The sequence below is a fragment of the Kitasatospora sp. NPDC101176 genome (assembly GCF_044768035.1).
Classification (GTDB): Bacteria; Actinomycetota; Actinomycetes; order Streptomycetales; family Streptomycetaceae; genus Kitasatospora.
Window position 1 is genome coordinate 114,573 of the sequence record NZ_JBIWPA010000004.1, and the last position, 113,582, is coordinate 228,154.

At 72.9% G+C, this 113,582-nt stretch carries 97 protein-coding genes, 3 tRNA genes and 4 pseudogenes (1 of these 104 only partly in view); 57 read left to right on the top strand and 47 right to left on the bottom strand.

Annotated elements, in window-relative coordinates; genetic code table 11:
- Window positions 1-40: 40 nt before the first annotated feature.
- From ACIRS1_RS08240 to ACIRS1_RS08250, 3 genes are all read left to right on the top strand, one after another.
- Entirely contained in the window at window positions 41-1,264 is a 1,224-nt protein-coding gene (locus tag ACIRS1_RS08240; protein ID WP_402837863.1) for a benzoate/H(+) symporter BenE family transporter, read from the top strand.
- 276 nt (window positions 1,265-1,540) lie between these two features.
- The gene (locus ACIRS1_RS08245; RefSeq protein WP_360205921.1) at window positions 1,541-2,773 is read left to right on the top strand and encodes a M64 family metallopeptidase; all 1,233 of its coding nucleotides are present in this window, start codon (window positions 1,541-1,543) and stop codon (window positions 2,771-2,773) included.
- Between the two features lie 97 nt (window positions 2,774-2,870).
- On the top strand, window positions 2,871-4,223 hold the full coding sequence (locus tag ACIRS1_RS08250) for a nitrate/nitrite transporter (RefSeq protein ID WP_402837865.1): 1,353 nt from the start codon (window positions 2,871-2,873) through the stop codon (window positions 4,221-4,223).
- A 36-nt stretch (window positions 4,224-4,259) separates the two neighbouring features.
- On the opposite strand, the gene ACIRS1_RS08255 is transcribed toward ACIRS1_RS08250, so the two are convergent.
- Window positions 4,260-5,114: a Bro-N domain-containing protein gene (locus ACIRS1_RS08255; protein WP_402837867.1), complete on the bottom strand. Its 855-nt coding sequence runs from the start codon at window positions 5,112-5,114 to the stop codon at window positions 4,260-4,262.
- 156 nt (window positions 5,115-5,270) lie between these two features.
- Window positions 5,271-6,092, bottom strand: coding sequence for a maleylpyruvate isomerase family mycothiol-dependent enzyme (locus ACIRS1_RS08260; RefSeq protein ID WP_360205912.1), 822 nt, complete (start codon window positions 6,090-6,092; stop codon window positions 5,271-5,273).
- 173 nt (window positions 6,093-6,265) lie between these two features.
- On the opposite strand from ACIRS1_RS08260, the gene ACIRS1_RS08265 reads away from it, so the two are divergent.
- From ACIRS1_RS08265 to ACIRS1_RS08275, 3 genes are all read left to right on the top strand, one after another.
- Window positions 6,266-7,063, top strand: a complete 798-nt coding sequence (locus tag ACIRS1_RS08265; RefSeq protein ID WP_360205909.1) for a carbon-nitrogen family hydrolase — start codon at window positions 6,266-6,268, stop codon at window positions 7,061-7,063.
- Window positions 7,064-7,291: 228 nt separating this feature from the next.
- Entirely contained in the window at window positions 7,292-8,290 is a 999-nt protein-coding gene (locus ACIRS1_RS08270; RefSeq protein WP_402837869.1) for a GntR family transcriptional regulator, read from the top strand.
- A gap of 115 nt (window positions 8,291-8,405) precedes the next feature.
- Entirely contained in the window at window positions 8,406-9,053 is a 648-nt protein-coding gene (locus tag ACIRS1_RS08275) for a hypothetical protein (RefSeq protein WP_360205903.1), read from the top strand.
- 110 nt (window positions 9,054-9,163) lie between these two features.
- On the opposite strand, the gene ACIRS1_RS08280 is transcribed toward ACIRS1_RS08275, so the two are convergent.
- Window positions 9,164-9,949, bottom strand: a complete 786-nt coding sequence (locus tag ACIRS1_RS08280) for an SLATT domain-containing protein (RefSeq protein WP_360205900.1) — start codon at window positions 9,947-9,949, stop codon at window positions 9,164-9,166.
- A gap of 367 nt (window positions 9,950-10,316) precedes the next feature.
- Between ACIRS1_RS08280 and purD the strand changes: the two genes are divergently transcribed.
- The 4 genes from purD to ACIRS1_RS08300 all read left to right on the top strand — a co-directional run bounded on the left by purD (window position 10,317) and on the right by ACIRS1_RS08300 (window position 16,494).
- Window positions 10,317-11,594 (top strand): phosphoribosylamine--glycine ligase, encoded by a 1,278-nt coding sequence (gene purD / locus ACIRS1_RS08285; protein ID WP_402837871.1) that lies wholly within the window; start codon window positions 10,317-10,319, stop codon window positions 11,592-11,594.
- Between the two features lie 554 nt (window positions 11,595-12,148).
- The gene (locus tag ACIRS1_RS08290) at window positions 12,149-13,732 is read left to right on the top strand and encodes a hypothetical protein (RefSeq protein WP_402837873.1); all 1,584 of its coding nucleotides are present in this window, start codon (window positions 12,149-12,151) and stop codon (window positions 13,730-13,732) included.
- A gap of 233 nt (window positions 13,733-13,965) precedes the next feature.
- The gene (locus ACIRS1_RS08295; RefSeq protein WP_402837875.1) at window positions 13,966-15,588 is read left to right on the top strand and encodes a N,N-dimethylformamidase beta subunit family domain-containing protein; all 1,623 of its coding nucleotides are present in this window, start codon (window positions 13,966-13,968) and stop codon (window positions 15,586-15,588) included.
- Between the two features lie 6 nt (window positions 15,589-15,594).
- Window positions 15,595-16,494, top strand: a complete 900-nt coding sequence (locus ACIRS1_RS08300; protein WP_360205889.1) for a phosphoribosylaminoimidazolesuccinocarboxamide synthase — start codon at window positions 15,595-15,597, stop codon at window positions 16,492-16,494.
- Between the two features lie 29 nt (window positions 16,495-16,523).
- Here the strand turns inward: ACIRS1_RS08300 and ACIRS1_RS08305 are convergent, their stop codons facing one another.
- From ACIRS1_RS08305 to ACIRS1_RS08335, 7 genes are all read right to left on the bottom strand, one after another.
- Window positions 16,524-17,144: a response regulator gene (locus ACIRS1_RS08305; protein ID WP_402837878.1), complete on the bottom strand. Its 621-nt coding sequence runs from the start codon at window positions 17,142-17,144 to the stop codon at window positions 16,524-16,526.
- A gap of 25 nt (window positions 17,145-17,169) precedes the next feature.
- Entirely contained in the window at window positions 17,170-18,423 is a 1,254-nt protein-coding gene (locus ACIRS1_RS08310) for a sensor histidine kinase (protein ID WP_402837880.1), read from the bottom strand.
- Window positions 18,424-18,501: 78 nt separating this feature from the next.
- Window positions 18,502-19,341 (bottom strand): ABC transporter permease, encoded by an 840-nt coding sequence (locus ACIRS1_RS08315; protein ID WP_402837881.1) that lies wholly within the window; start codon window positions 19,339-19,341, stop codon window positions 18,502-18,504.
- Window positions 19,338-20,342, bottom strand: a complete 1,005-nt coding sequence (locus tag ACIRS1_RS08320; protein WP_402837883.1) for an ABC transporter ATP-binding protein — start codon at window positions 20,340-20,342, stop codon at window positions 19,338-19,340. The genes ACIRS1_RS08315 and ACIRS1_RS08320 overlap by 4 nt, the downstream gene beginning before the upstream one ends.
- Before the next feature lie 157 nt (window positions 20,343-20,499).
- Window positions 20,500-20,572 (bottom strand) — tRNA-Gly (locus ACIRS1_RS08325).
- A 39-nt stretch (window positions 20,573-20,611) separates the two neighbouring features.
- Window positions 20,612-20,684, bottom strand: a tRNA-Gly gene (locus ACIRS1_RS08330).
- 141 nt (window positions 20,685-20,825) lie between these two features.
- A complete protein-coding gene (locus ACIRS1_RS08335; protein WP_030056585.1) occupies window positions 20,826-21,143 on the bottom strand; it encodes an Lsr2 family protein in 318 nt (105 codons plus the stop codon).
- 466 nt (window positions 21,144-21,609) lie between these two features.
- Between ACIRS1_RS08335 and purS the strand changes: the two genes are divergently transcribed.
- The 4 genes from purS to ACIRS1_RS08355 all read left to right on the top strand — a co-directional run bounded on the left by purS (window position 21,610) and on the right by ACIRS1_RS08355 (window position 25,690).
- Window positions 21,610-21,864, top strand: coding sequence for a phosphoribosylformylglycinamidine synthase subunit PurS (gene purS, locus ACIRS1_RS08340; protein WP_350606827.1), 255 nt, complete (start codon window positions 21,610-21,612; stop codon window positions 21,862-21,864).
- On the top strand, window positions 21,861-22,538 hold the full coding sequence (gene purQ / locus ACIRS1_RS08345; RefSeq protein WP_360205874.1) for a phosphoribosylformylglycinamidine synthase subunit PurQ: 678 nt from the start codon (window positions 21,861-21,863) through the stop codon (window positions 22,536-22,538). The genes purS and purQ overlap by 4 nt, the downstream gene beginning before the upstream one ends.
- Window positions 22,538-24,793, top strand: coding sequence for a phosphoribosylformylglycinamidine synthase subunit PurL (purL, locus tag ACIRS1_RS08350; protein WP_360205871.1), 2,256 nt, complete (start codon window positions 22,538-22,540; stop codon window positions 24,791-24,793). Before purQ ends, purL begins: the two co-directional genes overlap by 1 nt.
- A 72-nt stretch (window positions 24,794-24,865) precedes the next feature.
- The gene (locus tag ACIRS1_RS08355; RefSeq protein WP_402837886.1) at window positions 24,866-25,690 is read left to right on the top strand and encodes a sterol carrier family protein; all 825 of its coding nucleotides are present in this window, start codon (window positions 24,866-24,868) and stop codon (window positions 25,688-25,690) included.
- An 86-nt stretch (window positions 25,691-25,776) separates the two neighbouring features.
- On the opposite strand, the gene ACIRS1_RS08360 is transcribed toward ACIRS1_RS08355, so the two are convergent.
- On the bottom strand, window positions 25,777-26,664 hold the full coding sequence (locus ACIRS1_RS08360) for a DUF3152 domain-containing protein (RefSeq protein WP_387900572.1): 888 nt from the start codon (window positions 26,662-26,664) through the stop codon (window positions 25,777-25,779).
- A 122-nt stretch (window positions 26,665-26,786) separates the two neighbouring features.
- Between ACIRS1_RS08360 and ACIRS1_RS08365 the strand changes: the two genes are divergently transcribed.
- Entirely contained in the window at window positions 26,787-27,206 is a 420-nt protein-coding gene (locus ACIRS1_RS08365; protein WP_360205862.1) for a DUF3151 domain-containing protein, read from the top strand.
- A gap of 96 nt (window positions 27,207-27,302) precedes the next feature.
- Here the strand turns inward: ACIRS1_RS08365 and fbaA are convergent, their stop codons facing one another.
- Complete coding sequence (fbaA, locus tag ACIRS1_RS08370; RefSeq protein ID WP_360205859.1) at window positions 27,303-28,325, bottom strand: class II fructose-bisphosphate aldolase; 1,023 nt, start codon at window positions 28,323-28,325, stop codon at window positions 27,303-27,305.
- Between the two features lie 353 nt (window positions 28,326-28,678).
- Between fbaA and ACIRS1_RS08375 the strand changes: the two genes are divergently transcribed.
- The gene (locus ACIRS1_RS08375) at window positions 28,679-29,398 is read left to right on the top strand and encodes a DedA family protein (protein ID WP_402837889.1); all 720 of its coding nucleotides are present in this window, start codon (window positions 28,679-28,681) and stop codon (window positions 29,396-29,398) included.
- Between the two features lie 126 nt (window positions 29,399-29,524).
- Here the strand turns inward: ACIRS1_RS08375 and pyrE are convergent, their stop codons facing one another.
- From pyrE to ACIRS1_RS08415, 8 genes and pseudogenes are all read right to left on the bottom strand, one after another.
- Window positions 29,525-30,061 carry an orotate phosphoribosyltransferase gene (pyrE, locus tag ACIRS1_RS08380; RefSeq protein WP_360205853.1) on the bottom strand — a complete coding sequence of 179 codons (537 nt, stop codon included), beginning with the start codon at window positions 30,059-30,061 and terminating at the stop codon, window positions 29,525-29,527.
- A 44-nt stretch (window positions 30,062-30,105) separates the two neighbouring features.
- Entirely contained in the window at window positions 30,106-31,212 is a 1,107-nt protein-coding gene (locus ACIRS1_RS08385) for an SRPBCC family protein (RefSeq protein ID WP_402837892.1), read from the bottom strand.
- A 134-nt stretch (window positions 31,213-31,346) separates the two neighbouring features.
- On the bottom strand, window positions 31,347-32,990 hold the full coding sequence (locus ACIRS1_RS08390; RefSeq protein ID WP_402837894.1) for a spermidine synthase: 1,644 nt from the start codon (window positions 32,988-32,990) through the stop codon (window positions 31,347-31,349).
- A gap of 139 nt (window positions 32,991-33,129) precedes the next feature.
- Window positions 33,130-33,660: a DUF2617 family protein gene (locus ACIRS1_RS08395; RefSeq protein WP_387900577.1), complete on the bottom strand. Its 531-nt coding sequence runs from the start codon at window positions 33,658-33,660 to the stop codon at window positions 33,130-33,132.
- Window positions 33,661-34,236: 576 nt separating this feature from the next.
- Window positions 34,237-35,397 (bottom strand): pyridoxal phosphate-dependent aminotransferase, encoded by a 1,161-nt coding sequence (locus ACIRS1_RS08400; RefSeq protein WP_360205841.1) that lies wholly within the window; start codon window positions 35,395-35,397, stop codon window positions 34,237-34,239.
- 123 nt (window positions 35,398-35,520) lie between these two features.
- Window positions 35,521-36,081: a YbjN domain-containing protein gene (locus ACIRS1_RS08405; protein WP_360205839.1), complete on the bottom strand. Its 561-nt coding sequence runs from the start codon at window positions 36,079-36,081 to the stop codon at window positions 35,521-35,523.
- Window positions 36,082-36,378: 297 nt separating this feature from the next.
- Complete coding sequence (gene clpB / locus ACIRS1_RS08410) at window positions 36,379-39,000, bottom strand: ATP-dependent chaperone ClpB (RefSeq protein WP_402837897.1); 2,622 nt, start codon at window positions 38,998-39,000, stop codon at window positions 36,379-36,381.
- Between the two features lie 234 nt (window positions 39,001-39,234).
- Window positions 39,235-40,131 (bottom strand): annotated as a pseudogene (locus tag ACIRS1_RS08415) (LysR family transcriptional regulator); the annotation flags it as partial.
- A gap of 70 nt (window positions 40,132-40,201) precedes the next feature.
- Here ACIRS1_RS08415 and ACIRS1_RS08420 point away from each other — a divergent pair.
- Together ACIRS1_RS08420 and ACIRS1_RS08425 are read left to right on the top strand one after the other, a co-directional pair.
- Window positions 40,202-41,347 (top strand): TDT family transporter, encoded by a 1,146-nt coding sequence (locus ACIRS1_RS08420; RefSeq protein WP_402837899.1) that lies wholly within the window; start codon window positions 40,202-40,204, stop codon window positions 41,345-41,347.
- Between the two features lie 661 nt (window positions 41,348-42,008).
- Window positions 42,009-42,998, top strand: coding sequence for a LuxR C-terminal-related transcriptional regulator (locus tag ACIRS1_RS08425; protein WP_402837901.1), 990 nt, complete (start codon window positions 42,009-42,011; stop codon window positions 42,996-42,998).
- Window positions 42,999-43,114: 116 nt separating this feature from the next.
- Here ACIRS1_RS08425 and ACIRS1_RS08430 read toward each other — a convergent pair whose 3' ends face one another.
- From ACIRS1_RS08430 to dnaK, 6 genes are all read right to left on the bottom strand, one after another.
- On the bottom strand, window positions 43,115-43,732 hold the full coding sequence (locus ACIRS1_RS08430; protein ID WP_360205824.1) for a hypothetical protein: 618 nt from the start codon (window positions 43,730-43,732) through the stop codon (window positions 43,115-43,117).
- Between the two features lie 586 nt (window positions 43,733-44,318).
- Window positions 44,319-45,347 (bottom strand): helix-turn-helix domain-containing protein, encoded by a 1,029-nt coding sequence (locus ACIRS1_RS08435; RefSeq protein ID WP_402837903.1) that lies wholly within the window; start codon window positions 45,345-45,347, stop codon window positions 44,319-44,321.
- A 204-nt stretch (window positions 45,348-45,551) separates the two neighbouring features.
- Entirely contained in the window at window positions 45,552-46,067 is a 516-nt protein-coding gene (locus tag ACIRS1_RS08440; RefSeq protein WP_360205818.1) for a heat shock protein transcriptional repressor HspR, read from the bottom strand.
- Window positions 46,068-46,074: 7 nt separating this feature from the next.
- Complete coding sequence (gene dnaJ, locus ACIRS1_RS08445; RefSeq protein WP_402837905.1) at window positions 46,075-47,229, bottom strand: molecular chaperone DnaJ; 1,155 nt, start codon at window positions 47,227-47,229, stop codon at window positions 46,075-46,077.
- 230 nt (window positions 47,230-47,459) lie between these two features.
- A complete protein-coding gene (gene grpE / locus ACIRS1_RS08450) occupies window positions 47,460-48,086 on the bottom strand; it encodes a nucleotide exchange factor GrpE (protein WP_360205812.1) in 627 nt (208 codons plus the stop codon).
- The gene (gene dnaK / locus ACIRS1_RS08455) at window positions 48,083-49,927 is read right to left on the bottom strand and encodes a molecular chaperone DnaK (RefSeq protein WP_360205809.1); all 1,845 of its coding nucleotides are present in this window, start codon (window positions 49,925-49,927) and stop codon (window positions 48,083-48,085) included. The genes grpE and dnaK overlap by 4 nt, the downstream gene beginning before the upstream one ends.
- A gap of 301 nt (window positions 49,928-50,228) precedes the next feature.
- On the opposite strand from dnaK, the gene ACIRS1_RS08460 reads away from it, so the two are divergent.
- From ACIRS1_RS08460 to ACIRS1_RS08475, 4 genes and pseudogenes are all read left to right on the top strand, one after another.
- The gene (locus tag ACIRS1_RS08460) at window positions 50,229-52,451 is read left to right on the top strand and encodes a heterodisulfide reductase-related iron-sulfur binding cluster (protein WP_360205806.1); all 2,223 of its coding nucleotides are present in this window, start codon (window positions 50,229-50,231) and stop codon (window positions 52,449-52,451) included.
- A gap of 308 nt (window positions 52,452-52,759) precedes the next feature.
- Window positions 52,760-53,833: pseudogene (locus tag ACIRS1_RS08465) on the top strand (sugar phosphate nucleotidyltransferase); the annotation flags it as partial.
- 225 nt (window positions 53,834-54,058) lie between these two features.
- Complete coding sequence (locus ACIRS1_RS08470) at window positions 54,059-55,090, top strand: Yip1 family protein (protein ID WP_402837908.1); 1,032 nt, start codon at window positions 54,059-54,061, stop codon at window positions 55,088-55,090.
- A gap of 170 nt (window positions 55,091-55,260) precedes the next feature.
- On the top strand, window positions 55,261-56,151 hold the full coding sequence (locus ACIRS1_RS08475; RefSeq protein WP_360205801.1) for a metal-dependent hydrolase: 891 nt from the start codon (window positions 55,261-55,263) through the stop codon (window positions 56,149-56,151).
- A 98-nt stretch (window positions 56,152-56,249) separates the two neighbouring features.
- Here ACIRS1_RS08475 and dcd read toward each other — a convergent pair whose 3' ends face one another.
- Both dcd and ACIRS1_RS08485 read right to left on the bottom strand, forming a co-directional pair.
- Window positions 56,250-56,825, bottom strand: coding sequence for a dCTP deaminase (gene dcd, locus ACIRS1_RS08480; protein ID WP_360205798.1), 576 nt, complete (start codon window positions 56,823-56,825; stop codon window positions 56,250-56,252).
- 72 nt (window positions 56,826-56,897) lie between these two features.
- Window positions 56,898-57,119 (bottom strand): hypothetical protein, encoded by a 222-nt coding sequence (locus ACIRS1_RS08485; protein ID WP_360205795.1) that lies wholly within the window; start codon window positions 57,117-57,119, stop codon window positions 56,898-56,900.
- A gap of 278 nt (window positions 57,120-57,397) precedes the next feature.
- On the opposite strand from ACIRS1_RS08485, the gene ACIRS1_RS08490 reads away from it, so the two are divergent.
- Window positions 57,398-57,471 (top strand) — tRNA-Gly (locus tag ACIRS1_RS08490).
- A gap of 111 nt (window positions 57,472-57,582) precedes the next feature.
- Here ACIRS1_RS08490 and ACIRS1_RS08495 read toward each other — a convergent pair.
- On the bottom strand, window positions 57,583-58,398 hold the full coding sequence (locus ACIRS1_RS08495) for an alpha/beta fold hydrolase (RefSeq protein WP_402837911.1): 816 nt from the start codon (window positions 58,396-58,398) through the stop codon (window positions 57,583-57,585).
- 403 nt (window positions 58,399-58,801) lie between these two features.
- Window positions 58,802-59,950, bottom strand: coding sequence for a helix-turn-helix domain-containing protein (locus ACIRS1_RS08500; protein ID WP_402837913.1), 1,149 nt, complete (start codon window positions 59,948-59,950; stop codon window positions 58,802-58,804).
- A gap of 111 nt (window positions 59,951-60,061) precedes the next feature.
- On the opposite strand from ACIRS1_RS08500, the gene ACIRS1_RS08505 reads away from it, so the two are divergent.
- The 3 genes from ACIRS1_RS08505 to ACIRS1_RS08515 all read left to right on the top strand — a co-directional run bounded on the left by ACIRS1_RS08505 (window position 60,062) and on the right by ACIRS1_RS08515 (window position 62,799).
- A complete protein-coding gene (locus tag ACIRS1_RS08505; protein ID WP_402837914.1) occupies window positions 60,062-61,024 on the top strand; it encodes an FUSC family protein in 963 nt (320 codons plus the stop codon).
- A gap of 35 nt (window positions 61,025-61,059) precedes the next feature.
- Window positions 61,060-61,866 carry an alpha/beta fold hydrolase gene (locus ACIRS1_RS08510; RefSeq protein ID WP_402837916.1) on the top strand — a complete coding sequence of 269 codons (807 nt, stop codon included), beginning with the start codon at window positions 61,060-61,062 and terminating at the stop codon, window positions 61,864-61,866.
- A 90-nt stretch (window positions 61,867-61,956) separates the two neighbouring features.
- On the top strand, window positions 61,957-62,799 hold the full coding sequence (locus ACIRS1_RS08515; protein WP_402837918.1) for an alpha/beta fold hydrolase: 843 nt from the start codon (window positions 61,957-61,959) through the stop codon (window positions 62,797-62,799).
- 75 nt (window positions 62,800-62,874) lie between these two features.
- On the opposite strand, the gene ACIRS1_RS08520 is transcribed toward ACIRS1_RS08515, so the two are convergent.
- Window positions 62,875-64,053, bottom strand: coding sequence for an alpha-hydroxy-acid oxidizing protein (locus tag ACIRS1_RS08520; protein WP_402837920.1), 1,179 nt, complete (start codon window positions 64,051-64,053; stop codon window positions 62,875-62,877).
- A gap of 89 nt (window positions 64,054-64,142) precedes the next feature.
- On the opposite strand from ACIRS1_RS08520, the pseudogene ACIRS1_RS08525 reads away from it, so the two are divergent.
- A pseudogene (locus ACIRS1_RS08525) lies at window positions 64,143-64,622 on the top strand (alpha/beta hydrolase fold domain-containing protein); the annotation flags it as partial.
- Between the two features lie 26 nt (window positions 64,623-64,648).
- A pseudogene (locus ACIRS1_RS08530) lies at window positions 64,649-64,807 on the top strand (alpha/beta hydrolase fold domain-containing protein); the annotation flags it as partial.
- Window positions 64,808-64,974: 167 nt separating this feature from the next.
- Here ACIRS1_RS08530 and ACIRS1_RS08535 read toward each other — a convergent pair.
- From ACIRS1_RS08535 to ACIRS1_RS08545, 3 genes are all read right to left on the bottom strand, one after another.
- Window positions 64,975-66,135 carry a tyrosine-type recombinase/integrase gene (locus ACIRS1_RS08535; protein WP_402837922.1) on the bottom strand — a complete coding sequence of 387 codons (1,161 nt, stop codon included), beginning with the start codon at window positions 66,133-66,135 and terminating at the stop codon, window positions 64,975-64,977.
- Window positions 66,135-66,356: an excisionase family DNA-binding protein gene (locus tag ACIRS1_RS08540; protein WP_400664770.1), complete on the bottom strand. Its 222-nt coding sequence runs from the start codon at window positions 66,354-66,356 to the stop codon at window positions 66,135-66,137. Before ACIRS1_RS08540 ends, ACIRS1_RS08535 begins: the two co-directional genes overlap by 1 nt.
- A gap of 539 nt (window positions 66,357-66,895) precedes the next feature.
- Entirely contained in the window at window positions 66,896-67,453 is a 558-nt protein-coding gene (locus ACIRS1_RS08545; protein ID WP_402837924.1) for a helix-turn-helix domain-containing protein, read from the bottom strand.
- 241 nt (window positions 67,454-67,694) lie between these two features.
- On the opposite strand from ACIRS1_RS08545, the gene ACIRS1_RS08550 reads away from it, so the two are divergent.
- The 6 genes from ACIRS1_RS08550 to ACIRS1_RS08575 all read left to right on the top strand — a co-directional run bounded on the left by ACIRS1_RS08550 (window position 67,695) and on the right by ACIRS1_RS08575 (window position 74,073).
- Window positions 67,695-68,630: a DUF2637 domain-containing protein gene (locus tag ACIRS1_RS08550; protein WP_402837926.1), complete on the top strand. Its 936-nt coding sequence runs from the start codon at window positions 67,695-67,697 to the stop codon at window positions 68,628-68,630.
- A 302-nt stretch (window positions 68,631-68,932) separates the two neighbouring features.
- The gene (locus tag ACIRS1_RS08555; protein WP_402837928.1) at window positions 68,933-69,598 is read left to right on the top strand and encodes a plasmid mobilization protein; all 666 of its coding nucleotides are present in this window, start codon (window positions 68,933-68,935) and stop codon (window positions 69,596-69,598) included.
- Complete coding sequence (locus ACIRS1_RS08560; RefSeq protein WP_402837930.1) at window positions 69,595-71,352, top strand: relaxase/mobilization nuclease domain-containing protein; 1,758 nt, start codon at window positions 69,595-69,597, stop codon at window positions 71,350-71,352. Before ACIRS1_RS08555 ends, ACIRS1_RS08560 begins: the two co-directional genes overlap by 4 nt.
- A gap of 103 nt (window positions 71,353-71,455) precedes the next feature.
- Complete coding sequence (locus ACIRS1_RS08565; protein ID WP_402837932.1) at window positions 71,456-72,388, top strand: ParB N-terminal domain-containing protein; 933 nt, start codon at window positions 71,456-71,458, stop codon at window positions 72,386-72,388.
- A gap of 211 nt (window positions 72,389-72,599) precedes the next feature.
- Window positions 72,600-72,920, top strand: a complete 321-nt coding sequence (locus ACIRS1_RS08570; protein WP_402837933.1) for a hypothetical protein — start codon at window positions 72,600-72,602, stop codon at window positions 72,918-72,920.
- A gap of 226 nt (window positions 72,921-73,146) precedes the next feature.
- The gene (locus ACIRS1_RS08575) at window positions 73,147-74,073 is read left to right on the top strand and encodes a hypothetical protein (protein ID WP_402837935.1); all 927 of its coding nucleotides are present in this window, start codon (window positions 73,147-73,149) and stop codon (window positions 74,071-74,073) included.
- 31 nt (window positions 74,074-74,104) lie between these two features.
- Here the strand turns inward: ACIRS1_RS08575 and ACIRS1_RS08580 are convergent, their stop codons facing one another.
- The gene (locus tag ACIRS1_RS08580) at window positions 74,105-75,451 is read right to left on the bottom strand and encodes a transcriptional regulator (RefSeq protein ID WP_402837937.1); all 1,347 of its coding nucleotides are present in this window, start codon (window positions 75,449-75,451) and stop codon (window positions 74,105-74,107) included.
- Window positions 75,452-75,609: 158 nt separating this feature from the next.
- On the opposite strand from ACIRS1_RS08580, the gene ACIRS1_RS08585 reads away from it, so the two are divergent.
- From ACIRS1_RS08585 to ACIRS1_RS08620, 8 genes are read left to right on the top strand one after another with little or no spacing between them, the layout of a single operon-like run.
- Entirely contained in the window at window positions 75,610-75,816 is a 207-nt protein-coding gene (locus tag ACIRS1_RS08585) for a hypothetical protein (protein ID WP_402837938.1), read from the top strand.
- A 57-nt stretch (window positions 75,817-75,873) separates the two neighbouring features.
- On the top strand, window positions 75,874-76,899 hold the full coding sequence (locus tag ACIRS1_RS08590; protein ID WP_402837939.1) for a UDP-glucuronic acid decarboxylase family protein: 1,026 nt from the start codon (window positions 75,874-75,876) through the stop codon (window positions 76,897-76,899).
- Entirely contained in the window at window positions 76,896-77,774 is an 879-nt protein-coding gene (locus ACIRS1_RS08595; RefSeq protein ID WP_402837940.1) for a glycosyltransferase family 8 protein, read from the top strand. Before ACIRS1_RS08590 ends, ACIRS1_RS08595 begins: the two co-directional genes overlap by 4 nt.
- On the top strand, window positions 77,771-79,294 hold the full coding sequence (locus ACIRS1_RS08600; RefSeq protein ID WP_402837941.1) for a hypothetical protein: 1,524 nt from the start codon (window positions 77,771-77,773) through the stop codon (window positions 79,292-79,294). The genes ACIRS1_RS08595 and ACIRS1_RS08600 overlap by 4 nt, the downstream gene beginning before the upstream one ends.
- Entirely contained in the window at window positions 79,291-79,908 is a 618-nt protein-coding gene (locus ACIRS1_RS08605; RefSeq protein ID WP_402837942.1) for a hypothetical protein, read from the top strand. Before ACIRS1_RS08600 ends, ACIRS1_RS08605 begins: the two co-directional genes overlap by 4 nt.
- Window positions 79,905-80,873 carry a Gfo/Idh/MocA family protein gene (locus ACIRS1_RS08610; protein WP_402837944.1) on the top strand — a complete coding sequence of 323 codons (969 nt, stop codon included), beginning with the start codon at window positions 79,905-79,907 and terminating at the stop codon, window positions 80,871-80,873. The genes ACIRS1_RS08605 and ACIRS1_RS08610 overlap by 4 nt, the downstream gene beginning before the upstream one ends.
- Entirely contained in the window at window positions 80,860-81,828 is a 969-nt protein-coding gene (locus ACIRS1_RS08615) for a phosphotransferase family protein (RefSeq protein ID WP_402837946.1), read from the top strand. Before ACIRS1_RS08610 ends, ACIRS1_RS08615 begins: the two co-directional genes overlap by 14 nt.
- A gap of 29 nt (window positions 81,829-81,857) precedes the next feature.
- The gene (locus ACIRS1_RS08620; RefSeq protein ID WP_402837948.1) at window positions 81,858-83,066 is read left to right on the top strand and encodes a DegT/DnrJ/EryC1/StrS family aminotransferase; all 1,209 of its coding nucleotides are present in this window, start codon (window positions 81,858-81,860) and stop codon (window positions 83,064-83,066) included.
- Here the strand turns inward: ACIRS1_RS08620 and ACIRS1_RS08625 are convergent.
- Window positions 83,056-84,114 (bottom strand): phosphotransferase, encoded by a 1,059-nt coding sequence (locus tag ACIRS1_RS08625; protein WP_402838201.1) that lies wholly within the window; start codon window positions 84,112-84,114, stop codon window positions 83,056-83,058. The two genes, ACIRS1_RS08620 and ACIRS1_RS08625, sit on opposite strands and share 11 nt — an antisense overlap.
- A 334-nt stretch (window positions 84,115-84,448) precedes the next feature.
- Window positions 84,449-84,634 (bottom strand): hypothetical protein, encoded by a 186-nt coding sequence (locus ACIRS1_RS08630; protein WP_402837950.1) that lies wholly within the window; start codon window positions 84,632-84,634, stop codon window positions 84,449-84,451.
- A gap of 453 nt (window positions 84,635-85,087) precedes the next feature.
- Between ACIRS1_RS08630 and ACIRS1_RS08635 the strand changes: the two genes are divergently transcribed.
- From ACIRS1_RS08635 to ACIRS1_RS08650, 4 genes are all read left to right on the top strand, one after another.
- Complete coding sequence (locus ACIRS1_RS08635; RefSeq protein ID WP_402837952.1) at window positions 85,088-85,405, top strand: hypothetical protein; 318 nt, start codon at window positions 85,088-85,090, stop codon at window positions 85,403-85,405.
- 140 nt (window positions 85,406-85,545) lie between these two features.
- The gene (locus ACIRS1_RS08640) at window positions 85,546-86,019 is read left to right on the top strand and encodes an NUDIX domain-containing protein (protein WP_402837954.1); all 474 of its coding nucleotides are present in this window, start codon (window positions 85,546-85,548) and stop codon (window positions 86,017-86,019) included.
- 185 nt (window positions 86,020-86,204) lie between these two features.
- The gene (locus ACIRS1_RS08645) at window positions 86,205-89,195 is read left to right on the top strand and encodes an ATP-binding protein (RefSeq protein ID WP_402837956.1); all 2,991 of its coding nucleotides are present in this window, start codon (window positions 86,205-86,207) and stop codon (window positions 89,193-89,195) included.
- On the top strand, window positions 89,192-90,403 hold the full coding sequence (locus tag ACIRS1_RS08650; protein ID WP_402837958.1) for a response regulator: 1,212 nt from the start codon (window positions 89,192-89,194) through the stop codon (window positions 90,401-90,403). Before ACIRS1_RS08645 ends, ACIRS1_RS08650 begins: the two co-directional genes overlap by 4 nt.
- A gap of 466 nt (window positions 90,404-90,869) precedes the next feature.
- Here the strand turns inward: ACIRS1_RS08650 and ACIRS1_RS08655 are convergent, their stop codons facing one another.
- The gene (locus ACIRS1_RS08655; RefSeq protein ID WP_402837960.1) at window positions 90,870-91,652 is read right to left on the bottom strand and encodes an alpha/beta fold hydrolase; all 783 of its coding nucleotides are present in this window, start codon (window positions 91,650-91,652) and stop codon (window positions 90,870-90,872) included.
- 373 nt (window positions 91,653-92,025) lie between these two features.
- Here ACIRS1_RS08655 and ACIRS1_RS08660 point away from each other — a divergent pair, with 373 nt between their 5' ends.
- The gene (locus ACIRS1_RS08660) at window positions 92,026-92,508 is read left to right on the top strand and encodes a hypothetical protein (protein ID WP_402837962.1); all 483 of its coding nucleotides are present in this window, start codon (window positions 92,026-92,028) and stop codon (window positions 92,506-92,508) included.
- A 513-nt stretch (window positions 92,509-93,021) separates the two neighbouring features.
- Here ACIRS1_RS08660 and ACIRS1_RS08665 read toward each other — a convergent pair.
- Complete coding sequence (locus ACIRS1_RS08665; protein ID WP_402837963.1) at window positions 93,022-93,663, bottom strand: response regulator; 642 nt, start codon at window positions 93,661-93,663, stop codon at window positions 93,022-93,024.
- The gene (locus ACIRS1_RS08670; RefSeq protein ID WP_402837965.1) at window positions 93,660-95,096 is read right to left on the bottom strand and encodes a sensor histidine kinase; all 1,437 of its coding nucleotides are present in this window, start codon (window positions 95,094-95,096) and stop codon (window positions 93,660-93,662) included. Before ACIRS1_RS08670 ends, ACIRS1_RS08665 begins: the two co-directional genes overlap by 4 nt.
- Window positions 95,097-95,250: 154 nt before the next feature.
- Between ACIRS1_RS08670 and ACIRS1_RS08675 the strand changes: the two genes are divergently transcribed.
- The 7 genes from ACIRS1_RS08675 (at window position 95,251) to ACIRS1_RS08705 (ending at window position 102,121) form a co-directional block, all read left to right on the top strand.
- Window positions 95,251-95,808: a heme-binding protein gene (locus ACIRS1_RS08675; protein ID WP_360205781.1), complete on the top strand. Its 558-nt coding sequence runs from the start codon at window positions 95,251-95,253 to the stop codon at window positions 95,806-95,808.
- A 191-nt stretch (window positions 95,809-95,999) separates the two neighbouring features.
- A complete protein-coding gene (locus ACIRS1_RS08680; RefSeq protein WP_402837967.1) occupies window positions 96,000-96,413 on the top strand; it encodes a hypothetical protein in 414 nt (137 codons plus the stop codon).
- A 125-nt stretch (window positions 96,414-96,538) separates the two neighbouring features.
- Entirely contained in the window at window positions 96,539-97,423 is an 885-nt protein-coding gene (locus tag ACIRS1_RS08685; RefSeq protein ID WP_402837969.1) for an NAD(P)-dependent oxidoreductase, read from the top strand.
- A gap of 181 nt (window positions 97,424-97,604) precedes the next feature.
- On the top strand, window positions 97,605-98,183 hold the full coding sequence (locus ACIRS1_RS08690) for a flavodoxin family protein (protein WP_402837971.1): 579 nt from the start codon (window positions 97,605-97,607) through the stop codon (window positions 98,181-98,183).
- Between the two features lie 461 nt (window positions 98,184-98,644).
- Window positions 98,645-99,832: an LPXTG cell wall anchor domain-containing protein gene (locus tag ACIRS1_RS08695; protein ID WP_402837973.1), complete on the top strand. Its 1,188-nt coding sequence runs from the start codon at window positions 98,645-98,647 to the stop codon at window positions 99,830-99,832.
- 149 nt (window positions 99,833-99,981) lie between these two features.
- Window positions 99,982-101,208 (top strand): hypothetical protein, encoded by a 1,227-nt coding sequence (locus ACIRS1_RS08700; RefSeq protein ID WP_387900592.1) that lies wholly within the window; start codon window positions 99,982-99,984, stop codon window positions 101,206-101,208.
- 121 nt (window positions 101,209-101,329) lie between these two features.
- The gene (locus tag ACIRS1_RS08705) at window positions 101,330-102,121 is read left to right on the top strand and encodes a MerR family transcriptional regulator (protein WP_402837975.1); all 792 of its coding nucleotides are present in this window, start codon (window positions 101,330-101,332) and stop codon (window positions 102,119-102,121) included.
- A gap of 82 nt (window positions 102,122-102,203) precedes the next feature.
- Here ACIRS1_RS08705 and ACIRS1_RS08710 read toward each other — a convergent pair whose 3' ends face one another.
- The gene (locus ACIRS1_RS08710) at window positions 102,204-103,262 is read right to left on the bottom strand and encodes a helix-turn-helix domain-containing protein (RefSeq protein ID WP_402837977.1); all 1,059 of its coding nucleotides are present in this window, start codon (window positions 103,260-103,262) and stop codon (window positions 102,204-102,206) included.
- 238 nt (window positions 103,263-103,500) lie between these two features.
- Here ACIRS1_RS08710 and ACIRS1_RS08715 point away from each other — a divergent pair, with 238 nt between their 5' ends.
- Window positions 103,501-104,175 carry an RNA polymerase sigma factor gene (locus ACIRS1_RS08715; protein WP_402837979.1) on the top strand — a complete coding sequence of 225 codons (675 nt, stop codon included), beginning with the start codon at window positions 103,501-103,503 and terminating at the stop codon, window positions 104,173-104,175.
- Window positions 104,172-105,641 carry a hypothetical protein gene (locus ACIRS1_RS08720; protein ID WP_402837981.1) on the top strand — a complete coding sequence of 490 codons (1,470 nt, stop codon included), beginning with the start codon at window positions 104,172-104,174 and terminating at the stop codon, window positions 105,639-105,641. The genes ACIRS1_RS08715 and ACIRS1_RS08720 overlap by 4 nt, the downstream gene beginning before the upstream one ends.
- Before the next feature lie 58 nt (window positions 105,642-105,699).
- Here ACIRS1_RS08720 and ACIRS1_RS08725 read toward each other — a convergent pair whose 3' ends face one another.
- Both ACIRS1_RS08725 and ACIRS1_RS08730 read right to left on the bottom strand, forming a co-directional pair.
- Window positions 105,700-107,199 carry an aminopeptidase P family protein gene (locus ACIRS1_RS08725; protein ID WP_402837983.1) on the bottom strand — a complete coding sequence of 500 codons (1,500 nt, stop codon included), beginning with the start codon at window positions 107,197-107,199 and terminating at the stop codon, window positions 105,700-105,702.
- Between the two features lie 139 nt (window positions 107,200-107,338).
- On the bottom strand, window positions 107,339-108,775 hold the full coding sequence (locus tag ACIRS1_RS08730; RefSeq protein WP_402837985.1) for a PP2C family protein-serine/threonine phosphatase: 1,437 nt from the start codon (window positions 108,773-108,775) through the stop codon (window positions 107,339-107,341).
- Between the two features lie 615 nt (window positions 108,776-109,390).
- On the opposite strand from ACIRS1_RS08730, the gene ACIRS1_RS08735 reads away from it, so the two are divergent.
- Window positions 109,391-110,017: a bifunctional DNA primase/polymerase gene (locus ACIRS1_RS08735; RefSeq protein WP_402837987.1), complete on the top strand. Its 627-nt coding sequence runs from the start codon at window positions 109,391-109,393 to the stop codon at window positions 110,015-110,017.
- Window positions 110,018-110,292: 275 nt separating this feature from the next.
- Here the strand turns inward: ACIRS1_RS08735 and ACIRS1_RS08740 are convergent, their stop codons facing one another.
- From ACIRS1_RS08740 to ACIRS1_RS08755, 4 genes are all read right to left on the bottom strand, one after another.
- On the bottom strand, window positions 110,293-111,276 hold the full coding sequence (locus ACIRS1_RS08740) for a DUF5926 family protein (RefSeq protein ID WP_360205749.1): 984 nt from the start codon (window positions 111,274-111,276) through the stop codon (window positions 110,293-110,295).
- A 139-nt stretch (window positions 111,277-111,415) separates the two neighbouring features.
- On the bottom strand, window positions 111,416-112,123 hold the full coding sequence (locus tag ACIRS1_RS08745) for an ATP-binding protein (RefSeq protein WP_387900602.1): 708 nt from the start codon (window positions 112,121-112,123) through the stop codon (window positions 111,416-111,418).
- Between the two features lie 204 nt (window positions 112,124-112,327).
- A complete protein-coding gene (locus ACIRS1_RS08750) occupies window positions 112,328-113,152 on the bottom strand; it encodes a glycerophosphodiester phosphodiesterase (protein ID WP_402837989.1) in 825 nt (274 codons plus the stop codon).
- A 173-nt stretch (window positions 113,153-113,325) separates the two neighbouring features.
- Window positions 113,326-113,582, bottom strand: the final stretch of a protein-coding gene (locus ACIRS1_RS08755) for a purine-cytosine permease family protein (protein ID WP_402837991.1). 1,129 nt of this gene lie beyond the right edge of the window; the window shows 257 of its 1,386 coding nt (coding positions 1,130-1,386); its start codon lies beyond the right edge, outside the window; its stop codon occupies window positions 113,326-113,328.

A 113,582-nucleotide genomic window follows, 5' to 3' on the forward strand; every position in this document is an offset into this window, starting at 1 on the left:
TTCCGGAGGTTCTCGACGGGGTGTTCGGGATACTTCCGGGATGACGGATGAACTGACGGTCGGACCGGAAACGGTGCCGGCCGGGGGCGGGGAGCGGCGGTCGCTGCGGCGGGACGCGTCGGGGCCGGCACTGCTGGCGGGGTTGGTCTGCGTCGCGGTCTCGTTCTCCGGCCCGCTGGTCGTGGTGCTCGCGGCCGCCGCTGCCGGGCGGCTGGACCCGGCGCACACGGCCTCCTGGATCTGGGCGGTGTCCCTCGGCAGCGGGCTGAGCGGCCTCCTGCTGAGCTGGTGGACCAGGACGCCGGTGATCACCGCCTGGTCCACCCCCGGCGCCGCGCTGCTGGTGACCGGCCTGGGCGCGTACCCGTACCGGGAGGCGGTCGGGGCCTTCCTGGTGAGCGCCGCGGTGGTGACGCTGTTCGGGGTGACCGGCTGGTTCGGCCGGCTGATCGCGGCGGTGCCGGTCGGCATCGTCAACGCGATGCTGGCGGGCATCCTGTTCTCCTTCGGCGCCGGGGTCTTCGGTGCCGTGCACAGCGCCCCGGTGCTGGTGGTGGGCAGCTTCGCGGCCTTCCTGCTGGCCAAGCGGCTGGCCCCGCGGTACGCCGTCCCGGTGGCGCTGGTGGTGGGCGGGGTGCTGGCGGCGCTGACCGTCGGACTGCCGCTGCACCCGGGCTCGGGCGGGCCGACCCGGCCGGTGCTCACCGTGCCGGAGTTCTCCTGGCCGGCCGTGGTGGGGGTGGCGCTGCCGCTCACGATCGTGGCGCTGGCCTCGCAGAACGCGCCCGGCCTCGGCGTGCTGCGGGCCTTCGGCTACCGGCCGGACGACCGGCTGCTGATCGGGTCGACCGGAGCGGTCTCGCTGCTGCTGGCGCCGTTCGGCTCGCCGGGGGTCAACCTGGCGGCGATCACGGCGGCGATCTGCGCCGGCCCGGAGAGCCACCCGGATCCGCGCCGCCGTTACGTCGCGGGGATGTCCGCGGGCCTGCTGTACGTCCTGGTGGGCAGCTTCGGCGGGGTGCTGGTGAGCCTGTTCACCGGTCTGCCCAAGGAGCTGGTCGCGGTGGTCGCCGGGGTCGCCCTGCTGGCCTCGCTGCAGGGCAGTCTGGCGGCGGCGGTGGCGGACGAGCGGGGGCGGGACGCCGCGGTGGTGACCTTCCTGGCGAGCGCCTCGGGGATGAGCCTGTTCGGGATCGGCTCGGCCTTCTGGGGGCTGCTGTTCGGGCTCGGCACCCACGTGGTGCTGGACCTCCGCAGGGACTGACCGCAGGGACTGACCGGGAGGCGGTTCGGGAAGGCGGTTCGGCAGGGCGGTGCGGCAGGGCGGTTCGGGAGCGGGTGCGGAGGGAGCTCGGAGGGGGCGCGGTGGGACCGTGGCGTGAAGGGATCCGACTCATTGGAATGACTGGCCTTGTGTGGGTCATTCGGCCAGGTCGGTGACTTTTTCGTCACCCGGTAGGGGCGACACGCCGGTGCGGGTACGTCTCCGCTCCACCACCCGGGCGACGCCGGGTGACCGGAGCCCCGAGGACGCACCCGTATGCCGCCTGGCAACCCTGGCCGTCTCGTCCGGAGTCTGGCCGCGCTCGTGCTGGTGTCCACCGCCGTACTCCCGGCCGCCCTGGAGCTGGTCGGCCCCTCGCCCTTCGGCGTGATCGGACCGGGTGCCCCCGCCGACCGGGCGGTGCCGCCGCACACCGCCCAGCACGCCGACCACCGGACCGTCACGGCCGCACCCACCGTCGACGTGCGCCGCACCGGCGAGCCGGCCAACCGGATCACCCTGGTGCTGCTCGGCGACGGCTACACCGCCACCGAACAGGAGCTGTTCCGCCAGCAGGCCGACCGGGCCTGGCACGCGCTGATGGACATCGAACCGTTCCGCACCTACCAGGGGTTCTTCAACATACGGCGGGTCGAGGTGGTCTCCCCGGTCTCCGGGATAGCCGAGAGCGAGAGCCGCGGCCGCAACCCCGCCACCCCGCTCGGCATGCACTTCTGGTGCGAGGGCACCGCCCGGCTGCTCTGCGCCGACGAGGCCGCCACCGCCCGGTACGCGGGGGACGACGCCGGGCCGCAGTACCTGATCGCGCTCGCCAACTCCACCGAGTACGGCGGCGCCGGCGGCACCGGGGTGACCACGCTGGCCGGCGGCAGCCCGGACGCCGGCCGGATCATCCAGCACGAGATCGGCCACACCGTGGGGGACCTCGGCGACGAGTACGACAGCGCCCCCGACGACGCCGAGTACCCGAACCTCTCCACCCTCAACGCCGACGACATGCGGCGCAGGCAGACCAAGTGGTGGCGCTGGCTGGGCGCGGAGTCCCCCGACGGCGCCGGGACGGTCGGCGCGTACCGCAGCGCCAACGGCCTCTACCGGCCCACCCCCGACTCGGTGATGCGCACCCTGGGCAGCGCCTACAACCTGCCGTCGCGCGAGGCGATCATCGAGGAGCTCTACCGCCGGGTCCGCCCCACCGACAACCCGGTGCCGCCGCCCGGCGAGGTGGCCGGGCGCCCCCGGCTGGACGTCCGGGCGCTGCCGCTGAACGGCCCGCGCCAGCTCCGGGTGGAGTGGCGGGTGGACGGCGTCCCGGTGACCCCGCAGCCCGCGGACGGCGGCGCGCTGGACACCGCGCGGCTCGACCTGGCGCCGGGCCGGACGGCCACCGTCACCGCGACCGTCCGGGACACCACCGACTGGGTGCGCGACGAGGCGTTCCGGGACCGCTACATGACCCGCTCGGTGTCCTGGACGGTCACCGGCTGAGGCCGGGCGCACGCACCCGCCGTCGTGCGCGTTCGTGGGCGACCGACCGCCCCCCGCACTGGGCCTCCCATCATGGGATGACTACGCTGTTCGCACTATGACCGTGGAGCCCGCCAGTTCAGCCGCGCCCAGATCCGTCCCCGCTCCCCGAACCACCGCCGAGCCCCCGGCCGCCCCCGCGCCGTCCCCGCCCGGCGGGCGCGCGGCCTGGCTCGCCTGGTCCGTCGGCGTCAGCGTCTACGTGCTCGCGGTGATCCACCGCACCAGCCTCGGCGTGGCCGGACTGGACGCCGCCGACCGCTTCGGCATCGGCGCCTCCGCGCTCTCCACCTTCTCGATCCTCCAGGTACTGGTCTACGCGGCCATGCAGATACCCGTCGGCCTGCTGGTCGACCGGTTCGGGCCGCGGCGGGTGCTGCTGCTCGGGGTCGTCCTGCTCAGCGCCGGGCAGCTGGCCTTCGCGTTCAGCTCCGCCTTCGCCCCCGCACTGGCCTCCCGGGCGGTGCTCGGCTGCGGCGACGCGATGACCTTCATCAGCGTGCTGCGGATCGCCGCCAGGTGGTTCCCGGCCGCCCGCAACCCGTTCGTGGCCCAGCTGACCGGCCTCGCCGGCATGGGCGGCAACCTGATCACCACCGTGGTGCTCGCGCAGGCCCTGCACCGCGAGGGCTGGACGCCGACCTTCACCGCGATCTCGCTGCTCGGCGTCGCGGTGTTCGCGCTCGTCGCGCTGCTGCTGAGGGAGGCGCCCGACTCCGGGGCCGGACAGCCCGCCGACCGGCCCGCCGGAGACCGGGACCGGCCGAAGGTCGGCCGCCAGGTCCTCGCCTGCTGGCGCGAGCCCGGCACCCGCCTCGGCCTCTGGGTGCACTTCACCACCCAGTTCCCCGGCAACGCCTTCGGCCTGCTCTGGGGCCTGCCCTACCTGGTGGAGGCACAGGGCCTGACCCGGGCCGAGGCCGGCGGGCTGCTGACCCTGCTGGTGCTCAGCAACATGACCTTCGGCTTCCTGTTCGGCCGCCTGCTCTCCGCCACGGCCCGGGCCCGGATGCCGATCGTCCTCACCGTCGTCGCGACCACCGGACTCGGCTGGGCCCTGGTGCTGGCCTGGCCCGGCGGCCACCCGCCGCTCTGGCTGCTGGCCGGGATCATCGTGGTGATGGGCAGCAACGGCCCGGCCTCCCTGGTCGGCCTGGACTACGCCCGCGCCCGCAACCCGGTGGAGCGCCTCGGCACCGCCTCCGGGATCGTCAACATGGGCGGCTTCATCGGCACGATGATCACCCTGTTCGGCATCGGCGTCCTGCTCGACGCCCTCTCCCCGGACGGCGCCGGCGGCTACTCCGCCGACGCCTTCCGCTGGGCCTTCTGCTGGCAGTACGTCCCACTCGCGGTGGGCCTGGTGATGATCCTCCGGCTCCGGCGCAAGGTCGGCGCGGCCGAGGCGTAGGCACTCCGGCCGCTGGCCGGCGGTCTCCCACCGCCGTTACAGCCCGATGCCCCGGAGGACCTCCGTGACCTCCGTCGGCCGTCCGTAGATCCTGGCCCGGTCGATCAGGCAGAGCACGGTGCCCTCCGGCGGCATGACCGGTGCGGGTGCGGGATGCATGGCCGCGGCCCGCGCCGGCCGCCCCACCGCACCGTCCCGCAGGCGGATCAGGTCCACCAGCTTCAGCTTCGGACAGCCCGGGACGACCCGGCTGCCCCGGATGCCGACCCGCTCCCCGCCCGGGCACGCGAAGTACGCCCCGTACGGCGGCCCGCCGTCCTCCTCCCGGCCCGGGAGGTGGAGGGTCATCTCCCCGTGCCGGCAGTGCACCGTCCCGTCGGAGCGGACGGTCAGGCCGGGCCAGTCCTCGTGCTCGATCTCCGCGACGATCCGCACCTGCTGCCCGATCGCCTCGGTCAGGGTCTCCGCCATCCGCCGCTGCTGGGTGGGGACGTCGGTGTCGCCGCGGCGGACGGAGGGGAGGAGGTCGCCGGTGACCCACTCCTGGAAGGGGCGGGCCGTGGGTTTCCTCGACCGCATGACGAGGCGGTAGAGCCCCGCCTCACTGACCAGGCTCAGCATGGGGTTTCCGCGGACGGATCCATTCCCACCTGCGGAAACGCCATTCGTGTGAGTTGAACTCACCCATACCGAGCGCATGTCGACGGTCCGCTTGTCGTCGGGGCCGACCATCCTGCTGGCCCAGCCCGGACTGCCCCGGTCCAGTACGGCGCACACGTCCTTGAGCGCGAACCACGGCTCCCCGTCGATCATCACGACGCGGATCGGCTGCCCCGTGCCGGGGAAGCTCGACCGCACCAGTTCCATCCGTTCCTGCCGTTCGTCGTCCATGGGGACGCCCCTCCTTCTTCCGGGTGATGGCTGGAGTGCCCGGAACAACGAGGCCGAACAGGTGAGGTGCTGGGCGTCGGGTTGACGGATGGACGCACGAGTGGTGCCCACCCGGCGCGCGCTCGTTCGTGCACGCCGGGTGGTGTGCGCAGGTGGTCAGGGGGTGACGGCGAAGGTGGCCAGGACCCGGTCGGCCAGTTCCTTGTCGCCCTCGACGCCCACCGGGCCGGGGCGACCGCGGCCGCAGGCGAGCCGGACGAACGTCTCCCAGCCCATGGTGAGCTGGACGTCCGGGGCCAGGCTGATCGACTCGTCCACGGTGCCGCGGCCGGCCGCGTCGACCCGGACGGTGCGCAGGAACTCCACCGGGCCGGTGACGTCCACCACCACGGTCGTCCCGGCCGGGGCGCCGGCCTGGTGGGCGACGGCCTTGGGCAGCAGGCCGAGCAGGACGTCCCGGGTGATCAGGGCGGCCGGGGAGTCCAGGTTGCCGGGGGTGCCCAGCGCCCGGCGCAGGTCCTGCTCGTGCACCCAGACGTCGAAGGCCCGCAGCCGCAGCAGCTCGTGGTACGGCACGTCGTGGCTGAGCGGTCCGGCCGGCCGACGGACCGGTTCCTCGGGCGTCTGCTTGGCGTTGCGCAGTGCCCGGGAGCGGCGGATGACCGTGTACTCCAGCTCGCTGGTCATCTCCAGCGCGGTGTGGCAGCGGCGCTTGTCCACCGGCAGCTCGACGTAGCGGGCGAACTCGGTGGTCACGTGGCGGAGGTCACGCGGCAGCGAGTGGATCGGGCGGGGGTCGCCGAGGAGCTCGGACTCGACCGCGATGATGTGCGAGACGACGTCCCGGACCGACCAGCCGGGGCACTCGGTGGCCCGGTTCCAGGAGCCCTCGGGGAGAGGGGCGACCAGCTCCGATATGGACTCGATGCTCTGCGTCCAGGCGTCCGTGTAAGCCTGCACGGTCTGGTTGTCCGTCACGGGAATCTCCGGCCCTCCGTCAGCTTCCTTGCCGCCCGCGCCCGCCCTCCCCGGTCGGCCGGGATGGTCCGGCTTCCGGGCGCACACGCTAACCGCACGTTACGCTGCCGGGAGACAGCTGGGCAGCGCTTTCGGGTGACGATCGTAGGTCTCTTGCCGTGGACGGTGGTACTGTGCGCGCTTCATTGATCCAACTCGCGGTCTCCGACGAGGAGCCGCCCGCCGAACGGCGTGCCAGGGCCGCAGCCCTGGTCCGTGCTCAACAGGGCGCCGACCTGGTGGTCCTGCCCGAGTTGTGGGCGCTCGGCGGCTTCGCCTACGACCTCTGGTCGGACGGCGCGGAGACGCTGGACGGGCCGACCTCGGACGTGATGGCGGCGGCGGCCCGGGCGGCCGGGGTCTGGCTGCACGCGGGTTCGATCGTGGAGCGCGACCCCGACGGGCCGATCTACAACACCTCGCTGCTGTTCGCCCCGGACGGCGAGCTGGTGCACACCTACCGCAAGATCCACCGCTTCGGCTTCGACAGCGGTGAGGCGGTGGTGATGGGTGCCGGCCAGGAGATCGTCACCGCGCCGACCGACTTCGCGACGCTGGGCCTGGCCACCTGTTACGACCTGCGCTTCCCGGAGCTGTTCCGGGCCCTGCTGGACGCCGGCGCCCAGCTGCTGGTCGTCCCGGCGGCCTGGCCGGCCCGGCGCCGCGAGCACTGGACGCTGCTGGCGCGGGCCCGGGCGGTGGAGGAGCAGGCGTACGTGCTGGCCTGCAACACCGCGGGGACGCACGGCGGGGTCGAGCAGGCCGGGCACAGCATCGTGGTGGACCCGTGGGGCCGGGTGCTGGCCGAGGCGGGGGCGGACGAGGAGGTGCTGACCGTCGAGTTCGACCCGGCGGAGGTGGCCAAGGCCCGCGCGGAGTTCCCGGTGCTGCGCGACCGTCTGCTCGGGATCCCGGCGCCGGTCCAGCGCTGACCCGCGGCCCGGGGCGGCCGGGGCGGGCCGTGCACCTCGGCCCGGCCCGCCCTGCCCGGTCCGGCTGGCCGCCCGGCCCGGGAGAGGGGGCGATCCGGCTCGTCCGGGGGGTGGGTCCGCGCCTGCTCGGGGCGGGTTTGAGAAGATGAGCACTCGTCGTGTTCCCCGCCGTCCCCGGCCGGTCCGCCGAGGGCCCACCCGGCCGGCCAGCCCGAGGAGGTCGCGCGCATGTCCGGCAACGGCGCCGGCGACACCCGCCCCGTCATCCACCGCAACAGCCTGCGCGAACAGATCGCCGGGGCGTTGCGCGAGGAGATGATGGCCGGTCGGCTGGCGGCCGGCCGCAACTTCACCGTCAAGGAGATCGCCGAGCTGTACGGGGTCTCGGCCACGCCGGCCCGCGAGGCCCTGGTCGACCTCGGCGCCCAGGGGCTGCTGCGGGCCGAGCACCACCGCGGATTCACCGTGCCCGAGCTCGGCTGGGACGACTTCCTGGAGATCTTCGAGTCCAGGGTGCTGCTCACCGACAGCTTCTACCGCCAGTTCTCCACCCGCCGGGCGCTGCCGGACCTCAGCCGGCTGCCCTCGCTGCGCCGCCGGGCCGACGCGGCGGTCCGGGCCGCCCGGGCCGGGAACCTGGACGTGATCGTCGGCTGCGACCGCCGTTTCTGGCAGGAGGTCGCCGCCCTGGCCGGCAACCGCCGGATCAGCGGCTACCTGGACTGGCTGCGGGTGCAGTCCTGGATGTTCGCCGCGCCCTACCTGCGGGAGATGCCGGTCCTCGCGGGGGTCTGCTGGGACCGCCACCTCGAACTGGTCGACGCCGTCGAGGCCCGGGACCTGACCGGCGCGCACCGGATCGTCTGCGAGTACAACCTGTTCACCGCCCGGCTGCTGGCCGAGCTGGCCGGGCGGCCGCTGGAGTCCGTGACCGTCCTCGGACTGCTCACCGGGCCCCTGGACGGCGAAACGGCGCCGCCCGCGCCCGCCGCTCCGGCCGAGGCCGCCGCACCGCCGCCGCCCGCCGGGCCCGCCGAGCGGACCGGGCCGGGGCGCCGCCGGCCGGGCGAGGAGGTCGCCCGGGAGCTGGGGCGGGAGCTCGGGCTGGGCCTCGGTCTGGTGCCGCAGCCGCGCTCGGTGCACGGACGGTTCGCCCGGCGGCTGCCGGAGGCGCCGCCCGAGGCGCCGCAGGGCCGGCCCGACCCGTACCCGGCCCCGGGCCGGTAGGGTGGGCGGTCGTCGAACCGGGCGCCCCGTACCGCGGCCGCCCGGGTAACGACACCGCCCCCGTCGTCGCCCCGCCCCGCGGGCGATCCCGCCGCCCGGAGAGGAACTGCCGGCCATGGCCTGCGACCTCTGGCTCGTCCCGCTCGTGGACGTGCTGAGCCACAGCCCCGACAACCCCTTCCGGGACGACCTCGCGCTCTACAACTCGGTGTTGGCCTCGCGCGGGCTGCCCGAGGTGCCGGTCTACCAGTACGTGCCGGGGATCAGCGGCGCCGTCGAGCCGATAGCGGCCTTCGACTACGACTCGCTGCACTTCCTGCGCCGCGCCTACCTGCTGGGCCTCACCGGTCTGGACATCACGCCGGTGGACTCGCTCGGCGGGGACTACGAGCAGCTGCTGGAGATGTTCGAGAGCAGCGCCGAACAGTCGCACCTGGTCTGGCACTTCGACCACGCCGGCGCCTACGTGCCGATCGAGTTCGCGACGCCGCTGGTGGACGAGGCGCTGCTCGCCTCCGGCGGTCCGCTCGGCTCCAGCCACGGGCTGCTGCGCGAGCTGCAGGCCGTGGCCCCGGCGCTGGGCATCGACCCGTTCAACCCCCCCGGCCCGACCAGGCCGCTCGGCCCGACCGGCCTGGAGCAGCCCTTCGGGCCGCCGCTGGACGACCTGCACCCCTTCGCCCGGGAGCGGCACGCCTGGGCCGGTCTGTACGCGGCGGCGACCCGCAGCCTTACCCAGGGATCGATGGTCGTCTTCGCCTGAGCCCCGGGCTCCGCGTCCCCGGCCCCGGGCTCCGAGTCCCCGGCCCGGTCCGGCTCGGTGCCCGGCTCCGGGCCCGGCCCCGCTGCCGCCGCGGGCGCCCCGCCGCAGGCCTACCGCAGCGGCCCCTCCGGCGGCCGCTGGCGCGGCATGGTGGGCCGGGTGCCCGGCGGCGGCAGTACCCGCACCTGGGCGCCCACGCCGGTCTCGCTGCGCCCGCCCCACGTCCCCGGGGACTGGGTGGGCAGCTGGGTCATCGAGGCGCGGAACTCCAGCATCCACTCCGAGGTCTCGGTGCGGACCATGTCCGAGACGTCCTCGCAGAACCGGCGCAGCACGCCGAGGCAGCGCTCGGCGGCCTCGCCCGCGGTGCCCTCGGTCGGGCCGAGCACCTCGCGCACGCACTCCGAGGCCCAGTCGAACTGGAAGGCCTCCAGGCGCCGTTGCAGCGCCTGCGCGGTGCTGACGTCCCGCATCCAGCCGGAGGTGAGGCCGAACACCCGGTCGGTGCCGTAGCAGGCGGCGGAGAGCGCCAGGCCGACGTAGCCCCAGCTGGTGCCGTGCGCGACCGTGCCGGTCAGGTCGACCAGCGGGGCGGTCACCCCGCCCACGGCGAAGCCGGCCGAGCCGAACCGCAGCAGGCGCGCCCAGCGGCGCTTCCAGACGCGGTCCCGGCGGTACCAGTCGATGGCCTCGACCGCCCGCTCCTCGGACCAGCGGTACAGCTCCTCGAGCCGTTCGGCGGGCTCGCCCCAGTCCCCGAGGGGGAACTGGCGGGCGCTCAGATCGGTCCGGCGGCGGGTGGAGGCCCGGCGGGCGACGATCGCGGCGGGCTGGTCCTCCTCGCCGATCTCCTTGCCCCAGGCACTCTCCTCGGGCTGCATTTCCGGCTGGCTCACCTGTGAGGCTCCCTGTGGCGGGCGGGCTGGTGGTTCTGGCGGCTCATCGGCTGACGCGGCGTCTGCCGGTGGTTGTCCAACAGCACTTCTTACCGCCAAATGGCTGACCGTGGGTCGCTTCCCGGATGATCGTTACCGGATTCGGCCACCGGAACCCGAGGTGGGAGGGATGCGGGGGTCGGCGAGATTTCACCCGTCCGAGCGAGGCTCCGGTGACCCGCCGTCCTGACCCGGACACCCGGCGCGCATCCGGGCAGGCCTGATGTGGAGGTTCCTCCAGCATCGTGGGCGTATGGAGCTCCCTTCCTGGAGGATCCGACGGGACCGGGGAACGGCCCGAACCGGCCACCGGCTACCCTTGCCAAGCGTGAAGGTCCTCGTCATCGGCGGCGGCGCCCGCGAACACGCCCTGTGCCGCTCTCTGTCCCAAGATCCCGCCGTGACCGAGCTGCACTGCGCCCCGGGCAACGCCGGGATCGCGCAGGTGGCGACGGTCCACCCGGTCGACCAGCTCGACGGCGCACAGGTCGCCGACCTGGCCGTGCGGCTCGGTGCCGCCCTGGTCGTCGTCGGCCCGGAGGCCCCGCTGGTCGCGGGCGTCGCCGACGCCGTGCGCGCGGCCGGCGTCCCGGTGTTCGGCCCGTCCGCGGCGGCGGCCCAGCTCGAGGGCTCGAAGGCCTTCGCCAAGGACGTGATGGCGGGCGCCGGCGTGCCCACCGCCCGCTCCTACGTCTGCACCACCGCCGAGGAGGCCGCGGAGGCGCTGGACGCCTTCGGCGCGCCGTACGTGGTGAAGGACGACGGCCTGGCCGCCGGCAAGGGCGTGGTGGTCACCTCCGACCGCGCCGAGGCCCTGGCGCACGCCGCGTCCTGCATGGTGGAGTCGCCCGGCCGCCAGGGCCGGGGGAGCGTGGTCATCGAGGAGTACCTGGACGGCCCCGAGGTCTCGCTGTTCGCGATCACCGACGGGACCACCGTCGTCCCGCTGCAGCCCGCACAGGACTTCAAGCGCGCCCTGGACGGCGACGAGGGCCCCAACACCGGTGGCATGGGCGCCTACTCACCGCTGCCGTGGGCGCCCGCCGGCCTGGTCGAGGAGGTCCTGGAGACCGTCCTGCAGCCGACCGTCGACGAGCTGCGCCGCCGCGGCACCGAGTTCTCCGGCCTGCTCTACGCGGGTCTGGCGCTCACCTCGCGCGGCACCCGGGTGATCGAGTTCAACGCCCGCTTCGGCGACCCGGAGACCCAGGTCGTGCTGGCCCGGCTGCGCACCCCGCTGGCCGCCGTCCTGCTGGCCGCCGGCACCGGGACCCTGGACCAGCTGGAGCCGCTGCGCTGGGACGAGGACGCGGCCGTCACCGTGGTCGTCGCCTCCGAGGGCTACCCGGCGGCACCGCGCACCGGCGACCCGATCGAGGGCCTGGCCGAGGCCGAGGCCGACGGCACCGCGTTCGTCCTGCACGCCGGCACCAGGTCCGGGGCGGACGGCGCGGTGCTGAGCGCCGGCGGCCGCGTGCTGTCGGTCACCGCGACCGGCGCCGACCTGGGCGAGGCGCGCGACCGCGCGTACGCCGCCGTGGACCGGATCACCCTCAAGGGTGGTCAGCACCGCACCGACATCGCGCTGAAGGCGGCCACCGCCTAGGACCTGTCCGGCGGCCGCCGCGCAGCCGCCGCCACGCGCCCGCGGGGCGCTGCGTGCCGTGGGTTTTCCCCCCATGGACGCAGCGCCCCGCGGCGTTTCCCGGGCCGGAGCGGCCGACGGCGCCGACGCACCGTTCGGCGGCCGGAATCCAGCCCATCGGGTGACAGCACCCGCATCCGGCTGACGTAACCGGGCGGACGGCCTTATGGTGCGCTGGATCGCAGTGCGGCGCGGACGCGCGCCGGGGTCGCCGCCGGGTAGCGGTGCTCCGGCGGGGGGATGCTGGACGGCGTCCGGCCGGGCGGTCGCCCGGGTGCTTCGCACCGGACCGGTCGCGGTCGTCCGGAATCCGGGCGGCGTCACCGGGACGAGTGGAAACCGGGGCGATCCGGAACACCCACCCGCGCCGGGGCGTCGAAAATGGCAGAAGCGCCACGCAGCACGCACTGCCCGGGATCGGACGCCTCCGTTTCCCGGTCGTAACTGATCGTTTCGAGTCGGCTCAGGGGCCCGTCACCGGGTGCCCGGGGGCTCCGAAGGGGGTGCCGCACCGTATGGCCGCTGTCGACACCGCGCGCGCTCACGCCCAGGCGGTCCTGCGGGTCCGAGGTCTCGCCCTGGCCGCCGCCGCCATGCCCGCCGCCGTCGCGGTGGTCCTGCTCGCGGGCCGGTTCACCGGGCGGATCGGCGCTCCCGGCTCCGCCGACGCCGCCGGGTGGGACACCGCCCGCTGGGTGGTCGGCGCGGTGGCCGCGCTGGCCCTCCTGGTGGCCGGCCTGACCGCCCGCGCCTACCGGCGGGCCGTCCCGCCGCAGACCCCGGCCGTCCCGCTGGCGCGCGCCGAGGCCCCCGAGCTGTACCGGCTGATCGGCGAGCTCGCCGACCGGCTGGACGTTACCGCGCCCTCGGTCCTCGCCCTCACCCCGGACTGCGACAGCTGGCTGGAGGACCTCCCGCCGGTGCGGTCGGCCCGCCCGTTCCGGCCGCACGCCGAGCCGCCCGGCCCGATGCTGGTGATCGGTTCGCCGTTCCTGTGGTGGATGCGGGCCGACGAGCTGCGCGCCCTGCTCGCCCCGGTGGTGGCCGGCGCCGCCGCCTCCGCCGACCCGGAGATCGCCGCCGCCCGCCGCTTCCTGCGCAGCCTGGACGCCAGCCTGGAGCCGGGCCAGGGCGCCGCCCCCGGCCTCGGCGGCGGCAACCTGGCGGGCCCGCCCCGGCCGGCCCGCCGCGGCCCGGCCGCGCTCGCCGACCGGGTCACCGGCGGGATCACCCGCCGCCTGCTCGGCGCCTGCCGCGGCCACGCCGCGGAGCTGGAGCGTGCCGTCGCGGCCCGGGCCTCCGAGCAGGCCCGGACGGTCGACTACGGCCTGCGGATCGCCGCCCAGGAGCAGGTCGGGCTGGCCTACGCGGGCTGGGACCGCCTGCTCACCCGGGTCGCGCTGCCCGCCTGGCGGCTCGGCCGCCACCCGGCGCACCTCAACGCCGGGGTGGTCGCCGCCCTCACCGAGCTCTCCCGGCGGGACCGCCTGGCCGACGGCTACGGCAACCGGCTCGGCGACCGCCCGGCCTGCGACCTGTTGGAGGAGCCCGGCAGCGTCGACCGGGCGGTCTCCCGGCTCGCCGCCGAGCTGTTCTTCGGGCGTCCGGAGGCGGGCGCCTGGCACGAGCTGGAGTGGTCCGACTACCCGGCCGACGTGGTGGACGCCGGCTGGCGGGCCAGGGCCGCGGCCCTGCAGGCCGCCCTGGACCGGCTCGCCCCGCAGGCCCGCCCGGGCTCCCCGACCCTCACCCGGCTGCTGGTCCGGCTCGCCGACGGGGAGGGCGAGCCCCTGGCCGCCGCGCTCACCGCCCAGCTGGCCCGCACCACCGCCCCGGCCCCGCTGCTGGAGCCCGACCGCACCGGCCGCGACCTGCTGGTGGACCACGTCACCGCGATGGTCTGCTGCGCGGCCGTGGACACCGCGGGCGGCAGGCCCGGCCTGGACTGGCTGGACGGTCCGGTGCTGCTGCTCGGCGGGGTGCGCCGCACCGATCTCGCCGGTCCGGTCGCCCAGGCCGTCGAGCAGGGCCAGGACGGCCCGCTGCGGGCCTGGCTGGACGCCGCCGACGTCCGGCTGGAGAAGCCCGTGCGGCTCTGAGGCCCCGGCCCGGGGCGGCCCGGCGGCGCTCGGGCCGCCGGTGCGCGCCCCCGGAGGCCGGGCGGAACGATCGTCTCCGCAGGCCGGGGGGCCCGGTCCGGGCCGGTGGCGAGATTCCCGGCACCAATTGCCACCACTGGGTGACGCAGTGACAGCACTCTGTGGTGTATTAGTCCGCACGCACATCCGGGGGGCACGTGCCAACCGGGCGGGAGTGCACCTGGGAGGGGCGCGTGGGGACGGAACTCAACCGCCGGTGGGAGTCCGGTACGCACGCGTACAGCGTCTCCGACCCCTTCGGCCAGGGGCCGCTGCCCTGGCTGCGCAGCCCGGACCAGTACTTGGCCGGTGCGGAGGGCGCCGTCCCCTGGTACGTCTCGGTGGACGCCCCCGGCCAGCGCCCGCTGGCGTCCGGGGCCCGGCCCAAGCCGCCGGTCGGCACGCCGCAGAGCGCCAACGACGTGGACCAGCAGATCAAGGGGTTCGCGTCGGCCGGGGTGATCCGCCCCGGCGGCTCGGTGGACTTCCGGGTGACGGTCAACCCGCCCCGCGAGTTCACCGTGGACGTCTACCGGATCGGCCACTACGGCGGTGACGGCGCCCGCCACATGACGTCCAGTCCGCTGATCGCCGGGCTGGCCCAGCCCGCCCCGCTGGTGGTCGAGCGGACGGTCTCCTGCCACCACTGGTGGCACTCCTGGCGGCTGCAGGTCCCGACGCACTGGAAGCCCGGCGCGTACGTCGCCGTGCTGACCACCGCGGACATGCTGCACCGCAGCCACATCCCGTTCACCGTACGGGACTTCGAGGACCAGGAGCACGCGGCCGAGCTGCTGCTGGTGGTCCCCGACGTCACGTGGCAGGCCTACAACCTGTTCCCCGAGGACGGCCGCAGCGGCGCCAGCCTGTACCACGCCTGGGACGACCGGGGCGGTCTGGCGGGGGAGGCCGAGGCGGCCGTCACCGTCTCCTTCGACCGCCCGCACGCCACCGCCGGGCTGCCGCTGCACGTGGGTCACGCGTACGACTTCATCCGCTGGGCCGAGCGCTACGGCTACGACCTCTCCTACGCCACGGCCACCGACCTGCACGCGGGGCTGGTCGACCCGGACCGGCACCGGGCACTGATCTTCCCCGGCCACGACGAGTACTGGTCGGAGCCGATGCGCCGGGTCGTCGAGCGGGCCCGGGACGGCGGCACCTCGCTGGTCTTCCTCTCCGCCAACACCATGTACTGGCGGGTCGAGCTGACCCCGGCCGCCTCCGGAGAGCCCAGCCGTCTGCTCAACTGCCGCAAGCGGCAGAAGGTCCGGCCGGGCAGTCCGGCCGCCGGGGTGCCCGGCTCGGCCAGCGCGCTGTGGCGGGACGCGGGCGAGCCGGAGCAGCACCTGCTCGGCCTGCAGTACTCGGGCCGGGTGGCCGCGCCCGTCCCGATGGTCGCCCGGCACACCGCGCACTGGCTGTGGGACGGCACCGGGCTGCGGGAGGGCGACGAGCTGCCGGGCCTGGTCGCCGGGGAGGCCGACCGCTACTACCCGAAGGTCGCGCTGCCCGAGCACACCGAGCGGGTGCTGCTCGCGCACTCGCCGTACCAGGACCTCGCCGGCCGCACCCGCCACCAGGAGACCTCGCTGTACCGGGCGCCCAGCGGCGCCTACGTGTTCGCGGCCGGCACCTTCGCCTGGTCGCCCGCCCTGGGGCGCCCGGGGCTGACCGACGAGCGGATCCAGCGGGCCACCGCCAACCTGCTGGACCGCCTCGGCAAGAACCATGGTTCGGCGGTCATGAAAGACTGCGGGGGCAGTGACCTCCCCTTTCGCGGTGCCCCACGCCCCCGAACGACCCCTGAGGACTGAGACACGTTGAGCGGATTTGTCACCAAGCCCGAGCCGGTCCAGGTGCCCGGCCTGGTCCACCTGCACACCGGCAAGGTGCGCGACCTCTACCGCACCGGGTCGGGTGAGCTGGTCATGGTCGCCAGCGACCGGATGTCCGCGCACGACTGGGTGCTCCCGAACGAGATCCCCGACAAGGGCCGCGTCCTCACCCAGCTGTCGCTGTGGTGGTTCGAGCGGATCGCCGACATCGTGCCCAACCACGTGATCTCCACCGAGGTCCCGGCCGGCGCGCCCGCCGACTGGAAGGGCCGCACGCTGATCTGCAAGAGCCTGGACATGGTCCCGGTCGAGGCGGTCGCCCGCGGCTACCTGGCAGGCTCCGGCCTCAGCGAGTACGAGGCGAGCCGCACGGTCTGCGGCATCGCCCTGCCGGAGGGCCTGGAGAACAGCTCCGAGCTGCCCGCCCCGATCTACACCCCGGCGCTCAAGGCCGAGGTCGGCGAGCACGACGAGAACGTCTCCTACGAGGAGACCGCCCGCCGGATCGGCGCCGAGCTCGCCTCCCAGCTGCGCCGCACCACGCTGGACGTCTACGCGCGCGCCCGGGACATCGCCCGCGACCGCGGCATCATCCTGGCCGACACCAAGTTCGAGTTCGGCCTGCTGGACGGCGAGCTGGTGATCGGCGACGAGGTGCTCACGCCGGACTCCTCCCGCTACTGGCCGGCCGACGAGTGGCGCCCGGGCCGTTCGCAGCCGTCCTTCGACAAGCAGCTGATCCGCGACTGGCTGGTCTCCCCGGCCTCCGGCTGGGACCGCTACAGCGAGCAGCCCCCGCCGGAGCTGCCGGCCGAGCTGGTCGAGCGGACCCGCGCCAAGTACATCGAGGTCTACGAGCGGCTGACCGGCACCGCCTGGGTCTGACGCACCACCGCCCGCGGGCCGGCCGGCTCTCAGATCCAGCCGTGCTCGCGGGCGATCCGCACCGCCGCGTGCCGGTTCTCGGCGCCCAGCTTGGTGGCCGCCGAGGACAGGTAGTTGCGGACGGTGCCCGGGGAGAGCGCCGCCCGCGCAGCGATCTCGGCGATCGTGGTGCCGTCGGCGGCCAGTTCCAGGACGTCCGTCTCGCGCGGGGTCAGCGGGGTCTCCCCGGCGCTGATCGCGTCCGCCGCGAGCTCCGGGTCGACGTAGCGGCCGCCGGCCCGCACGGTCCGGATGATCCCGGCCAGGTCGGCCGCCGAGACGGTCTTCGGCAGGAAGCCGCGCACTCCGACCTCCAGCGCCCGCTTGAGGTAGCCCGGGCGTCCGTGTCCGGTGACGATCATGCAGCGGCAGTCCGGCAGCATCCTGCGCAGCTCGGTGGCCACCTCGATGCCGTCCCTGCCCGGCATCTGCAGGTCCAGCACCGCGACGTCCGGGCGGTGCGCCTGGGCCATCGCCAGCGCCTCCGGTCCGGAGCCGGCCTGGGCGACCACCTCGAGGTCGTCCTCGAGCGAGAGCAGGGCGGCCAGTGCGCCGCGGATCAGGTGCTCGTCGTCGGCGAGCAGGACGCGCACGGGCACGGTCTCGGTCATCGTCGGTCTTCCTCCGGCAGTCGGGTCAGATCGGGACGGAGGCGAGCACCCGGAAGGTGCCCGTCCGGGCGGGCGGAACGGTCAGCTCGCCGTCGTGCGCGGCCAGCCGTTCGCGCAGGCCGGGCAGGCCGGCGCCGCCGCCCCGGGAGGGGCGCGGCAGGCCGGGCACCCCGTCGTTCTCCAGCTCCAGCACCGCCCGGCCCTCCTCCAGCCGCAGCCGGATCAGGCAGTGGGCGGCCTCACTGTGGCGCAGCACGTTGGTGGTGCCCTCGCGGATCACCCAGCCGAGCACGGACTGCACCGCGGTCGGGAGCCGGTCGGCGTCCTCGCCGAGGTCGATCTCGCAGGCGATGTCGGCGGAGCGCAGCACCGCGCTGGCGCCGATCGCCTCGGCGTGCAGGTCGGCGGTGCGGTAGCCGCGGACGACGTCGCGGACCTCGCGCTGCGACTCCTGGGCGATCCGCTGCACCTCGGCCATCTGGTCGGCGGCCTCCGGGCGACCCCGGCGGGCGAACTGGACGGCGAGTTCGCTCTTGAGCGCGATGGTGGTGAGGTTGCGGCCCATCACGTCGTGCAGGTCGCGGGAGAAGCGCAGCCGCTCCTCGGCGACGGCGAGGCGGGACTGCGTCTCGCGGGCGGCGTCCAGCTCCCAGACCACCGAGGTCAGCCAGGCGAAGCTGCGGCAGCTGGCGACGACGAAGGGCATGCCCACCGCGTCGCCGACCAGCAGGCCGACGGCGAAGCCGGGTGTCACTCCCGCCAGCAGCATCGCGGGGGCGACCAGCAGGATCTGGCCGAGCGCCACGGGGAAGGCCCAGCGCAGCGGCAGGCCGACGGCCAGCGGCCCGAAACCGCCGCTCAGCAGGATGGTGGCGATCGCGGCGGTGAACGGCTGCCCCGCCGGGCCGCCCGGGGCGTCGGGGACGGGGTGGGCCAGCAGGACGGCCCAGCAGCCGGCCACCGTGAAGGCTCCGCTGGCGAGGAGCCAGCGCCGGTGGTCGGTGGGCCGGTTCAGGTAGTGGTCGAGCGAGGTGCCGCAGGCCCGGAGGTCCAGCAGGACGGCGGCCAGCGTCACGACCAGGGTGACCCGGGTGGCCGCCGGAGGGTGCGGCTGGTCGGCGCGGGAGTTGGTGATCAGGAACGCGATGGGCAGCATGACGAGCGGCATCAGGTAGATCGACCAGCGCAGGTAGAGCTCGGAGCGCTTGGGCTTGCCGAAGCCCCGCCAGGCGCGCATCGGCGACCGGATCTCCATCTTCCCGTCCCCCTGTTCGATCATGATCGTGCTGTTGCCTTCATATCAGAGGGCGAACCGGGGGGTCCTCCTCGGATTCGTGCCGCGCGCCGCCGGGGTGCGTCAGCGGCGCGACTCCCAGCGGAAGTAGCGGACCGCGCCCCAGAGCGCGAGGCCCAGCCAGACCGCGCCGGTGACCAGGTGCGGGAGGGCGGTCGCCCAGGTGCCGCCGAAACCGGTGGCGGCGGCCGAGCCGTCGCTGCCGGTCCAGCCGAGGCGGATCAGCTGGAAGCCCGGGGTGGTGGGCAGCAGGCGGCAGACGTCGGCGATCCGGTCGGGCATGGTCTCCAGCGGGATGAGCAGGCCGGAGCCGAACTGGGAGACCAGCAGGACGGGCAGGGTCGTGATGCCGGCGGTCTCCACGGTCTTGGTGAAGGCGCTGGAGAGGGCGGCCAGCGCGATCATGGTGCCGATGCTCAGCAGGACGCCGGCGGCCAGCAGCAGCGGGTTCACCGGGGCGCCGAGCTTCAGCACGGCGACGCCGCCGGCGGCGACGACGGCACTCATCAGCAGGGCGAGGCTCACCGAGGGCACCGCGGTGCCGGCCAGGATCTCCACGTCGGTGGCCTCGCCGGTCCGCAGCCGCTTGAGCACCAGCTCGTTGCGCCGGCCGACGTACGCGGCGGTCAGGTTGTAGTAGACGACGAACGCCAGGATCCCGCCGATGGTGCCGGTGATCAGCAGCGAGTCGACGTCCAGCCCGGGGTGGGAGTCGGCCTGCTGCTTCAGCATGCCGTGCCGCCCGCCGATCAGCATGAGGGGCAGCAGCAGCGCGGTGAACAGCGCCGAGCGGTTGCGCAGCAGCAGGGTGGCCTCGGCGCGGCCGAGGGCGAGCAGCCGGCGGGCGGTGGTGCTCCGCGGCCCGGTGGGGGCGGCGGTGGCGGTGGGGGCGGCGGTGGTCATCGGGCGGATCCGATCAGGCGGCGGCGGGCGGTGGGGGCGGCGGGGGCGGGCGCGGGCGGCTGGTGCGCGGCCTCGGAGGCGATGGCGAGGAAGGCCTCCTCCAGCGAGGCGCTGCGGGCGTCCAGCGCGCCGAGCACGATCCCGTGCCGGCGGGCCCAGGCGAGCAGGTCGTGCAGGGTGTCCTGGAGGCCGACGGTCTGCACGGTGACCTTGCGGCCGTCGACGGTGACCTCGGCGCCCGCCAGCGGCGGCAGCGCGGTGCCGGTGAACGCGGGCAGCTCGAAGCTGATCCGGGACGGCCGGCCGGCGATCACCTCGGCGACCGTGCCGGTGGTCACGACCTGGCCGCCGTGCATGATGGCCAGCCGGTCGGCGAGCTCCTCGGCCTCTTCCAGGTAGTGCGTGGTGAGCAGCACGGTGGTGCCCTGGGCGCGCAGTTCGCGGACTAGCCGCCAGACGGCGGCGCGGGCCTCCGGGTCGAGGCCGGTGCTGGGTTCGTCCAGGAAGAGCACCTCGGGGCGGCCGAGCAGGGCCATGGCGAGGTCGAGCCGGCGCCGTTCGCCGCCGGACAGCTGCTTGACCCGGACGCCGCGGCGGTGGGTCAGGCCGACGAGTTCGAGCGCCTCGTCCACCGGGCGGGCCCCGGTGGTCAGCCCGGACCAGGCGCGGCCGGTCTCGCCGACGGTGAGCTCGCCGGGGAAGCCGCCCTCCTGGAGCATGATGCCGATCCGCGGGCGGACGGCGACGCGCTCCCGGTGGGGGTCGTGGCCGAGCACCCGGACGGTGCCGCCGCTGGGGGCGGCCAGCCCCTCGATGAGCTCCATGGTGGAGGTCTTGCCGGCCCCGTTGGTGCCGAGCAGGGCGAACAGTTCGCCGCGGCCGACGGTCAGGTCGACGCCGCGGACGGCGTGGTAGCCGGTGGCACCGGTGCCGTAGTGGCGGTGCAGTCCGGTGACCTCGATCACGCTGTCGCCGGGGCGGGAGGGCTGGCTCGTTTCCATGCCTCCAGCCTTCCGCGGCCCGGGGCGCGCGGGCAGTGCGCGCCGTCACCGGACGGCGGTGGGGATCCACGGGTCGGCGATGACAAATGTCACCGGCCCGGGGCATTCCCGGGGAATGCCGAAGGGCCCCCTCGATCGAGGGGGCCCTTCGTTTCGGAGCGGACGACGAGATTCGAACTCGCGACCCTCACCTTGGCAAGGTGATGCTCTACCAACTGAGCCACGTCCGCAGGTCAAGATATTCTGTTGTGCTGTGCTCGCGCACTGCGAGCGGACGACGAGATTCGAACTCGCGACCCTCACCTTGGCAAGGTGATGCTCTACCAACTGAGCCACGTCCGCACGGTGCCTGGTGGGGCACCGTCCGCCGGTCCGGATCTCTCCGTTGCGGCGACGAGGATTACTCTACAGCATCGTTCGGGGTGGTCGCCCCACCCTTTCGGTCCAGGCGGGCGGGGCGACCGGGGCGCGGCCCCGACGCGGTCAGTTCGCCTCGGCGAACGCCTCGTACACGTGCTTGGGGATGCGGCCGCGGGCCGGGAGCTCCATGCCGCGGGACAGGGCCCAGGCGCGGACGGCGGCCGGGTCCGGGGTGAGCGCGGTGCGGCGGAAGGACTTTCCGGTGCGGCTCTGGCGGCGGCCGGCCGCGACGAACGGAGCGAGGGCCTCCCGCAGCTTTTCCGCGTTGTCCACGGACAGGTCGATCTCGTACGACTTCCCGTCGACGCCGAAGTGGACGGTTTCCGCCGCGGCGCCGCCGTCCAGGTCGTCGGAGAGCGTGACAACTACACGCTGAGCCATGGGTGTCAATCCTCTCGGGCAATTCGGCCGCCGGTCCGCGGGGTGCGTCGGGGGCCTGATGTGCACCACTCGCGCAAGCGCATACGGGCAGGCCGGGTGGCCCGCCGGATACGCAGCACTTGCCGCGACAGGTGGCCCTATTCTGCACCCGAAGGGGGTCGAAATCGAAGAGTCCGGCATTCTTTTCCGGATATTCACGTGTCTTCGCCGGAGTGCCGGATACCGGAGCGCGGGACGGGGCGATCTGTCCCGGAGTGCCGTATTCGGGTGTTCTTCGGCTGTTCTCGTTCCGGGGGCCGAATCTCCGGAAACCGGGCGGGCCCCGTGGAGCCCGGTGGGCCCGGATCCCTTGTGGCGTAAGGGTCTCGGGTCTACGCGCGTCGCCCTCCCCGGCCAGCAATCCCGCCCGAAACGGCCGGTAGTCTGGAGTTCCCCCGCCTCACCGAAGACACCACCGGGAGTGCCAGTGGCACGCGTCGTAGTCGACGTCATGCTCAAGCCGGAGATCCTCGACCCCCAGGGACAGGCGGTGCAGCGTGCACTGCCCCGTCTCGGATTCACCGGGATCGCCGACGTCCGCCAGGGCAAGCGTTTCGAGCTGGAAGTGGAGGGCCCGGTCGACGACGCCGCGCTCGCCCGTATCCGCGAAGCCGCCGAGACCTTTCTCGCCAACACCGTGATCGAGGACTTCACCGTCCGGGTCGAGGAGGAGGCGAAGTGACCACCCGCGTAGGCGTCGTCACTTTCCCCGGCTCGCTCGACGACCGCGACGCCCAGCGCGCGGTCCGCCTCGCCGGCGCGGAGCCGGTCGCCCTCTGGCACCGTGACAAGGATCTCCACCAGGTCGACGCCGTCGTCCTGCCGGGCGGATTCAGTTACGGCGACTATCTGCGCTGCGGCGCCATCTCGCGGTTCTCGCCGGTCATGGAGACCGTCATCGAGCAGGCGAAGCTCGGAATGCCGGTCCTCGGTATCTGCAACGGCTTCCAGGTGCTCTGCGAATCCCACCTGCTCCCCGGCGCGCTCACCCGCAACGACTCGCTGCACTTCGCCTGCCGCGACCAGAAGCTGCGCATCGAGAACGCCGGCACCGCGTGGACCCGGGATTACTCCGCGGGCCAGGAAATCGTCGTTCCGCTGAAGAACGGCGAGGGCCGCTTCGTCGCCGCCGAGCGCGTCCTGGACGAGCTGGAGGCCGAGGGCCGGGTGGTGGCCCGTTACCTGGAGGTCAACCCGAACGGTTCGTACCGCGACATCGCCGGCATCACCAACGCCGCCGGCAATGTCGTCGGTCTGATGCCGCACCCGGAGCACGCGGTGGAGCCGCTCACCGGTCCGACCACCGAGGGCCTGGGCTTCTTCACTTCCGTCCTGAAGCAGCTGGTGAACGCCTGATGAGCCTCGACACCGTCAAGAACGCCGAGCAGACCCCGGACGCCGCGCAGCCCTGGGCCGAACTCGGCCTCAAGCAGGACGAGTACGCGCGCATCCGGGAGATTCTCGGCCGCCGCCCCACCGGTGCGGAACTCGCGATGTACTCGGTCATGTGGTCCGAGCACTGTTCGTACAAGAGCAGCAAGGTCCACCTGAAGCAGTTCAGCGAGAAGAAGCCGCAGAGCGACGCGATGCTCGTCGGCATCGGCGAGAACGCCGGTGTCGTCGACGTCGGCCAGGGCTACGCCGTCACCTTCAAGGTCGAGTCGCACAACCACCCGTCGTACATCGAGCCCTACCAGGGCGCGGCCACCGGCATCGGCGGCATCGTGCGCGACATCCTGGCGATGGGCGCCCGCCCGGTCGCCGTGATGGACCCGCTGCGGTTCGGTGCGGCCGACCACCCGGACACCCGGCGCGTGCTGCCCGGGATCGTCGCGGGCATCGGCGGCTACGGCAACTGCCTGGGCCTGCCGAACATCGGCGGCGAGGTCGTCTTCGACTCCTGCTACCAGGGCAACCCGCTGGTCAACGCGCTCTGCGTGGGCGTCATGAAGCACGAGGACATCCACCTCGCGCAGGCCTCCGGCGCCGGCAACAAGGTCATCCTGTACGGAGCCCGCACCGGTGGCGACGGCATCGGCGGCGTCTCGGTGCTGGCCTCCGAGACCTTCGACGACACCAAGCCGGCCAAGCGCCCGGCGGTCCAGGTCGGTGACCCGTTCCAGGAGAAGCTCCTGATCGAGTGCACCCTGGAGATCTTCGGCGAGAAGCTCGTCAAGGGCATCCAGGACCTCGGCGGCGCCGGTCTGTCCTGCGCCACCAGCGAGTTGGCCTCGGCCGGCTCCGGCGGCATGCGGATCGACCTCGACACCGTGCACCTGCGCGACACCACGCTCTCGCCCGAGGAGATCCTCATGAGCGAGTCGCAGGAGCGCATGTGCGCGATCGTCGAGCCCGGCAAGGTCGCCCGCTTCCTGGAGATCTGCGAGAAGTGGGACGTCATCGCCAACGTCATCGGTGAGGTCACCGACGGCGAGCGCCTGGAGATCTTCTGGCACGGCGAGCTCGTCGTCGACGTCCCGCCGCGGACCGTCGCCCACGAGGGCCCGACCTACCAGCGCCCGTTCGCCCGCCCGAGCTGGCAGGACGCGCTGCAGGCCGACGCCCCCACGGCCGAGCGGCTGGCCCGCCCGACCACCGGAGAGGGCCTCAAGGCCGACCTGCTGAAGGTCGCCGGCTCGCCGAACCAGGCCTCCAAGTCCTGGATCACCGACCAGTACGACCGCTACGTGCTCGGCAACACCGTGCTCTCGGTCGGCGAGGACTCGGGCATGATCCGGATCGACGAGGAGACCAACCTCGGCGTCTCGGTCGCCACCGACGGCAACGGCCGCTACACCAAGCTGGACCCGTACACCGGAGCCCAGCTGGCCCTGGCCGAGGCGTACCGCAACGTCGCGGCCGGCGGTGCCAAGCCGCTCGCGATCTCCGACTGCCTCAACTTCGGCTCTCCCGAGGACCCGGACGTCATGTGGCAGTTCGCCGAGGCCACCCGCGGTCTGGCCGACGCCTGCCTGGCGCTCGGCACCCCCGTCACCGGCGGCAACGTCTCGCTGTACAACCAGACCGGCGAGGTCGCCATCCACCCGACCCCGGTGGTCGCGGTGCTCGGCGTCATCGACGACGTCACCCGGCGCACCCCGGTCGCCTTCGCCGAGGAGGGGCAGCTGCTCTACCTGCTCGGCGACACCGCGGACGAGTTCGGCGGCTCGGCCTGGTCCGAGGTCGTCCACGGCCACCTCGGCGGCCTGCCGCCCAAGGTGGACCTGGAGCGCGAGCGGCTGCTCGGCGAGATCCTGATCGCCGCCTCGCGCGACGGCATGATCGACGCCGCGCACGACCTCTCCGACGGCGGTCTCGGCCAGGCGCTCGTGGAGAGCTGCCTCAAGGGCGGCCACGGCGCGCGGATCATCGTGCCCGAGGGCGCGGACCCGTTCGTCCTGCTGTTCTCGGAGTCGGCCGGCCGCGCCGTCGTGGCGGTGCCGCGCAGCGAGGAGCTCCGGTTCAACGACATGTGCACCGCGCGCGGCCTCCCGGCCACCCGCATCGGTGTCGTGGACGGCGACTCCCTGGACGTCCAGGGCCAGTTCACCGTCTCGCTGGCCGAGTTGAAGGACGCCCACACCGGCGTCATCGAGGCCCTGTTCATCTGATCCGGGCACTCGGCTGACCGAGGGGCGGACGGTTCCTGGTGGACCGTCCGCCCCTCGCCGTATGTTGGCGGCATGCCTGCCAAGTCCCGTACGTACCAGCCGCAGAAGGTGCGCGCCGCGCTGGCCGCCCAGACCGGGGCGCTGCGCGCCGCCGTGCGGGCCCTCACCGCGGAGCAGCTCGACCGGCCCACCGGGCTGGGGGAGTGGCGGGTGCGCGAGCTGCTCGCCCACCTGGCCGTCCAGCTCGAGTTCGTCCCCGCGCACCTCGACGACCCGCTGGAGGGCCGGGCGCCGCTGGACCTGCTCGGCTGGGTGGCCGCCGTCGGGACGGTCGCGCCGCTGCTCGACGAGCAGGCGAGGACGCGGGCCGCCGAGGAGTTCGCGGGCGGTCCGGACGCGGCGGCGGAGGCCTTCGACCGCGCCGCCGAGGCGCTGACCGCCCTGCTGGAGCGCCCCGAAGCCGCCGACCCGGCCCGGCGGTTCGAGATCCGGCTGGGCTCGATGCTGCTCTCCGACATGCTGGTGACCCGACTGGTGGAGACGGTGGTGCACGCCGAGGACCTGGCCGACGCGCTCGGCCCGGAGGCCTTCCCGGGCGGCTTCCCGCACGACCGCCAGGCCGTCGCCGCCGTCACCCGGCTGCTGGCGGACGCCTTCGCGGACCGCGCCCCCGGCGGCGCGGTCGAGCTGCGGATCCCGCCGTACGCCGTGGTCCAGGCCGTGGAGGGCCCCCGGCACACCCGGGGGACCCCGCCGAACGTGGTCGAGACGGACCCGCTGACCTGGATCCGGCTGGCCACCGGCCGGGCCGACTGGGTGCGGGAGGTGGACACCGCCGCGGTCTCCGCCTCGGGGGAGCGCAGCGACCTGCGGGGGCACCTGCCGGTGCTGGCGTAGGGGCTGCCCGACGGGGCGTCACGGGACGGCGGGTGGCACCGGGCTGCGGGTGTCACGGCACGGCGGGCGTCACGGCACGGCGGGCGTCACGGCACGGCGGGGCCGCTCAGGTAGCCGCCCTCCGCCGAGTACGGCCAGGCGTTCGCGGTGCAGCCCTTGAGGCCGTAGATCTGCTGCATCATCGCGGGCGCCGGCTTGCCGGGGCCCGGGCAGGTCTCGTGCCCGTGCCCGATCCGGTGGCCGACCTCGTGATTGATGATCAGCGCCCGGTACTCCTCCAGCGGCCCGCTGAACTGGGGTGAACCGGTGTTCCAGCGCTTGGAGTTGACGATCACCTGGTCGCCGACGTTGCAGTTCACCTCGCCGTGGGTGTCCAGGCCGGAGGCGCCGCAGATCCGGTCCACGGTGGCCGGCGAGGCGATCTTCACGGTGAAGTCGTAGGAGCCGCCGGCGACCAGCTGGAAGCCGTTCTTGCGGTCGTTGGTCCAGCCGCGCTTGTCGCCGAGGATGTCGTGGATCCGGGCGGCGGCGGCCGTGGCCTCGATGCCGATGCCGTCCTCGACCTCCACCCGGTAGCGGCGCACCTTGCCGCGTCCGACCGGCTGGGCGTTGGCGGGGGCGATGGTGAAGGTGCCCGCGCCCTTGGCGGGCCCCGGGTCCGGCGCGGTGGGGGTGGGAGTCGGGGCCGGCGGGGTCGGCGTGTCGGCCGCGGTGGGCGTCGGCGTGGCCGCGGGGGCCGGTGCCGGGCCGGTGGGTGCGGCGGACGGTTCGGCCGGCTGGGCGATCCGCGCCTGGGCGCTCGGCCCGGCCGGCGTCCCGGCGGAACGATTCAGCATGACCGCCGTGCCGCCCAGCACTGCGACCGCCGCGAACAGGGCCGCGAGCGTGCCGGGCCCGAGTCTCCGGCTCGGTCGGCGACGTCGGCGACCACCGCGGGCGCGGCTGCGCGGGGCGGCGGATCGTGCTGCGGGCATGATCAACACCTTGGCATGGCGAACGGGTGAATGTCCACATACCGCGTATGCACGAATCCGGCACGGCGCGGCCGATCCCCGGCGGCGGTTGACCCCAGCGCCTCGGGTGGCAGACTGCGTGCATGGCGATTCACCGGAATCTTCTCGACGGCCCCGACCCGACCCTCCTGCCGGAGGACGAGCAGCCCTACCGCATGCTGGCGGAGGAGTCGGCCTCACCGACCCAGGTGGCCGCCGACTTCCCGACCTTCTGCCTGGCCTGGGCCATGCTCGCGGACGACGCCTACGCGGCCGGCCGCTACGTGGAGTCCTACGCCTACGCCCGCACCGGCTACCACCGCGGCCTGGACGCCCTGCGCCGCAACGGCTGGAAGGGCCACGGGCCGGTGCCGTGGGAGCACCGCGGCAACCGCGGCTTCCTGCGCTGCCTGGCGGCGCTCGCCCGCGCGGCCGGCGCGATCAAGGAGACCGAGGAGGAGGCGCGCTGCTGGCAGTTCCTGAAGGACAGCAGCGCCGAGGCGTACGGGGAGCTCAAGCCGTAGGGTCCGACCGACCCGGAACGCACGGTGCCCCCGGTGGACTTCCACCGGGGGCACCGTGCGTTCAGGCGGTCACCGGGCGGGGCCCGGCCGCCGGGGTCACTTCAGGCGGTTGCCGGCCGAGCGCAGCTGCTGCGCGGCCTCGACCACGCGGGAGGCCATGCCCGCCTCGGCGAGCTTGCCCCAGGTGCGCGGGTCGTAGGTGTTCTTCTTGCCGACCTCGCCGTCGACCTTCAGCACGCCGTCGTAGTTCGCGAACATGTGGCCCGCCACCGGGCGGGTGAACGCGTACTGGGTGTCGGTGTCGAGGTTCATCTTCACGACGCCGTTCTCCAGCGCGGTGGCGATCTCCTCGGCGCTCGAGCCCGAGCCGCCGTGGAAGACGAAGTCGAACGGGTCGTTCTTGCCGTACTGCTTGCCGATCGCGTCCTGCAGCTCGCGCAGCAGCTCGGGCTTCAGCACCACGTTGCCCGGCTTGTAGACGCCGTGCACGTTGCCGAACGAGGCGGCCAGCAGGTAGCGGCCCTGCTCGCCCAGGCCCAGCGCCTCGGCGGTGCGCACCGCGTCGTTGACGGTGGTGTACAGCTCGTCGTTGATCTCGTGGGTGACGCCGTCCTCCTCGCCACCGGTCGGGGTGATCTCGACCTCGAGGATGATCTTGGCGGCGACGGCCTGGGCCAGCAGCTCCCGGGCGATGGCCAGGTTGTCGGCGAGGGTCTCGGCCGAGCCGTCCCACATGTGCGACTGGAACAGCGGGTTGCGGCCCTGGGCCACGCGCTCGGCGGAGATCGCCAGCAGCGGGCGGACGTAGCCGTCCAGCTTGTCCTTCGGGCAGTGGTCGGTGTGCAGCGCGACGGTGATGTCGTACTTGGCGGCGACGATGTGCGCGAACTCGGCCAGCGCGACGGCGCCGGTCACCATGTCCTTGTTGTGCTGGCCGCCCAGGAACTCCGCGCCACCGGTCGAGATCTGGATGATCCCGTCGCTCTCGGCCTCGGCGAAACCACGCAGCGCGGCGTGCAGGGTCTGCGACGAGGTGACGTTGATGGCCGGGTAGGCGAACTTGCCCGCCTTGGCCCGGTCCAGCATCTCGTTGTAGACCTCGGGAGTTGCGATGGGCATGCGATCCGCTCCTGTCGGGTTGCGGCGTACGGACGGTGCTGTCCGACGCTGTGTACGCCTTCGGTACGACTCCGTGCCGGCCGCCGACGCGCGGCGCTGCGGTGTGGCTCTCCGGCACCAAGGTTCGGGGCGACGTCCGCGGAACGGCAATGAGGGTGGTGTACCGCCGCGGTCCGGACGCCCGTGCCATCTTCCCAGACTCGTGCCCGCAGGTCAGCAGGAGCCCGCCAGTCGGAACGGGGCCGACGGCGGCGCGGGCGGCCGCCGGGTGCGCCGGGCCGCGCCCCCGGGGCGGGGCCGGATCGGCCCGCCGCCCCAAGCCTCCGTACAGACGGGCCCGCTATCCTGCGCCCGTGGACTACAACCAGCTGGCCGTCAATCTGCTCGACGCCAAATCCCTGATCTCGTCCCTCGGCGCCATCGGGCTGATCGCGATCATCTTCGCGGAGACCGGCCTGCTGGTCGGCTTCTTCTTCCCGGGCGACTCGCTGCTGATCATCGCGGGTGTCGCCGCCTCGAACGCCGCCTCCTCGGTGCTCGGCGACGGCGCCAAGCTGCCGATCGCCGCCCTGCTCGTCGGCGCGCCGCTGGCCGCGATCGCCGGCGCCCAGCTGGGGCACCTGATCGGGGTCAAGGTCGGGCCGAAGATGTTCGACAAGCCCGAGTCGAAGATCTTCCGGCGCGAGTACGTGATGAAGGCGGAGGAGTACTTCAACAAGTTCGGGCCCGGCAAGGCGGTCGTGCTGGCCCGCTTCATGCCGATCGTCCGCACCTTCCTCAACCCGGTCGCCGGCACGCTGGAGATGCCCGCTCGGACGTTCTTCCTGTGGAACGTCATCGGCGGTGTGCTGTGGACCGAGTCCATGCTGCTGATCGGCTACTTCTTCGGTGACGCGCTCGCCCCGGTGATCGACAAGTACCTGATCCCGGCGGTGCTGCTGATCGTCCTGCTGTCGGTCTCGCCGATCCTGATCGAGGTCCTGCGGGAGCGCCGGAAGAAGAAGGCGGGCGGCGCGGAGAGCCCCGAGGCCGAGAGCGTGCAGGCCGGCGGCGGCCGGCACCGACGGGGCTGAGCGGCCCGGAGGGCGAACGGAAGGGGCCGGGTCCCGTCTCACGTTTCACGTGAAACAGGACCCGGCCCCGTTGCGTGTCCGGTCCCGCCCGTCCGGCCCCGTCGTCGTCCGGCCGGGCCGTCGGCCTCAGAGACCGAGGTCCTCCAGGTCGTACGCGGTCACGTACGGCAGGCCCTGCGCCTCGACGGCGGCCGCGCCGCCTCGCTCCACGATCACCGCGACGCCGACCACCTCGGCGCCCGCCTCGCGCAGCGCCTCGACGGCGGTCAGCACCGAGCCGCCGGTGGTGGAGGTGTCCTCGACCGCCAGCACCCGGCGGCCCTTGACCTCGGGGCCCTCGATCCGGCGCTGCAGGCCGTGCGCCTTGCCCGCCTTGCGGACCACGAAGGCGTCCAGCTCGCGCCCGCGGGCGGCGGCGGCGTGCAGCATCGCGGCGGCCACCGGGTCGGCGCCCAGGGTCAGGCCGCCGACGGCGTCGTACTCCAGGTGCGAGGTCGCGTCCAGCATCACCCGACCGACCAGCGGGGCGGCCTGGCCGTCCAGCGTGATCCGGCGCAGGTCGACGTAGTAGTCGGCCTCCTTGCCGGAGGAGAGGGTGACCTTGCCGTGCACGACGGCCTTGTCCTTGATCTGTGCCAGCAGGGCGTCGCGGTCGTTGCTCATGAGCGTTCAGTCTAGGCCCTGGCCGCCCGCCCGGCGCCCGGACCCTAGCGGCGGCGCAGCGCCCTGACCAGCACCACGGCGCCGCCCAGCAGGGCCACCGAGCCGCCGATCACCCACGGCACCGCGCTGCGGCCACCGGTGCCCGGGACCACGATCCCGCCCGCCTCGCCGCCCCAGCGGGACGCCGCCCGGGCCCGGGCGCTGCGGGCCGGCAGCGCCGGGGCGTACCGGCCGCGCGGCGGGGCGTGGTCGACCTCCTCGGCCGACCGGCCGACGATGCTGCGGCGGACCGGGCCGCCGGCCGGCTCGTCGTCGTACTCGAAGAGCGGCTCGGCGGGGAGCTCCTCGGCCACGCCGTCCTCGTGCGCGTCCTCGTCGGCGCCGCCGGTGGGCAGGCCGAAGCGCTCGGCGTCGGCGTCGGAGAAGGCGATCAGGTCGGAGAGGTCGTCGTCGAGGTCGTCCCCGGGCTGGTCCTGGTGCTCCTCGATGAACACCACGCTGGCCCCGGTGCCCTCGTCGTCCGCGCCCTCGTCGTCCGCGGGCCGGTCGTCCCCGTCGTCGTCCGCGTCGTTCGTGTCGTCCGTGTCGTCCGTGTCGTCCGCGTCGTCCGTGTCGTTCGTGTCGTTCGTGTCGGCCGGGCCGGTCCCGGCGCCCGCGGCGTCCTCGGTGTCGGGCTCGTCGCCGTCGGTCTCCGTCTCCGGTGCGGCGTCCGGGGACACCAGCGCGGTGGCGAAGCGCTCCAGCAGCCGGCGGCCGGCGGCGTCGAGGGTCTCCGCGTCGAACTCGGTGAGCCGGCCGGTGGCACTGAGGTCGCCGGTGAAGCGGACCACGGCGGTGCCGTCCTCGGGGCCGCCCGCGACGCTCACCCGGACGGTGGCGGTCGCCTCGCCGCTGCCGCGGGCCTCCTGGCCCTCGGCGAACACGGTCAGCACGCCCTCGCGGCCCTCGATCAGGGAGAGCACGCCCTTGTAGGTGATGGTGGAGCCGCCGATCCGCAGCTTCAGCCGGCCACCGATCTCCTCGGCCGGACCGCTGCCGACCGCGGCCGGTTCGGTGCTGAGCCCCGGCACGCTACGGGCCAGCAGAGCCGGATCCTGCAGGGCCTGCCGCACCAGCTCGGCGGGCATCGGGACGACAACCTCATGCTCCATGCCACGGAGCCTACCGACCGAACCCCGCCCGGTCCCCACCCAGCACCGCCCGAGTTCCCCCGGGCCCCACCGCCCACCCCGGCCCCGCCCCGGCCGCCGGGCAACCGGACGGTGGCACACCCCCGGCCGCCGGCTCAGTGCGGCCCGAGCAGGGTGAGGGCGGCCGGGGGGCGGGCCGGGCGGAGCGGGGTGAGGCCGGTGGTGGAGGTGCGGAGGGCGTCGGCGGTGAGTGCCCGGGGCGGCGGGGCGTCCGGGGCGAGCGCCAGCGGGGGCTGTGCGGCGGCCGCCAGCAGGAAGAGCTGGGCGGCGTTCGGCGGGTCGGGCCGGCAGCCGGCGGTGGCGCTGCCCGGGAGGCCGTACGGGACGGTCTGCAGCCCGGCTGCCCGCAGGCCGGACTCGGTCCGCCAGAGCCCGTCCCGGTCCCCGCCGGCCCGGACGGCGAGGCGGCCGCCGGGGGCGAGCAGCCGGGTGGCGAGGCCGTAGAACTCCTGGGAGTGGAACGTGACCGGTCCGCCGTCGGAGGGGGCGGGCAGGTCGGCGAGGACCACGTCGTACGGCCCGTCCTGGGCGGCCGCGTCGCCGCGCAGCCAGACCAGCGGGTCGGCGGCGGTGGCGCGCACCCGGGGGTCGTCCAGCGAGTGGCCGGTGAGGGCGGCGAGTCCGGGGTCGGTGCGGGCGAGCCGGGGGAGGGCCGGGTCCGTGTCGACCAGCCGGACGGCGCGCACACCGCGGTGCCGCAGCACCTCCCGCAGGGCGAGGCCGTCGCCGCCGCCGAGGAGCAGGACGCGGGCGTCCGGCCCGGCGCCCATGGCGGGGTGCACGAGGGCCTCGTTGCCGCGGTACTCGTCCGGCCCGCAGACGGCGAGCCGCCCGTCGAGGTACAGCCGGAGGGGGCCCTCGGCGGGGCCGGTGAGCACGATCTCCTGGGTCCGGCTCCGGCCGGCGTAGCGGATCTGGTCCCCGTAGAGGGCGTGCCGGGCGGCGCGTTCGACGGCGTCGGTACCGGCGGCGGCCGCGGCGAGGAGGGCGAGGACGAGGGCGCAGCCGCCCCAGAGCAGGCGCCGTGTCCGGGGGGTGGGTTCCTCGCGGAAGAGCCAGAGCACCACGGCGGCGCCGGCGACGGCGTTGACGGCGCCGGTGACGAGGGCGCCGGTACCGGGGCCGAGGCCGGGGAGGATCAGGAACGGGAAGGCGAGGCCCCCGATGAGGGCCCCCACGTAGTCGGCGGCGAAGAGGTCGGCGGCGGTGCGCCCGGCGTCCTCGCGCCGGATTCGTTGGACGAGGGTCATCAGCAGGGGGATCTCGGCGCCGATCAGGATGCCGATGAGGCAGGTGAGCCCGACCACGGCGGCCTGGCAGCGGCCGATCCAGGCCCAGCAGGAGTAGAGCGCGAGGACGGAGAGCCCGCCGGTGAGCGCGAGTGCGCCTTCGACGAGGGCGAAGGCGGTGGCGGGTCGGCGGGTGAGGCGCTTGGCGAGGAGCGAGCCGAGCCCCATCGCGAAGACCATGACGGACAGCACGACGGAGGTCTGGGTGACGGCGTCCCCGAGCAGGGAGTCGCCGAGTGCGACGAGTTCGAGCTCGTAGACGAGTCCGCAGGCCGCGCAGACGAACGCGGCCAGCAGGACGGCCAGGCGGGCGAGCCGGGGGCGGGAGCGCAGCCGGCACCGACGGCGGGCGGGCAGCGGGGCGAGGCTGCGCCCGGTCCGGGGCGGGTCGCCGTCGTCGTCGAGGTCCACTCGCGGGTGGGCGGGCGGACCGGCCGGATGGTTGATCACGAACAAACGCTAGGGGACGTTCGGGACGGACGGCTGCGCCCATTCGACGGACAGTGCGAGACCTCGGATTGACGAATCGTTCCTGCGTACGATTCATCGGTCGCGGTCCCGCTGGCGCCCCGGGGCGGCCGGTCGGCGGTCATGCCCCGGACACCACCAGCGAGGAGCGGGTGCAGACCAGCTGCCCCTCCTGCGGGTAGGCGTGCCAGGTACGCCAGAGCAGCCGGTCCGTGCCGCCCTGGGTGACCAGGGCGGTGAAGGCGCTCGGGTCGCCGGGGAAGATCCCGGCCAGGCCCCGCGGGTGCCCCTCGACCAGCGCCAGCAGCTCCTGGGCGCGGGCCGCGAAGTCGTGCGGGGGCAGCGCCTCGATCCGGGCCGCGAACTCGTACTCCCAGCCGCCGACCTGCTTGGCGACCCGGGCCGGCAGCGGCGTCCGGCGGCCCGGCAGGCAGGCGACGGTCTCCAGGCACTCGCCCGGGCCCGCCGCGATCACCACCTGGTGCGACGCGCCCAGCAGCCGCAGCTGGAGGGTGCCGGACGTGCCGGGGTGCCCGCCCCCGGTGAGTCTCAGGTCGCGGACCGCGAGAGCGGGCAGCGGTTCGCCGCCCAGGCACCAGGCCAGGTCACCGGCGCGGGTGTCCGTGTAGGAGGTCTGCAGTGTGGTGAGCATGCTCGGCTCCGCGTTTCAGCTCCGTGCGCGCCCGCCGAGCAGCATCGAGTAGGCCTAGGCGATGGCGAGGCTGTTCGTGGCTGTGCGGCCCTGGGCGCGGCCGACCGTGGAAGGAAGGATTCCGGCTGGAGATTCAGCAGCAGAGAAGCATGAATACGCCGGGTCCGTCGGTGATTTACCCAACTTTGTCAAGCATTCACCGTTTCGGGCACACCTGCTTCCCGGCTCTGATCGACCCGGTGTGCGACTCTGCACCGCGCGCGCCCCTCTCACCGGGTCACGCGCCGTGCGCGCTGGTCGTGCGCCGTTCGTGCGCCTCACGCGCCGCCGCCCCGCACGCGCCGGGGGTGCGGGGCGTGCGGGGCGGCGGCGGGGTGTGCCGGAGAGGCCTCCCGGTGTGCCTCGCGGGCATCGTCCGGATCCCGACCGGGCTTTCGGAGCGCTGGAGTTGACGGTTGCTCAGTCGCGTCGCGGGGCCATCATTGTTCCCCCGGCGTCGGCTGACCCGGCGGTCGGGGCGTCAGAACCGGGGTGCCGGAGCCGGGGCGTCAGAACCGGGATGCCAGCGCCACGGTGTCAGAGCCGCTGCAGGCGGGCGACCGCCTCCTCCAGCACCGCGTCCTGCTTGCAGAAGGTGAACCGGACCAGGCTGCGGCCGGCCTCGGCGTCGTCGTAGAAGACGGCGTTCGGGATCGCGACCACGCCGCAGCGCTCCGGCAGGGCCCGGCAGAACTCGACGCCGTCCTTCACCCCGAGCGGGGTGATGTCGGTGGTGACGAAGTACGTGCCCTGGGGGTTGAACGCCCGGAAGCCCGCCGAGGTGAGCCCGCCGACCAGCAGGTCGCGCTTGCGCAGCAGGTCGGCCCGGAAGCCCTCGAAGTACGCGTCGGGCAGCTGCAGCGCCTCGGCGACGGCGTACTGGAAGGGCCCGGCGCTGACGTAGGTCAGGTACTGCTTGGCGGTGCGCACGGCCGCGACCAGGGCCGGTGCGGCGGTGACCCAGCCGACCTTCCAGCCGGTGAACGAGAAGGTCTTGCCGGCCGAGGAGATGGCGACGGTGCGCTCGCGCATGCCGGGCAGCGCGGCGACCGGGTGGTGGGTGGCGCCGAAGACCAGGTGCTCGTAGACCTCGTCGGTGACGACCAGCAGGTCGTGCTCGACGGCGAGGGCGGCGATCGCGGCCGTCTCCTCGGCGGTCAGCACGGTGCCCGTGGGGTTGTGCGGGGTGTTCACCAGCAGCAGCCGGGTGCGCGGGGTGATCAGGCCGCGCAGCTCGTCCAGGTCGGGCCGGAAGTCGGGGGCCCGCAGGGTGAGCGGGACGCGCACGGCGCCGGCCATCGCGATGCAGGCGGCGTACGAGTCGTAGAAGGGCTCGAAGGCGATGACCTCGTCCCCGGGTTCGAGCAGGGCGAGCAGGGTGGCGGCGATGGCCTCCGTGGCGCCGGCGGTGACCAGCACCTCGGTGTCCGGGTCGTAGCACAGGCCGTGGAAGCGCTGCTGGTGCCCGGCGATCGCCTCGCGCAGCTCGGGGACGCCGGGGCCCGGCGGGTACTGGTTGCCGCGGCCGTCGCGCAGCGCCCGGACGGCCGCCTCGCGGACCTCCTCGGGCCCGTCGGTGTCGGGGAAGCCCTGGCCGAGGTTGATCGAGCCGGTGGCCGTGGCCAGGGCCGACATCTCGGCGAAGATCGTCGTGCCCATGCCGTCCAGCCTGCGGTTCAGCAGCGGCCTGTCACCCATCGATGGCTCCTCACGCGCGTCGTCGTCGGGCCCCATCCTGGGGTCGGCCGGGGGCCGGGGACAAGGACGGCCCGGCCACCTGGTCCCAGGTGGTCGGGCCGCTGCTCTCCGGGCGGGGTGGGGTCAGGCCTCGTCGGTGCCCTCGGGGGCCTCGCCCTCGCCGTCCTCGCCCTCGATCTCGTTCTGCAGGCCGAGGCGCTCGACGATCCACTGCTCGAAGCCGACGGACGCCTGGGTCCAGTTGGCGGTGGTGGTGACGAAGTAGTCCAGGTTGACGCCGGTGCCGACGATCATCTGGGCCTCACCGATCAGACGGACGACGCCGTCCTCGTGGGTGTGGGTGTAGACCTTCGGCCAGAGGGTCTCGCGGTTCCACTCGTCGATCAGGTCGAGGATCTCGTGCTTCTTCTCCAGCGGGTACGCGCGGTCGTAGAAGGCGCGCACCGCGAAGAGCTCCTTCTGCTCGCCGCGGAACATGTAGTAGACGCGGAAGCCCTCCCAGGGGGCGGTGAGGTCGCCCTCCTCGTCCACGACGTGCTTGAGCTGCATCTGGTCCAGCAGCTGGGCCACCAGCCCCTGGTCCGGGACGACGATCGGCGGGGGACCGGCCGGTCCGCCCTGGCCACCGGGCTGGCCGCCCTGCGGTACGCCGAAGGACGGGATGGACGACGGGTCGATGCTCATGGGGGTCCTCTTCCTCAGTGCACGTGGTGGCCGGCAATGAGAGGCCGCCCTTTCCACCTCCATCCTGCCTCATTCGGGGCCCTCCTCACAGGGGCACCCGGACACGCGTCGATCTTCGACGGAGGCCTTCCGACGGGGGGCTGAGCAGGCGGTGGTGACGGTGGGTGTCCGGCCGTGCGGGGGTGCGGACGCGGAGCGCAGCGGCCGTCCGGCGGCCCCGGAGAGGGGAACTCGCGGCGGCGCGGGCGGTGCGCCCGGGCCGCCCGCCCGACGGCGGGGCGGCCCGGGCACGCTGTGCTACTTCTCCAGCGGTCCGCGGCTGCGGACGGTGAGGCGGTCGCCCTCCTCGTCCCGCTCGACGAGGACGGTGTCCCCGTCGTGCACCCGGCCGGAGAGGATCGCCCGGGCCAGCTGGTCGCCGATCGCCGACTGGACCAGACGGCGCAGCGGGCGGGCGCCGTACGCCGGGTCGTACCCGGTCAGGGCCAGCCAGTCGCGCGCCGCCTCGGAGACCACCAGGCTGAGCCGCCGCTCGCGCAGCCGCTCGCCCAGCCGGGCCACCTGGATGTCGACGATCCGGCTGAGCTCGGCGGTGCCCAGCGGGTCGAAGACCACGATGTCGTCCAGCCGGTTGAGGAACTCGGGCTTGAACGCCGCCCGGACGGACTCCAGCACCAGCGCCTTCTTGCGCTCCTCGGGGGTGGCCGGGTCCACCAGGAACTGCGACCCGAGGTTCGAGGTGAGGATCAGGATGGCGTTGCGGAAGTCCACCGTCCGGCCCTGGCCGTCGGTGAGCCGGCCGTCGTCCAGCACCTGCAGCAGGACGTCGAAGACCTCGGGGTGGGCCTTCTCCACCTCGTCCAGCAGCACCACGCTGTACGGGCGGCGGCGCACCGCCTCGGTGAGCTGGCCGCCCTCCTCGTAGCCGACGTAGCCGGGCGGGGCGCCGACCAGGCGGGAGACCGAGTGCTTCTCGCCGTACTCGCTCATGTCGATCCGGACCATCGCCCGCTCGTCGTCGAAGAGGAAGTCGGCCAGGGCCTTGGCGAGTTCGGTCTTGCCGACGCCCGTCGGGCCGAGGAAGAGGAACGATCCGGTCGGGCGGTCCGGGTCGGCGATGCCGGAGCGGGTGCGGCGCACCGCGTCCGAGACGGCCTGCACGGCCTCCGCCTGGCCGATCAGGCGCCTGCCCAACTCCTCCTCCATGCGCAGGAGTTTGGCGCTCTCGCCCTCGAGCAGGCGGCCGGCCGGGATGCCCGTCCAGGAGGACACCACGTCGGCCACGTCGTCCGGGCCGACCTCCTCCTTCACCATCGGGGCGGAGGCGGACCCGGACTCCGTGTCCGCGGTGGCGGCCCGCTCCTGGGCCTCGGCGAGCTCCCGCTCGGCGGCCGGGATCTCCGCGTACATCAGCTTCGACGCGCGCTCGAAGTCGCCGTCGCGCTGGGCCCGTTCGAGCGCGCCGTGCAGGTCGTCCAGCCGCTCCTTGAGCTCGCCGACCCGGTTGAGGCTCCGCTTCTCCTGCTCCCAGCGCGCCGTCAGGGCGCTCAACTGCTCGTTGCGGTCGGCGAGGTCGCGCCGCAGCCGGGCCAGCCGGTCGATCGAGGCCGGGTCCGACTCCTTCTCCAGGGCCAGCTCCTCCATGCGCAACCGGTCCACGGAGCGCTGGAGTTCGTCGATCTCGACCGGGGAGGAGTCGATCTCCATCCGCAGCCGGGAGGCCGCCTCGTCGACCAGGTCGATCGCCTTGTCCGGCAGGAAGCGTGAGGTGATGTAGCGGTTGGACAGGGTGGCCGCGGCGACCAGCGCGGCGTCCGCGATCTGCACCTTGTGGTGCGCCTCGTAGCGGCCCTTGAGCCCGCGCAGGATGGCGATCGAGTCCTCGACGCTGGGCTCGCCGACCAGCACCTGCTGGAAGCGGCGTTCCAGGGCCGGGTCCTTCTCGATCCGTTCGCGGTACTCGTCCAGCGTCGTGGCGCCGACCATCCGCAGCTCGCCGCGGGCCAGCATCGGCTTGAGCATGTTGCCGGCGTCCATCGCGGAGTCGCCGCCCGCGCCCGCGCCGACCATGGTGTGCAGCTCGTCGATGAAGGTGACGACCTGGCCGTCGCTCTGCTTGATGTCGTTCAGGACGGCCTTCAGCCGCTCCTCGAACTCGCCGCGGTACTTGGCGCCGGCGACCATCGCGCTGAGGTCCAGTGCGACCAGCCGCTTGCCGCGCAGCGACTCCGGCACGTCCCCGGCGACGATGCGCTGGGCCAGGCCCTCGACCACCGCGGTCTTGCCGACGCCGGGCTCGCCGATCAGCACCGGGTTGTTCTTCGTCCGGCGGGAGAGCACCTGGACGACCCGGCGGATCTCCTGGTCCCGGCCGATCACCGGGTCGAGCTTGCCGTCCCGGGCGGCCTGGGTGAGGTCGGTGCCGTACTTCTCCAGCGCCTTGTAGGTGCCCTCCGGGTCCGGCGAGGTGACCCGGCCGCTGCCGCGCACGTCCTTGAACGCGGCGAGCAGCGCCTTCGGCGTCGCGCCCTGCTGCACCAGCAGCTCGGCGACCGGCCCGCCCTCGGCGGCCAGGCCGACCATCAGGTGCTCGGTGGAGACGTACTGGTCGTCCAGGTCGTCGGCGCGCGCTCCGGCCTCGGTGAGCACCGCCAGGGTGTCCCGGGCGAGCTGCGGCGCGGCGACGGTCGAGCCCATCGCGCTGGGCAGCGCGGCCAGCTGGCGGCGCGCCTCCGCGTCGATCCGGGCGGCGTCCGCGCCGACCGCCTCCAGCAGCGGCCGTGCGATGCCCTCGGGCTGCTCCAGCAGGGCGGTCAGGATGTGCACCGGCTTGACGTCCGGGTTCCCGGCCGCGCCCGCCTGCCGGATCGCGGCGGACAGGGCGTCCTGCGTCTTGGTGGTGAACTTGCTGGCGTCCACTGCTGGGGGGTCCTCCCGTGTCGTCCTTCAGGTCTGCTGACTACAGCATGCACTAAGTTGAGTCTATTCCGCTCAACTTTCCGGGGTCCCGGTGACCGGGGTCCCGGCACCGGCGGTCCCGGCACCCGGGGCCCGCGCGGGCCGGCTCCCCGCAGCCCGCCCGCCGGCAGCAGCCCGCCCGCCGGCGGCCCCCCGCCCGGCGCCCGCCGGCCCCCGGGCCGTCGGCGCCGCCCGGCGGGTCAGCACCAGCAGCTCCCGGGCCGGCCCGCCCGGACGCTGTCCGGCGGGCCACACCGCGCGCAGCGGCCGCCGCAGGTCCAGCCCGTCCTCCAGCGGCACCTCCACCAGCCGCCGGCTCGCCAGCTCCTCCGTCACGGCCAGCTCGCTCAGGCAGACCGGCCCGGCGCCGGTCATCGCCGCCGCCTTCAGCGCGGTGGACGAGGCCAGCTCCAGCCGGGGCCGGGTCGCGCCCCCGAACGGCGCCAGCGCCATCTCCAGCACCTCCCGGGTGCCCGAGCCGGGCTCGCGCAGCACCAGCGGAGTGGCCGCCAGCTCGGCTCCGGTCAGCGGCGTGCGGCGGCGCGCCCAGGGGTGCCCGGGCGCCACCACGACCACCAGCCGGTCGGCCGCCACCACCGCGCCGGCCAGCCCGGGCGGCGGGGACGGGCCCTCCACGAAGCCCAGGTCGGCGTCCCCGGCCAGGACGTGCCCGGCGACCTCGGCCGAGTTCGCCGTCCGCAGCGTCACCGCCGTCCCGGGGCTGGCCTCGGAGAGCGCCAGCAGCCAGCCCGGCATCAGGTACTCGGCGACGGTCAGACTGGCCACCACCGTGAGCTTGGCGTCCCGGCGCTCGCGCAGGGCGTCGATCCCGGCGTCCAGCGCCTTCGCCGCCTCCACCACGTGCCGGGCCCACTCGACGACCAGCCGGCCGGCCCCGGTGGGCCGGCTGCCGCGCGGCGAGCGTTCCAGCAGCGGGACGCCGATCTGCCGCTCCATGCCCTTGATCCGGGCGCTCGCGGTCGGCTGGCTGACGCCCAGCTCGGCGGCCGCCCGTCCGACGCTGCCCAGCCGGTCCACCGCGAGCAGCAGTTCCAGGGCGCCGAGTTCGGGGACGCGGGGGGAGAGGGCCATAGGTTCAGGCTATGCCCTCATAGGATCCGCGGCGCTACCGGCGGCCGGGCCCGGCGGGCACGGTGGAACCATGTCCACCTTGGCCGATGTCCGCCCGTTCCCCCGCTCCCCACGGCTCTCCCGTCCCGGCCGCCCGGCCGGTGCCGGCCGCCTCTCCCGGTTCGACCTCGCCCAGCTCGGCCCGAACTGGTACGCCGTGGTGATGGGCACCGCGATCCTGGGCAACGGCGCGGCGGTCCTCCCCGTCCGGTTGCCCGGACTGGTCGGGTTCGGCGAGGGGATGTGGGCGCTCGGACTCGCCGTCCTGCTGGTGCTGCTCGCGGCCCGGCTGGTCCACCTGACCCGGCACCGCGAGGCCGCCCGCGCCCAGCTGCTGGACACCCCCGCCACCGCCGTCTTCTACGGCTGCCCGCCGATGGCCCTGCTCTCGGTCGGCCTCGGCACCCTGCTGCTCGGCTCCCGGGTGATCGGCACCGGCCCGGCGGTCGCCCTCGACGCCGCGCTGTGGGGCGTCGGCACCCTGTACGCGCTGGCCGTCGCCGCCGGCATCCCGTACCTGATGATCACCCGGCACCCGGTCTCCGCGCTGGAGGCCAATCCGACCTGGCTGCTGCCGGTGGTCGCCCCGCTGGTCGCCTCCGCCACCGGCCCGGCGCTCGTCCCGCACCTGCCGGCCGGCGGCCCCCAGCAGACCATGCTGTACGCCTGCTGGGCCCTGTTCGGGGTCGGTCTGCTGGCCACCCTGGTGCTGCTGCCGGTGGTGTTCACCGGGCTGTTCCACAGCAAGCTGCCGGCCCTGGCGCTCACCCCCTCGCTGTTCCTGGTGCTCGGCCCGCTCGGCCAGTCCGTCACCGCCGTCCACCAACTCGCCGACGCCGCGCGCCCGGTGCTGCCCTCGCTGGCCCCCGCCATGCTCCCCTTCGCCGAGCTGTACGGCGTCGCGGTGATCGGCGTCGCGATGCTCTGGCTGGTCGTCGCGCTGACCGCCAACCTGCGCGCCCGCCAGGCCGGCATGCCCTTCGCGATGACCTGGTGGGCCTTCACCTTCCCGATCGGCACCTGCGTCACCGGCGCCTCCGCCCTCGCCCGGCACACCGGGTTCGGCGGCTTCACCGCCCTCGCCACCGGCCTCTTCGTGCTGCTGGCCGGCGCCTGGGTGCTGGCCGCCGCCGGCACGGCCGCCGGGCTCGCCCGCGGACGGCTGCTGGCGCGCTGAACGGGTCGGTCGGCGGACCCGCCGACCGCGGGTCGTGCACCCGCCCGCGCTGCAGGAACCCGCAGACCGGACCGCCCCGCAGGGGCCGGCCGGGCGTACCGGCGGGCGGCCGCCGCGCACCCCCGCCGGCCTCGCCCTCCACCGGAACCCGACCCACCGCCCGGTCCCGCCGGGCCCGGGCGGCCGTGCAGGTAGCTGCAATTGCGCGAACCTGCACTCGGGCGGCACTTGTCCACCGGCCGTCACACTGTGAGGGTGGAGCCACGCCAGGTCGTCCGGGCACCGCAGCCCGTCGGTGGCGACCGGCTCTTCGGAACTGCCCCGGGTGCAACGTCCCGCACCCGGGGAACGGGGGAAGAGCACCGGCCGGGGCCATGTGTGGTGATGGCACCCCGGACCGGATCCGTCGAGGCGTTGCTGCTCCGCCTCGACGGAGGCGTCCAGGCACTGGCGTGCCGACGGCGGCCCCCGGGCGCCACGGAGTGCGACGGCACCCGGCCCGGGGCCCGCCGTCCGACCGGCTCCGTGACCGCCGGCCAGGTGATCCCGCCGCGGCGGCGCCCGGTACCGTGATCACGCCCGGCGCACCGGCGGCGAGAACCGCGCCGCCCGCAGCGGGGGGCGGCCACCAGGGAGAAGCGTCCGGCAGGGAGTGTGCGACGTGACGGCGGAACCGGCGGTCGCGCCGCACCACGGACAGCCCGCGGGCGAGGAGCCCGACGAGGCCGCCCGGCAGCTGTACCTGGCGGTCCTCGCCGAGGGCGGCCGGATCCCCTACTCCGGGGTCCGGGAGGCCGACCGGGGGCCGCTCCGACAGCTCATCGCCATCGGCCTGCTGCTGGCCAACCCGATGGACCACTGCTACACCGCCGTCAGCCCGCGCTCCGTCAGCGACCGCCTCGGCGCCGAACTCCGCAGCGAGGCCACCCGGCTGCTGGTGCGCGCCGAGAGCCTCCCGGGCTCCCTCGACGGCCTGACCCGCGCCTATGACGCGATGCCCCGCCCCTCCGGCCCGGCCGGCGGCGCCGTCCACGTCGAGGGCCACGTCCACATCCGGCAGCGGATCTCCCAACTGGTCTCCGACTGCCGGTCCGAGGTGCTCACCGCCCAGCCCGGCCACCGGCCCGCCGAGACCCTGCAGATCGCCCTGCGCCAGGACGTCCAGCTCCTGCAGCGCGGCTGCTCCCTGCGCACCGTCTACCAGCCCGTCGCCCTCGCCGACCGGCCCGCCCGCACCTACGCCGAGGAGGTCACGCGGCACGGCTCCCGGATCCGGGTCCTGGACGAACCGTTCCAGCGGCTGATCGTCTTCGACCGCACCGTCGCGGTGATCTCCGCCAGCGACGACCACAGCACCGCGGCCTTCATCACCGACCCGGCCGCCATCACCTTCCTGGTCGGCGCCTTCGAACGGGACTGGGCCCGGGCGGACCCGGCCGGGTTCGCCGTCGGCGGCGGGCCCGCGCGCAGCGTCCCGGATCGCGTCGGCCGGCTCCTCGCCCGGGGGCTCACCCAGCGCGCCGTCGCCACCCGCCTGGGCCTGAGCGAGCGCACCGTCGCCGCCCACATCTCCCGCCTGCGCGACCGCCACGGCGCCCAGACCCTCTTCCAGCTGGGCTGGCTGATGCGGGGCGCCCGCGACGACCGGTGAGCCCTCCCCGGCCGGGCGCGGCCGCGCGGGGGGGCTCACGCGGTGGGCGACCGGCGGGCGACCGGGGCCAGGGGGTGACCGGTGGTCGGGACGAGCCCGACCGGGCCCGGTGGGGCTCAGCCGGTGGCCGCGCCGGTGGGCCAGTAGCCGGTGACGGGGGGCTGCTGCCGGGGGACGTTGAACTGCTCGCCGGGGGCGGTCCAGAAGCCCTCGCGCAGGGACAGCGCCATGCCGGCCCAGTCCAGGGCGGTCTCCACGGTGTGGTTGAGCGCCTCCTGCGACCAGGTGTCGTCGAAGACCAGCGGCAGGACGGGGGCGACCTGCTCGATGGTGGCGATCAGCGGGTTGTGGGTGATCGCCTCGTCGACGAGGAGGACGATCGGCTTCCGCAGCGCCGAGGCCCATCCGAGTTCCAGGCTCACTCCGGCCGACAGCGGCGCGCCGACGTAGGCGAACACCAGGTCCGCGGACTGCAGCGCGCGGAAGTCGGACGGCACCCGGGGCTCGGGGGCCCGGCCGGCGACGGTCCAGGCGTCGCTGTGGTGCGCGCTGTAGACGGCGGCACCGCTGCGCAGCAGCGTGGTGCGCAGGGTCGTCAGCCGCGTCCGGCTGGCGAGCGTCACCACGCTGTCCGCGGGCCCGGTCAGCCGCATCAGCGGCGCGGCCAGGAACACTCGTGCACGCCGGCCTTCGGTGGCCTGGCTGTCGTGCTGACGCAGGTAGGGCTCGGTCATGTCGACTCCGGGGGAAGGCGTTGGCACTCGGCTGCTCGCCGCCGACGCTTGGTGTGGAGATTGGGACAGGGGGAAATCGTGCGGGTTTATCACTATTTCGATGCCTGTCATACGCGGCGTTCGGGAGGGAGGATCCCGGTGCTGCGGCGTGAGGACGCCAGTTGATCGTCCATCGGGCACGGGGTGCCAGTCCACTGATGCACGGTGTCATCCCTCTGCATGGCAGAGAGATGACACCCTCTTCGGGCTGGGCGCGACCGTGACAGCCAGATACGGCATGTGGCACGATCTGAGCGTTTGATTGTCTGTCGCCTGTTCATTCGACTGACAGGCCACTGAAGAGGATTGGGGTGTGCGCGTGTCTCGTCTGCGTAGGGCTGCCAAGGCGGCCGTGATGGCGATATCTGCGGGCGTCCTTACCGTGCTTGGCTTCGGACTGCTTGCCACCGGCCATGATGCCGATGGATCTGCCCATGTCAATCGCGCGGGGTTCGGGGTCGATGTTAGTACGACTTCGAATCAGGCAATGGGCACGGCTTTGGACGGCGAACACCAGTGGACATGACAGAATGAGGCTGACGAATCGTTATGCGCTGCCGGAAGCGGCGGGGAGGCATGACGATTCGTCGGTCTCTTGTGACGAACGGGCCAGCGCCCAACCGAGTTGGAACAGCGATTCGACGTTGTAGTCCTCCCGCATCTCGGCCAGATGGCGGGCGAGGGTCCGTTCGCTGATGCCGAGCCGGCGGGCGATGACCCGGTGGTTGGTGCCCTCGAGCAGCAGGTCGATGATGGTCTGGCGCATCCGTGACACCACCTGTTGCGGCACGGTGCGTCCGCCGGTGAAGTCGAGACCGCGGTTCCAGTTGCGTTCGAACACCTCGTGCACGAGGAAGTGGATGACGGCGGGGTCGTGGATGAAGGCGGCCAGGTTGAGGTCCTCGGCGACCGGGATGGCGGCCAGCTGCCGGTCCACGATGATCAGCCTGGTGTACGGCTCGTCGAGGGTGCGGAACCGGCCGCCGGCCTCGGTGATCTTCGCGACGTAGTCCCGGGTGGGCGCGTGGTACCGCGTGCTCGGGTGGTAGATCGTGCGGACGGCGATCCCGCGCTTGAGATCGGCCAGGTCGTCGTCGAGCACCCGGGACAGGACGTCCGGCGGGCGCGGACCTCCCGGCTGGGCCGCGAGGATCTCCTCTTTCGCCGTGGTCACGGCGTGGTTGATCCGCTGGCTGATCAGCGCCTTGCCGCGGACGTACTCAATTGTTCCGCCGGAGGACTCCGGGCGGTGAAACGCGTCCGCGAGGCTCTGGAGGTCGCTCGGGACGGCTATCGCGCGCGACAGCAGTGCCAGTGCCTGACGCTGCCAGACCGCGCTCAGACCGGTGGCGAGCTGTTGCGGGTCGACCGCGACCAGAATCTGCGGATCATCCAGGTCGGGAGTCAGGAGACCGATGTCCAACAGCTCGCTGAGGTGGCTGTAGTCGTGCTCCGCGATTTCATTGCGGGCCGTCCGACCGCGCGTCCGGATAATCGCGAGGTAGAGATCATGCGCTCCGGCGGACAGGGTGCCCGTCGCACTGACCCCCGGAATGGCGTCGTTCCTCCCGTTCATTCACGGCTCCTTCTCGACGACCGAACCTGCCCTATGGCTGCACCCGAGCCCCATCGGTGATCCTAGATCCCGGAGTGGGATCTGGAAGTGGGCATTGTTCCACCATTGCGGAGTAGCGCTTCGATTGGCACCCTCTCACCACGACCAAACCGCCGGCACCCCCCAGGCGGAGGGAACCGGCGGCTGTCGGTGTTTCGGGCCCGTTCAGCGCTTGGGGCGCCAGACCACCAGGGCGCTGGAGTGCGGGGTGGGGGGCTGGTACGGGACGAGGTCGCGCCGGTAGGAGGCGTGCACGGCGGCCTCGCGCTGCTGGAGCGCGGTCGCGGCGCCCTCGAGGGAGTCGACCAGTTCGCTGATCCGCGACTGCAGGGCGGTGACCTGGTTCTCCAGCTCGATGATCCGCTTGATGCCGGCCAGGTTGATGCCCTCGTCCTGGGAGAGCCGCTGGACCTCGCGCAGCTGCTGGATGTCGCGGGCCGAGTAGCGGCGGCCGCGGCCCGCGGTGCGGTCGGGGCAGACCAGGCCGAGGCGGTCGTACTGGCGGAGGGTCTGCGGGTGCAGGCCGGAGAGCTCGGCGGCGACGGAGATGACGTACACCGGGGTGTCCTCGGTGAGCACGTACTGCGGCGGGGCCGCGGCGCGCCGGGGGCGGCGGTTGTCGCCGGGGAGGCCCTCGCCGATGCCGGGGCCGATCGGGCTGTCGGGGATCATCGGGGACATCTGGTCGTCACGCTCCCTTCGCCGCCCGGAACAGGGCGGCTCGCGGGTCGTCGGAGGCGGTGGCCTCGCGGTACTGCTCCAGGGCGTTCAGCGCGTCGCCGGTGACGTGCTGCGGCACCACGACCTCGACGGTGACGAGGAGGTCGCCGCGGGTGCCGTCCTTGCGGGTGGCACCCTTGCCGCGGGCGCGCATGGTGAGGCCGTTGGCGCTGCCCGGGGGCAGCTTGAGCTTCACGGCGGGGCCGTTGAGGGTGGGCACCTCGATGGTGCCGCCGAGAGCGGCCTCGGGGAAGGTCACGGGGACGGTGACGGTGAGGTTGTCCCCCTTGCGGCCGAAGACCGGGTGCGGGTCGACGTGCACGGTGACGTAGAGGTCGCCGGGCTGGCCGCCGCGCTCGCCCTGCGCGCCCTTGCCCTTGAGCCGGATCCGCTGGGCGTCCTGGACGCCGGCGGGGATGCGGACCTGCATGGTGTGGGCCGAGCTGGCCCGGCCGCTGCCGTGGCAGTCGTTGCACGGGTCGTCGACGATCATGCCGCGGCCGCGGCAGTCCTTGCACGGCTCGGAGAGCGCGAACGCGCCCTGGCCGCGGCTGACGGTGCCGGCGCCGACGCAGGTCGGGCAGACCCGCGGGGTGGTGCCGGTCCGGGCGCCGGTGCCGTTGCAGGAGCGGCAGGGGGCCTGGCTGGTCATCCGGAGGGGGACGGTCGCGCCGTCGACGGCCTCCTCGAAGGCCAGGGTGACCTCGGTCTCGACGTCGGCGCCGCGCCGCGGCTGGGCCTGCCGGCCGCCGCGGTTGAACAGGCCGCCGAAGACGTCGCCGAGCCCGCCGGTGTTGGCGCTCTGGCTGCCGCTGAAGAGGTCGCCGAAGTCGAAGCTGTAGTTGCCGGCGCCCGCGCCGGGGCCGCCGGCCCGGAAGCCGCCGTTGGCGAAGAGGCTGCGCGCCTCGTCGTACTCCTTGCGGCGCTTCTCGTCGGAGAGGACGTCGTAGGCCTCGGAGATGTCCTTGAAGCGGTCCTCGGCCTTGCTGTCGCCCTTGTTGGCGTCCGGGTGGAATTCGCGGGCGAGCTTGCGGTAGGTCTTCTTGATCTCGGCGGCGGTGGCGTCCTTGGGCACGCCGAGGACCTTGTAGTAGTCCTTCTCCACGTAGTCCTTGCCGCTCATGCGTCCACCTCGCTCCGCCCGGCAGCCGCTGCGCGCCACGCGCACCTCTGAACGGTCCGCCCGCTGCGCTCGCTCACGGCTCCCGCCACCTCCCGATGTCCATCGTCGCTGTGCTGTCGACGGGCCGTCCGCCGGACGCCGTCGACAGCGCGCTGCGGAGCCGGCCGCCGTCATGGCCGGCGTACGACTCCGCAGCGCACTGGTTGTCAGCTGTCACAGGTTGTCAGCTGTCAGCTGTCCGAGCCACCGTCGGACGCGTCCTCGTCACCGGACTTGGCGTCGCCGTCCGGACCGGCCGTCGTCTGGGTGCCCGGCTGGGGCTCCGCGACGGCGACCATGGCGGGGCGGATGATCCGCTCGCCGATCCGGTAGCCGGGCTGGAGGATCTGCACGCAGGTGTCCTCGGTGACGTCCGAGGAGTAGCTGTGCATCAGGGCCTCGTGCATGGTCGGGTCGAAGGGTTCGCCCTCCTTGCCGAACTGCTGCAGGCCCAGCTTGGCGACGACCGTCTCCAGGGACTCGGCGACGGACTTGAAGCCGCCGGTGACCTCGCCGTGCTCGCGGGCGCGGCCGATGTCGTCCAGGACCGGGATCAGGGACTCCAGGATGTTGGAGACCGCGATCTCGCGGACCGTCAGCCGGTCGCGCTCGACCCGCTTGCGGTAGTTCTGGTACTCGGCCTGCAGGCGCTGCAGGTCGGCGGTGCGCTCGCCGGCCTCGCGCTTCGCGGCGGCCAGGTCGTCGGCACCGTCGGCGTCGGAGGAACCGCCCGCGGCGGCCTCCTCGGCCGCCTTGATCACGGCCTCCTCGGCGGCGGAGTCGTCGCCGGGCTTGCCGCCCTGCGGCTTGTCCGTCATGCCGACGCACCGCCCTTGGGCTTCTCGTCGTCCACGATCTCGGCGTCGACGACGTCGTCCTCGGCCTTGGCCTGGGCGGAGTCGCCGGCCGGGGCCGCACCGGCGGCGTCGGCGTTGGCGTACAGCGCCTGGCCGAGCTTCTGCGCGGTGGTGGACACCTTCTCGGAGGCCTCGCGGATCTTCGCGATGTCCTCGCCCTTCAGGGCCTCCTTGAGCTCGCCGACGGCGGTCTCGACCTCGGTCTTGACGTCGGCCGGGAGCTTGTCGGCGTTGTCGGCGATGAACTTCTCGGTCGAGTAGACGAGCTGCTCGGCGGAGTTGCGGGTCTCGACGGACTCGCGGCGCTTGTGGTCCTCCTCCGCGTACTGCTCGGCCTCGCGCATCATGCGCTCGATGTCGTCCTTCGGCAGCGCGGAGCCGCCGGTGACGGTCATCTTCTGCTCCTTGCCGGTGCCGAGGTCCTTGGCACCGACGTGCATGATGCCGTTGGCGTCGATGTCGAAGGTGACCTCGATCTGCGGCAGGCCGCGCGGCGCCGGCGGGAGGCCGGTCAGCTCGAACATGCCGAGCTTCTTGTTGTACGCGGCGATCTCTCGCTCGCCCTGGTAGACCTGGATCTGCACGGACGGCTGGTTGTCCTCGGCCGTGGTGAAGATCTCGGAGCGCTTGGTCGGGATCGTGGTGTTGCGCTCGATCAGCTTGGTCATGATGCCGCCCTTGGTCTCGATGCCGAGGGACAGCGGGGTGACGTCGAGCAGCAGGACGTCCTTGACCTCGCCCTTGAGGACACCGGCCTGGAGCGAGGCGCCGATGGCGACGACCTCGTCCGGGTTGACGCCCTTGTTGGCCTCCTTGCCGCCGGTCAGCTCGCGGACGAGCTCGGCGACGGCGGGCATGCGGGTCGAGCCGCCGACCAGGACCACGTGGTCGATCTCGGAGAGCGCGATGCCGGCGTCCTTGATCACGTTGTGGAACGGGATCTTGCAGCGCTCCAGCAGGTCGGAGCTGAGCTGCTGGAACTGGGCGCGGGTGAGCTTCTCGTCCAGGTGCAGCGGGCCCTCGGCCGAGGCCGTGATGTAGGGCAGGTTGATCGAGGTCTCGGAGGACGAGGACAGCTCGATCTTGGCCTTCTCGGCGGCCTCGCGCAGACGCTGCAGGGCCATCTTGTCCTTGGACAGGTCGACGCCGTGGCCGGCCTGGAAGACCTTGACCAGGTGGTCGACGACCTTCTGGTCCCAGTCGTCGCCGCCGAGGTGGTTGTCACCGTTGGTGGCCTTCACCTCGACGACCCCGTCGCCGATCTCCAGCAGGGAGACGTCGAAGGTGCCGCCGCCGAGGTCGAAGACCAGGATGGTCTGGTCGTCCTTGTCGAGGCCGTAGGCCAGGGCGGCCGCGGTCGGCTCGTTGACGATGCGCAGGACGTTGAGGCCCGCGATCTCACCGGCCTCCTTGGTGGCCTGGCGCTCGGAGTCCGAGAAGTACGCCGGGACGGTGATGACGGCGTCGGTGACGGTCTCGCCCAGGTAGGCCTCCGCGTCCCGCTTCAGCTTCTGCAGGATGAAGGCGCTGATCTGCTGGGGGTTGAAGTCCTTGCCGTCCAGGTTGATCTTCCACCCGGTGCCCATGTGGCGCTTGACCGAGCGGATGGTGCGGTCCACGTTGGTGACCGCCTGGCGCTTGGCCACCTCGCCGACCAGGACCTCGCCGTTCTTCGCGAAGGCCACGACGGACGGCGTGGTCCGCGCGCCCTCGGCGTTCGTGATGACGGTGGGCTCGCCACCCTCCAGAACGCTGACGACCGAGTTCGTCGTACCGAGGTCGATGCCGACCGCGCGTGCCATCGTAGATACCTCCACGGAAGAGTTGAGCTTTACGGGCTCAAGGATGCATGACCCGACGGGTCGCGTCAACAGGTATGAGTCCGGGTGGCTCAACTTTGCTGAGCCCTGTCCTGCGGTGCGGCCGCCGGGCGGATGTGGCGGGCGTGGGGTGACGTGACTGCCGCCATAGCTTGAGAACCTTCTGGAGGACTGTGGGCGGGCGGTATTGTCCGGGCCGTCGGCCCGGCAAGTTACCGACGAGTACACTTACTTCAGAACCACAGAGACTGCTCAACAGCAAGCCGCAGGAGACGGAGAGCCGATGCAGCTAGCAGCGATCGTCATCTCGCTGGTCACGTTCGTGATCGGCACCGCGCTCGCCGCCCGTGCGGCGTTGTACATCTTCAAGGTGGTGCGGACCGGTCAGGCGGACTCCACCCGCTTCGGGCAGCCCGCCCAGCGGGCGAAGACCGTCGCCGTCGAGTTCGTCGGCCACACCAGGATGAACCGCTGGGGGATCGTCGGCATCGCCCACTGGTTCGTGGCGGTCGGCTTCTTCAGCCTCGTCCTCACCGTGGTCAACGCCTTCGGCCAGCTCTTCGACGCCGAGTTCGCGCTCCCGATCATCGGCCACTGGCTGCCGTGGGAGATCTTCGTCGAGCTGGTCGGCACCCTGACCACCCTGGGCATCGCCACCCTGATCGTGATCCGGCTGCTCAGCCTGCCCTCCCGGGCCGGCCGCAAGTCGCGCTTCGCCGGCTCCATCGCCTGGCAGGCCTTCTACGTCGAGTACACGATCCTCGGCATCGGCATCTGCATCCTGATGCTGCGCGGCCTGGAGGGCGCCCTGGCCGGCGTCGACTCCTACGACCCGGCGTACCTGGTCTCGTACCCGATCGCCGCCGCCTTCGACGGCGTCGCCCACGGCACGCTGGCCAACCTGGTCTACCTCTTCGCGATGCTGAAGATCTGCATCTCCTTCGCGTGGGCGACCACCATCGGCCTCAACCCCTCGATGGGCGTGGCCTGGCACCGCTTCCTCGCCTTCTTCAACATCTACTTCAAGCGCGAGGAGGACGGCGGCACCGCGCTCGGCGCCCTGCGCCCGATGACCAGCGGCGGCCAGCCGATCGACTTCGAGGACCCGGCCGACGACGCCGTCTTCGGCGTCTCCCAGGTCGAGCACTTCTCCTGGAAGGGCATCCTCGACTTCTCGACCTGCACCGAGTGCGGCCGCTGCCAGTCGCAGTGCCCCGCCTGGAACACCGGCAAGCCGCTCTCGCCCAAGCTGCTGATCATGAGCCTGCGCGAGCACGCCTTCGGCAAGGCCCCCTACCTGCTCGCCGGCGGCGGCAAGGACATGGAGGGCGAGGAGAAGGCCACCCCCGAGCAGCTCGCCGACGTCCCCGCGGCGGCCCTGGCCGAGGCCGAGCGCCCGCTGATCGGCACCGCCGAGGAGAACGGCGTCATCGACCCGGACGTCCTCTGGTCCTGCACCACCTGCGGCGCCTGCGTCGAGCAGTGCCCGGTGGACATCGAGCACATCGACCACATCGTCGACATGCGCCGCTACCAGGTGATGATCGAGTCCTCGTTCCCGACCGAGGCCGGGACGATGCTCAAGAACCTGGAGAACAAGGGCAACCCGTGGGGCATGGCCACCAAGGCCCGCCTGGACTGGGTGAAGGAGCTCAAGAAGGAGACCGGCATCGAGGTGCCGGTGATCGGCGAGGACATCGACCCCGCCGAGGTCGAGTACCTCTACTGGGTCGGTTGCGCCGGCGCCCTGGAGGACCGGGCCAAGAAGACCACCAAGGCCTTCGCCGAGCTGCTGCACACCGCGGGCGTGAAGTTCGCCATCCTCGGCAAGGAGGAGTCCTGCACCGGTGACTCCGCCCGCCGCCTGGGCAACGAGTTCCTCTTCCAGATGCTCGGCGCCCAGAACGTCGAGACGCTGAACGCGGCCCTGGAGGACGCCCCGGTCAAGCGGATCGTCGCCACCTGCCCGCACTGCTTCAACACCATCGCCAACGAGTACCCGCAGCTGGGCGGCCACTTCGAGGTCATCCACCACACCCAGCTGCTGCAGCACCTGATCGACGAGGGCAAGCTCGTCCCGGTCAACCCGGTCGAGGGCCTGATCACCTACCACGACCCCTGCTACCTGGGCCGTCACAACAAGGTCTACAGCCCGCCGCGCGAGATCATGGACAAGGTCCCCGGTCTGCGCCAGCAGGAGATGCACCGCCACAAGGAGCGCGGCTTCTGCTGCGGCGCCGGCGGCGCCCGGATGTGGATGGAGGAGCGCATCGGCAAGCGGATCAACACCGAGCGCGTGGACGAGGCGCTGTCGCTCAACCCCGACATCGTCTCCACCGCCTGCCCGTTCTGCCTGGTGATGCTCTCCGACTCGGTCAACGGCAAGAAGAACGAGGGCGCGGCCAAGGAGCACCTGAAGGTGGTCGACGTCGCACAGCTGCTGCTCGACTCGGTGAAGGCCACCCCGCCGACCGAGGCCGAGGAGCCCGCGACGGTGGACGCGTAGCGTCCCCTGTTCGACAGTTCTGCAACAACTGCCCGGCCCGGGGGGCGTCGCGAGAGCGCCCGCCGGGCCGGGCTTTTGGCGCCGATCGGGGGTGCGCGGCGGAGCGCGCGGAGGGCAGGACTCGTAGGGGTGTGGTGCCAATCGCACGGCCGCCTGACTGCGTCTCCGTTGGAAGGAAATACAGTAGGCGCCAGACCGGCCCCGTGCCGGTCGACCCGTTCCGGACCGCCGGACGGGTCCAGACCACCGACGGAGGTATCGGCCCGCCGGGCCGGGCCGCGGAGAGCACAAGGGGAACAGCGCAGACCATGACCGAGGCGATCATGCTGGTCGGTGGTAAGGGCACGCGACTGCGTCCGCTGACCACCCACACCCCCAAGCCCATGCTGCCGGTGGCGGGCGTCCCCTTCATCGCGCACCAGCTGGCCCGCGCGGCCGCCGCCGGCGTCACCCGCGTCGTGCTGGCCACCTCCTACCTGGCCGAGGTCTTCGAGGACCACTTCCAGGACGGCACGCCGTACGGCATCGAGCTGGTCTACCTGACCGAGCGCGAGCCGCTGGGCACCGGCGGCGCCATCCGCAACGCCGCCTCCGGGCTGACCTGCGGCCCCGACGAGCCCGTCCTGGTCTTCAACGGCGACATCCTCTCCGGCGTCGACATCGCCGCCCTGCGCGACGGCCACGTGGCCGCCGGGGCCGACGTCACCCTGCACCTCACCCGGGTCGAGGACCCGCGCGCCTTCGGCCTGGTGCCGACCGACGCGAACGGGCGGGTGCTGGAGTTCCTGGAGAAGCCGGAGACGCCGGAGCAGATCGTCACCGACCAGATCAACGCCGGCTGCTACGTCTTCACCCGGTCCGTCATCGACCGCATCCCGGCCGGCCGGGAGGTCTCCGTGGAGCGCGAGACCTTCCCGGAGCTGCTGGCCACCGGCGCGCTGCTGCGCGGCGTCGTCGACACCTCCTACTGGCTGGACCTCGGCACCCCGGCCGCGTTCGTCCGCGGCTCCGCCGACCTGGTGCTCGGCAAGGTCGACTCCCCGGCCGTTCCCGGGCCGACCGGCGACGCCCTGCTGCTGCCCGGCGCCACCGTCCACCCGGGCGCGGTGCTCAGCGGCGGCACCGTCGTCTCCGAGGACGCCGTGGTCGAGCCCGGCGCGATCGTCGAGGGCAGCGTGATCCTCCCGGGCGCGGTGATCGGCCCGGACACCCTGGTCAAGGACTCCATCGTGGGCGCCTTCGCCACCGTCGGCGCCCGCTCGGCGCTGGACGGCGCGGTGATCGGCGACGGCGCCATCGTCGAGTCCGACAACGAGCTGCCGAACGGCATCCGGATCGCCTGCGGCACCCTGCTGCCGGTCGGCGCGGTCCGCACCTCGGCCGGCCCGGGCGGCTGCCCGGCCGGCACCGCGGCCGCCGCCGCCGTGCACGGCCCCTCGGTCACCGCACAGCGGTAGGACCCGGACCGGACCCGGCACCCGCGGCGCGCAGCCCGGGCGCCCGGGTGCGGCCGGCATTCCCGACCCGTTCGTCTCAGACTCGCTGCAAACCGGCCCCGGCTGCGAACCGGGCGTCCGCGGACCGGGCCGGACGGGTACCGTCGGACCGTGGCTGGTAATCGATACGACAGCGGTCAGGGCGCCGACCCCCACGGCGGGTGGGCGCCCCCTCCGCCGCCGGCGGGGGCACCCGGGGGGCACGGGGGGACGGACGGGCCGGAGTACTTCACGGCCCCGCACCGGGGGGCGGCCGGGGGAGCCGACGGAACACCGGGGGGCTTCGGCGCGCCCGGTCCGCACGGCGGCGGGTACGACCCGTACGCCGCCGACCGGCCCGGCAGCACCCGGGCCTTCCCGGCCGGTGACCCGTACCCGCAGGAGCCCCACCAGGGGTACTACGACCAGGGCGGGTACCCCGGGCAACCGGGCCCGCAGCAGCAGGGCTACGGCCAGGGCGACCAGGGCTACGACCAGGGCGGCTACCACCCCGGCGGCTACGGCCAGGAGGGCCACGGCGCCGGGCAGCAGCCCCCGTACAACCAGGACAACGTCACCGTCTACCGGGCCGGCGGCCAGTCCGCCCCGCACGTCTCCGGCCCCCGCCCGCACTGGCGCGAGCTGCTCGTCGGCGTCTTCCGCGCCCCGGGCGCGACCTTCGACCGCACCCGCGACCACCAGGTCTGGCTGCCCGCCCTGACGGTGTCGATGCTCTACGGCGCCCTCGCGGTCCTCGGCATCGGGCTGACCCACGACGACATCGTCAACTCGACCTTCACCGTCGCGCTGACCGGCATCCTCGCCGCCGCGATCGGCTTCACCCTGGCCGGCGCGGTCTTCGGCGCGGTCACCTACGCGCTGGCCCGCCAGCTCGGCGGCGACGGCCCCTGGAAGTCGACCGTCGGTCTGGCCGCCCTGATCGGCTGGCTGACCGACGCCCCCCGGCTGCTGCTCGACCTGGTGCTGCCCTCGGGCAGCGTGGTGGTCCAGGTCGCCGGATGGGCCACCTGGGCGCTCTGCGCGTTCCTGCTGAGCAGCATGGTCCGGCGGGTGCACGACCTGCCCTGGGGCAAGGCGGCGGCCGCCGCGGCGGTGCAGCTGCTCGCGCTGCTGGTGCTGATCAAGCTGCCGACGCTGGGCTGAGCCCGCCCGCCCCGGTGCCGGGCCGCCCGGCCCCGCGGCACCGGTCCGGGGCCCGCCCCGACACCGGGGTGCGCGATCATGCCGCCGCGCCCCGGACGGCACAATGGTGGACGGGCCCCGGGTCGTACCGGGCCCCGTCCACCCCCGTCGTTCACGTACCGGAGCCAGGAATGACCCTCCCCACCACCCACGTCAGCTTCCCGGCCGGGGCGGTGACCGGCGAGTCCCCGGTGCTCGCGGTGCACCCGCTGGCCGACGGCCGGTACGCCGTGGTCACCGCGGCCACCCCGTTCCACCCGCTCGACCACACCTGGCCCGACCAGCCCGCCGACCTCGGCACCCTCGCCGTGGACGGCACCGAGCTGGCCGTCGTCGACTGCCTCACCGGCGCCGTCGGTCCGGACGGCGGCGCGCCGCTGGTCGGTGCCGACATCCCGGTCCGGCGCGGCGACGAGGAGTGGTCCTGGCTGGTCCTGCACGTCCTCGCGACCGACCCGGGCGACCTCGTCGGACGCACCGCGGTGCTCACCGTCGACGCCGGCCGCCGGGCCGCGCTCAGCGCCTCGCACAGCGGCTGCCACCTGCTCGCCCTCGCCCTCAACGAGGCCCTCGCCCCGCGCTGGCGCAAGGACCCGGGCCGCTCCGACGCCCTCGGCCACCCCGACTTCGACAGCCTCGCGATGGCCACCTCGGTGATGGACACCGAGGCCAGCACCGACACCTACCGGCTCGGCAAGTCGCTCAAGAAGAAGGGCTTCACGGCGGACGCCACCGAGGAGCTGCCCGCCCTCGCCGACGCCCTGCCCGCCCTCACCGAGGCCGTCAACGCCCGGCTCGCCACCTGGGTCGCCGCCGACGCCCCGGTCCGCATCGAGGTCCCCGGCCCCGAGCTCACCGCCCGCCGCCAGTGGCACTGCGAGCTGCCCGAGGGTGGCGCGCAGATCTTCTGCGGCGGCACCCACCTGCACCACCTCGGCGAGCTGGCCGAGCTCCGCACCGAGCTGCGGCTCTCCGAGGACGGCACCGAGCTGGTCGCCGTCACCAGGCCGAAGCGGGCCTGACCGCCACCGGGCCCGGCCCGGCAACGCCACGGGCGGCCGCCCCTCGTCAGTCGAGGGGCGGCCGCCCGTTGTCGCGCGTGCTGTTCCGGTCGGGCCGGTCAGACCCGGGTGCGGTGGAAGTTCAGGTACGAGCGGGACGGCGTCGGGCCGCGCTGGCCCTGGTAGCGCGAGCCGTAGCGCTCCGAGCCGTACGGGTGCTCCGAGGGCGAGGAGAGCCGGAACAGGCAGAGCTGCCCGATCTTCATGCCCGGGTACAGCTTGATCGGCAGCGTCGCGACGTTGGACAGCTCCAGCGTCACGTGCCCGCTGAAGCCGGGGTCGATGAAGCCGGCCGTGGAGTGCGTCAGCAGGCCCAGCCGGCCCAGGCTCGACTTGCCCTCCAGCCGGGACGCCACGTCCTCGGGCAGCGTGATGACCTCGTAGGTCGAGGCCAGCACGAACTCGCCGGGGTGCAGGATGAACGCCTCGTCGCCCTCGGGCTCGACCAGCCGGGTCAGGTCCGGCTGCTCCTCGGAGGGGTCGATGTGCGGGTAGCGGTGGTTCTCGAACACGCGGAAGAAGCGGTCGAGGCGCACGTCGATGCTCGACGGCTGGATCATCGACGGGTCGAACGGGTCGATGACGACCCGGCCCAGGTCGATTTCGGTCCGGATGTCCTTGTCAGAGAGCAGCACGCTTCGAGGTTACGTGCACGACGGGGCCCCGGACGAATCCGCCCGGGGCCCGTTCCGTCCTCACGCCGACCGTCAGGCCAGGAACTCCGCGGCCTCCAGCCGCAGGGCCTGCGCCAGTTGCGGCGCCGACAGCTCCCGCACGTCGGCCAGCACCGAGCTCCGGAGCCGTCCGCACTGCGGACAGCGGATCAGCCGCCCGGGCCCGAGCCGGCCGGGTCCGAGGTTCTGCATCGGGAACGTGGTGGTGCTGAACAGGTGCCCCTCGGCACAACGAACGACGGCGCGCTGCTCCATCGGTCCCCTTCCCATCCCTAACCCAGTACTCACCCGTACTCATCGCGCCCCGGTGGCCCAAGGCCCCGGGACAGCGTCACATTAGGGGATGTTCCGGACATTCCACACCGTGGCTCGCCGCCCCGACCCCACCCGCCGGAGCACTCCTACGCGGCCCACACAGTACGCCTCCGCGCGCCCCCGGCCGCGCTCCGCCACGTCCCCGGGAGGCCTGTGCGGCGAGGGTCACGGATGGGGTACAGTGATGCTGGATCGAGCGGTCTATGACGGCTCGTCAGGCGGGCGTAGTTTAATGGTAGAACATGAGCTTCCCAAGCTTAGAGCGCGAGTTCGATTCTCGTCGCCCGCTCCAGCAGTAAAGGCCCAGGTCAACGACCTGGGCCTTTCGCATTGTCTAGACCAATTTGCCCCCGCCGTGCCAGATCCGTGCCAGAAGGCCAGGACGCGGTCGTTGACGGGTCCCTCAGCTGCCGGTTCGGACGGAGTCGGCGAAGGCGAGCAGGCGCTCGTTGACGGCGTCGGGCCGGTCGACGTGGGCGGTGTGGCCGGCGCCTTCGAAGACGGTGGAGGTCGCCTTGGGGTTGAGGGCGGCGGTGGCAGCGGCGTGCTCGGCGGGCCAGAACTGGCTCTCGGCGCCGGCGGTGATCAGGACGGGGACCTCGGCGCGGGCGACGGTGTCGCGCCAGTCCTGGCGGGAGTGGTCGAGCAGGAGCGGGTAGGTGTCGGGGGTGATCAGGCTCTCGGCGCCGCGCCCGCCGGCGGCCTTGATGGCGGCGTCGAGCTCGACGGGGTCAGGCCAGGCGCGGCCGTGGCCGGTGGCGAACGCCTCGGGGGTGGTGAAGAAGGTGCCGAGGCTCTCGTCGGTGAGGCCGTAGAAGCCGTAGGGCCAGTCAGGGGTGTTGACCATCTTCGGGGTCTGGTCGACGGTGGCGATTCCGGCAAGGCGTTCGGTGCCGCAGAGGCTGACGTACGCCCAGATGGTGTTGGCGCCCATCGACTGGCCGACGATCACCACGTCCCGAAGGTCGAGGGAGGTGAGCAGGTCGTCGACGTCCTTGCCGTGGCGGGACATGCGCTGGCCCCAGGCGGGGCGGTCGGACCGGCCGTGCCAGCGGCGGTCCAGGGAGATCACCCGGTAGCCGGCCCCTCGCAACGGGGCCCACTGCAGGGCCCAGTCGTCGGCGGGCGCGCCGTAGCCGGAGATGAGCAGGACCGGTTGGCCGTCGCCCTCGTCGTAATAGTGCAGGGAGACGCCGTCGTTGGTGGTGATCCTGGGCACGGGGGGCTCCTGGCCGGGGAGGGGTAGGGACTGGTTCATCGTCGGGGCGCCAGGCGGGAGGCAGACGGCGGCACGCGCGGGCCTCACCCGCTCGGACGTCTTCGGAGGCGCCGGTTTCCGCCCCCGCCTTTCCGCTGCCTGCCCTCGTCGGCCGAGGCGCCGCCAGCGAATTCGGGCGAACGGAGCAGCCCGAGCGCTGGTACGCCTCCTCGCGGTTGCACCACGTGCGGCCCGGTCCGCTCCCTTGGGCCGGCCACCTGTTCGGCCTCACCCGGGGCAATCTGGTCACCCAGATCGCGGGCGGCGTGATCGAGCAGTTCGAGCAGCAGTACGCCCGCTGACCTGCTCCCGCTCGTGCCGCCTCCGCCGAGTCACCGCTCGGAGGGGGCGGCACCTGGTGTGCTCACGACCGGCTTCCGCTTCCGGTCGCCTGGAGGTGGCGCACGGCCCACCACAGGGTGAGGGCGTCCTCGGTGTGGGCGGGGTCGAGGCCGGTGGCGGCGGTGAGGCCGCGGATGCGGTAGCGCAGGGTGTTGGGGTGGACGAAGAGGGCGGCGGCGGCCTGGTCGGCGTTGGCGTCGGTGGCGAGGTAGGCGTCGACGGTGCGTACCAGGGTGGTGCGGCGTTCGCCCGTGGTGTGGCCGAAGCACCGTTCGACGAGTTGCTCGCCTACCGACGGAAGGGCCAGCACGGCCAGGTGGAGCGGGAGTTCGCCGGTTCGCACGCACCGGTGGAGGTCGAAGGCGACGGCCAGTTCGTCGGAGCGTTCGGCCTCGGCCAGTGACTCACGGAGCTGGGCCAGCGGGCGCGCCGAGCCCAGGCCCACCGGCAGGGTCATGCGGGCCGGGAGCGGACGGGTGGTCAGGCCGATGACGCGGTCGGTGCCCGGCTCGGCCAGCAGCGCGGCGGTGTGCGGGCGCAGGGCCCGTTCCACGGCGGCGATCGTGCGGCCCTTCCCCGGCCGGGCGTGGCAGACGTGGTACTCGGTGCGCAGGTCGAGGCCCAGCGCCGTGGCGGCCGTCGCCAGGTACTCAGTGGGCAGGTCGCCGGTGAGCAACTGCCGCAGCAGCAGGGTGCGGTGTTCCTGCGCGGCCTGGGCCTTCTCCAGCTCCCGCTCCCGGTGCCCCTGGACCACCGCCGCCGACAGCCGGTCGCAGCCGGCCCAGAAGTCCCGGGCCAGGTCCAGCCCGACCTGCGGGGCGTCTGCGCGCCGGATCTGTTCGTAGAGGGCGTCGAAGGCACGCCGGGTGGTCAGCCGGAACGCCTCCAGCAGCGGCTCCAGCCCGACGCCCTGCTCGGCGCGCAGGGCGCCGAAGGCGGCGAACTGTGCCTGCTCGGCGGCGGTGGCGTCGCGCTCCTCGCGCAGGAACGCCATGACCGGTTCCAGCACGGCGAGAAGTTCGGTGCGCACCTGGCCGGTGTCGTGCCCGTGGTAGGCCGGGACCTCGCGGACGACGGTGACGGCAGCGTCCGCCGCGATGTCCTCCAGCGACAGTGCCGCCAGGACGCGTCCGCGTTGCTCGCGGGCGGGCGACTCGGCTTCTTTGTTCACACGGACAATTCTGGCCCTGGCGCTGCTGTCCCGCGCACCATGGCCGCCGCCGCGCCGCCTGGGCAGGGTGGAAGCAACCCCCGAACCGCTCTCGCCAAGGAGCCGCCCGCCGTGCGCCGCCCCAGCCGTCTCGCCGCAGTGCCGTGGGACCGTACGGTCCGCAGCGCGGTCGCGATCACGGCGGCGCTGGTCGGCGCGCACGCGCTGGTCGGTCCGGCCGGGGTGCCGGTGGCCGTGGCGGGCGCGGTGTGCAGCGTCAACGGCGATCACAGCGGACCGGTGCGCGAACGCGCGGCCCGGTTCGCCGCGATCCTGCTCGGGGGAGCTGCGGGACTGCTGCTCGGCCACGCCGCGCCCACGCCCGGTTGGGGCCAGGTGGCGTGCATGGTCGTGGCCGCCCTGATCGCGGGACTGGTCGGCAGTGCCCGGCCCGCCGACCAACTGTTCGGCCTCAAGCTGATGGTGCTGACCGCCATCGGGATGGGGCTCGGCCACGGACTGGGCACCGCCCGCACCATGGGGCTGTACGGCCTCGGGTGCGCGCCGATGGGCCTGTTGCTCGCCGTCGCCTGGTGCCGCCGTGGCTTCGGCGGACCCCGCTTCGTTCGGGTACCGGTGTCGGGCCCACCGCGCTGGGACACGGCTCTTCGGCTGCCGCTGTGCGTCGGTTCGGCCGCCGTCCTGGCGGAGGTACTGCGGCCTGAGCACGCCTTCTGGCTGCCGCTGACCGCCGCGCTGGCGTTCCGGCCGGCCGATGCATCGGTGCTGAGGCGGGTGGGCGACCGGGTGGCCGGGACGGTCCTGGGCGTGCTCGCCGCCGTCATAGCCGCCCATGCGCTGTCGGGCTGGGCTCTGGTGGCGCTCGCCGCCCTGGTGGGCGCGGTCTTCCCCGGCGCCACCGACCGCTCGTACGCCCTGCACACCGCCCTGGCGAGCGTCATCGTCCTGGTCCTGGCCGTGCCCGGCCCGCCCTCGGAGGGCCGGGTGATCACCGCCCGGCTCACCGACACCCTCATCGCCTGCGCGGTCGCCGTCGCCGTGGGACACCCCTGGCGCCGCCGACCGGCCCTCTGACCCCTTCCACCTACCAGCCCTTTCCGGAGGCAGCCATGCCGCGCTTCGTCGCGAGCGACAACACCGCCCTGCACTACTACGACGAGGGAGCCGGCCGCCCGGTCGTGCTGATCGCCGGTTACGGCGCGCCTGCCGACAGCTGGGCCCTGCAGTGGGCCGCCCTGCGCGCGGCCGGCCACCGGGTCATCTCCTTCGACCGCCGCTGGCACGGCCGGTCCGACCAGCCCGCCCACGGCCACCGCATCGCCCGCCACGGCAAGGACCTGCACGACCTCCTCGCCCACCTCGACCTCGACGACGTGACGGTGGTCGGGGCCTCGATGGGCGCCAGCACCATCTGGGCCTACGTCAGCCTCTTCGGCTGCGAGCGCCTCGCCGGGATCGTCACCGTCGACCAGACCCCGAAGATGATCAACAACCCTGGCTGGCCGTACGGCTTCTACGGCCTCGCCTCCGACAACCTGGGCACCTTCTTCCAGCACCCGAACGCCGTCAACACCGGTCACGGCCGCACCTGGCCCGAGCCGGCAGCCACCGACGCGGCGATCCGCCGGGCCGGCGGCGTGGGCATGAGCCGCCTGATCACCCCTGACACCTACCCTCTGCTGTTCGACCACGCCTGCCAGGACTGGCGCGACACCGTCGCCGGCATCACCGTGCCCGCGCTCATCGTGGCCGGCGCCGACAGCCAGTTCTGGCCCAGCGAACACGCCAGCGCCACCGCCATGTTGAGCCCGCTCGCCCGCGCCGCCGTGGTCCCCGGCGCCGGACACCCCGCCCACCTCGACCAGCCCGACACGGTCGCCCGGCTCATCGTCGAGTTCGCCGCGCAGGCCGCCTGACGCCCTGCGCCCCCGTCAGCCCGGCCCGCGGAGTCCCCCACCGCGGGACGGGTGCTCTTCGTGCCCGCTCAACTCCATTTGGAGGCCAGGTTGTTCACTTTCCCCAGCCCTGGCGGCATTCGGGTCCACGTCCGCACCTGGGCACCGGACGGCGTGCCCCGTGCCGTCGTCCAGATCGCCCACGGCATGGGCGAGCACAGCGGCCGGTACGCCCCCCTCGCTGATGTGCTCACCGCCGAGGGGTGCGCCGTCTACGTGGGCGACCACCGTGGCCACGGCCTGACCATGCATGCCGGCAAAGGCCGCCTCGGGGACAACGGCTGGAACGAACTCGTCGCCGACCTCGCCCGCACTACCGCGATCGTCGAGCGCCGCCACCCCGGAGTCCCGGTGGTCCTGCTCGGCCACAGCCTGGGCTCCTTCGCCGCCCAACAGTACGCCCTGGACCACTCCGTCCGCCTCGACGGCCTCGCGCTGTTCGGTACCACCGCGCTCGACCACCTCGCGCGCACCGAATCCGGCCTCGGTCCGCAACTTCTCACAGCCTTCAACCGGTCCTTCCAGCCGTCCCGCACCCCGGCCGACTGGCTCAGCCGCGATCCTGCTGCCATCGACGACTACCTCGCCGACCCACTGTGCGGGTTTGGCCTCGACACCGCCGGGTTCAACGCCCTTGCCGCTGCTGCACCCCGCCTCGCCGACCCTTCCCAGGTGCGTCCCGACCTGCCGGTGGCCGTCTTCGCCGGTGAGGCCGACCCCATGAGCACCGGTCTGCTTCCCGCCGACCTGATCGCCCACCGCTACCGCAACGCGGGCCTGGCCGACGTCACGCACCACAGCTACCCCGGCGCCCGCCACGACCTCCTCCACGAGACCAACCGTGACGAGGTCACCGCCGACCTGCTGACCTGGCTCAAGCGCGTCACCGCCTGATCCGGCGCGGCCTCGGCCACGAACGCCGAAGGCCCGGCCCCCAGTCGGGGCCGGGCCGATTCGGTCGTCGCTGCGTCAGCGGCTGCGGATCGCACCGTCCGCGCGCAGGTCCGCGAGCGTCGGGTAGCCGTCGACGGCCATGATCAGGTCGGCCTCGGCGAGTAGCGAGCGCAGCACGTGCACGATGCCGTCCACGCCGCCGACCGCGAGGCCGTAGGCGTACGGGCGGCCGACGCCGACCGCCGTGGCGCCTAGGGCGAGCGCCTTGATCACGTCTGCGCCGGTGCGGATGCCGGAGTCGAACAGCACTGGCAGCCCGTCCGCAGCCTCCACTACGCCGGGCAGCAGGTCGATCGCCGCCAGCCCGCCGTTGGCCTGTCGACCGCCGTGGTTGGAGCAGTAGATGCCGTCCACGCCGCCGTCCTTCGCCCGGCGGGCGTCCTCCGGGTGGCAGATGCCCTTGAGGATGATCGGCAGGTCGGTGATCGAGCGCAGCCAGGGCAGATCGTCCCAGGTCAGCGGGTTGCCGAAGACCCGCACCCACTCGTACACGGCTGCGCGTGGGTCCTCCTCGGGCGTCCTGGCGAGGCGGGCCCGGAAGACCGGGTCGGAGGTGTAGTTCGCCAGCGCGTGCCCGCGCAACTGGGGGAAGTTGCTGGCACCGAGGTCACGCGGGCGCCAGCCGGTGATCCAGGTGTCCAGGGTGACCACGATGCCCTTGAAGCCGGCCGCCTCGGCCCGGTGGACGAGGCTCTCGGCGAGCGCCCGGTCGGTGGGGGTGTAGAGCTGGAAGAAGCCGGGGGTGTCGCCGAACTCGGCGGCGACCTGCTCCATCGGGTCGACCGTCAGGGTCGAGGCCACCATGGGCACGCCCGTCCTCGCCGCCGCGCGGGCGGTGGCGAGGTCGCCGTGCCCGTCCTGCGCGCACAGGCCGATCACCCCGACCGGCGCCATGAACAGCGGCGACGGCAGCTTCAGGCCGAACAGGTCCACGGACATGTCCCGCTTCGTGGCGCCGACCATCATCCGCGGCACCAGGCCGTACCGCTCGAAGGCGGTGACGTTGGCCCGCTGGGTGAGCTCGTCCCCGGCACCGCCGGCGACGTAGGAGAGGACGGACGGCGGCAGCGCCGCCTGCGCCCGCGCCTCCAGTTCGGCGAAGTTCATCGGCATGGTGGGGAGCACGCCGGAGAGCCCGTCGAAGTAGATCTCGTTCTGGAAGTCCCCGTACTGGCCCCTGGAGTTCACGTCCATCGTGATCGCCTTCCTTCCGCACGCCGCCCGACCTGGGACCTTCCCGGGGGCGACACCTCCCACCGTGCCAACCGGGGAGGACGGCGGCCATGTCCCCGGGACCAGCAGACGCCTGCCCGGACTTGTCGCGGCGAACAGGTCCGGTGCCGTTGCCGGAGCCGGCCCGCACGGAGATCCCGCAGTCGCGGAGTGCGGGCGGCGTCCCGTCGCCGGGAGCGCATTGCCCCGATCGGCCCAGTGGTGCTTCGGCGGCCCGATCGTCGAGGGGCCCCTCCAGGGGCAGGGCATCCGCAGCCTCGGCGGCCGTGACGCGGCGATTGCGGCCGGAGGGTTGTTCCCGGCGACAGATTTCGTCGGGACAGTGCTGTCGGGCGCTCCACAGCGCCGGCGCCAACCTGTCCGCCGCCGTCGCCCTGGCCTTCCGCGACCGGCACCGCCCGCTCGCCGCCCAACTCCTCGCCTACCCGGCCACCGACTTCGACGGGGACTTCCCCAGCCACACGGAGAACGCCACAGGCTACCTGCTCACGCGGGAGGCCCTGACCGACTTCAAGTACCTGTACGCCGGCGACGACCCCGCCGTCCGCACCCTGCCCAGGTCTCCCCGCTGCGCGCCGCGAGCCACGCCGGACTCGCGCCCGCGATCATCGGCACCGCGCGGTTCGACCCGGTGCGCGACGAGGGCGTCGCGTACGGCGAGGCCCTGCGTGCGGCCGGCGTCGACGTGTTCAGCCGCACCTACGACGGACTGATCCACGCCTTCCTCGGGCTCTTCCCCCTGTCGCCCGCCGCCGACGCCGCCTTCGGCGAGCTGTGCGCCCAGCTCAAAGCGCCTTGCGGACCAGGCTGGTTGATGGCAGCGGAAGGTGTCGGACGAACCCGGTCAGCCGAAGCTGTCCGGGCTCGTCCTGGTGCGGGCGGTCACGCCTCGCGGGCCTGCGCCGTGGTGTCGGAGGCCATTCGCTTGCGGCGGGCGCTGCGGATGTCGACGACGGCGGCGCTGATGCCGTCGGAGATCTTGGTCTGCTGCTCCTCGGTGGAGTGCTGGTAGATCAGTGCGGCGCGGGGGGAGTTGTGGCCCATGAAGGCCATGAGGTCTCGGAGGCTGGCGCCGGTGCTGGCGGCGAGGACGTTGCCGGTGTGGCGGAGGTCGTAGAAGCGGAGGTGGTCGAGCCCAAGCTTCTTGCGGGCCTTGCGCCACTTGCGGCCGAAGGTCGAGCGGCGGAAGGGGGCTCCGCGTTCGCCGACGAAGAGCAGGCCGTCGTCGCCGTCCTGGGCGTACCAGCGCAGGTGCCGCTCGAACTCGGGGAGGAGCTCGGGTGGGATCCGGAGGGCCCGCTTGCCGGCCTCGGACTTGGGGTCGCCCACGGCCCGTTCTCCGGTGCAGAGTTCGGGGGCCGCGCGGCGGATCCACACGACTCCCTTCTCCAGGTCGACGTCACGGCACCGGAGTTCGGCCTGCTCCTCAGGGCGCAGGGCCATGAAGGCGGCGATGAACACCATCAGCTGCCAGCGCGGCCCCATCAGCTCGGCGAGCTGGAGCACCTGCTCGATGGTCGCGTGAGGGCGCTCGGCGGCCACCTCCTTGCCGCCGCCCTTGACGCGGCAGGGGTTGCGGCGGATCAGCTCGTCGTCGACCGCGGTCTCCATGATCGACTTGATCAGGCGGTAGGACTTGGCGGCGGTGGTCTTGATGCCGCGCTTGCGGAGTTCGGCGCGCCAGGAGCGGACTTGGGGAGCGGTGATGTCCTTCACGTCGGACTCGCCGAACGCCGGGGCGATGTGGAGACGGAGGAGTCGGCGGTACAGCTCCTCGGTGAGCGGTGCGAGGTCGCGCTCGTCGATCCAAGCAGTCGCGTAGGTAAGGAAGTTGACGGCGCCAGCGTTGGGGTCGCGCCACTCGCCGCGGCGCATGTCCGCTTCGGTCTCGACGAGCCAGGCCTCGGCGTCGCCCTTGGTCTCGAAGGTTTCGGGCGCGTTGCGCAGGGCGCCGTCGGGGCCGGGGTAACGGGCCTGGAAGCGGCCCGAAGGGAGCTTGCGGACGGAGCCCCAACGGCGTCGGCGGCCGGAGTTGTTCGCCATCAGGCAGCCCTCCCGAAGCGCCGGCCGCCGGCGCGGACCGGCCGGATGGCGGGGACGGTGCTGGCCTCGATGTAGGCGGTGAGCACGCTCTCGGCGATGCGGACGTGGGTGCCGATCTTCACGAAGGCGATGCGGCGCTCGGCGATCAGGCGGCGGGGGAAGCGCTCGCTGGTGCCCAGGCGCTCGGCGACCTGGGCGACGGTGAGGTACTGCTCGGGCATGCGGCTCCTCGTGCGGTGGCCGATGGGCTGCAACCCGGGCCACCGCATGGCGGTGTCGTGGATGGGCGGTTGTGGAGAAAGGGGGTGTGGGCGCCGTCCGGGCAGGCGTGGGCACACGGAGGTGCGCGGCAGCTGCGGGAGGGCGTGGAACAGCGCGGGGCGCTGGTGGGGAAGCCGCCAGGTGCCCGGTGTGCGGGCGGCGGCTGAGGAGGGCCGTCAGATCGGTCTGGGTGCTCCGAGGGCGAACGCCGAAGGGGCCGGCCGTGGTGAAGGCCTGGTCGCCGTGCGGGGAGCGGTGGTGGTGCGGCGCTCGGTGGGCGGCACGCGGTTCCTTCCTCGGTGGCTGGTGGGCTGCAACCCTGCACCGGGGTCGATCGTCGTGGATGGGCGGTTCGCGCGGTTGGTGGCCGCGTGGGGTGTGACGTTAGCTCTGCTTCCCGGCCGCGCCAAGTGGCGCTTCCGTGGTGCAGTGGGGACTGTAGACGGGGTCCGGCTCGCTCCGAAGAACGATCATGGTCGCGTCGTGGATCGACTGGTGACTACTCCTGCGAGGTGGCGTCCGACGGCTGCTCGGCCTGCTGGAAGGCCGGGTAGCGCAGGAAGACCATGGGGCTCTCCCGGACGGGGCCGCGGCGGCGGTTCTCCTCGGCGATGGCGCGGGCGATGCGGTCGTTCAGCTCCCCGGCGTGCTGGGGGAACATCGCGTTGTACTGGTCGACGAGCTTGAAGGCCTCGCCGGTGCTCTTCATCAGATCGAGCAGCCTGCGGTACATGTCGAGCACGACGTCGGTGACATCGGCGATGTGCTTGTTGGAGGAGGACTCGGGCGGGCCGAGGAACTCTTCCAGGGGGAGGCCGAAGACCTTGGCGAAGCCGATCGCCTCGTCGAGGTTGATCCGGCGGCGGGGCTCGCCGCTCTCGATCCGCCAGACGGAGGACTGGTTCATCGGGTAGCCGGCCGCGGTCATCCGCTTCGCGAGTTCGCCGGTGCTCCACCCCAGGTACTCGCGCTCCAGGCGGACCCGTTCGGCGGCGTGTTCCTCGCTCAGGGCGGGGGTCGGCAGTGGGCTTTCCGGCGGGGCCGGCTGTTCGGACATTCGATTCACCTCGCATCGAGTAGTGATGGTATTTGCATGGGAGCCTGGTCGACTATAGGGTGATCCATAGAGGATCGCAAGTCGATGCAATGTGCATCGTCTGCCGTCGCCGCTCGCGGAGACGGCGAAGGCCCCCGGCGCTACCAACGCCGAGGGCCTGAAAGGTCCCCAAAACCGCCCATCCACGACGATCGACCCCGGTGCAGGGTTGCAGCCCGAGCGCACCGAGGAAGGAACCTGCGTGCTCCAGCGTACGGTGTTGCCCACCGCCGACGCAGCCGTCCGGCTCAGCCCCCTTGTCGCCTCCCGGCCCCGCGTCACCGTCTGGGACCGCCTCGCCGTCGCCCTGATCGGCCTGGCCGGCTTCGCCCTGTCCTTCGACGCCCTCCAGCAGATGGCCGTCGCCATCCACGTGCGCGGCCCGCTGACGTACGTCTTCCCGTTCACCCTCGACGGGTTCATCGCCTACGGCGTGCGCGCCCTGCTCGTCCTGCGCGCCGCCCCCTGGACCGCCCGCGCCTACGCCTGGCTGCTGTTCGCCGGTGCCACGGGCGCGAGCGTGTGGGCCAACGCCCTGCACGCCGTGCGCCTCAACCACGTGCTCGACGGAGCCGGTCAGCTCCGGCTCGGGGACACGGCGGTCGGCGTGCTGGCCACGCTCTCGCCGATCGCCCTCGGCGGGGCGGTCCACCTCTACATCCTCATCGCCCGGCACATCCCCGAGCAGCCAGCCACTGACGGCGGACCGTCCGGCTGGACTTCTGCCGACCCCGTGCCGTCGGCCGCCCACGAGCCGGACGGGACGGCAACGGCCGGTCCGGTTCCGGGGCCCCACGATGCCGACGACCACCCGTCCGCCGGGGACGGTGACGGTCAGGGGACCGGGTCGGCAGAACTGCCGGACGCTGAAGAGCCGGAGGACGACCACCCCGCTGACGAGGGCGAAGAGGTCCGGACGCGGCGGACCGGGCGGCCTCCGGGTGCGTCGATGGACCAGCTGCTGAAGGTCAGCCGTCCGGCGGTCCGGGCGCATGGCCGTCCCAGCCGTCCGGTCGTCGAGCGCGCGGTCCGCGAGGCCAACCTGCCGCTCGGCAGTACGCGCTTCACGGTCCTGATGGACGAGCTCCGCAAGGAGTTCCCGGAGGACCAGGCCCGCCCGCACCCGCGGGTCGACTGACCGGAACGGGGTGACCGACCGGACCGGTCCGGTCGGTCACCCCGACTTCTGCCGATGCGCAGAAGTCCCCCGCCCATCGGTCCCGCCCACGGTCGATGTCCGACCCGGGCGGGACCGGCCTCTCTCGTTCCACCGGCCGAGTGGTCCCCGATACCGAGGGGCCGCCGTCCGGTACCACCGATGTCCGGCACCGCCAAGCCGGACCGCACGCGGACACTGGCTCCGCCCTGCACATCTCCCCACCCGAGGAGCATCTTCTGACCGACTTCCGACCCGCAGCCTGCCCGCACCCGGCAGGTGACATGGACCCCGTCGACCGCAACGGCGTCGACCACCCCCAGACCAACAGCGGAGCAAGCGAGTGCATCCGGACCCCTGATCGGGGCCCGGATGCGAACGCCCCCGCCCAGGAGGGCGTGGGCGAGGCGGTGTTGCCGAGCGCGAGGGCGCGCCCGGCAACACCGCAGGAGCACCGCGAGGGCGCGGCACTCCAGGAGAAACCCACCGCTGCTGGCGCTGCCGCCGTCCACCCTGCTGACCGTGCCGACGCGCGCCGCAAGCCCAAGCGCCGCCGCCGTGACGACGAGAACCCGAAGCACACCAAGGTCTCGTTCCGCGTCAGCCCCGCAGCGAAGACCGAGATCGAGAGCCGGGCGAAGGCCGCAGGGCTGACCGTCGCGCACTACCTGTTCCGCAAGGCCTTCTCCGAAGACGGCGTCGGCCTCGGCGGCCGGGACGCGAGCCTGGACGCGGCCGTCGACGAACTCAGGGCAATCCGCCGCCAGCAGGCCGGCGCGATGAACAACCTCAACCAGCTCACCCACGTCTACCACTCGGGCGCCAGCGTGCAGCCCGCCGCGGTCCAGGACGCCGCCACCGCCGTCCAAGGCGCCTTCGAAGCGGGGCTGCGAGCCGTCGCCGGAGTCGACTCCGCCGCGATGCGGCTGGCGAAGGCGAAGCACGGTTGATCAGCAAGGCCGTCCACGGCAACGACACTCTCGGTGCGCTTCGCTACCTGTTCGGGCCCGGCAAGGCGAACGAGCACACCGACCCGCACATCGTCGCCTCCTGGGACGGCTTCGTCCCCGACCCAGGCCGCGACCCGGCAGCCACCCTCGAACAGCTCCGGGACGCCCTCGACCTCCACGTCGTTCAGTGCGGAAGGAAGATCAACAACCACGTCTACCACCGCATGGTCCGCGCCGACCCCGGCGACCGCATCCTCGGTGACGACGACTGGGCGGCCATCGCCCGCCGCGTCATGTCCGTCGCCGGCATCGCCCCGGACGGCGACGAGGACGCCTGCCGCTGGGTCGCCGTGCGCCACGCCGACGACCACGTCCACATCCTCGCCACCATGGTGCGGGCGGACCTCACCCAGGCCCGCCTGCGCGGTGACCAGTACCGCGTCGAGGCCGAACTCACCAAGATCGAGCGCCAGTACGGGCTCAAGGACCTCTCCGACACCCGCACCCGCGCATACCGCGACGCGATCCCCAAGCGCGCCAAGGGCTCCGAACTGCGCAAGGCCCAGCGCCTCGGCCGAGACGAAACCGACCGCGACCGCCTGCGCACCGCCGTCCGCCAGGCACTCGCCGGGGCCGCGGACGAGGAGGAGTTCACCGCCCGGCTCGCCGCGAAGGGCGTGCTCCTCGGCGTGCGCCGCGCGCCGTCCGGCGACGTGACCGGCTACAAGTTCGCCCTCCCCACGGGCGACGAGAGCGGGCCAGTCTGGTTCTCCGGCAGCAAGCTCGCCGCCGACCTCACCCAACCCCAGATCCAAGCGCGCTTCGGCCTCGGCATCGACCGGCCCACCCACCCCGCACCCGATCCACGCGATCGGCCCGCCGCCGGCCGCCACCGGGCCAGCACCACCGTCGAACGCGCCTACCCGGCGTTCGACGACGAGCAGGACGCCGCCCGGGCGGAGGCGGTGATCCGGGGCGGCCTCGAAGTCCTCGACGCGCTCGCCACCACCAGCCCGACCCTCAGCAGGAAGGAGATCCACCAGGCCGCACGGGCCCTGGAGTACACCCGCATCGCCCACACCCGCGCTGCTGGCGCCGACCTGCGCGCGATGCGCTCCGCCGCCCGCGAAGTCCTCTACGCCGGACCCGCCGCTGGCCGCGGCGAGGACGGCACGGCCGCCGCTACGATCCTGACCAGCCTCGTCCTGTTCGCGATCGTGATCGCTAAGTGGCACGCCGCCCGGGGCCACCGCCATCAGGCCGAAGCCGCCCGCACAGCGGCGGGACACCTGCGCGCTGCCTACGCCCGGCACGCGGCCAAGCCGCTCGCCCACCTCGACCTCGAAGGCCGGCACCTACCCGCCGGGGTCCGGAACCGGCAGGAATCGGTTCTCCGCCGCGCCCTGCCAGCCGACCAGGCCGCCCGCCTGCTCGCCGAGGACGGCTGGGCGGCGCTCGCCGCCACCCTCGCCGAAGCCGAAGCAGCGGGCCACGACCCCAACGCCTTGCTTACCCAGGCGGCCGGGCGGCGCGAACTCGCTACCGCCGACTCACCCGCCGCGGTCCTCACCTGGCGGATCCGCCGCGACGCCCGCCTTCCCGCACCCGCGCCGACCGTTACCCAGGAGGAACTGCGCACCGCTGCGGCCCGCTCCAGGAGCACCACCGGCCACCCCACCGCTCCCACGGTGACTGTGCAGCCGCCCAGGCCGCCGGCACCGCCCGCACCCGGTGCGGGCCGCCCCAGGCGGTAACCGCCCGCCCGTACCGGGCTCTTGCCCACCGCCGCACCGGTGCGGGCACATCTTCGCGCGCCCGCACCGGCCAACCCACACCTCTACCCCTTCAAGGAGTCATGTGAAGGTCCACCCCCTCACCACCATGTTCCCGACCATGAGCGAGGCCGAACTGCTCGACCTCGCCCAGGGCATCAAGGAAGACGGCCAGTACGAGCCGATTTTGCTCGACGCGGACGGCGTCCTGCTGGACGGCCGCAACCGCCTCGCCGCCTGCAAGCTCGCCGGCGTCGAACCCCGCTTCGCCACCTACAAGGGCGATGCCCCCGCCGCCGACGTGGCCTGGTCGTCCAACGTCCTACGCCGCCACCTCACCCAGGGCCAGCGCGCCATGATCGTCGCCATGGGGCGTTCAGCCACGAAATCTTCCGCGCGAGCCGACGCCGCCACCTACGGCATAAGCCCTGCCCGTATATCCCTCGCCACCACGGTGATCAAGCACGCCCCGAGCCTCGCCCATCCGGTCGTCGCCGGCGCGATGAGCCTGGACGCCGCCTACGAGCTGGCCCGCAGGAACAAGGCCGCCGCCAAGGCTCTGGACGCCCAGTGCACCCTCCTGCGTGACCAGGCCCCCGACCTCGCCGAGCGCGTCACCGAGGGCGACCTCGACCTGCCCGCGGCACTCGCTGAACTTGAGCGCCGCCAGGAGGAGGAACGGCTTCGCGCGCAGGTCGAGCAGGCGGACGTCATCCGCGCCGCCGACGGCGACACCCAGCCTGCCTTCGCCCAACTGGTCGAGGACGGCGTCATCGACTGGCCCGAGGCCGCCCAGCGCGCCGACCACTTCCACACCCAGCGCCAGGAAGCCGTCCAGCGCTCCCAGCAGGCAGTCCACCTGATCGCCGACCACTGGGCCACCATCCGCAGCCTCGCCCTCCGGCCCGACAGCGCCTTCACCCGGGAGGTCCTCGACGGCCTGGTGCCCGAGGCGCAGGCCCTCGCCGAGCACCTTCTCGCCCGCGAAGCCGGCATTTCGCTCACCGGGCGAGGCTGACCCGCCGCCCGGCACGAGGCTTCCCCGGAGAATCCGCAGTGGCTTTCCGGGAAAAGCCCCTCGGATTTTCCGAGAAAGGACAGTCGAGGCGACCCTCAACTTGCTTGCTGCGCAGTCGTGATGTCGATCCGATGTCGTTCTCCGGTGACCGGGAACCATCCGGCCACGGGTCGGCTTGTGGTGCTTGCATCCGACACGAAGGGCACCGCACTTGACCAATCCCGCCGACGCCGGCCACAACGTCGTCCTCGCCGTTCCCCACCCCGCACCCCTCAACCCCCGCGGCATCACCATCACCTGCACCATGTGCGAAGCCGCCCGCGACTGGCTGTTGATCCACGTCCGGCCCGACCTGGTCTTCGTCCGCTGCCGCTGCACCCACGAATGGCGCGAGCACGACCTTGGCGCCGCCAACGGCACCGTGGCCCGAGGCGCCGACGGGGACGAGCGGGAGTGGGAGACGTTCGAGCAGATGTACCGCGGACTCGGCTTCGACGGGCTGCTCGCCGGCACGGTGTGGAACCTGAGCTGACCGGTGATGGGGCCGCCACCGACCGGTGGCGGCCCTTCCCTTTCGGAGGGGAGTTTCGACGTGTCAACTTCCCTGCGAACATTGGCCGCAGCGTGTGATCGTGATCGCTCGTGATCCTTCGATTTTCCGGCCGTATGTGTGCTACGTTCCGTAGTCCAATCGAAAATAGGCGACCCCGGCAGCGCGCCAACGCTCCGGGGTCCGGCAACAGGAGCTATCACTCCCGATGCGTGTCCATCGTAGCGCCCACGTGCGCAACTTCACCGTGCTGCCCAATGCTGTCCTGCAGTATCGACGGCTCTCCTACACCGCCCGCGGTCTGCTCGCGGACCTCCTCTCCCGCCCCGACGGCTGGCGCGAGGACGGTCGGCACATGGCCGACACCAGCCCCCAGGGGCGCGGCTCCATCCGCAAGGCCCTGAAGGAGCTGGCCGAGGCGGGCTTCTACCGGGTCGAGAAGATCCGCATGGCCGACGGCACAATCGTCACCGAGACCCACGTCTACGACACCCCGCAGCTCACGGTGCTGCCGGGTGTCACCCGTCCGGTCTCCGGTGAAGCGACCACCGGCGGTGCTGACGTCCTTCCAAAGGACCGGGTGAAAGAACCCTCCCTCCCCGCCGAGCGGACCGTCGAGCCGGTCCTCGCCGACGAGCCGCAGGCGAGAACGGGAGGGCGGGAGGAAGACGCCGACGAGCAACTCGGCGAGGCGGTTGCCACGCTGTTCCGGGTGATCCGCCCAGAGCCGCGCCTGCGGCTCGGCCAGGTCGAAGCCGAGGAACTCGCGCCCCTCGTTGCGCAGTGGCTGGAGCGAGGTACGACCCAGGCCGACCTTGCCCAGGCCCTGCTGCCGGGCCTGCCCGCCCCGATTCACTCAGCGGTGGCGGTGCTCCGCTACCGCCTGGAGCGCAAGATGCCGCCCGTCCAGCCCGTCGCGCGGCCCGCAACGGCCCGCTACACCGAGTGCGCCAAGTGCCACGACCCCGTGCCCCAGCCGGGCATCTGCCAGGTGTGCGCAGGCCTGGGCACGCGAACGGTCGGCGTCGGCGGAGGCGAGGCCGTCACCCGTAGTGGCGCGGCCCGTGCCAGGGATGCCCTGCGCACCACCAGGACCGCTGGCCTGCACCTGGGCGACCTGGCAGCAGCCCAGTAGTGCAGCATCAGCGTCACTGAGCTGGCAACCGTCACGCCGCCATGGCCGGCAGCGCGCCCAGGCGCTCGCGGAACTCGGCGACGGCGGGCTCGGCGGCGTATGGCTTGAGGTAGCCGTCGAACTTGGTGAGGCGGCTGACGGCGCGGCCGGAGTGGACCTTGGTTTCGAGGAGGCCGAGGCCGCGGTTGGCTGCGTCGAGGGCGCCGTCGAGGTCCTTGCCGGCGAGGCGGGCGGTGGCGAGGCGGCCGGAGCGGACGGCCTGGTCGCGGGGGACGGCGTGGTCGATGGAGGAGGCGAGGGCGTTGGTGGCGCGTTCGACCTGGCCGGCGCGGAGCATGACCTTGCCCTCGGTGGAGCTGAGCTGGGCGTCGCCGTACCAGGAGAGCCAGCTGGGGAGTTGGTCGCCGCCGTTTTTGGACCAGAGGTCGTGGGCCCGGTTGAGCGCGGAGCCGGCCTTCTGGTGCTGGCCGTCGCGGGAGAGGCTCTCGGCGTGGTGGAGTTCGAGGTAGCTGCGGACGCCGGGCTGCATGGTCGAGGGAGTGTTGGCGAGCGCGGTCTCGACCTGCGCGACGCGCTCGGCGGGGTTGCCCGCGTCGGAGAGATGGACGCCCATCTCGGCGAGCAGGAAGGCCCCGAGGCCGTCGTCGCCGACGGTCTTCGCGGCGCGCAGGGCGCCGAGGTAGTACTGCTGGCCGGCTGAGCGCAGGCCGCTGTCGTAAGCCATCCAGCCGGCGATGTAGTTGACCTGGGCGGCCAGCCCGTACAGGCGGGCCTCGATGGCTTCGGTGTGGCGGCCCTGCTTGAGCAGGGTGGTGATGATCGCGAGGTCGCCGCGGGCCTGTTCGATGAGGCGGGCGCCGCCCATCTGGGCGTCCAGAGTCTGGAGGGTGGCGACACGGGCATCGAGGGTGTCGACCATGGAGTCGGTCACCTGGTCGCCGCCCAGGGCGGAGGCGAGGGCGGGCGAGGCTGAGGCCCAACTCGCGGCGACGGTGGCCATGGCGGCCCCGGTGATGGTGAGAAAGCCCCGCCGATCCATGTGACCACTCCTGACCAGTTCCACCAGTACGTCCACGGTACCGGTCTTCGTCCACGGCGCCGTGATGCCGGTCACCTCCCAGACAGGAAGCCATTGCGGCCACGGATTGGCAACCAGCGTACGGGGATTGACGCCAAGGAGGTCGGCCAGAACGTACTGGGCGTCCGGCTCGGGCTCCTGGCCCTGCTCCCACTTCCAGACCAGCGTCCGGTTGGTCGCCAGGTGGATCTTCAGCGCGGCGCCGCGATCGCGCATCATGCCCGCGAACTGGTTCTTTCCCCACCCGCGTGACTGCAACAGGTAGGTGAGCGGGTGGACCGCCAGCGTGCCTTCGACCATCTCAACCCCCGGCGTTGCAGGCCCTGTTGGTGAGCGTACTGCTACCCACCGCGACAGGGGTGCTCTCGGAGAGAAACCCCCTGGAAACGTTCCGCGACGCTCCTCCGCGCCTCGAACCTGGACTGGCCGTCGTCCGAGGAGAGCGGAGGAAAGAGGCCATGGACAGAGCAGCGAGTGCACAGCGAGGCCGCCACCGTGGCGCGCACCGCGACCCGCTGGGGGTCACGTTCACGGCGCTGTGGGGGCTGGGCAACCTCGCGGCGCTGGTGCTGCTCGGGTCCGTCGCCCAGCACCAGCTCAGCGCCGAGCAGCAGTTCGCGGCGCCACCGGCACGCGCCGTCCCGGATCGGGAGCTGACCGCCTGAGGAGCCACGGCTCCGTGCTCAGCCCGCCATCCGCCTACGAGTTGGAGGAGAAGCACCGTGTCTTACCCGCAAGAACCACCGCCGGCCACAGCAGTGACCAGCGCCTTCGCCCGCCGCACCGCCGTTGTCACCGGGGCCGCCGGTTTCATCGGCTCGCACCTGTGCGAGCGCCTGCTGGACCTGGGCGCGGAAGTGGTCGGCGTCGACAATCTGCTGACCGGCCGCCTCGACAACCTGTCGGGCCTGCGCTCGGCCAGCGGCTTCCGTTTCCAGACCGACGACGTGACCCGTCCGTTCGCCGTGGCCGGGCCGGTGGACTTCGTCTTCCACCTGGCCTCGCCCGCGTCGCCGCTCGACTACGCCCGTCACCCGCTGGCCACCCTGAAGGTCGGCGCGATGGGCACGCTCAACGCCCTGGAGCTGGCCGAGGCCAAGCGCGCCCGGTTCCTGCTTGCGTCGACCTCCGAGGTGTACGGCGACCCGCTCGTGCACCCGCAGCCCGAGCGGTACTGGGGCAACGTGAATCCGGTGGGCCCTCGGAGTGTGTACGACGAGGCCAAGCGGTACGCCGAGGCTCTGACCTCGTGCTTCCAGCGCTCCGGCAGTGCCCGGACCCGCATCGTGCGGATCTTCAATACCTACGGGCCGAGGATGCGCGCCGATGACGGCCGCGCGGTGCCCGCCTTCATCCAGCAGGCGCTGGCGGGCCAGCCGATCACCGTGGCCGGCGACGGCAGCCAGACCCGCTCCCTGTGCTTCGTGGCCGACACCGTCGAGGGACTCCTCGCCACCGCCACGGCGGACCACACCGACCCGGTGAACCTGGGCAACCCGCACGAGATCACCATGCTCCAGCTCGCCGAGGAGATCCGGGCGCTGGCCGGTTCCTCGTCCGCGATCACCTTCGTCCCGCTGCCCGCCGACGACCCGAAGCGCCGCTGCCCCGACATCACCTCGGCCCGCGCCCACCTCGGCTGGGAGCCCATCACCCACCTGCGCGACGGCCTGCGCCGGACCCTCGACTGGGCCGAGCGGCACTTCCCCCGCCAGGCCACCGCCACCACCGGAAGGAGCGACTCGTGAACACCGCTTCCCACCCGCTGCCCGCGCTCGTCTGCGGGGTCGACAATGGGTACGCCCGCCCGCTGCGGACGCTGATGCACTCGATCGCCGCCGCCCACCCGGGCAGCGTCGACGAACTCCGCCTGATCGTCCTCGACCAGCAGATCAACGACGCCAACCGCCAGGCGATCCTGCGGGACGCCGACCGCATGGGCCTGCGGACCGAGCTGCGGCCGGCGCCCATGACCGACCCGCGCTACCCCGTTTCCGACTGGGTGAGCGGCGCGGTGTACGTGCGCCTGGCCATCCCGGAGGTCATCCCCGACGAACGCCGGGTGCTCTACCTGGACGCCGACACCCTGGTGCTCGGGGACCTGCGCCCGCTGCTGCGGCAGTCCCTCGACGGGCGCCCGATCGGCGCGGTGCGAGACCCGCAGAACCCGGTCATCGGCCGCGGCATCCAGCTGCCCGGCTGGGAGAAGCTCGGTGTCCCGTACGGCAGGGACTACTTCAACAGCGGCGTCATGCTCATCGACCTCGACCGCTGCCAGCGGCTCGGCGTCTTCGAGCGGTCCAGGCAGTTCCTGTCCGAGCACCCGGACAAGGTCCGGTTCTGGGACCAGGACGCGTTGAACTGGGCCGTCGACGACAACTGGCACCGGCTGGAAAGGCGTTGGAACACCTTCGCCATGTCCCCGCAGGCCGCCCAGCCCGGGTTCATCCACTACGCCGAGGCGGACAGCCCGCTCACCCAGCTCCTGGACGACGAGGCAACCGCCGCCCTGGTGCACTTCGCCGGCCCCGACAAGCCCTGGCAGGACAGCTACCCGGAAGGCCAGCTCCGAGACACTTACCGGCTGTTCCACGACTACGTCGGCTCGGGAGGCGCCGAGTGAAGGGCCGAAAGCCGTTCTGGCGGCGGCCGTCCTGGTGGGTCGCCGCCGCCGTGGCCGCGCGCAACATGAACGGGCTGCGACAGGTCCGCCAGACGCTGGCCCGGGTCGACCAGCCGGCCCCGCTCTCGGCGGTGGAGCCGATGGTGCTGCACGTCGTCATCCCGGTGCTGCGCGAGCAGCAGCACATCGCTGGTGCGCTGACGTGGTTCGTGCCGTTCCTGCGCGACTTCCCGGGTTCGACGCTGACCCTGGTGTCCACGGCGCGCGAGGGGCGCGAACGCGAACACCTCGTCGACCGGCTCGCCGGGGCAACGGCGACCGACCTCACGGTTCAGCGCTTCCCGCAGCTGACCGACGACGAACTGGCCGCCCTCGCCGAAGCCCTGGCCAAGACCGGCGAACGTACGCTCACCTTGGCGACGGCCGCCGAGGTCTTGTCGACCTTCCCCACGACGGCGGACGTCATCGCGAGCGAGATCGCGCGCCTCCGGGAGCCGGTGGTCCGGCACGTCCACTACGAGGGCTACGGGCGGAAGGCCTCGCAGGTGAACGCCGTCGTCGAACAGCTCGCGGCCGACTCCGCGGACGAGTACGTCGCCGTCTACGACGTGGATTCCCGCCCCAGCCCGGAGCTGCTGCAACGCACCGCCGAGTTCCTGGCCCGCCACCGGGCCAAGCACGGCGAACTGCCCCGCGTCGTCCAGCAGTCCGCCCGCTTCACCGCCCAGGGCGCCGCCAACACCGAGTGGGAGCGGGCCCTGTGCCGAGGCGCCGCCCGAGCACAGACGCTGTGGACCCTCCGCCGCGAAATCCCCAACCTCCGCCGGTACGCCGACTCCGCCCGCCGAGCAAGGGGCGGGCGGGGCCTCGCCCAGACCGTCGGCCACGGCCTGCTCATCCGCACCGACGTCATCCGGCAGATCGGCGGGCTGCCCACCTTCACCGTCCTCGACGACGTCGCCTTCGGCTACCGGCTCACCCTGAGCGGCATCCCGGTCGACAGCCTCCCCTTCACCACCACCGTGCCGGCGGCCGAGTACCTGCCGGAGCTGCTGTCCCAGAGCGAGCGCTGGTTCCAGAGCTACCTCGACTACCCGCAGTGCGCCGCCCGTTGGCACGCCCAGGGTCATGGCAGCCGCCTCGACCACGTAGCGGCGCTCACCATCGGCGCCTACCGGGGGATGGCCTGGCTGCTGGTCTCGCCCGCGACGGCAGCCTGCCTGGTCCTGGCGCTCGGACCGCGCACGCGCCCACAGGTACGGGCAGCGGCCACGGCCGCGCTCTGGGCCGCCACCGTCGCACCGGTCCGCCTACTCGCCGAGGCCGAAGGCCGTCCGCTGGCCATACGGGAGACCGCCACGCAGAGCGCGGAAACCCTGGCCGGACTGCTACTCAAGAGCATCGGCCCGATGGCCGCTCTCGGCCGCTGGGCCGCGACCGGCACCAGGCACTCGGCGCTCGCCCCCAAGAGCAACCGCCGCACGGACCAGCCCGCCACCACGGACAGGGAGACACCGTGATCCTCGGTATCGAGGGGGTCAGCTGCGTCGGCAAGACCACGCTGGCCGCCATGCTCGCCCCTCAGCTCGACCAGCCCGCCGTCATCCCCTGCTACTTCCACGCCAGCCCCGACCCCACCCGGCTGCCGGCCCCGGAGCCCTTCACCGCGGACCACCAACTGGCCAACATCGCCCAGTTCCTGGAAGTCGAAGACCTCCGGCTCACCCAGGCCAGGCAGGCCCTCGCCGACTGCCGGGACGTGATCCTCGACCGCACCGTGGACACCCTCCTCGCCCACGCGCACGCCGTCGGCCGGATGAACGGCTTCGACTGCGACGACCAGGCCCAACACACGGTCACCAGCAGGGCCGTGGCGATGCCCGATCTGACGGTCGTGCTCACCGCCGACCCGGACGTGCTCGCCCGCCGGGCCCGCCTGCGTAAGGGCATGCCGACGATCTTCTACGACCGCCACTTCAGCGAGCACTTCAACGCCTACTTCGACCACCCGCTTGCCCCAGCCGTCGTCCGACTCGACACCACCACCGGCTCACCCGAGGAACTCGCCGCACGCGCCCTCGACCACATCAGCCGCCACCAGGCCGGCGAACACCCACTCCAGGAGGCATCGTGAAGGCCGCACTGATCGGCTGCGGCGCCATCGCCAGCCGCTGGGTCCGATCCCTGCTCGCGGACGGCCGCATCGAGATCGCCGCGCTCGTCGACCCCGACCAGCAGGCGGCGCGGGCTCTCGCGGACCGGTACGAGCTGAGCCCCACGTTCGCCACGACGCTCGACGAGGCGCTCGCGCTGGCCCCGGTCGACGTCGTCGTCAACCTCACCCCGCCCGACCACCACTACCACGTCAGCCGCGAGACCCTCACCCACGGCCTCCACGTCCTGACCGAGAAGCCCCTGGCCCTGAACCTGCCCGACGCCCTCGACCTCGTCCACCTCGCCCGCGAGCGCGGCCTGCTGCTTGCCGTCATGCAGAACCGCGGCGCCGACTCAGGCTTCCTCGCCTTCCGCGACACGGTCCGCCTCGGCGGCCAGCCACCCTTCGCCGTCACAGCCGACACCCTCGTCACCCTGCCCGGCCCCGGCTTCCGCAGCAACCAGCACCTCCCCGTCACCACCGACCTCGCGGTGCACGCCTTCGACCAGGTCCGCGCCCTGATCACCGCACCACCGACCGAGGTCACCTGCACCGAGACGCCGACTGGCTTCGTCGCCCCGCACAGCTCGATCGCCACGATCACCGTGCGGTTCGCCGACGGCTCCCTGTTCACCTACCGGGGCGGCTACATCGTCGACCCGCTCCTGCGAACCGACGCCAACGGCGACTGGCGCGTGGAGGCCCGAGGCTTCGCCGCGCGCTGGGCCCCGGACCCCGCCTACAAGCACAAGACAGCCGAGGCCGGACCGCCGGCCTACCAGCGGTGCATCACCGCCATGGTGGACGCCCTCAACCAGCCCGGCACCATGCCCGTCCCCGCCGCCGGCAACCTCGGCTCCATCGCCCTGCTGGACGCCGCCCTCCAGTCCGCCGCCAGCCGCCGCTCCATCCCGGTGCCGGAGGTGCCCGATGTCCACCCGTGACGCCGTGATCGACCGCCCGCACCCGCTGCTGCTCGACGCACTCACCGCAGCGGGCTTCGACGCCACCCACGCGCGCTTCACGCCCCTGCGGTCCGGGACGGACAGCCTCCCCTTCGCGGCCACCACTCGCGATGGCGACGAACTGGTCGTCAAGGTCCGCCTCGCGGGCAGCCGCTCGCGCTACCCGACTGCCGCCTGGGCCTCGGCCCGGATGCGAGAAGCGGGAATCCCCGCCGCCCACGTCCTCTGGTACAGCCGAGAGGTGTGCGTCGAGACCCGTTGCCCAGGCCAGCCGATCGAAGCAGAGCCCCCACGGCCGCAGGACCTGCACGCCGCCGCCCGAGCCGGCGAAGTCCTCCGCCGCCTGCACACCGTCGAGGTCAGCAGCTTCGGCCAGCTCGACGGGCACGGCATCGGCCAACACTCCACCATCCAGGGCTGGTTCCTCGCCCTACCCACCCGCCACGTCCCCAGCCTCGACGGCCTCGACCTGCCCGAACTGCTGAACCACACCCGCCTCATCCTCGAAGCCGGAGCCGACCGTCTCCCGGCGATGGCGCCCAAGCTCCTGCACGGCGACTGGGTCGGACGCCACCTCTTCACCGACAGCCGCCACATCACCGGAGTCGTCGACCTGGAGAGCGTCCGCGGCGGCGACCCGCTGGCCGAACTCGCCGGCTGGTCCCTGCGCGAGCCCGCCCCGATGACCGAGGCCCTCCTCGCCGGCTACTTCGACGGCCCGTTCCCCGCCAAGAGCCTGCTGCCGCTCGTCCTGTTCCGCCTGCGCATCGCGGTCTCGCTCCTGCACTTCCACGTCTCCTGCGACGACCAGGACATGGTCCGGCTCCGGGCCGCCCAGATCCAGGCCGACCTCGACGACCTCGACCACGGCCACCTCACCGCCGTCCCCCACATCGCCCCCGACCCGCACTCCTCCGGACGGCGCCGCCCGTAGGCAGCCCCGCCCCCGACTGGAAGGACGCCATGAACAACCCCAAGGTCACCCTCCCGTTCCCCCGCGAGCCCAAGTACGGGCAGGCCGAGAAGGACGCCGTCCTCAAGCTCCTCGACGACGGGCACCTCTCCGAGATCAACCGCGGCCCGGCCGCCAACGCCCTCGAAGCCGCCTTCTCCCGCCTCACCGGCACCCGGCACGCGCTCTCGTTCAACTCCGGCACGGCCTCCCTGCACGCAGCACTCCACGCGGTCGGAGCCAACTCCGAAGCCGGCGTCGCCGTCTCCCCGATGACCTGGATCTCCGCCATCACCGCCGTCTTCCAGGCCGGCAGCTACCCCGTCTTCTGCGACATCGAGCCGGACAGCCCCAACATCGCCGCCACTGCGGTCGCCCAGGTCGCCGACGAATGCTCCGCCGTCCTCGCCACCCATACCTGGGGCATCCCCGCCCGCATGGACCAGCTCGCCAAAGCCACCGACCTGCCGATCGTCGAGGACTGCTCGCACGCCCACGGAGCCCTCTACCAGGGCCGGGCCGTCGGCTCCTGGGGCGCCGCCGGGTGCTTCAGCCTCCAGGAATCCAAGTCCGTCTCCGGCGGCGAAGGAGGCGTTCTCACCACCTCCGACCGGGAGCTCTACGAGCGAGCCCTCACCCTCGGCCACCACCCCGCCCGGCTGGCCGACGAACTCACCCTCCCCGAACTGAAGCCGCTCGCCAGCACCGGGGCCGCCTACAAGTACCGGATGCCCGCCCTCTCCGCCGTCATCGCCCGCCAGCAGCTACGCTCGCTGCCGGACCGGATGTTGGCTGCCGAACAGAACCTGGCCACCCTTCGCCAGGCCTTGGAGGAGTATGACGCGCCGGTCGCCTGGCCGGAGATCGGCGAGCTCTCCGTCCGCGGCTGGTACGGCACCCCGCTGACGATCAACGTCCGCGTGCCCGACCCGAAGATGCTCCACGAGAAGTGCCGGGCCGCCGGCATCCCCGTCCGCTCCCAGTATGAGGACTGGACGCAGACCCCGCTGCTGCAACGCCTCGACCTGGCCGCCCGCTACTGGCCCCACCTCGCCGACAGCCCCTACCAGCCGCCGATCAAGGACACGCTGCCGAACTACTACAAGGCCCTGCGCCAGATGATCGTCCTCAAGGTGCCGCAGATCCCCGCTCCCGACTACATGGAGCAGGTGGCCGAGGCCCTCGCCACCGTCCTGTCCCGCACGCTGCTCACGGCATAGCCGCGAACGCCTCCTGCACATCCCCGCGCCGCTCCGTCCACCAGGCCAGGAAACGCTCGGCGGGGAGGAACAGGTGATCGCACGAGTGATCGTCACGGTCGTAATGGAAGACCAGCTGCCAGTAGTCCGACATGCGCTTCCACCACAGCCGCTCCACCGCGTCCGCCAGCGCTGGCACCGGGATCGGCACCACCGACCGGTAGCCGGCCACGAACGCGGCCGTCCGCTCCAGATAGAGGAAGCCGTCCTCACCGCCGAACTGCACCGTGGCGGTGCGGGCGACCTCCTCGCCGAACGGACGGACCCGGATCCGGTCCCAGTCGATCACCCCGACGATCTCGCTGTCCCGCCACAGCACGTTCCGGTGCTGCACATCACCGTGCGTCCATCCCACCGGACCGACCGCCACCTCGTCGGCCGGGCGCTCGTGCCCGTACTTCTCCAACAACACCTTGCGCTCAGCCAGCGCTGTGGCGGCCTCGACGTCGAACGCCGTCTGGCTCTCCAGAGCTGAGATCAACGCCAGGAACCGATCCGCCTCACCGCGAGCCGCAGCGGGCGTGGTCACCGAGACGGTCACCTGCTCCGGCCCCGGCGGCAGCAGGCCGGCCAGCCGCTCACCGTTCAAGCTTCGATGGATCCGACCGAGGAGAACGCCGAGGTCACGGGCCTGCCCGATCGAGAGTGCCGTACCCGGTAGATGGTTCCCCTCCATCCATGGAAGCAGGCAGTACCCGCGGTCGGCGACCTCGACCACCGCGTCCCCAGCCGAGGAGACCCTCGCCCTGCCCACCGGCAGACCGTCGTCGGCCAGCTCCGCCAGCGCAGCCAGGTTCCGGCGGGCCAGCGACAGCGGCACATCCATGATCCGCTTCAATGCGAACGAGCCCTCGGCCGTATCCAGCCGCCAGTTCCCGTTCATCAAGCCGTCCGACAGGAAACGGCACTCCCGAACCTCACCCAGCCCGAAAGCCTCGCCGAGAACTGCCAGGTCCTCTGCGATCTCGCTGTACCGCGCGCCGCTCGGGGCGTAGTGAGTCGCTTCCATCACCCCAAACAGGCTAGCGGAGCAGGGGAACCGATGCGGTTGGTTCGAGAGGTTTCCCAGCGGACTTTATTGCAGGTCCGACAAGGTTGGTCGGGCTGTTCTGCGCGGGCCGGAGGATACCTGACTGGTCGGACATGCCCTGAATGCTTGGTGGCCGAGTACAGCGCTGGGTGCGTACGATGGCCCAGCGGCCGACATGAAGAACTGTGCCACATCAAACAATCATGCCGATGGGGAGACAGGGTCGCGCAGGTACGAAAAACGACGAAGGCCCCGCGTCTGCCGGCAAGCAAAGCCGCGAGGCCTCCGTGCTAGTACCGCTTCTCGGAGCCGGTCATCCCATGTGGTGGCCGGCTCCGATGCTGAGCAGGCTCAACAACGTCTTGGCCACCTGGAAGGCCGCTCGGCCCTCGGGAGTCTCCAACCAGGTCCCGGTTGCAACGAGTGCGCGACGGGTCCTGTCCGCGAAGCGGGTGGTGCGTGCCGGGGCCCCCTTGCGGGAGCCTGGCTGGTTGGGCATCAGTTCTTCTCCTTGCTGGCCCACGGCCATTCAGAACAGCTGGCGGGCATGCCGCAGCCGTCGACGGTCGAGACCGTCGCCAGGGGAGAAGTACTGCGGTGATAACCCTACTGGGAGTTCCGCCAAAGGCAGGTGTGCTGCCCGCGCGGCATCGGTCATGAGGGTTAATCGGCAGGCGGCAGAACCGTGCGACATCAGGTCAGCGATGACTCGTCGCTGCAGGTAGAAGTGTGTTGAGGGGGCGAGCAGTCAGAGTTCGCCATTAAGGTCATGCTGGCATGGAGCATGCCCACCCGATCACCGCCCGCTCCTGCGCACATCTCGATTGCGGTGTATCGAACTGCTCATCTGGTCCACAAGCAAGCACAGGTCTCCCACTGCCTGCCCAGCGGCGGACGCCTCACCGCTGCCAGGGACTTGGTCATGAACTCGGCCTAGTTTCTGGAGTCCGGCTTGGAGGGCGGACCCCCGACCTACCTGTCGATCTACGGCACCTTGTTCCACGTCGGGTCGATGGTCTCCGTGAGGATCGAGGGCCGGAGCACGGTACGAGACCTCGTCGCGGTGGCCGCCCACTGGATCTCAACCGCAGTAGAACTCGGCGACCTCCAGATCGCCGTCGACCAAGGGCCGCACGTGGACTCCTCGACCCTGTCGCTCGAACGCCGAGTGCGGCACTCACTCGAAGTCGTCCGCGCCTACAGCGCACAGGACCGCATGGACGAGGCCCTCGCCCTCGTCCTGGACGCCGAGGAACTGGCCCTCGAGTAAGTCCGCTACCACTTCGTCCCCGGCACCTGTTGACCAACTGGGTCCGCCAACAGCGTGGCAAACTCGGTTACTTGCTGGCAGGCGTCGTGCAGCGGCTCCAGATCGTCGCGTGACTGGGCTGGGCGGCTACAGTCGTCGCCATGAGCGACTCCCAGCCCCCCGAGGTGGTGGCCCAGCCCCGCACCGCCGCCGGCGTGCTCTTCTTTGACGAGGACGACCGCGTCCTCCTGGTGAAGCCGACGTACAAGCCGGGCTGGGAGATCCCCGGTGGCTACCTGCACGCCGGGGAGACCCCGAGCGAGGGCGCGGCCCGGGAGGTCAAGGAGGAGCTCGGCATCACCCCGCCGATCGGCCGACTGCTCGTTGCCGACTGGGCACCCCACCCCACCGAGGGCGACAAGCTCCTCTTCGTATTCGACGGCGACGTCCTTTCCGCCGACGAGCTCGACAACATCACCGTCGACCAGGTGGAGATCGGCGAGTACGCCTTCCACACCACCGCCCAGCTCGCCGCACTCCTCATCCCGCGCCTCGCCCGCCGCGTCCACGCCGCCTGCGCGGCCAGGACTCAGTCCGGGACCGTCTACCTGGAGCACGGAGCTACCTGCACCTAGAGCCTATCCATGTCCAGGCTTATTCGAGCTGGCGAACAAATGGACAGAGTCCAGTCGGATCTTGCCGATGGCGATCCCTTTGGACCACGCCACCGGTATTGTCAGGGTGTCTTTCGGAATGGCATTTGTGTGAGGGATGAATGACAACGCGCTCTCCAGGGACCTCAATCGGACGCTCACTTGGCGTGCTTGAACAGTGCGTGGTTGACCGCGGACACGACATATCTCCAGTCCTGAAGCACCTTCAGAGTGTGGGACTCCCGGAGCCGTCTGGCGCTGTCAGGCGTGCGTTGGCCGTCGCGCTCACCCACATCTCCTTTGTCTACGAGCACCGGGATCTCCTGCCGGGGGTGACACGAGGGCTGCTGGACACCCTGGCCACACTTGGAGACGCTTACGCAAGGCGGCTCGGTGCAGTCCGGGCTTACCAGCAACTGCCCTCGCTGACAGCTGGTGCACTGAGCAAGCACGCCAGCAACATCACCCCCCAACTCGCCGAATGGGCCGTCAGCCAGCCGTGGTTGCTCCCATCATGCCGGGTCAGTGTCGGCCTCCTCGGGAAGCCATTGCCATTGAGCGTCGCGGGCGGCTTGTTCCGCCAGCTGATCGGTGTGCTGTGTCTCCTTGATGAACAGGAAGTGGCCGAGCGGCTCCTTCACGAGTTGGCTGGCAACGTGGCGAAATCCGAGGTGCTCGCGGACCCGAGGACTACGCTCGACGCTCTCCTCCACCGCAGCACTAAGGAGAGAGCCAGATACGAGATCAGCAACGAAGGCCCTGATCACGCCCCGGTCTTCACAGCCGTCTCGACGGATAGGCTGGGTCGACTGGGAACCGGACAGGGCAGTAACAGGAAGACAGCGGCCCGCAACGCGGCGCTGGACTTCCTCGCCAAGCACATGCCCCACGCACTAAAGGACGCCTCGACCAAGTCGGGCCCCCGACAGACGCTCGGAGAGATCCCTGGCCCCGAAGGGCACAGTGCAGCCGTCCGGCGGCTCCAGGACATCTTCTCCCTGCCTCCTGTAGCTCGTCCGCTACTGGGCCAGGCCCTGGTCCACGCCTCTTGGGCCTACGAGCAGCGCAGGCTGCTGGCACCGCTCCACCAGCAGGACAACCAAGCACTCGGATTCTTGGGATCCCAAGTCCTCAACTTCGAATACCTCGTTGTCCGGGCCCAGAAAGCGGTTCTCTCTCCACCCGAATCAGTCATCACCAGCTCTGTTCCCAACGCAGTGTACGACTCTGCACTGCGCCAGACCGGGCTGGCACCGGCCCTTCTGCTGGGCGTTGGGCAGGCCAACCACGGAATCCCCGTTGAGGTGGGCTCAAACGCCTTCCAAGCTGTAATCGGCGCCGTCTACGTCGCTAAGAATTTCCCACCATCCCTCGCTCATGACTGGCCCCTATCCTGGAGTCCGCTGTGGCGGACGATCATGCCCGATGCCGAGCACGAGCCCTCAACTGTGCTCGGCATTCTCGCCAGCAGCATGCAGCTTCAAGTCGACTACACCTTTCGCGAGTACGGGCCAGACCATCTGAAGCAACGCCGCGCCACAGCCGTGCTAACAAGCTCCCTATTGCCTGCCAGGGTCAGTGCGCGGGAAGGCACCGCAGCCCCATCGAAGACAGCCGCGCGGCGCAATGCCAGCGAGGTTGTCCTGGGTGTCTTGGAGAATCTCGCTGATCGCCGGCCAGCTGGAGCCATGGCGTCCACGCCTGCACGCGACCAGTCAGTAGCTCGCTTCCTCTTGGCCCACCAGGCGGCAGCACTCACGAGGACCACCGTTCCTCTTCAACGGTGGATCACTGGGCGTCTGTTCGGCCTCCAGTGGGCAGCATCCGCCGAAGCGCTTCTCGGGTGGGCCACCGAAGCTGACCAGCTCATGACCCGCGCAGTGAGCTTCGACGAGCGGGGCGACCGGTTCGAGAAGGCGTTTCGTGCCGCTCGCGACGCCGAACTGGCAGACGACCAGGCCCGAAGTATCGATGTCGAGCTCTCGCAAGTCGTCGAATACATAGAGCGACTCGAGGAGCCCGAGTCCCTCACCCGCGAGGACCTGGACCGACTGGTTCGGCTATGCGACATCTATCGCTGTATGGGCACCGATGACCCCGGTGTCAGCGTTCCAGAACTCGTCGACGACTGGGTACTCCTGCACCGTGGACGCCTCGACGTCCACATCGGAGCAGGCGCACCCGATTCCCAACTCACTGGCCGCGAACGGGCCGTCCTCGATGCGCTCGCTAGCATTCTGGTAAAGACGTCCGGCAAGGCCAGCATCGAGTTGCTTAGTCACGCGCCCCTGAGATTCAAGTTCACCGCCGCCCTCGACGACTCGCAACAGGTGACAGTCAGCCAAACCTGTGCTCTCTGGGCCGGTGTGACCAGGACTATAGCCCTCAGGCCCTTCGAACTTGGCATCGAGGCGACAGTCACTAGGGCACACATCCCGACAGCCCCTGGACCCATCGCTCGCGCTGCGCTTGCCATCCTCCAACCCAGATCCGAGCCGTACCGCGCCACCGTCGCGGACCTTCTCCATGACCTGAAGAACCAGGTCACCGCCGCGCGCACGGCTGCCTCCGCGCCTGCCACCACGCGTACTGTGCTCCGAGAACAACAATTGGCGGCCAGCCGGCACCTCGACCAAGCCCAAGCACTCGCAGTCCGGCTCAAGTCCTCCGCCTCCATGCTCGGCCACGACGACGAGTTGAGCAGCGAACTGGGATCCTTCCTCCGCTCGTACGCTGCAGCCCTACTTCCCCGGCTCCCCCGAACGATCTCGCTGTCAGTCCCAGACGCCCGGAACCTGGCACACATCGCACTGGGAGAGCGAACCCTCCGTGCGATCCTGGACAACCTGGTCGGGAACGCGATAGAGGCCATGCACCACGGTGGTGCGATGACGCTTGACTGGACTGCAGACGACAACGAAGCCGTTGTCGAAGTCTCTGACTCCGGCCCGGGCCTCCCACCCGATGTTCTCGCAGCCCTCGGATCTGGCGACCGAATCCGCAGCACCAAACCCGGAGGAAACGGTCTCGGCCTCCTCGGAGCGCGCTCGCTGCTTACACGCGCCGGCGGAGACCTTGCGGCTCTGCCCGTGGACTCCGGCACCACGTGGCTCATCACGCTCCCCATCGCGCCTATCCCAAACCTGGAGACCACGTGACCCATCCCCTCGCCGACATCCAGATCCTGGTAGCGGACGATCAGGCCGATGTCGCTAAAACCCTGTGCATCCCACTCCGGCGAGCCAAGGCACGGCTTACCTTCGTCGGCGACGGTCAGGCAGCCCTTAACGCTCTTGCCGCGCAGCCCTTCGACCTCATCCTTATTGACATGAAGATGCCCCCGGAAGAGTGGGGCGGCCTATGGCTACTGAGGCAGCTTCACGCCCAGGGCGCGCGCATCCCCACTCTTGTCCTATCCGGGGAGGGCGCCAAGCAACAAGTCAAGCAGGCCCTGCGACTCGGGGCCACCGACTGGATCGACAAGGACGACGCCGACCAGGAACTCCTTGACCGCGTAACCACTGTCCTCGCCAGCCACCACGAGCAATCCCTGATCACTGCTAGCGAGCAGTTTCCCACACCGATAGCCTCGCGCCTCGCCCGCTACATCCGGACCACCGACCCCGAGAAGCGACTCACGGAGGGACTCCACGCCCTGGAGTCAGTACTACGCTTCGCAGCCGTGGTTGGCCTCTCCAGTACGCCGCCGTTCGCCCTACCAGGAATCACCATCGATAAGCTCAGCGCGCCGGCCATGGGAACGTGGTTCAACGTCTGCACGGCACTCGCTGATGGTCCCGGTGCCAGCAGTAGTTTCCGGCGCCTTTTTTCCTGTGTCGCACCTGACTCCGCAGCACGACAGCACGTTCAAAACTTCATCCCTATCCGAAACGGGATCTTCCACGACAGCGCCGATCCACGCCCAGAAGATCTCATGCGCCTCGACGCGCACCTTCGCCGCATCGCGCACCGGATGATCTCGTGTGGCGTTGGCGAGTTGGCTGTCGCGAGATCGATGACATATGACGGAGAGATGTACGTGGTCGAGGTCCTCAACCTTCGTGGAACCGGAAAGCCCAGCCCGGACTCGATCCTCATTAGCACCCCTATAGTCAGCGGAACAGTGATGCTCGTCGACAAGGATGTTGAGCCCATCCTGCTGAGTCCTCTCATGACCACTGCAACGGCTGAGCCCTCCGGCACCGGCCAATGCCTCCAGTTCAACGGGTTCGTGCGAGGCAAGGGTAAGTCCGGCCCAACTTCAACCCTGAAGTTTGCCCGCACCAACGTCACCGATGAGCACGACTCCGCGTCCCACCCGTCTCTCACATGGCCAGCCGTTGCCGCGTGGACCGGCCACCCGTGAACCCGCGAAGTGACGATCCCCTGCCCATCCCGCCGAGGCGCTTTCCTGGCGGTCATCTACAGGCACATCCACAAGGTGGGTCAGGCCGAGTACGCGGGTGGCCGCCGTTCCGCCACCGTCGCGGTATGCGGAGGACGGCTACAGCATCAATGCTCCCAGGGAACCTGCCGAGTGGACTGAGCCGGCTCGTGCCAGATCCGTGCCAGAACGGGTGGTGAACGGCGGACAGCAGCGGTCTGCATCGGGTGCCCGACGGGCTGGTTGTGCTGGTATCGGTGCAGGTCAGGAGCGCTTTTTGGGCTGAAGGCCCAAAGATTCCCAAGCTTAGAGCGCGAGTTCGATTCTCGTCGCCCGCTCCATTGAGAAAGCCGCAGGTCAGGTGACCTGCGGCTTTTCTGTTGCCCCGGTGGGGTGTCGGCGGGGCCCCGTGCGGTGCCGGAGGGATCCCGCCGGGGTGTCGGCGGGGTCAGGGGGTGTCGAGGAAGGCGCGGACGGTCTTGGTGAAGGCCTCGGTCTCCTCGGCGAGGACGATGTGGCCGGTGTCGAACTCGGCGTACTCGCTGGTGGGTAGGGCCGCGTGGAGGCGGCGGGCGTTCCCGACCGGGACGGTGGCGTCCCGAGTGCAGCCGATCACCAGGGCGGGGGCCTCGACGCGGGGCAGCAGTGGGGTGAGGTCCAGGCTGAGGTCCAGGGCGATGTGGCGCAGGGTGCCGGGGGCCGGCCGCATGTAGGCGGTGTTGGCCTCGACGGCCTCGCGGCCGATGCGGTTGAGGAAGCCGCCGCTGAAGGCGGTGAGGGTGGCGTAGCCGCCGAAGGCGTCCGGGTGGTCGGCGAGCGACAGCCAGGTGGCCATGGACAGCCGCATGTACTCGTCCTGTTCGGCGCTGATCCAGCCGGCGGCGGCGACCAGGCGGCGGACCTGGTCGGGGCGCAGGGCGGCCGCCGCGGTGGCGACGACGGCGCCGAGGGAGAAGCCGAAGACGTCGGCGGGGCCGCGGCCGGCGTCGTCGATGACGGCGTTGACCTGGGCGGCGAGGGTCTCCAGGGTGAGCTCGCCGCCGTCGTCCTCGGCGGCCTCGCTGCCGGAGAGGTCGGGCAGCAGCACGGTGTAGCGGTCGGTGAAGGCGTCCAGCAGGCCGTCCCACATGCCCGAGCCGGGGCCGGTGCCGTGCACCAGGACGAGGGTGTCGGGGCCGTCGCCGACGACGCGGTAGGGGATGCGGGCGGTACCGACGGTGATGGTGGGCATGGCTGGGTCCTTTCGGGGTGGTCCTGGTGGGGACCGGCGGGCGGTTCGGCGCTGTCGGCCCGGTCCTGCCGGTCTCTGGCGACAAGAAGTAAACTACACGGTGCAGATCATTGATTCAACTGCACCGTGCAGTGCACTTTGCTGCGCGGCGATGCGGTGCCCCGGGGCGCGGCGGAGGGTGAGGGAATGGTGAGAGTGGAACTGTCCGTCCACGGTCACCGTCCAAGCAGTGATGGAATCCCAGCCCGGCCCGGAAGCCGGGAGGAGCGCGGAGGGTCCAGTGCAGTCAGGTGGTGCCGAACTGAACGTCGGATTACCGGTCGGGTGTCAGGACCGCGTGCCGGTCACGTCGCCCCTCGGGCCCCCCGTCAGGATGGCGACGATCGATCAACTCGACGCCGCGGAGCGCTGCGAGACGCTGCTCCAGGACACCCTGGACGCCGTCCGGCCGGCGCTGGTCTGGGAGCCGGCCGCGCCGAGGGCCGGAGCGCGGCTGCCGCTCCCGGGGCAGGACCCGGACCTGCACTGGTACGTCACCCGGGGGAGGGACGTCCGCACCGTCGTCTCGGCGGCCCGCCGGGCGGTGCTGGTGGACGTGGTGGAGCGGCACTGGCGCCGGCGCGGCTGGACGATCACCTCGCTGAACGCCGGGCGGGACCGCCCGGGCGTCACCGCCGTCACCTCGGACTGCTACCGGCTGGTGCTGCGCTTCGGCGAGTTGGGCGAGGTCGGGCTCACCGCGGGCTCGCCCGGGGTGCTCCGCTCGGAGCGGCTGCCGTCGCCGCCGCAGGCCGCCGGGCGTGCCCCGGTGCCGCTGCCGGACGTCTGCTGCCCGCACTGGAGCGCGATGTTCTGAGCGGGAGCCCGAAGGGAAGGGGGAGGCGCGGAGCGAGTCCCCCCGGACCCGCTCCGCACCGCCTCGTCGCACGGCTTCGGCGCGGCCGCTCCCCCCGACTCCCCGGCAGCCCCGCCGTTTCCCCCCTGGCAGCACCCTCCGGCGAGAGCGCCCTGCACAGGCCCCGGCGAGCCCCCACCCCCGGGGACGTCGTTGATCTCAAGCTAACAAACCGCGTGGTTGGTTTGTCAATACCCGGATCCACGAAACATCCACAAACGTGATGGCCGGTTCGAGTGCGGCCGCAGGGCTCGGACCAGCGGATCGAGGGCCCCAGCAGGGCCCGGGCGGCCCCGGGGCGCACGCCGTGGCGGGCGGCACCGTCGATGGACATGGCAGTGGAACCCGACATTCCGTGCATCACGGCAGCACGGAGGGACACCGCGTGAGCGCTGAGCGCAGCCGGCGGTCCGAAGGCTCGACGGACGGGGGCGGGGCAGTGCCGCGGCCCCTCCGGCAGGGTGGGCGCCCGGTTCAGCGCAGCAGTCGGCGCTCCTTGGCCACCGCCACCGCGCCGGCCCGGGTGTCCACGCCCAACTTGTCGTAGATCCGGCCCAGATGGGTCTTCACCGTGGCCTCGCTGATGAACAGCGCCCGGGCGATCTCCCGGTTGCCCAGCCCCTGCGCCAGCTGCGCCAGGATGTCCTGCTCACGCTCGGTCAACTGCGGTGCGGGCGCCCGCATCTGCGCCATCACGCGGGACGCGACCGGCGGCGACAGCACCGTCCGGCCCCGGGCCGCGGCGTGCACGGCGGCGAACAGCTCCTCGGGCCGCTCGGCCTTCAGCAGGTAACCGGTGGCGCCGGCGGCGATCGCCCGGGTGATGTCGGCGTCGGTGTCGTAGGTGGTGAGCACCAGGACGTGCGGTCCGCCGCCGGCCGTGGTGATCCGCCGGGTGGCCTCGACCCCGTCGATGCCGTCGCCGAGTTGGAGGTCCATCAGCACCACCTGGGGCGCCAGCGCGACGGCCAGCGCGACGGCCTCCTCGCCGGTGCTGGCCTCGCCGACGACCTCGATGTCGCCCGCGCTGGCGAGCAGGGCCAGCAGGCCGGCGCGCACCACGGCGTGGTCGTCGCAGACCAGCAGCCGGACGGGGGAGTCGGGGGCGGTGCTCATCGGGGCTCCAGGGGGATCGCGGCGGAGACCACAGTGCCCTCGCCGGGGGTGCTCTCCACGGTCAGCGTCCCACCGAGCTGGCGCAGCCGGGCGCGCATCGCCGACAGCCCGTACCCGCGGCCGTCGGACGTCCCGGTCGAGCCGGGTGTCCCGGACGTGCCGGTGGTGCCCGCCGTGCCGGACGGACCGGACGTGCCCGCCGTGCCGGCCGCGCCGGTCGTCGCCGGGTCGAAGCCGCGGCCGTCGTCGGCGACGTCCAGGACGGCCTGGTCGCCGAGGAACGACAGCGTGATCGCCGCGGTCGACGCCCCGGCGTGCTCCCGGACGTTGGCCAGCGCGCCCTGGGCGATCCGCAGCAGCGCGGACTGCGCGGCGGCGGGCAGCGGCACGGGCGGGCCGTCCAGGTGGAAGCGGACCGGCAGGCCGCTCTCGGCCTCCTCCCGGTCGGCCAGGGCCCGCAGCGCCCGGTCGAGCGGGCGGCCGTCGGCGAGTTCGGCCGGTGCGAGGTCGTGGACGAAGCGGCGCGCCTCGGCCAGGTTGCGGGCCGCCACCCGGGCGGCGGTCCGGACGTGGGTGCGGGCGGTCACCGGCTCGGTGTCCCAGGTGCGTTCGGCGGCCTGGAGCAGCATCTGCTGGCTGGACAGGCCCTGCGCCAGGGTGTCGTGGATCTCCATCGCCAGCCGCTCGCGCTCCGCGAGGGTGCCCTCCCGCCGTTCGGTGGCGGCGAGTTCGCGCCGGGTGTGCACCAGGTCGGCGATCAGGGCGCGCTGCCGGGCGGCCTGCCGGGCCATGAACAGGAAGACGCCGGTGGCGAGCGCCGCCACCGTGGGCGGCAGCAGGACGAGGGTGGCGTCCGCCCCGTCCGAGAGCCGGATCTCGGCGATCACCACCAGCAGGGTCAGCGCCGCCACCAGCGGGATCGCGGCCCGTGCCGGCAGGGCCCGCAGCACGGTGTAGACGAGCGGGACGGCGCACCAGGCGAAGCTCGGCGCGAGCAGCACCAGGACCACCCACAGCGCGAGCACGGCCACCAGCGGCCACGACCGCGGCCGGGCACCCGGGGCGGGCGGGCGGTGGTGCGCGAGCCAGGAGCCGGCCGGCTGGACGACGGCCAGTGCGGCGCTCAGCCCGATCACCCAGGGGATCCGGGGGTTGCCGTGGTGGTGGGAGAGGTAGCGGCTGAGCGAGGCGGCGAGCAGGAGCAGGAAGGCCGAGTCGAGCAGCACCGCCAGGCGGCCGGCGTCCGGGTCGCCGGTGTCGCGGCCGGCGGCGGGGCGGCCGGTCGCGGGGCGGGGTCGTCGCACGGGTGGCTCCTGGCTGGGCGGGCGGTCGGGGTGCCCGGCCGGGCTGGCGCACCGACCGGCCGGCGGGCCGGTCACCGCGCCGACCTGCGCCGATCCCTCGATGGTGACCCGCCGGGCCCGGTCCCGCATCAGCCGATCGGTTGACGGCGTCGTCCTCCATCATGCCCGCGCGGTCGCGCCGGAGCGCCGATGTGGCGGGGCGGGGCCCGGCCGGAGGATCGAGGGGAGCCGGGCGGACCCCCACCGCCCGGCCCCAGACGCCGATCCGCTGAGGAGCTGGACCATGAAGAAGATCTCCGTGCGCACCCGGGTGCTGACCGGCACCCTCGCCGCCGCCGCGCTCGCCGCCACCGTGGGCGCCGTTTCGGCCAGCGCCGAGACCTCCGAGACGCCGGCCGCCCCGGCCGCGGTCAAGGCGGACACGCAGAACCGGAACCTGGCCCAGACCACCGGTCTGTCCCTGGACGCCGCCACCCGCGCCGCCCAGGCCACCCTGGACGCGGCGACCAAGGCCGGCCAGCACGTCTCGGTCGCGGTCGTCGACCGGGACGGCGTCACCCGCGTCCTGCTCAAGGGCGACGGTGCCGGCCCGCAGTCCCCCGAGTCGGCGCAGCGCAAGGCGTTCACCGCCGTCTCCTGGAACGCGCCCACCTCCGAGCTGACCAAGCGGCTGGCCCAGGCCCCGACCCTCAAGGACATCCCGGGCACGCTGTTCCTGGCCGGCGGCGCTCCGGTGCAGTCGAAGGGCGCGCCGGTCGCGGCGATCGGTGTCGCGGGTGCGCCCAGCGGCGACCTGGACGAGCAGTTCGCCCAGGCCGGCGTCGCCGCGCTGGCGAAGTGACGCCCGCCGGCCGGTCGTCCCGCTCCCGGTGGCCGGGGCGGGGCGCCGGCCGGGGCGGCGCGCTCGGGCCCGTCCCCGGCCCCGGGGGGAGCTGCCCGTTCGAGTGAAGATCGAGACGGTCTCCGCAGAACACGGAGCGGTCCTTTGAAAAGCCGGTGCCGCTGTCAGTGCCGCGTGGCAGGCTTCCCGGTATGACGGCGTGGACCCTCAACGACATCGAACGTGCGATCCGCTCCTCCTGGGGTGTCGACACCTGTGCGCCCGAGGACCTGGCCCACTGGCGTCCCGACAATCCCGCCCGCGGCCAGTGCGGGGTGACGGCCATGGTGCTGCACGACCTGCTCGGCGGCGAGCTCATGATGGGCGAGGTGCACGTCGGCGGGGTCCGGACGGACCTCCACTGGTGGAACCGCTTCGCCACCGGCGTCGAGATCGACCTCACCCGGGAGCAGTTCGGCCCGGACGAACGGGTCGGCCCGGGCCGACCGGTCGCCCGCCCGGCCCGCCCCGGCCGGCTCCAGGCCCAGTACGAGCTGCTGCGCCACCGGGTGGTCGCCGAGCTGGAGCACGGCCGCGCCCGGATGCCGGAGCGCGCCTGCGCGTGAGCGCTCCCCGCCGATCCTCCTGACGTACAGTCGGCCGCGCGCACGGCGCCGATGACGGCCGCCGTGGCTGCGGTGGTGACGTCCACGGCGGGGCGCCGTGGGGAGGACGGCGAGGGGAGTACGCGATGACCGCGACGACGGTGGGCTTCGTGGGGCTGGGCGCGATGGGGCAGGGGATGGTCGGCAGCCTGCTGCGGGCCGGCCACGCCGTCCGGGTGTGGAACCGCTCGCCCGGCCCGGTGGCCGCCCTGGCCGCCCGGGGTGCGGAGCCGGCCGGATCGCTCGCCGAGGTGTTCGCGGCCGACACCGTGGTCTCCATGCTGGCCGACGACACGGCCGTCGAACGGCTGCTCCTCGACCCGGGCCTGCTCGCGGGCGCGACGGCGACCCTGCACGTCAACATGGCCACCGTCTCCGTGGCGCTCGCCGAACGCGCCGAGGCGCTGCACGCCGAGCACGGTGTCGGCTACCTGGCCGCGCCGGTGCTCGGCCGGCCCCCGGTCGCGGCGGCCGGCCGGCTGAACGTCCTGGCCGCGGGCGCCCCGGAGCTGCTGGCCCGGGCCGAGCCGCTGTTCGCCGCGATGGGCGAGCGCACCTGGCACTTCGGCGACCGCCCCCGGCAGGCCAACGCGGCCAAGATCAGCGCCAACTTCCTGCTGGCCTGCGCGATCGAGTCGATGGCCGAGGCGTGCACGCTGGCCGAGGGCCACGGTGTCCGGCCGGGTGACCTGATCGGGATGCTCACCGCCACGCTCTTCCCCGGGCCGGTGCACACCGGGTACGGCGCGATGATCGCCGAACGGCGTTACGAGCCTGCCGGGTTCAGGCTCCCGCTGGGCCTCAAGGACGTCGGCCTCGCGCTGGAGGCCGGTGCCACACAGCACGTCCCGCTGCCCTTCGGCGGCATCCTGCGGGACGCCTTCCTGGACGCCCTGGCCCACGGCGACGGTGACAAGGACTGGTCCGCCGTCGCGGAGGTCGTCCGCCGCCGGGCCGGCCTGTCTGATTGAGGCGCCCGCGGGCGGCGGCGACCGGCGGCACCCGTTCGGCACCGCCGCGCCCGGGAACGTGCTCGGAGCGCGTTCGGGCGAGGGCGCCCGGGGGAGCGCGCACCAGGGCGCGGGAGCGGAATAACCGGCGCGAGGGCCGTGCTCGCACCTCTGTCCGCACCACCAGACCGGGGGAGTTCCGATGGCCGACCAGCCGGCCGGCGCCGAGGCGCCGCGCAGTTTCCTGTTCCTCGACGCCAGTGCCCGGGAGGACGGCAACTCCGGGCGGCTCGCCCGGCTGGCCGCGGAGGCGAGCCTGCCGGCCGGGGCGGAGCAGCGCTGGCTGCGGCTGAGCGAGCACCCGCTGCCGCCGTTCCAGGACCTGCGGCACACCGGGGACGGCCGCTACCCGGAGCCGGTCGGCCACGAACTGACGCTGCTGGAGGCCACCCTGGCCGCCACCGACCTGGTCTTCGTCGCGCCGCTGTACTGGTACTCGCTGCCGAGCAGCGCCAAGCTCTACCTCGACCACTGGTCGGCCTGGCTGCGGGCGCCCGGGGTGGACTTCCGCGCGGGCATGGCCGGCGGCACGCTGTGGGCCGTCACCGCCCTCGCGACCGAGGACGACAAGGCCGATCCGCTGGTCGGCACGCTCCGGCTGACCGCCGAGTACCTGGGGATGCGGTGGGGCGGCGCGCTGATCGGCAACGGCAGCCGGCCGGGGGACGTGCTGCGCGACGAGCGGGCGCTGGTTTCCGCCACGTCCTTCTTCGCCGGCTGACCGGCCCCGGACCGGTCGCCGGCCCGCCCCTGACCGGTCATCGGCCCGTCGCCCGCGCCGGTCATCGGCCCGCCCCGGACCCGGTCGCCGGCCCGTCGCCCGAACGCCGTCGGGCGGCGCTCCCGGGGCCCGGGGGCCGGCCTCCGCCGCGGCGGTGTTCGCGGAATGTTCACACCCGTGGGCGCTTCACGCCGCGCAGGGCCGTGCGGTACGGTCCTCCGGGCGTGTACCCGTCACCCAACGTCATGTTTCGGTAAAGGCCAAAAGCCTTGTGTGTGGACGTAGTTGGACGATTCGGGCGCGCCTGTTCCCTGAGCGGACCCCGGCGTGACACCCGCCTTCCGAAGTGGCTGGATCGTTCGGTAATCTCCGTCGGACTTTCAAGCTTCGCGGGGGATTGCGGCGTGCTCGGCCGCCCCTCGCGCCCCGGGCCTCGCCCGGACTCTTCCGTGAGGTCTCCCTTGTCCATACGTCGCAGTCTTGCCCTCGCCGGCGCCGCCGCGCTCACGTCCTCGCTCGTGCTGTCCGGCGCCCAGGGCGCCATGGCCGTCGGCACCACCGGATCCCCGTCGGCCGCCGCCCCGCAGGCCAAGGCCTCCAGCCAGAGCCTGGACCTGACGGTGAACGGCGTGCCCGGCACCTTCATCGCCGGCGGTGACGCCCGCGAGTTCACCTTCAAGATCGACAACTCGACGAAGCACGACTTCATCTTCCTGCCGCTGCTCAAGTTCAAGAACAAGGCCGGCACGCTCAAGGCGAAGGACCTCAAGGTCGAGTACCAGATGCCCGGTGGCCAGTGGCAGACCGGTGCGCCCGCCCCCGACGCCGGCGAGGACAAGGACGACTCCGTCCTCACCCTGCTCGGCGCCCTCGGCCCGGACGGCAACCCCACCGACGACGACCTGCTCGTGGTGAACCGCGGCAAGGCCTTCTCGATCAAGATCCGGGTCTCCTTCACCTCGGACGCCCCGCTCGGCCGGGCCGGCGTCGTCCCGGTGGTGTTCTCCGCCGAGCTCGACGACGACACCCACCAGCCGGTCGACGAGGGCCACCTCAGCTGCGACGGCATCAAGGGCGCCGGCTTCGTGATCAAGGCCGGCGGCGGTGGCAAGCCCAGCCCGACCGTCAGCCCGACCCACACCGGCAAGCCCAGCCCGACCGCCACCACCTCGCCGACGGCCACCCACTCGCCGACCGGCAGCACCTCGCCGACGGCCACCCACTCGCCGACCGGCAGCACCTCGCCGACCGCGAGCACCTCGCCCACGGCCACCGCCACGGCCACTGCCACCGCCACGCCCACCGCGACGGCCACGGCGACCACCACCGGCACCCCGACCACCCCGTCGACCGGCACGCCGTCCGCCTCCGCCTCGACCGCCGCCCCCGCCCCGGGCGACAGCACCGGCGGCGACACGGCCGGCCCGATCGACTTCCCGGTGGCCGTCCCGACCGTCAAGACCCCGCCGCTCACCCCGGCCGCCGTCAACAAGGCCAAGGCCGCCGCCGACACCGGCGACAAGGCCCTGGCCCAGACCGGTGGCGGTGACGACACCACCGCCATCGCCGGCGCCGGCGCCGCCGTGCTGCTGGCCGGTGTCGGCACCCTCGTGGTGCTCCGCCGCCGCAAGTCGGCCCAGCAGGGCTGACCTCGACCGCGCGCCCGAGCGGTAGCGCCCGAGTGCCGCCCGTGCCGCCCGGAGTCCGTCCGACGGACCTCCGGGCGGCACGGGCGGCACTCCTCCGTCACATAGGATGTCCGGCCGGAGGGGGGCGGAACCGGCGGGGAGAGGGACAGGTGCGGGGAGCACGCACGGCACGGACGACCACCGACTACGAGGCGGCGACCGGGCGGATCGCGGGACTGCCACTGCGCAGGCACCACGTCCTGCTGGTCGCCTGGACGGTGCTCTGGTTCTTCCTGGTCGAGCCCAGCGGAGGCTTCTCCTGGCACTACCTGCGCCAGGGTGAGCAGCTGCTCTTCAGCGACCAGCCGGACGGCGGGCTGGCGCTCTACGCCCACCACCCGGAGCTGCAGATCGGCCCGGTCAGCCTCGCCGCGGCCCGGCTCACCGCGCCCTTCTCACCGCACGTCGGCGAGCTCGTCGCGGAGGCCGCGGCGTCCGCGCTCGGCCTGGTGATGCTCGTCCTGATCGGCCGCACCGCCGCCCTGTACTACCTGGGCACCGGCACCAACCACCGCCGGCTCCAGCAGCGCCTGCTGATCGCCGGACTGGCCTTCATCCCGATGTGGGTCGAGGTCTCGGTCCGCTTCGCGCACCTGGACGACGTCCTGGCGCTGTTCTTCACCACCCTCGCCGCGCACGCCCTGGCCCGCGGCAAGCCCACCATGGTCGGCGTCTACCTCGCCCTGGCGGTGGACTCCAAGCCCTGGGCGATCGCCTTCGCCCCGCTGATCCTGGCGCTGCCGCGCCCCGCCTGGCTGCGCACCGCGATCTGGTTCGCCGGGCTGGTGGCGATCGCCTGGCTGCCGTTCTACCTGGGCAACCTGGACACCCTCGCGGCGGCCAAGTTCACCATCCCCAACCAGCCGGCCTCGGCGCTGCGCTGGTTCGGGGTGACCGACCCCGCCACCCCGTGGTGGGACCGCCCGACCCAGTTCGCGCTGGGCATCGGCCTCGGCACCGTCGCGGTCTGGCGCGGCCGCTGGCCCGCCGTGGTGCTGCTCGGCGCGGACGCCCGGATCCTGCTCGACCCGAGCGTCTACACCTACTACACCGCCTCGATCCTGCTCGGCACCCTGCTCTGGGACGCGGTCGGCCAGAAGCGGCTCGTGCCGTGGTGGAGCTGGATCGCGCTGGCCTCGCTGTACGGCGGCACCCTGCTCATCCCCTCCGACGCGGCCCGCGGCTTCGTCCGGCTCGCCTTCGTCGTGGTCTCGGCCGCGTACGTGCTGCTCTGGCCCACCCAGCGGACCCGCCGCCCGCGCCCGCCGGCGGACGGGGAGGGGCGCCGCCGCACCTCCCGGCGGCGCGAGCGCGACCTGGTGGGCGCCGGCGCCTGACCGGGGCTCCCCGCGCCCGGGTGCCGGACCGGGGCGCCCCCGCGCCCGATGCCGGAACCGGCTTGACCCTCACGCGGCGTGAGACCCGAGGCTGGTGGTCGAAAGGAAGGGAGCACCCCTGATGAGCGGCAGCGGCGGCTACACGGTCGGCGCCCTGGCGAAGATCGCCAAGGTGACGGTCCGCACCCTGCACCACTACGACGAGATCGGTCTGCTGTCCCCCGCGGGCCGCACCCCGGCCGGCTACCGCCGGTACGGGGAGGCCGACCTCGACCGGCTGCAGCAGATCCTCTTCTACCGCGAGCTCGGGTTCCCCCTGGAGGAGATCGCGGCGATCCTGGACGACGACTCGGTCAGCCCGACCGAGCACCTCCGGCGTCAGCACGGACTGCTGACCGACCGGATCGGTCGGCTCCAGGCCCTCGCCGCGGCCGTCGAGAACGCCATGGAGGCACGCAGGATGGGCATTCAGCTGACCCCGGAGGAGAAGTTCGAGATCTTCGGCGAGGGCTACCAGGAGGACTGGGAGACCGAGGCGGAGCAGCGCTGGGGCGACACCGAGGCCTGGGCGGAGTCCCAGCGCCGCACGGCGAAGTACGGCAAGGCCGACTGGGAGCGGATCAAGGCCGAGGCGGACGGGCTCAACGCCCGGATGGTCGAGGCGCTCACCGCCGGCGAGCCGGCCGACGGCACGGTGGCGATGGACCTCGCCGAGGAGCACCGCCGGCACATCAGCGACAACTTCTACGAGTGCGGCCACCGGATGCACCGCTGCCTCGGCGAGATGTACGTCGCCGACCCGCGGTTCACCGCCACCTACGAGACGATGGCGCCGGGCCTGGCCGTGTGGCTGCGCGACGCCATCCTCGCCAACGCGGACCGCAACGAGCGGTCCGGTGAGCAGCAGGCCTGACGGGGGACGGGCCGGCCGGGCGCGGGACCGGTGAGGGCCGGGACGGGAGAGCGGGACCGCCGGGCACCGGTCCCGGCCCGGATCAGGCGACCCCGCGTCCGAAGGAACGCCGGTAGGCGGTCGGGGAGGTGCGCATCACCCGGCCGAAGTGGTGGCGGAAGGTCGCGGCGCTCTCGAAGCCGACCGCCGCGGCCACCTCCTCCACCGTGCCCTCCGGGGACTCCAGGAGGGGCAGGCTGGCCGCGATGCGCTGGGTGACGACCCAGCGCATCGGGCTGGTGCCGTTGCGCGCGGTGAAGTGCCGCAGGTACGAGCGGTCCGACATCCGGGCGGCGCGGGCCAGCAGCGAGATGGTCAGCGGGGACGCCAGGTGGTCCATCGCCCACTGCATGCTGCGGGCGATCCCGTCGTCGTCCTCCTCGACCGGCCGGACCGCGGCCTCGATGAACTGGGCCTGCCCGCCGTCCCGGTGCGGCGGCACGACGAACCGGCGGGCCACGCTGTTGGCCACCCTGGCGCCGTGGTCCCGGCGGACCAGGTGCAGGCAGAGGTCGATGCCGGCGGCGCTGCCCGCACTGGTGAGCACGTTGCCGTTGTCGACGTAGAGCACGTCCGGGTTGACCCGCACGTCCGGGTGGCGCTGCTGGAGCAGGTCCGCGTACCGCCAGTGGGTGGTGGCCTCCCGGCCGGCCAGCAGGCCGGCGGCGGCCAGCGCGAACGCGCCCGAGCAGATCGACACGATCCGGGCCCCGCGTTCGTGCGCCGTGCGCAGGGCCGCGACCAGGCCGGGGGACACCTCGCCGCCGAAGGCGTTCGCCACCCCGGGGACCACCACCGTGTCGGCGGCGGCGAGTTCGTCCAGTCCGTGCCGGGCGGTCAGCGCGAACCCGCCCACCGCGTCCAGGGCCGTCCCGGGCCGGTCGGCGCACACCTTGAGCCCGTACCACGGGGCCGCCAGCAGCCCGCTCAGCTCGGGCCGGGCCAGCCCGAACACCTCCACCACCACGCCGAGTTCGAACGGGGCCATGCCCTCGAAGGCGTACACCGCGACGTCGTGCACCGGCTCCGGCCGCCGCCCGATGGTGACGGGCACCGGGCGGGAAGCGGCCACGACCGGGCCCTCGACGTACTGCTCGGCCATGCGGACCCCCTGCTGACGGTGGCGGGATGGCGGTGAGTGTAGCCGTTCCGGCCAGTCGGAAATTGCTTCGAACCGGCCTGCAACCTCCGTGCCCCCCGGACGTCCATCGAGTAGGGGGGCGGAGCCTGACAGGCCGGGGGGCGCTGGAAGGATTCCCTCGATCACGAACTGACAGGTGTCCTGACGGGTGCTCCGGCCGAGGGCCGGGCGTTCCGTCCCGGGGGAAAGCAGAACGCGCATGTCCATGGCCATCGGGCCGTTCGCCGTACCACCGCGGGGGCGCGGACTCTCCGTCCGCGGCCTCGTCGGGCTGCTGTTCGGTGCTCAGGAGGTCGGCGAGGTGTCCGCGGCGACGGGCGCCGAGCAGGCGGCGGCACGCCGCTCCGGCTTCCGGCTGCTCCGCGGCGGACGCAAGGCCGCCGAGGACCGGCCGACCCTGACCGACCTGTACCACGCCCACCGGCTGGGCCTGGTCCGGATGGCGGTGCTCCTGGTGGACCACCAGGACCTGGCCGAGGACGTCGTGCAGGAGGCCTTCACCCAGCTGTACCAGCGGTACGGAGAGGAGCTCGACGACCTGGACAACGCGCTCGGGTACCTGCGCACCGCGGTGGTCAACGGCGCCCGCTCGATGCTCCGCCGCCGGAAGACCGCCCGCGAGTACGTGCCGCCGCACGAGGCCGACGCGCCGTCCGCGGAGGACCACGCGGTGCTCAACGACGAGCACCGCCGGGTGCTCGTCGCCCTGCAGGAACTGACCCCCCGCCAGCGTGAGGTGCTGGTGCTGCGCTACTGGTCCGACCTGTCGGAGGCGCAGATAGCCGAGACCCTGGGGCTGTCCCGGGGCGCCGTGAAGTCCACCGCCAGCCGGGCCCTGGACGCCTTGGAAAAGCATCTGGAGAAGGTTCGATGACCGACAAGAACCCCCGCCCCAAGAGCGGTGACCGAGGCGGTGGCGGGCCGGCCGAGACGCCGACGGAACGGCTGCTGCGGGAGGCCATGAACGCCCGCGCCTCGCTCATCACCGTTCACGACCTGCGCCCGGCCGACCCACCGACGCGGCGACTGCGCCGGCTGCGCCCGCTCTACCTGGCCACCGTGCCGGTCCTCGCGCTGGCCGCCGCGCTCGCCATCGGCGTGCTCACCCTCCACGGCGACCCGCTGGCCAGGAAGGACGTCCCGCCGCCGGCCGCCACCGGGTCGGCCACGCCGAGCCCCACCGCCTCGCCGACCGGCACCCCGACGCCCACGCCCACCCCCACCGTCGCGCCGTCGGACACCGGTGCCCCCACCGGCGAGCCCGAGACCGGCGCCCCGCTCTCGGACGTCACCCCGACGCACGGCAGCACCCCGACGCCGACCGGCACCACCCCGGCGGCCGCCGGGAAGCCGTACACCTTCCGGAACGTCAGGTTCAAGGTCCCGGCGGGGTGGCGGGTCGTGGAGCCGTCCCCGGGGGACACCGCGCTGTGCGTGATGAGCCCGGGCGCCCCGCCGGCGTCGTCGCCGAACCCGGGGCTCCCGGTGGGGGCCAACCCCGACCCGTGCCAGCCGTACGGCGTGCTGCTGGTCGTGATGGACCAGCCCTCGGAGAACTGGCCGTCGACGGCCATGATGGACACCGCGAGCGGCTGGAGCCCGCAACCGGCCTGTCCGGTCTGGGGCAACGTCCACGTACCGGCCGGGCAGGAGGCCAAGAGCACCGTGCCGGAGAAGAGCACGCCCACCGTGGCCGGGCGCCCGGCCCGCAAGTCGCAGTGGCAGGGCAGCTGCGGCAGCGACTCCTTCACGGCCCAGATGTGGGCGCTGCCGAAGGACGGCGTCTTCGTCACGACGGCAGGCCTCAAGGCGGACTACCAGGCCGGCCTGAACTCGCTGCTCGGCAGCCTCGACCTGAGCGGCCACCAGGCCCCGCCGACGGCGGCCAACCAGAACGACGTCGCCGTGACCTTCGACGGTCTCGCGGCCGGCCAGCCGTTGCGGGCGGGCAGCGCGGTCGTCACCTTCTCGGTGACCTTCCGCAACACCAGCCAGAACACCTACGCCCGGCTGCAGCCGCTGGTGTTCACGGACCACTACGAGGGCTCGCCGCTCGCGCTCGGCGCGCCCAACGACGGCCGGCTGGAGCTCCAGGCCGGCGGCGAATGGAAGAAGAAGGCGATGTCGCCCGACTCCCTCATGGGCTACGCGCTGGCCGACGAGACGGAGGTCTTCAAGCTGGCCCCCGGGGAGTCCAGGACGCTGACCTACCGGCTGACGGTGGGCGCCGGGAACGGGCTCGGGGACATGCCGCTGAAGGCCCAGGCGGTGCTCCCCTACAACGGGAGCGACCTGACCGTGCTCGGCCACCAGGACATGACGGTGAAGATCGTCAAGTGACGCACCGGGGCCCGGCCTCCCACCGCGGGGAGGCCGGGCCCCGGCCGTGGGCCGCCGGTCAGGCCAGCGAGGCCATCCACGCCTCGACGTCCTCGGCGCGGCGCGGCAGGCCGGCCGAGAGGTTCTCGTTGCCGTCGGCGGTGACCAGGATGTCGTCCTCGATCCGGACGCCGATGCCGCGGTACTCCTCCGGCACCGTGAGGTCGTCCTGCTGGAAGTACAGGCCGGGCTCGACGGTCAGGACCATGCCGGGCACGAGCAGCGCGTCGACGTGCTCCTCGCGGCGCGAGTGGGCGCAGTCGTGGACGTCCAGGCCGAGCATGTGGCCGGTGCCGTGCAGGGTCCAGCGGCGCTGCAGGCCGAGCTCCAGGACCTTGTCGACGTCGTACTGCGAGGCGTCCAGCAGGCCCCAGGCGAGCAGCCGCTCGGCGAGCACCCGCTGCGAGGCGTCGTGGAAGTCGCGGAACCGGGCGCCGGGCTTCACCGCGGCGATGCCGGCCTCCTGGGCGTCGTACACGGCCTGGTAGATCGCGCGCTGCAGGTCGTCGAAGCGGCCGCTGATCGGCAGGGTGCGGGTGACGTCGGCGGTGTACAGGGTGTGGGTCTCGACGCCGGCGTCGAGCAGCAGCAGCTCGCCGGGGCGGACGTCGCCGTCGTTGCGGACCCAGTGCAGGGTGGTGGCGTGCGGGCCGGCCGCGGCGATGGTGCCGTAGCCGACGTCGTTGCCCTCGACCCGGGCGCGGCGCCAGAAGGTGCCCTCGATCCAGCGCTCCGAGGTGGCGACGGCCTGGCCGAGCTCGCGGACCACGTCGGTGAAGCCCTTGACGGTGGCGTCGCAGGCGGCGCGCAGCTCGCCGATCTCCCACGCGTCCTTGACCAGCCGCAGGCCGCTCAGGAACTCCTTGAACCCGGCGTCCCGGGCGGCGTCCAGCGCCCCGGCCAGGGCGTCCTCCAGGCCGGCGTCGTAGCCGCGGACGATCCGGGTGGGCACGGCGGAGTCGCCGGCCAGCGCGGCGAGCTCCTCGGCGGCCTTGCGGACGTCGCGCACCGGCAGGCCGAGCAGCTGCTCCTGCTCGCTCAGGCTGTGCCGGCGGCCGACCCACAGCTCGCCGTAGCCGTCCAGCCAGAACTCGCCGTTCTCGCGGTCCGAGCGGGGCAGCAGGTACAGGGAGAAGGCGTGGCCGGCGTCGCCGGTCGGCTCGGCGACGAGGACGGCGTCCTCGGTCTGGTCGCCGGTGAGGTGCACGTACTCGCTGGCGGCGCGGAAGCTGTAGTCGGTGTCGTTGGACCGCACCCGCAGGTTGCCCGCCGGCACCACCAGGCGCTCGCCGGGGAACGCGGCGGACAGCCGGGCGCGGCGCTCGGCGGCGTACGGGGCCTGGGCGACCGGGACGAGGCCGTGCAGCTCGGTGTCGGCCCAGCCGGACTTCATCGAGGCGGCCAGCTCGTCGGAGACCTCGGCGTACAGGCCGTTCTTGCGGCCCTTGAACTGCTGCGGCTCCTCGCCGCCGGTGGCCTCGGGGTTCTCGGCCACCGCGGGGGTGAGGTCCTCGGTCACGTGTAACGCCTCCTTGGGGGTGGTACCGCCGCCCCTCGGGGGAGTGTCGGGTCGCGACACGCGCGGGCGGCCGTGCGTCCATGGTACGGACGCACGGTCGCCCGCCCGTTCGGGGCCGGACCGTCCGTTCGGGGGCGGGTCACTCGAAGCGGGCCGCGAGCAGCAGGAGGTCGTCGGTGGCCGGCCCGGTGTCCTGGTCGGGGCCGTGGGCCAGCAGGTGGGCGCAGAGCCGGTCGGGGTCGATCCGCACGTCCCGCGGGGCGTCGGCGGCGGCCCGGCGCAGGTTGGCCTGCCCGGCGTGCAGGGTGGGGCCGCAGCGGCGGGCCAGGCCCTCGGTGTACAGCAGCAGGGTGTCGCCGCGCTCGGCGGTGAACTCGACGCCGGGCGCCTCCCAGCAGGCCAGCATGCCGAGCGGGGCGGACAGCGAGGTCTCGACGAACTCGGCGCCGTGCCGGCCGACCAGCACGGGCGGGCAGTGCCCGGCGCCGGCCAGGGTGATCCGGCGTTCGTCGGGCTCCACCCAGGCGTAGACGGCGGTGGCGGTGCGGGTCGGCTCGGTGGTCTTGAGCAGCAGCTCCAGGTCCCCCAGGACGGAGACCGGGTCCTCGCCCTCCAGCACCGCGTAGGCGCGCAGGGCGGCCCGGATCCGGCCCATCGCGGCGGCCGCGCCGGGGGCGGAGCCGGGGCCCGCGCCGGGGCCGTCACCGGAGACGGAGCCGACGGTGAGGCCGACCGTGCCGTCCGGCAGGGGGATGGCGTCGTACCAGTCGCTGCCGCAGGAGCGGTCCAGTCCGGCCGGGACGAGCCGGGCGGCCAGTCGCAGGCCGGTGGTCCGGGGCAGCCGGTCGGGCAGCAGGCCGCGGCGCAGGGCCTCGGTGGTGCGCCGGACCCGGTCGGCCTCCAGCTGCTTGGCGAGCAGCGGTGCGGCGATCCCGGCGTAGCGGTGGGCGAGTTCGCGTTGGCGCTCGGTGGCCTCGGTGGGCTCGTCGTAGAACCAGACGGCGGCGGCGAGCGGGCCGTCCTCCTCGGTGGCGAGCGGCAGGCCGTAGCAGCCGCGGAGGCCGAGCTGGGCGGCGAGTTCGCGCAGCCGGTCGCCGGTGGCCGGGTCCTCGGCGAGGTCGGGGGAGTGCAGCCGCTCGGGCCGGTCGGTCTCCCGCAGCAGCCGGGTGAGCAGGCTCTGGTCGGCCGGCACGGTCTCCAGCGCGCCGAGGCTGGCCCGGTCGAGGCCTAGGCCGACGGGCTGGCCGAGGCCGCCGCCAGGGGTCCGGCCGACCAGGACGCCGCGACGGGCTCCGAGCAGGGCGGCTCCGGAGGCGAGGACGGTCTCCAGGGTCTCGCCGAGGCCGCGGGCGCGGGCGAGCTGCTCGGTGTGCCGGTGCAGGCGGGTGAAATCGGACAGCCGTCCGGCCAAACGGTCCTGCACCCCGGTGGGCGGTGCCGTGCGGGTGTCCGCCGCGCCGGCCGGGGCGTCGACGGGGCCGGGGAAGCCCGGCAGCGGGTCGAGGACGGTGAGCCCGCGGGCGCTGCCGGGCTCACCCGGCTCGGAGGGTGTCGACGACGGGTGGGACTCGGTCATGCCGCCACTCCTGACGCGGTGCTTCGTGCCATGCGGGACCCCCAGGTACGGCTGAGGTGGAGCGAGTACGGCCAAAGGGCGCGTTTCGCCTCGATTCGCTACTACTCGTCATTGATCGACAGCAATGCCACCACTTCTACACAGGCCATTTGGGGCATGTCCAGATCCGGGACGACGCGGTGGCCGGTTCCGTCGGACGCGCGACCCGGTCGGGGGCGCGTGCGGTCGGTGTGCGCGCCGGTTCGGCCGGCAGGCATGGAGCGGGCCGTGGGCGGGCAGAACGGAGGGGACGGACCCGGCGGCCGTCCGGATCGTATGTCCGCGCCGCCCGGGAGCCGGGCTGGCCGGAAGTCTCTCACTCGTACGGTGGAACCAAGCGCGCCCGGGCGGCGTCCATCCGGTCGCATACGGGATTCTCGTTCCAGGGGCTGTTCCAGTGCGCGGCCCTTCTCATGTCGTGCTCCACACCGTGCTCCACGTCGTCGCCGCGCCGCCCGCCCGCCCGCCCCGCTTCGCGCCGCCCGGGGGCCGTGCTTTCCCCGGGCCCGCAGGGCGGGGCCCGACGGTGCCGGCGGAGCGGAACGAACCGAGCGGTCAGGGAAAGGAACGAGCGCCATGCGTGAGAACCCGAAGGATTCGTGTTCCGCCCGGCTGGCCGCGGCCCTGACGGCTGCCGTCGACCACCGCTGGCCCGTGGTGCCGGGCGCCGTGCTGCGCGGCGACCGCTGCTCCTGCGGTGACCAGGACTGCTCCGTCCCCGGCGCGCACCCGCACGACCCCTCGCTGCTGGCCGCCACCACGGACGCCCGGATGGTGCGCTGGTGGTGGGAGCGGCAGAGCCCGGACGCGCCGGTGCTGGCCGCCACCGGCTCGACGCTCTCCGCGGTCAGCCTGCCGGCGGCGGCCGGTGCCCGGGCGCTGGCCTACCTGGGCGCGCTGCGGCTGCCGCTCGGGCCGGTGCTGTCCCTGCCGGGCCGCTACGCGCTGCTGGTGGCGCCGTACTCGCTGGACGCGCTCGGCGAGATGCTTGCCCAACTCCCTTGGGTGCCCGGGTCGTTGCGCTACCACGGGCCGGGCGGCTTCCTGCCGCTGCCGCCCGGTGGCGGATTCGGGCGGGTGCGCTGGGTGCGGGCTCCCCGGCCGGCCGTCGACGGCGGGGTGTGGTTGCCCCAGGTCGGGCCGCTGCTGGGCGAGTTGGTGGAGGCGACGGTCCGGCTGGACAGCGGCCGCTCGGCGTACTGACCGGGTGTCCGCTCCCTCGCTCCGGCGGATCCGCGGCGGCCGGGCCGGCTCGCGGTGTCGGGTGGCCGCGCTCGGGGCCGTGACCGGGGCCGCTGCGGGGGCCGGCCGGAAAAACAAAAGATCCGGCCGCTGGCGACGGGGGATGCACCAGCGGCCGGACTCTTTAGACAGTAACAAGGATCCGCGCCCGCGCCAATTTCCAAGACGCCCTCCACGCCCGGAAATTGCGGCTTCGCGGCGACAATGTGACGCGTATCACCCGGATCCTGCGTCCTTTAGTTCAAAGTGACCTGACGGTTCACCAGGTTGGCGCGGGCGCGCCGCTCCTCGGCGGTCAGCGGGGTCTCGTCGGCGAGCACGGCGGCCAGCCGCTCGGCGAACTCGGCGGCGGGCTTCTCGCAGTCCTCCGCGGTCATCGCCAGCGGGAGGTCCCAGACCGGGACGGTCAGGCCGTGCGCGCGGAACGAGCCGACCAGGCGGGTGTCAGCGCCGAGCGAGGAGCGGTCGGCGGCGCTCAGCCGGGCCAGGGCGTCCAGCAGCCGCTCCTCGGGCACGGTCATCACCCAGCGCAGGTGGTTCTTGTCCGGGGTGCCGCACCAGTAGGCGGCGTCGACGCCGTCCAGCTTCACGGTCGGGATGGCCGAGGCGTTGGCGCGCTCCAGGGAGGCGGCGACCTCACCGGTGGCGGTCTCGGCGTCCTCCAGCCAGAACTCGAAGCCGGTGTGCACGGCCGGCGTGAACTCGGCCGTGGTGTCCAGCAGATCCTGCAGGCGGCGCCCGCCCGGCTCGGTCCGGCGGGCCGGCACCGGGTTGCCCGGCTCGGTGGCCAGGGCCAGCTCCAGGGCGTCCGCGAGGTCGCGGCTCAGGTCTCCGGAGGCGGACTGGGTCTGCAGGCCGAGCAGGATCGAGCCGTCCTGGCGGCGCAGGGCCGGCCAGGCCAGCGGCAGCACGGTGGCCAGGGTCACCGACGGGACCTCGCCGGTGGCGCCCTCGGCCACCCCGGCGGCCAGCGTCAGCGGCACGGTGGCGGCGGGCACCAGCTCGCGCAGCGCCACCCAGTCGGCCTCGCCGGCCAGCCCCTCGAACGGGCGGTGCACCAGCTCCTGCACCGCGTGCGAGGCCTCCCGGCCGTGGCACGCCTTGTACCGGCGGCCCGAACCGCAGGGGCAGTTCTCGCGGGCCCCGACCACGGGGATCTCGCCCGTGACGGCGGTGGTGGACTGACGCTGCGGCGCCTTCTTGGCGGCCTTCTTGCCCATGGTGCGGCTCTCCCGGGGACGGTGTCCTTTGCTCCGGGCAGCCTACTGACCTTCCTCCCGACGTGCGGTCACGCACCGGGCCGCCCCGCGGGGCCCGGCGGGTGCCGGGCCCGGGGCCGGTCGGGCGGGGTGCGCGGTGTCAGGCGCTGCGGGCGTCACCGCCGGTGCGCCGGGCGTGCCGGGCACGGGCGGGCAGCGCCGCCCAGACCGTCACCTCGCCGGGCGCGTCGCGCACGCCCCAGTCGCTGGCCAACTGGTCGACGATGCCCAGGCCGCGGCCGCCGCGCGAGGTCAGCGAGGGGCTGGCGGGCAGCGGCCGGGTGGTCGCGCCGCCGTCGGTGACCTCCAGGGTGAGCACGCCGTCGGCGTGCATCTGCCAGCGGACCAGGACGCCGCCGTCGGCACCGCCGCCGGTGTCCTCGCCGCCCCGGCCGCCGGGTGCCGGGTGCGCCCCGCCGGGGACGCCGACCAGCACCTGGTCCACCACCTCGGCCCGGGCGCTGCGGCCCAGTGCCCGCAGCGGGCCGAGCGGACGGGCGTACCGGCACGCGTTGCTCAACAGTTCGGAAAGGATCAGAACAGCATCATCGATGACCGGCTCGGGTATCTCCCGGTCACCGAGATCTCGACGCAGTCGGCGCCGTGCGACCCCGACACTCGCTGGGCCGTGCGGCACTGCCATGGTCGATGAAGTCGGCACTTCACGCGCCACCATCAACGCCACCCCCGGACCTCCTTCAGCGTATGCCGAGGGAGAGATGCCCCTTGGTAATGCGTCGGAAACGACCGCCGGAGGATCCCGCGAGGACATTTCGAGCGTCGCGACCGAGGGTCGACCGGAGGTCATTCACCGCTCACCCTCCGTCGTGCGACGGCATGAATTCCGGCAATACCGTGCCCGGAAGGTTTGAGTGCCGACCAGACCGATCAGGTTCGATCAGTCCGTTCGGCCCCGTCCCGCCCTCGTCCGGCCCCCGTCCCGTCCCGTCGTCCGGTGCCGCTCCGTCGTCCCGTCCCGCTCCGTGCCGCCCGGTGCCGCTCCGGGGGAGGATCACCGCCCGAGCTGCGCCAGCACCTCGGCGGGCCGGTTGGTGATGATCGCGGACACCCCGAGCTCCAGGCAGAGCTCCACGTCGGCCGGCTCGTCGACCGTCCAGACGTGGACCTGGTGCCCCAGCTCGCGCAGCCGCGTCACCAGCTGCGGGCGGGCCCGGACCAGGTCGATGCCCGGGCCGGCGATCCGCGCCCCGCCCGGCAGCGGGGAGCCCGGGCGCAGCCGGCCGAGCAGCGGCAGGGTCCGCTCGAAGAGGAAGACCCGGCGGTAGTCCGGTGCCCCGGCGGCCACCCGGTCGAGGGCCACCGAGGAGAAGCTCATGATCCGGGCGACCGGGCGGTCCCCCTCGCGCTCCGCGCCGATCTTGAAGCGCTCCAGCATCCGCAGCAGTTCGGCCTCCACCCGGCCGCGGTAGCGCACCGGGTGCTTGGTCTCGATCGCCAGGTCCACCGGGCGGCCGCAGTCCACCGCCAGCTCCAGCAGCCGCTCCAGCCGCAGCACGCCGCGCAGTTCGGGGTCGGTGCTGGGGCGGCCGGTCTTCCAGGCGCCGAAGTCGTACGCCTCCAGCTCGGCCAGGGTCATCGCCGAGACGGTGCCCCGGCCGTCGGAGACCCGGCCGATCCGGCGGTCGTGCACGCAGACCAGCTCGCCGTCGGCGGTCAGCCGGACGTCGCACTCGAGGGCGTCGGCGCCCTCGTCGAGCGCGCGCCGGTACGCCGCGAGGGTGTGCTCGGGCAGGGCGTGGGAGGAACCGCGGTGGGCGATCACCTGGACGGGCGGCGCGGTGCGCGCCGCCGTCGAGGACAGGTCTGGGCTGGTCACAGGGCCAACGATAGGCGGCCGAAGTGACGCGGAGACGAAGACGGCCCCAACCCGTGGGGCCGTCTTCGGTGGGCGGGGCCGTCGGCGGGGGCGGTTCCGGGCCCCGGCGGCCCGGCCCGTCAGGCTCCGGACGCCCCCGGCAGCGCGGCCTGCCCGGCCCGCCGCGCTCAGGCTCAGCCCGCCGTGTTCCGGCGGGTCAGCGGGGTGAGCGCCCAGGTGAGCAGGGCGGGCACCAGGAAGGCGAACAGCGAGGCGGAGGTCCACTCCTGCGGGGTGAAGTGCAGCGACTCCTGGGCGGAGGTCCAGAAGTCCGTCCACCAGCCGGCCACCGGGGTCGGCGCGATGAACTGGTAGACCGCGAAGCCCAGCACCCACGGCAGCAGCATCAGCCAGCGGGAGGGGGCGTCGGCGGAGAGGTTCCAGCCGTGCC

Bases quoted from the DNA above. Each gene is read 5' to 3' on its own strand.
- purL (WP_360205871.1), top strand. From the start codon at position 22,538: ATGAGCCTCGACACCGTCAAGAACGCCGAGCAGACCCCGGACGCCGCG.
- ACIRS1_RS08640 (WP_402837954.1), top strand. From the start codon at position 85,546: ATGAGCGACTCCCAGCCCCCCGAGGTGGTGGCCCAGCCCCGCACCGCC.
- ACIRS1_RS08740 (WP_360205749.1), bottom strand. From the start codon at position 111,276: ATGGGCAAGAAGGCCGCCAAGAAGGCGCCGCAGCGTCAGTCCACCACC.
- ACIRS1_RS08335 (WP_030056585.1), bottom strand. From the start codon at position 21,143: ATGGCTCAGCGTGTAGTTGTCACGCTCTCCGACGACCTGGACGGCGGC.
- ACIRS1_RS08715 (WP_402837979.1), top strand. From the start codon at position 103,501: ATGTCCATGGCCATCGGGCCGTTCGCCGTACCACCGCGGGGGCGCGGA.
- ACIRS1_RS08360 (WP_387900572.1), bottom strand. From the start codon at position 26,664: ATGCCCGCAGCACGATCCGCCGCCCCGCGCAGCCGCGCCCGCGGTGGT.
- ACIRS1_RS08320 (WP_402837883.1), bottom strand. From the start codon at position 20,342: ATGGAAACGAGCCAGCCCTCCCGCCCCGGCGACAGCGTGATCGAGGTC.
- ACIRS1_RS08460 (WP_360205806.1), top strand. From the start codon at position 50,229: ATGCAGCTAGCAGCGATCGTCATCTCGCTGGTCACGTTCGTGATCGGC.
- ACIRS1_RS08405 (WP_360205839.1), bottom strand. From the start codon at position 36,081: ATGAGCATCGACCCGTCGTCCATCCCGTCCTTCGGCGTACCGCAGGGC.
- dnaJ (WP_402837905.1), bottom strand. From the start codon at position 47,229: ATGAGCGGCAAGGACTACGTGGAGAAGGACTACTACAAGGTCCTCGGC.
- ACIRS1_RS08690 (WP_402837971.1), top strand. From the start codon at position 97,605: ATGGCCGACCAGCCGGCCGGCGCCGAGGCGCCGCGCAGTTTCCTGTTC.
- ACIRS1_RS08615 (WP_402837946.1), top strand. From the start codon at position 80,860: ATGTCCACCCGTGACGCCGTGATCGACCGCCCGCACCCGCTGCTGCTC.
- ACIRS1_RS08395 (WP_387900577.1), bottom strand. From the start codon at position 33,660: ATGCTCACCACACTGCAGACCTCCTACACGGACACCCGCGCCGGTGAC.
- fbaA (WP_360205859.1), bottom strand. From the start codon at position 28,325: ATGCCCATCGCAACTCCCGAGGTCTACAACGAGATGCTGGACCGGGCC.
- ACIRS1_RS08435 (WP_402837903.1), bottom strand. From the start codon at position 45,347: ATGAACGGGAGGAACGACGCCATTCCGGGGGTCAGTGCGACGGGCACC.
- ACIRS1_RS08540 (WP_400664770.1), bottom strand. From the start codon at position 66,356: ATGCCCGAGCAGTACCTCACCGTCGCCCAGGTCGCCGAGCGCCTGGGC.
- ACIRS1_RS08255 (WP_402837867.1), bottom strand. From the start codon at position 5,114: ATGGACGACGAACGGCAGGAACGGATGGAACTGGTGCGGTCGAGCTTC.
- ACIRS1_RS08680 (WP_402837967.1), top strand. From the start codon at position 96,000: ATGACGGCGTGGACCCTCAACGACATCGAACGTGCGATCCGCTCCTCC.
- ACIRS1_RS08575 (WP_402837935.1), top strand. From the start codon at position 73,147: ATGCGTGTCCATCGTAGCGCCCACGTGCGCAACTTCACCGTGCTGCCC.
- ACIRS1_RS08485 (WP_360205795.1), bottom strand. From the start codon at position 57,119: ATGGAGCAGCGCGCCGTCGTTCGTTGTGCCGAGGGGCACCTGTTCAGC.
- ACIRS1_RS08720 (WP_402837981.1), top strand. From the start codon at position 104,172: ATGACCGACAAGAACCCCCGCCCCAAGAGCGGTGACCGAGGCGGTGGC.
- pyrE (WP_360205853.1), bottom strand. From the start codon at position 30,061: ATGAGCAACGACCGCGACGCCCTGCTGGCACAGATCAAGGACAAGGCC.
- ACIRS1_RS08745 (WP_387900602.1), bottom strand. From the start codon at position 112,123: ATGACCTCCGGTCGACCCTCGGTCGCGACGCTCGAAATGTCCTCGCGG.
- ACIRS1_RS08250 (WP_402837865.1), top strand. From the start codon at position 2,871: ATGACCGTGGAGCCCGCCAGTTCAGCCGCGCCCAGATCCGTCCCCGCT.
- ACIRS1_RS08660 (WP_402837962.1), top strand. From the start codon at position 92,026: ATGGCGACGATCGATCAACTCGACGCCGCGGAGCGCTGCGAGACGCTG.
- ACIRS1_RS08305 (WP_402837878.1), bottom strand. From the start codon at position 17,144: ATGACCGAGACCGTGCCCGTGCGCGTCCTGCTCGCCGACGACGAGCAC.
- ACIRS1_RS08735 (WP_402837987.1), top strand. From the start codon at position 109,391: ATGCGTGAGAACCCGAAGGATTCGTGTTCCGCCCGGCTGGCCGCGGCC.
- ACIRS1_RS08730 (WP_402837985.1), bottom strand. From the start codon at position 108,775: ATGACCGAGTCCCACCCGTCGTCGACACCCTCCGAGCCGGGTGAGCCC.
- ACIRS1_RS08670 (WP_402837965.1), bottom strand. From the start codon at position 95,096: ATGCGGGACCGGGCCCGGCGGGTCACCATCGAGGGATCGGCGCAGGTC.
- ACIRS1_RS08685 (WP_402837969.1), top strand. From the start codon at position 96,539: ATGACCGCGACGACGGTGGGCTTCGTGGGGCTGGGCGCGATGGGGCAG.
- ACIRS1_RS08315 (WP_402837881.1), bottom strand. From the start codon at position 19,341: ATGACCACCGCCGCCCCCACCGCCACCGCCGCCCCCACCGGGCCGCGG.
- ACIRS1_RS08535 (WP_402837922.1), bottom strand. From the start codon at position 66,135: ATGGCGAACAACTCCGGCCGCCGACGCCGTTGGGGCTCCGTCCGCAAG.
- ACIRS1_RS08385 (WP_402837892.1), bottom strand. From the start codon at position 31,212: ATGGAGCATGAGGTTGTCGTCCCGATGCCCGCCGAGCTGGTGCGGCAG.
- ACIRS1_RS08520 (WP_402837920.1), bottom strand. From the start codon at position 64,053: ATGGACGTGAACTCCAGGGGCCAGTACGGGGACTTCCAGAACGAGATC.
- ACIRS1_RS08290 (WP_402837873.1), top strand. From the start codon at position 12,149: ATGGCCGCTGTCGACACCGCGCGCGCTCACGCCCAGGCGGTCCTGCGG.
- ACIRS1_RS08270 (WP_402837869.1), top strand. From the start codon at position 7,292: ATGTCCGGCAACGGCGCCGGCGACACCCGCCCCGTCATCCACCGCAAC.
- ACIRS1_RS08510 (WP_402837916.1), top strand. From the start codon at position 61,060: ATGCCGCGCTTCGTCGCGAGCGACAACACCGCCCTGCACTACTACGAC.
- ACIRS1_RS08475 (WP_360205801.1), top strand. From the start codon at position 55,261: ATGACCCTCCCCACCACCCACGTCAGCTTCCCGGCCGGGGCGGTGACC.
- ACIRS1_RS08275 (WP_360205903.1), top strand. From the start codon at position 8,406: ATGGCCTGCGACCTCTGGCTCGTCCCGCTCGTGGACGTGCTGAGCCAC.
- ACIRS1_RS08675 (WP_360205781.1), top strand. From the start codon at position 95,251: ATGAAGAAGATCTCCGTGCGCACCCGGGTGCTGACCGGCACCCTCGCC.
- ACIRS1_RS08545 (WP_402837924.1), bottom strand. From the start codon at position 67,453: ATGTCCGAACAGCCGGCCCCGCCGGAAAGCCCACTGCCGACCCCCGCC.
- ACIRS1_RS08440 (WP_360205818.1), bottom strand. From the start codon at position 46,067: ATGTCCCCGATGATCCCCGACAGCCCGATCGGCCCCGGCATCGGCGAG.
- ACIRS1_RS08710 (WP_402837977.1), bottom strand. From the start codon at position 103,262: ATGGCCGAGCAGTACGTCGAGGGCCCGGTCGTGGCCGCTTCCCGCCCG.
- ACIRS1_RS08625 (WP_402838201.1), bottom strand. From the start codon at position 84,114: ATGGAAGCGACTCACTACGCCCCGAGCGGCGCGCGGTACAGCGAGATC.
- grpE (WP_360205812.1), bottom strand. From the start codon at position 48,086: ATGACGGACAAGCCGCAGGGCGGCAAGCCCGGCGACGACTCCGCCGCC.
- ACIRS1_RS08420 (WP_402837899.1), top strand. From the start codon at position 40,202: ATGTCCACCTTGGCCGATGTCCGCCCGTTCCCCCGCTCCCCACGGCTC.
- ACIRS1_RS08365 (WP_360205862.1), top strand. From the start codon at position 26,787: ATGGCGATTCACCGGAATCTTCTCGACGGCCCCGACCCGACCCTCCTG.
- ACIRS1_RS08430 (WP_360205824.1), bottom strand. From the start codon at position 43,732: ATGACCGAGCCCTACCTGCGTCAGCACGACAGCCAGGCCACCGAAGGC.
- ACIRS1_RS08310 (WP_402837880.1), bottom strand. From the start codon at position 18,423: ATGATCGAACAGGGGGACGGGAAGATGGAGATCCGGTCGCCGATGCGC.
- ACIRS1_RS08620 (WP_402837948.1), top strand. From the start codon at position 81,858: ATGAACAACCCCAAGGTCACCCTCCCGTTCCCCCGCGAGCCCAAGTAC.
- ACIRS1_RS08555 (WP_402837928.1), top strand. From the start codon at position 68,933: ATGGACCCCGTCGACCGCAACGGCGTCGACCACCCCCAGACCAACAGC.
- ACIRS1_RS08665 (WP_402837963.1), bottom strand. From the start codon at position 93,663: ATGAGCACCGCCCCCGACTCCCCCGTCCGGCTGCTGGTCTGCGACGAC.
- ACIRS1_RS08585 (WP_402837938.1), top strand. From the start codon at position 75,610: ATGGACAGAGCAGCGAGTGCACAGCGAGGCCGCCACCGTGGCGCGCAC.
- ACIRS1_RS08355 (WP_402837886.1), top strand. From the start codon at position 24,866: ATGCCTGCCAAGTCCCGTACGTACCAGCCGCAGAAGGTGCGCGCCGCG.
- ACIRS1_RS08655 (WP_402837960.1), bottom strand. From the start codon at position 91,652: ATGCCCACCATCACCGTCGGTACCGCCCGCATCCCCTACCGCGTCGTC.
- ACIRS1_RS08630 (WP_402837950.1), bottom strand. From the start codon at position 84,634: ATGCCCAACCAGCCAGGCTCCCGCAAGGGGGCCCCGGCACGCACCACC.
- dnaK (WP_360205809.1), bottom strand. From the start codon at position 49,927: ATGGCACGCGCGGTCGGCATCGACCTCGGTACGACGAACTCGGTCGTC.
- ACIRS1_RS08580 (WP_402837937.1), bottom strand. From the start codon at position 75,451: ATGGTCGAAGGCACGCTGGCGGTCCACCCGCTCACCTACCTGTTGCAG.
- ACIRS1_RS08245 (WP_360205921.1), top strand. From the start codon at position 1,541: ATGCCGCCTGGCAACCCTGGCCGTCTCGTCCGGAGTCTGGCCGCGCTC.
- ACIRS1_RS08240 (WP_402837863.1), top strand. From the start codon at position 41: ATGACGGATGAACTGACGGTCGGACCGGAAACGGTGCCGGCCGGGGGC.
- ACIRS1_RS08705 (WP_402837975.1), top strand. From the start codon at position 101,330: ATGAGCGGCAGCGGCGGCTACACGGTCGGCGCCCTGGCGAAGATCGCC.
- ACIRS1_RS08400 (WP_360205841.1), bottom strand. From the start codon at position 35,397: ATGGGTGACAGGCCGCTGCTGAACCGCAGGCTGGACGGCATGGGCACG.